The 115,343-nt window shown below is 43.3% G+C and carries 107 protein-coding genes, 1 pseudogene, 1 riboswitch and 3 other annotated features (1 of these 112 running past the window's edge); of the genes and pseudogenes, 84 read left to right on the top strand and 24 right to left on the bottom strand.

Features of this window, described 5'->3' with window-relative positions:
- Positions 1-53 precede the first annotated feature (53 nt).
- A complete protein-coding gene (locus tag ACQKNS_RS11935) occupies positions 54-3,008 on the top strand; it encodes a DNA translocase FtsK (protein WP_427643108.1) in 2,955 nt (984 codons plus the stop codon).
- 285 nt (positions 3,009-3,293) lie between these two features.
- The gene (gene murC / locus ACQKNS_RS11940; RefSeq protein WP_098369927.1) at positions 3,294-4,598 is read left to right on the top strand and encodes a UDP-N-acetylmuramate--L-alanine ligase; all 1,305 of its coding nucleotides are present in this window, start codon (positions 3,294-3,296) and stop codon (positions 4,596-4,598) included.
- A 52-nt stretch (positions 4,599-4,650) separates the two neighbouring features.
- Here the strand turns inward: murC and ACQKNS_RS11945 are convergent, their stop codons facing one another.
- Positions 4,651-5,763 carry an aminopeptidase gene (locus tag ACQKNS_RS11945; RefSeq protein WP_427643110.1) on the bottom strand — a complete coding sequence of 371 codons (1,113 nt, stop codon included), beginning with the start codon at positions 5,761-5,763 and terminating at the stop codon, positions 4,651-4,653.
- A gap of 227 nt (positions 5,764-5,990) precedes the next feature.
- On the opposite strand from ACQKNS_RS11945, the gene ACQKNS_RS11950 reads away from it, so the two are divergent.
- The 5 genes from ACQKNS_RS11950 (at position 5,991) to ccpA (ending at position 10,553) form a co-directional block, all read left to right on the top strand.
- Positions 5,991-6,500 (top strand): DUF948 domain-containing protein, encoded by a 510-nt coding sequence (locus ACQKNS_RS11950; protein WP_076364648.1) that lies wholly within the window; start codon positions 5,991-5,993, stop codon positions 6,498-6,500.
- A gap of 48 nt (positions 6,501-6,548) precedes the next feature.
- Positions 6,549-7,121: a YtxH domain-containing protein gene (locus ACQKNS_RS11955; protein WP_427643112.1), complete on the top strand. Its 573-nt coding sequence runs from the start codon at positions 6,549-6,551 to the stop codon at positions 7,119-7,121.
- Positions 7,122-7,250: 129 nt separating this feature from the next.
- The gene (gene ytxJ, locus ACQKNS_RS11960) at positions 7,251-7,577 is read left to right on the top strand and encodes a bacillithiol system redox-active protein YtxJ (protein WP_427643113.1); all 327 of its coding nucleotides are present in this window, start codon (positions 7,251-7,253) and stop codon (positions 7,575-7,577) included.
- A 513-nt stretch (positions 7,578-8,090) separates the two neighbouring features.
- Entirely contained in the window at positions 8,091-9,167 is a 1,077-nt protein-coding gene (locus ACQKNS_RS11965; protein WP_076364654.1) for a bifunctional 3-deoxy-7-phosphoheptulonate synthase/chorismate mutase, read from the top strand.
- 381 nt (positions 9,168-9,548) lie between these two features.
- Positions 9,549-10,553: a catabolite control protein A gene (gene ccpA, locus ACQKNS_RS11970; RefSeq protein WP_076364657.1), complete on the top strand. Its 1,005-nt coding sequence runs from the start codon at positions 9,549-9,551 to the stop codon at positions 10,551-10,553.
- Between the two features lie 53 nt (positions 10,554-10,606).
- On the opposite strand, the gene ACQKNS_RS11975 is transcribed toward ccpA, so the two are convergent.
- The 3 genes from ACQKNS_RS11975 to ACQKNS_RS11985 are packed head-to-tail and all read right to left on the bottom strand — an operon-like array spanning position 10,607 to position 13,090.
- Positions 10,607-11,788, bottom strand: a complete 1,182-nt coding sequence (locus ACQKNS_RS11975) for an acetoin utilization protein AcuC (RefSeq protein ID WP_427643114.1) — start codon at positions 11,786-11,788, stop codon at positions 10,607-10,609.
- Positions 11,781-12,431 (bottom strand): acetoin utilization AcuB family protein, encoded by a 651-nt coding sequence (locus ACQKNS_RS11980; protein ID WP_427643116.1) that lies wholly within the window; start codon positions 12,429-12,431, stop codon positions 11,781-11,783. The genes ACQKNS_RS11975 and ACQKNS_RS11980 overlap by 8 nt, the downstream gene beginning before the upstream one ends.
- 26 nt (positions 12,432-12,457) lie before the next feature.
- Entirely contained in the window at positions 12,458-13,090 is a 633-nt protein-coding gene (locus tag ACQKNS_RS11985; RefSeq protein ID WP_427643118.1) for a GNAT family N-acetyltransferase, read from the bottom strand.
- Positions 13,091-13,425: 335 nt separating this feature from the next.
- Here ACQKNS_RS11985 and acsA point away from each other — a divergent pair, with 335 nt between their 5' ends.
- Positions 13,426-15,144 (top strand): acetate--CoA ligase, encoded by a 1,719-nt coding sequence (gene acsA / locus ACQKNS_RS11990; RefSeq protein WP_427643119.1) that lies wholly within the window; start codon positions 13,426-13,428, stop codon positions 15,142-15,144.
- Between the two features lie 130 nt (positions 15,145-15,274).
- Here the strand turns inward: acsA and ACQKNS_RS11995 are convergent, their stop codons facing one another.
- A complete protein-coding gene (locus tag ACQKNS_RS11995; RefSeq protein WP_427643121.1) occupies positions 15,275-18,292 on the bottom strand; it encodes a transglycosylase domain-containing protein in 3,018 nt (1,005 codons plus the stop codon).
- Between the two features lie 145 nt (positions 18,293-18,437).
- Positions 18,438-18,654, top strand: a binding site (T-box leader).
- Positions 18,655-18,720: 66 nt separating this feature from the next.
- On the opposite strand from ACQKNS_RS11995, the gene tyrS reads away from it, so the two are divergent.
- On the top strand, positions 18,721-19,977 hold the full coding sequence (tyrS, locus tag ACQKNS_RS12000; protein ID WP_427643123.1) for a tyrosine--tRNA ligase: 1,257 nt from the start codon (positions 18,721-18,723) through the stop codon (positions 19,975-19,977).
- Positions 19,978-20,072: 95 nt separating this feature from the next.
- Here tyrS and rpsD read toward each other — a convergent pair whose 3' ends face one another.
- The gene (gene rpsD / locus ACQKNS_RS12005; RefSeq protein ID WP_137018135.1) at positions 20,073-20,675 is read right to left on the bottom strand and encodes a 30S ribosomal protein S4; all 603 of its coding nucleotides are present in this window, start codon (positions 20,673-20,675) and stop codon (positions 20,073-20,075) included.
- A 481-nt stretch (positions 20,676-21,156) separates the two neighbouring features.
- Entirely contained in the window at positions 21,157-21,636 is a 480-nt protein-coding gene (locus ACQKNS_RS12010) for a GAF domain-containing protein (RefSeq protein WP_427643125.1), read from the bottom strand.
- A 154-nt stretch (positions 21,637-21,790) separates the two neighbouring features.
- Between ACQKNS_RS12010 and refZ the strand changes: the two genes are divergently transcribed.
- Complete coding sequence (refZ, locus tag ACQKNS_RS12015) at positions 21,791-22,447, top strand: forespore capture DNA-binding protein RefZ (RefSeq protein WP_427643127.1); 657 nt, start codon at positions 21,791-21,793, stop codon at positions 22,445-22,447.
- Between the two features lies 1 nt (position 22,448).
- On the opposite strand, the gene hisJ is transcribed toward refZ, so the two are convergent.
- Positions 22,449-23,252 carry a histidinol-phosphatase HisJ gene (gene hisJ / locus ACQKNS_RS12020; RefSeq protein WP_427643129.1) on the bottom strand — a complete coding sequence of 268 codons (804 nt, stop codon included), beginning with the start codon at positions 23,250-23,252 and terminating at the stop codon, positions 22,449-22,451.
- A gap of 168 nt (positions 23,253-23,420) precedes the next feature.
- Between hisJ and ezrA the strand changes: the two genes are divergently transcribed.
- The 7 genes from ezrA to rarD all read left to right on the top strand — a co-directional run bounded on the left by ezrA (position 23,421) and on the right by rarD (position 32,471).
- A complete protein-coding gene (gene ezrA / locus ACQKNS_RS12025; protein ID WP_427643131.1) occupies positions 23,421-25,115 on the top strand; it encodes a septation ring formation regulator EzrA in 1,695 nt (564 codons plus the stop codon).
- A gap of 230 nt (positions 25,116-25,345) precedes the next feature.
- Positions 25,346-26,494 carry a cysteine desulfurase family protein gene (locus tag ACQKNS_RS12030; RefSeq protein ID WP_427643133.1) on the top strand — a complete coding sequence of 383 codons (1,149 nt, stop codon included), beginning with the start codon at positions 25,346-25,348 and terminating at the stop codon, positions 26,492-26,494.
- Complete coding sequence (thiI, locus tag ACQKNS_RS12035; protein ID WP_427643134.1) at positions 26,491-27,702, top strand: tRNA uracil 4-sulfurtransferase ThiI; 1,212 nt, start codon at positions 26,491-26,493, stop codon at positions 27,700-27,702. Before ACQKNS_RS12030 ends, thiI begins: the two co-directional genes overlap by 4 nt.
- Positions 27,703-27,784: 82 nt before the next feature.
- Entirely contained in the window at positions 27,785-27,991 is a 207-nt protein-coding gene (locus tag ACQKNS_RS12040; protein ID WP_034309203.1) for an alpha/beta-type small acid-soluble spore protein, read from the top strand.
- 135 nt (positions 27,992-28,126) lie between these two features.
- A complete protein-coding gene (gene mbcS / locus ACQKNS_RS12045; RefSeq protein WP_427643136.1) occupies positions 28,127-29,710 on the top strand; it encodes an acyl-CoA synthetase MbcS in 1,584 nt (527 codons plus the stop codon).
- Between the two features lie 149 nt (positions 29,711-29,859).
- A complete protein-coding gene (locus ACQKNS_RS12050) occupies positions 29,860-31,461 on the top strand; it encodes an amidohydrolase (RefSeq protein WP_427643138.1) in 1,602 nt (533 codons plus the stop codon).
- Positions 31,462-31,541: 80 nt separating this feature from the next.
- Positions 31,542-32,471, top strand: coding sequence for an EamA family transporter RarD (gene rarD, locus ACQKNS_RS12055; RefSeq protein WP_427643139.1), 930 nt, complete (start codon positions 31,542-31,544; stop codon positions 32,469-32,471).
- A gap of 93 nt (positions 32,472-32,564) precedes the next feature.
- Here rarD and ACQKNS_RS12060 read toward each other — a convergent pair whose 3' ends face one another.
- Positions 32,565-33,392 carry a protein-glutamine gamma-glutamyltransferase gene (locus tag ACQKNS_RS12060; RefSeq protein WP_427643143.1) on the bottom strand — a complete coding sequence of 276 codons (828 nt, stop codon included), beginning with the start codon at positions 33,390-33,392 and terminating at the stop codon, positions 32,565-32,567.
- 301 nt (positions 33,393-33,693) lie between these two features.
- A riboswitch (TPP riboswitch) is annotated at positions 33,694-33,803 on the top strand.
- A gap of 134 nt (positions 33,804-33,937) precedes the next feature.
- On the opposite strand from ACQKNS_RS12060, the gene ACQKNS_RS12065 reads away from it, so the two are divergent.
- Genes ACQKNS_RS12065 through ACQKNS_RS12085 form a run of 5 tightly spaced genes read left to right on the top strand, consistent with a single transcriptional unit; the run spans position 33,938 to position 37,521 of the window.
- Positions 33,938-34,933, top strand: a complete 996-nt coding sequence (locus ACQKNS_RS12065; RefSeq protein ID WP_427643144.1) for an ABC transporter substrate-binding protein — start codon at positions 33,938-33,940, stop codon at positions 34,931-34,933.
- Positions 34,934-34,944: 11 nt separating this feature from the next.
- Positions 34,945-35,229, top strand: coding sequence for a thiamine-binding protein (locus tag ACQKNS_RS12070; RefSeq protein WP_034309193.1), 285 nt, complete (start codon positions 34,945-34,947; stop codon positions 35,227-35,229).
- Positions 35,226-36,008, top strand: coding sequence for an ABC transporter permease (locus ACQKNS_RS12075; RefSeq protein ID WP_427643146.1), 783 nt, complete (start codon positions 35,226-35,228; stop codon positions 36,006-36,008). Before ACQKNS_RS12070 ends, ACQKNS_RS12075 begins: the two co-directional genes overlap by 4 nt.
- Positions 35,992-36,735, top strand: coding sequence for an ABC transporter ATP-binding protein (locus ACQKNS_RS12080; RefSeq protein ID WP_427643148.1), 744 nt, complete (start codon positions 35,992-35,994; stop codon positions 36,733-36,735). Before ACQKNS_RS12075 ends, ACQKNS_RS12080 begins: the two co-directional genes overlap by 17 nt.
- A 15-nt stretch (positions 36,736-36,750) precedes the next feature.
- Positions 36,751-37,521 (top strand): TatD family hydrolase, encoded by a 771-nt coding sequence (locus ACQKNS_RS12085; RefSeq protein WP_427643150.1) that lies wholly within the window; start codon positions 36,751-36,753, stop codon positions 37,519-37,521.
- A gap of 35 nt (positions 37,522-37,556) precedes the next feature.
- Here the strand turns inward: ACQKNS_RS12085 and ACQKNS_RS12090 are convergent, their stop codons facing one another.
- On the bottom strand, positions 37,557-38,357 hold the full coding sequence (locus ACQKNS_RS12090; RefSeq protein WP_427643152.1) for an NAD kinase: 801 nt from the start codon (positions 38,355-38,357) through the stop codon (positions 37,557-37,559).
- Between the two features lie 144 nt (positions 38,358-38,501).
- Between ACQKNS_RS12090 and ACQKNS_RS12095 the strand changes: the two are divergent.
- The 6 genes and pseudogenes from ACQKNS_RS12095 to tpx all read left to right on the top strand — a co-directional run.
- Positions 38,502-38,813, top strand: a pseudogene (locus tag ACQKNS_RS12095) (4-hydroxythreonine-4-phosphate dehydrogenase PdxA); the annotation flags it as partial.
- A 167-nt stretch (positions 38,814-38,980) separates the two neighbouring features.
- Positions 38,981-39,982: a signal peptide peptidase SppA gene (gene sppA, locus ACQKNS_RS12100; protein ID WP_427643154.1), complete on the top strand. Its 1,002-nt coding sequence runs from the start codon at positions 38,981-38,983 to the stop codon at positions 39,980-39,982.
- Between the two features lie 12 nt (positions 39,983-39,994).
- On the top strand, positions 39,995-40,534 hold the full coding sequence (locus tag ACQKNS_RS12105; protein ID WP_427643156.1) for an RDD family protein: 540 nt from the start codon (positions 39,995-39,997) through the stop codon (positions 40,532-40,534).
- Positions 40,535-40,633: 99 nt separating this feature from the next.
- A complete protein-coding gene (locus tag ACQKNS_RS12110; protein WP_427643158.1) occupies positions 40,634-41,326 on the top strand; it encodes a DUF2953 domain-containing protein in 693 nt (230 codons plus the stop codon).
- Between the two features lie 15 nt (positions 41,327-41,341).
- Entirely contained in the window at positions 41,342-41,815 is a 474-nt protein-coding gene (ytfJ, locus tag ACQKNS_RS12115) for a GerW family sporulation protein (protein WP_427643160.1), read from the top strand.
- A 179-nt stretch (positions 41,816-41,994) separates the two neighbouring features.
- Positions 41,995-42,495: a thiol peroxidase gene (gene tpx / locus ACQKNS_RS12120; protein WP_034309176.1), complete on the top strand. Its 501-nt coding sequence runs from the start codon at positions 41,995-41,997 to the stop codon at positions 42,493-42,495.
- Between the two features lie 145 nt (positions 42,496-42,640).
- On the opposite strand, the gene ACQKNS_RS12125 is transcribed toward tpx, so the two are convergent.
- The gene (locus ACQKNS_RS12125) at positions 42,641-42,958 is read right to left on the bottom strand and encodes a hypothetical protein (protein WP_427643162.1); all 318 of its coding nucleotides are present in this window, start codon (positions 42,956-42,958) and stop codon (positions 42,641-42,643) included.
- A gap of 360 nt (positions 42,959-43,318) precedes the next feature.
- Here ACQKNS_RS12125 and ACQKNS_RS12130 point away from each other — a divergent pair, with 360 nt between their 5' ends.
- From ACQKNS_RS12130 to ACQKNS_RS12145, 4 genes are all read left to right on the top strand, one after another.
- Positions 43,319-44,305 (top strand): class I SAM-dependent methyltransferase, encoded by a 987-nt coding sequence (locus ACQKNS_RS12130; RefSeq protein WP_427643164.1) that lies wholly within the window; start codon positions 43,319-43,321, stop codon positions 44,303-44,305.
- A 175-nt stretch (positions 44,306-44,480) separates the two neighbouring features.
- Entirely contained in the window at positions 44,481-45,686 is a 1,206-nt protein-coding gene (locus tag ACQKNS_RS12135) for an acetate kinase (RefSeq protein ID WP_427643166.1), read from the top strand.
- A 207-nt stretch (positions 45,687-45,893) separates the two neighbouring features.
- On the top strand, positions 45,894-46,736 hold the full coding sequence (locus tag ACQKNS_RS12140) for an EcsC family protein (RefSeq protein ID WP_427643168.1): 843 nt from the start codon (positions 45,894-45,896) through the stop codon (positions 46,734-46,736).
- Positions 46,733-47,245, top strand: coding sequence for a MogA/MoaB family molybdenum cofactor biosynthesis protein (locus ACQKNS_RS12145; protein WP_427643170.1), 513 nt, complete (start codon positions 46,733-46,735; stop codon positions 47,243-47,245). Before ACQKNS_RS12140 ends, ACQKNS_RS12145 begins: the two co-directional genes overlap by 4 nt.
- 59 nt (positions 47,246-47,304) lie before the next feature.
- Here ACQKNS_RS12145 and ACQKNS_RS12150 read toward each other — a convergent pair whose 3' ends face one another.
- Complete coding sequence (locus ACQKNS_RS12150) at positions 47,305-47,619, bottom strand: hypothetical protein (protein WP_076364723.1); 315 nt, start codon at positions 47,617-47,619, stop codon at positions 47,305-47,307.
- A 213-nt stretch (positions 47,620-47,832) separates the two neighbouring features.
- Between ACQKNS_RS12150 and ACQKNS_RS12155 the strand changes: the two genes are divergently transcribed.
- Together ACQKNS_RS12155 and argH are read left to right on the top strand one after the other, a co-directional pair.
- Positions 47,833-49,038 carry an argininosuccinate synthase gene (locus tag ACQKNS_RS12155; protein WP_427643172.1) on the top strand — a complete coding sequence of 402 codons (1,206 nt, stop codon included), beginning with the start codon at positions 47,833-47,835 and terminating at the stop codon, positions 49,036-49,038.
- On the top strand, positions 49,035-50,414 hold the full coding sequence (gene argH / locus ACQKNS_RS12160) for an argininosuccinate lyase (RefSeq protein WP_427643174.1): 1,380 nt from the start codon (positions 49,035-49,037) through the stop codon (positions 50,412-50,414). The genes ACQKNS_RS12155 and argH overlap by 4 nt, the downstream gene beginning before the upstream one ends.
- Positions 50,415-50,471: 57 nt before the next feature.
- Here the strand turns inward: argH and ACQKNS_RS12165 are convergent, their stop codons facing one another.
- The gene (locus tag ACQKNS_RS12165) at positions 50,472-50,906 is read right to left on the bottom strand and encodes a universal stress protein (protein WP_427644192.1); all 435 of its coding nucleotides are present in this window, start codon (positions 50,904-50,906) and stop codon (positions 50,472-50,474) included.
- Between the two features lie 442 nt (positions 50,907-51,348).
- Positions 51,349-52,446, bottom strand: a complete 1,098-nt coding sequence (locus tag ACQKNS_RS12170) for a M24 family metallopeptidase (RefSeq protein ID WP_427643176.1) — start codon at positions 52,444-52,446, stop codon at positions 51,349-51,351.
- Positions 52,447-52,564: 118 nt separating this feature from the next.
- Here ACQKNS_RS12170 and ACQKNS_RS12175 point away from each other — a divergent pair, with 118 nt between their 5' ends.
- The 3 genes from ACQKNS_RS12175 (at position 52,565) to ACQKNS_RS12185 (ending at position 55,059) form a co-directional block, all read left to right on the top strand.
- On the top strand, positions 52,565-53,245 hold the full coding sequence (locus ACQKNS_RS12175) for a metal-dependent hydrolase (RefSeq protein WP_427643178.1): 681 nt from the start codon (positions 52,565-52,567) through the stop codon (positions 53,243-53,245).
- Positions 53,246-53,443: 198 nt separating this feature from the next.
- Positions 53,444-53,668: a hypothetical protein gene (locus ACQKNS_RS12180; RefSeq protein WP_427643180.1), complete on the top strand. Its 225-nt coding sequence runs from the start codon at positions 53,444-53,446 to the stop codon at positions 53,666-53,668.
- Positions 53,669-53,739: 71 nt separating this feature from the next.
- On the top strand, positions 53,740-55,059 hold the full coding sequence (locus ACQKNS_RS12185; RefSeq protein WP_427643182.1) for a DRTGG domain-containing protein: 1,320 nt from the start codon (positions 53,740-53,742) through the stop codon (positions 55,057-55,059).
- Positions 55,060-55,086: 27 nt separating this feature from the next.
- Here ACQKNS_RS12185 and ACQKNS_RS12190 read toward each other — a convergent pair whose 3' ends face one another.
- The gene (locus ACQKNS_RS12190) at positions 55,087-55,389 is read right to left on the bottom strand and encodes a YtpI family protein (RefSeq protein ID WP_427643184.1); all 303 of its coding nucleotides are present in this window, start codon (positions 55,387-55,389) and stop codon (positions 55,087-55,089) included.
- Between the two features lie 167 nt (positions 55,390-55,556).
- On the opposite strand from ACQKNS_RS12190, the gene ACQKNS_RS12195 reads away from it, so the two are divergent.
- Positions 55,557-56,495: a DHH family phosphoesterase gene (locus ACQKNS_RS12195; RefSeq protein WP_427643186.1), complete on the top strand. Its 939-nt coding sequence runs from the start codon at positions 55,557-55,559 to the stop codon at positions 56,493-56,495.
- A 55-nt stretch (positions 56,496-56,550) separates the two neighbouring features.
- Here ACQKNS_RS12195 and ytrI read toward each other — a convergent pair whose 3' ends face one another.
- Both ytrI and ACQKNS_RS12205 read right to left on the bottom strand, forming a co-directional pair.
- Positions 56,551-57,054 (bottom strand): sporulation membrane protein YtrI, encoded by a 504-nt coding sequence (gene ytrI, locus ACQKNS_RS12200; RefSeq protein ID WP_427643188.1) that lies wholly within the window; start codon positions 57,052-57,054, stop codon positions 56,551-56,553.
- Positions 57,051-57,386 carry a YtrH family sporulation protein gene (locus ACQKNS_RS12205; protein WP_076364742.1) on the bottom strand — a complete coding sequence of 112 codons (336 nt, stop codon included), beginning with the start codon at positions 57,384-57,386 and terminating at the stop codon, positions 57,051-57,053. Before ACQKNS_RS12205 ends, ytrI begins: the two co-directional genes overlap by 4 nt.
- Before the next feature lie 182 nt (positions 57,387-57,568).
- On the opposite strand from ACQKNS_RS12205, the gene dnaE reads away from it, so the two are divergent.
- From dnaE to aceA, 10 genes are all read left to right on the top strand, one after another.
- Entirely contained in the window at positions 57,569-60,928 is a 3,360-nt protein-coding gene (gene dnaE / locus ACQKNS_RS12210; RefSeq protein WP_427643190.1) for a DNA polymerase III subunit alpha, read from the top strand.
- 123 nt (positions 60,929-61,051) lie between these two features.
- Positions 61,052-62,293: an NAD(P)-dependent malic enzyme gene (locus ACQKNS_RS12215; protein ID WP_427643192.1), complete on the top strand. Its 1,242-nt coding sequence runs from the start codon at positions 61,052-61,054 to the stop codon at positions 62,291-62,293.
- A gap of 5 nt (positions 62,294-62,298) precedes the next feature.
- Positions 62,299-62,928 carry a FadR/GntR family transcriptional regulator gene (locus ACQKNS_RS12220; protein ID WP_427643194.1) on the top strand — a complete coding sequence of 210 codons (630 nt, stop codon included), beginning with the start codon at positions 62,299-62,301 and terminating at the stop codon, positions 62,926-62,928.
- Between the two features lie 90 nt (positions 62,929-63,018).
- Positions 63,019-63,882: an acetyl-CoA carboxylase, carboxyltransferase subunit beta gene (gene accD, locus ACQKNS_RS12225; RefSeq protein WP_427643196.1), complete on the top strand. Its 864-nt coding sequence runs from the start codon at positions 63,019-63,021 to the stop codon at positions 63,880-63,882.
- Positions 63,879-64,877: an acetyl-CoA carboxylase carboxyl transferase subunit alpha gene (gene accA, locus ACQKNS_RS12230; RefSeq protein ID WP_098369978.1), complete on the top strand. Its 999-nt coding sequence runs from the start codon at positions 63,879-63,881 to the stop codon at positions 64,875-64,877. The genes accD and accA overlap by 4 nt, the downstream gene beginning before the upstream one ends.
- Before the next feature lie 278 nt (positions 64,878-65,155).
- Positions 65,156-66,115 (top strand): 6-phosphofructokinase, encoded by a 960-nt coding sequence (gene pfkA, locus ACQKNS_RS12235; RefSeq protein ID WP_427643198.1) that lies wholly within the window; start codon positions 65,156-65,158, stop codon positions 66,113-66,115.
- Between the two features lie 103 nt (positions 66,116-66,218).
- Positions 66,219-67,979 (top strand): pyruvate kinase, encoded by a 1,761-nt coding sequence (gene pyk, locus ACQKNS_RS12240; RefSeq protein WP_427643200.1) that lies wholly within the window; start codon positions 66,219-66,221, stop codon positions 67,977-67,979.
- A gap of 81 nt (positions 67,980-68,060) precedes the next feature.
- A complete protein-coding gene (locus ACQKNS_RS12245) occupies positions 68,061-68,453 on the top strand; it encodes an FxsA family protein (RefSeq protein ID WP_427643202.1) in 393 nt (130 codons plus the stop codon).
- A gap of 344 nt (positions 68,454-68,797) precedes the next feature.
- Entirely contained in the window at positions 68,798-70,390 is a 1,593-nt protein-coding gene (gene aceB / locus ACQKNS_RS12250) for a malate synthase A (protein WP_427643203.1), read from the top strand.
- 41 nt (positions 70,391-70,431) lie between these two features.
- Positions 70,432-71,724 carry an isocitrate lyase gene (gene aceA, locus ACQKNS_RS12255; RefSeq protein WP_427644194.1) on the top strand — a complete coding sequence of 431 codons (1,293 nt, stop codon included), beginning with the start codon at positions 70,432-70,434 and terminating at the stop codon, positions 71,722-71,724.
- Positions 71,725-71,805: 81 nt separating this feature from the next.
- Here the strand turns inward: aceA and ytvI are convergent, their stop codons facing one another.
- Positions 71,806-72,930, bottom strand: a complete 1,125-nt coding sequence (ytvI, locus tag ACQKNS_RS12260; protein WP_427643205.1) for a sporulation integral membrane protein YtvI — start codon at positions 72,928-72,930, stop codon at positions 71,806-71,808.
- Between the two features lie 193 nt (positions 72,931-73,123).
- On the opposite strand from ytvI, the gene ACQKNS_RS12265 reads away from it, so the two are divergent.
- The 26 genes from ACQKNS_RS12265 to ACQKNS_RS12390 all read left to right on the top strand — a co-directional run bounded on the left by ACQKNS_RS12265 (position 73,124) and on the right by ACQKNS_RS12390 (position 99,259).
- Positions 73,124-73,585: a DUF441 domain-containing protein gene (locus ACQKNS_RS12265; RefSeq protein WP_387705198.1), complete on the top strand. Its 462-nt coding sequence runs from the start codon at positions 73,124-73,126 to the stop codon at positions 73,583-73,585.
- A 538-nt stretch (positions 73,586-74,123) separates the two neighbouring features.
- On the top strand, positions 74,124-75,239 hold the full coding sequence (gene citZ / locus ACQKNS_RS12270) for a citrate synthase (RefSeq protein WP_076364762.1): 1,116 nt from the start codon (positions 74,124-74,126) through the stop codon (positions 75,237-75,239).
- A gap of 96 nt (positions 75,240-75,335) precedes the next feature.
- Entirely contained in the window at positions 75,336-76,652 is a 1,317-nt protein-coding gene (icd, locus tag ACQKNS_RS12275) for an NADP-dependent isocitrate dehydrogenase (protein WP_427643207.1), read from the top strand.
- A gap of 122 nt (positions 76,653-76,774) precedes the next feature.
- Positions 76,775-77,710, top strand: a complete 936-nt coding sequence (gene mdh / locus ACQKNS_RS12280) for a malate dehydrogenase (protein ID WP_427643209.1) — start codon at positions 76,775-76,777, stop codon at positions 77,708-77,710.
- Positions 77,711-77,949: 239 nt separating this feature from the next.
- Complete coding sequence (locus tag ACQKNS_RS12285) at positions 77,950-78,669, top strand: response regulator transcription factor (RefSeq protein ID WP_427643211.1); 720 nt, start codon at positions 77,950-77,952, stop codon at positions 78,667-78,669.
- Entirely contained in the window at positions 78,666-80,444 is a 1,779-nt protein-coding gene (gene pnpS, locus ACQKNS_RS12290) for a two-component system histidine kinase PnpS (RefSeq protein ID WP_427643213.1), read from the top strand. Before ACQKNS_RS12285 ends, pnpS begins: the two co-directional genes overlap by 4 nt.
- Positions 80,445-80,696: 252 nt before the next feature.
- Positions 80,697-81,731, top strand: coding sequence for an FtsH protease activity modulator HflK (hflK, locus tag ACQKNS_RS12295; protein WP_427644196.1), 1,035 nt, complete (start codon positions 80,697-80,699; stop codon positions 81,729-81,731).
- On the top strand, positions 81,728-82,660 hold the full coding sequence (hflC, locus tag ACQKNS_RS12300) for a protease modulator HflC (RefSeq protein ID WP_427643215.1): 933 nt from the start codon (positions 81,728-81,730) through the stop codon (positions 82,658-82,660). The genes hflK and hflC overlap by 4 nt, the downstream gene beginning before the upstream one ends.
- Before the next feature lie 127 nt (positions 82,661-82,787).
- Positions 82,788-85,412: a DNA polymerase I gene (polA, locus tag ACQKNS_RS12305; RefSeq protein ID WP_427643217.1), complete on the top strand. Its 2,625-nt coding sequence runs from the start codon at positions 82,788-82,790 to the stop codon at positions 85,410-85,412.
- Positions 85,413-85,432: 20 nt separating this feature from the next.
- Entirely contained in the window at positions 85,433-86,263 is an 831-nt protein-coding gene (gene mutM, locus ACQKNS_RS12310; RefSeq protein ID WP_427643219.1) for a DNA-formamidopyrimidine glycosylase, read from the top strand.
- A 79-nt stretch (positions 86,264-86,342) separates the two neighbouring features.
- Positions 86,343-86,975: a sporulation membrane protein YtaF gene (gene ytaF, locus ACQKNS_RS12315; protein ID WP_427643221.1), complete on the top strand. Its 633-nt coding sequence runs from the start codon at positions 86,343-86,345 to the stop codon at positions 86,973-86,975.
- A gap of 23 nt (positions 86,976-86,998) precedes the next feature.
- Positions 86,999-87,598, top strand: coding sequence for a dephospho-CoA kinase (gene coaE, locus ACQKNS_RS12320; RefSeq protein WP_427643223.1), 600 nt, complete (start codon positions 86,999-87,001; stop codon positions 87,596-87,598).
- 159 nt (positions 87,599-87,757) lie between these two features.
- Complete coding sequence (locus ACQKNS_RS12325) at positions 87,758-88,795, top strand: glyceraldehyde-3-phosphate dehydrogenase (RefSeq protein ID WP_427643225.1); 1,038 nt, start codon at positions 87,758-87,760, stop codon at positions 88,793-88,795.
- A 359-nt stretch (positions 88,796-89,154) separates the two neighbouring features.
- Positions 89,155-89,535 carry an adenosylmethionine decarboxylase gene (speD, locus tag ACQKNS_RS12330; RefSeq protein WP_053348147.1) on the top strand — a complete coding sequence of 127 codons (381 nt, stop codon included), beginning with the start codon at positions 89,155-89,157 and terminating at the stop codon, positions 89,533-89,535.
- Between the two features lie 271 nt (positions 89,536-89,806).
- Positions 89,807-90,268, top strand: a complete 462-nt coding sequence (gene nrdR / locus ACQKNS_RS12335; RefSeq protein WP_427643227.1) for a transcriptional regulator NrdR — start codon at positions 89,807-89,809, stop codon at positions 90,266-90,268.
- Positions 90,269-90,332: 64 nt separating this feature from the next.
- The gene (locus ACQKNS_RS12340; RefSeq protein ID WP_427643229.1) at positions 90,333-91,745 is read left to right on the top strand and encodes a replication initiation and membrane attachment family protein; all 1,413 of its coding nucleotides are present in this window, start codon (positions 90,333-90,335) and stop codon (positions 91,743-91,745) included.
- A complete protein-coding gene (gene dnaI / locus ACQKNS_RS12345; protein WP_427643231.1) occupies positions 91,732-92,670 on the top strand; it encodes a primosomal protein DnaI in 939 nt (312 codons plus the stop codon). Before ACQKNS_RS12340 ends, dnaI begins: the two co-directional genes overlap by 14 nt.
- A 120-nt stretch (positions 92,671-92,790) precedes the next feature.
- Positions 92,791-93,651 carry a sporulation protein YtxC gene (gene ytxC, locus ACQKNS_RS12350; protein ID WP_427643233.1) on the top strand — a complete coding sequence of 287 codons (861 nt, stop codon included), beginning with the start codon at positions 92,791-92,793 and terminating at the stop codon, positions 93,649-93,651.
- A gap of 387 nt (positions 93,652-94,038) precedes the next feature.
- Positions 94,039-95,970 (top strand): threonine--tRNA ligase, encoded by a 1,932-nt coding sequence (gene thrS, locus ACQKNS_RS12355; protein ID WP_427643235.1) that lies wholly within the window; start codon positions 94,039-94,041, stop codon positions 95,968-95,970.
- A 105-nt stretch (positions 95,971-96,075) separates the two neighbouring features.
- Positions 96,076-96,246, top strand: coding sequence for a hypothetical protein (locus ACQKNS_RS12360; RefSeq protein WP_427643237.1), 171 nt, complete (start codon positions 96,076-96,078; stop codon positions 96,244-96,246).
- Positions 96,247-96,299: 53 nt separating this feature from the next.
- Positions 96,300-96,794, top strand: a complete 495-nt coding sequence (locus ACQKNS_RS12365) for an N-acetyltransferase family protein (protein WP_427643239.1) — start codon at positions 96,300-96,302, stop codon at positions 96,792-96,794.
- 125 nt (positions 96,795-96,919) lie between these two features.
- Positions 96,920-97,056, top strand: a sequence feature (ribosomal protein L20 leader region).
- Positions 97,057-97,154: 98 nt separating this feature from the next.
- Positions 97,155-97,655 carry a translation initiation factor IF-3 gene (infC, locus tag ACQKNS_RS12370; protein ID WP_034309072.1) on the top strand — a complete coding sequence of 167 codons (501 nt, stop codon included), beginning with the start codon at positions 97,155-97,157 and terminating at the stop codon, positions 97,653-97,655.
- Between the two features lie 34 nt (positions 97,656-97,689).
- Positions 97,690-97,890: a 50S ribosomal protein L35 gene (gene rpmI, locus ACQKNS_RS12375; RefSeq protein ID WP_034309070.1), complete on the top strand. Its 201-nt coding sequence runs from the start codon at positions 97,690-97,692 to the stop codon at positions 97,888-97,890.
- Between the two features lie 35 nt (positions 97,891-97,925).
- A complete protein-coding gene (rplT, locus tag ACQKNS_RS12380) occupies positions 97,926-98,285 on the top strand; it encodes a 50S ribosomal protein L20 (protein WP_034309067.1) in 360 nt (119 codons plus the stop codon).
- Between the two features lie 68 nt (positions 98,286-98,353).
- Positions 98,354-98,629 carry a DUF1294 domain-containing protein gene (locus tag ACQKNS_RS12385; RefSeq protein WP_427643241.1) on the top strand — a complete coding sequence of 92 codons (276 nt, stop codon included), beginning with the start codon at positions 98,354-98,356 and terminating at the stop codon, positions 98,627-98,629.
- Positions 98,630-98,689: 60 nt separating this feature from the next.
- Positions 98,690-99,259, top strand: a complete 570-nt coding sequence (locus ACQKNS_RS12390; RefSeq protein ID WP_427643243.1) for a TVP38/TMEM64 family protein — start codon at positions 98,690-98,692, stop codon at positions 99,257-99,259.
- A gap of 53 nt (positions 99,260-99,312) precedes the next feature.
- Here the strand turns inward: ACQKNS_RS12390 and ACQKNS_RS12395 are convergent, their stop codons facing one another.
- Positions 99,313-99,693 carry a sigma-w pathway protein ysdB gene (locus ACQKNS_RS12395; RefSeq protein ID WP_427643245.1) on the bottom strand — a complete coding sequence of 127 codons (381 nt, stop codon included), beginning with the start codon at positions 99,691-99,693 and terminating at the stop codon, positions 99,313-99,315.
- A gap of 109 nt (positions 99,694-99,802) precedes the next feature.
- Between ACQKNS_RS12395 and ACQKNS_RS12400 the strand changes: the two genes are divergently transcribed.
- Both ACQKNS_RS12400 and ACQKNS_RS12405 read left to right on the top strand, forming a co-directional pair.
- Positions 99,803-100,291 (top strand): dUTP diphosphatase, encoded by a 489-nt coding sequence (locus tag ACQKNS_RS12400; protein ID WP_427643247.1) that lies wholly within the window; start codon positions 99,803-99,805, stop codon positions 100,289-100,291.
- A 71-nt stretch (positions 100,292-100,362) separates the two neighbouring features.
- Positions 100,363-101,448 carry a M42 family metallopeptidase gene (locus ACQKNS_RS12405; protein ID WP_427643249.1) on the top strand — a complete coding sequence of 362 codons (1,086 nt, stop codon included), beginning with the start codon at positions 100,363-100,365 and terminating at the stop codon, positions 101,446-101,448.
- A 60-nt stretch (positions 101,449-101,508) separates the two neighbouring features.
- Here ACQKNS_RS12405 and ACQKNS_RS12410 read toward each other — a convergent pair whose 3' ends face one another.
- From ACQKNS_RS12410 to ACQKNS_RS12425, 4 genes are all read right to left on the bottom strand, one after another.
- A complete protein-coding gene (locus ACQKNS_RS12410; RefSeq protein ID WP_427644198.1) occupies positions 101,509-102,213 on the bottom strand; it encodes a LutC/YkgG family protein in 705 nt (234 codons plus the stop codon).
- Positions 102,207-103,637 carry a LutB/LldF family L-lactate oxidation iron-sulfur protein gene (locus ACQKNS_RS12415; RefSeq protein WP_098370007.1) on the bottom strand — a complete coding sequence of 477 codons (1,431 nt, stop codon included), beginning with the start codon at positions 103,635-103,637 and terminating at the stop codon, positions 102,207-102,209. Before ACQKNS_RS12415 ends, ACQKNS_RS12410 begins: the two co-directional genes overlap by 7 nt.
- A 25-nt stretch (positions 103,638-103,662) precedes the next feature.
- Complete coding sequence (locus ACQKNS_RS12420) at positions 103,663-104,379, bottom strand: (Fe-S)-binding protein (protein WP_427643251.1); 717 nt, start codon at positions 104,377-104,379, stop codon at positions 103,663-103,665.
- A gap of 180 nt (positions 104,380-104,559) precedes the next feature.
- Positions 104,560-105,291, bottom strand: a complete 732-nt coding sequence (locus ACQKNS_RS12425) for a FadR/GntR family transcriptional regulator (protein WP_427643253.1) — start codon at positions 105,289-105,291, stop codon at positions 104,560-104,562.
- 254 nt (positions 105,292-105,545) lie between these two features.
- Here ACQKNS_RS12425 and ACQKNS_RS12430 point away from each other — a divergent pair, with 254 nt between their 5' ends.
- From ACQKNS_RS12430 to ACQKNS_RS12460, 7 genes are all read left to right on the top strand, one after another.
- Positions 105,546-107,234, top strand: a complete 1,689-nt coding sequence (locus ACQKNS_RS12430) for an L-lactate permease (protein ID WP_427643255.1) — start codon at positions 105,546-105,548, stop codon at positions 107,232-107,234.
- Between the two features lie 73 nt (positions 107,235-107,307).
- On the top strand, positions 107,308-108,420 hold the full coding sequence (locus ACQKNS_RS12435) for a PucR family transcriptional regulator (protein WP_427643257.1): 1,113 nt from the start codon (positions 107,308-107,310) through the stop codon (positions 108,418-108,420).
- 118 nt (positions 108,421-108,538) lie between these two features.
- A complete protein-coding gene (gene glcD / locus ACQKNS_RS12440; RefSeq protein WP_427643259.1) occupies positions 108,539-109,951 on the top strand; it encodes a glycolate oxidase subunit GlcD in 1,413 nt (470 codons plus the stop codon).
- Positions 109,948-111,273, top strand: a complete 1,326-nt coding sequence (locus tag ACQKNS_RS12445; protein WP_427643261.1) for a (Fe-S)-binding protein — start codon at positions 109,948-109,950, stop codon at positions 111,271-111,273. The genes glcD and ACQKNS_RS12445 overlap by 4 nt, the downstream gene beginning before the upstream one ends.
- Before the next feature lie 232 nt (positions 111,274-111,505).
- Entirely contained in the window at positions 111,506-112,435 is a 930-nt protein-coding gene (locus ACQKNS_RS12450; protein WP_427643262.1) for a YsnF/AvaK domain-containing protein, read from the top strand.
- 174 nt (positions 112,436-112,609) lie between these two features.
- Complete coding sequence (locus ACQKNS_RS12455) at positions 112,610-113,407, top strand: general stress protein (RefSeq protein WP_427643264.1); 798 nt, start codon at positions 112,610-112,612, stop codon at positions 113,405-113,407.
- A gap of 384 nt (positions 113,408-113,791) precedes the next feature.
- Entirely contained in the window at positions 113,792-114,175 is a 384-nt protein-coding gene (locus ACQKNS_RS12460; RefSeq protein ID WP_427643265.1) for a general stress protein, read from the top strand.
- A gap of 16 nt (positions 114,176-114,191) precedes the next feature.
- Here ACQKNS_RS12460 and sspI read toward each other — a convergent pair whose 3' ends face one another.
- A complete protein-coding gene (sspI, locus tag ACQKNS_RS12465) occupies positions 114,192-114,401 on the bottom strand; it encodes a small acid-soluble spore protein SspI (RefSeq protein WP_057911488.1) in 210 nt (69 codons plus the stop codon).
- A gap of 122 nt (positions 114,402-114,523) precedes the next feature.
- Here sspI and ACQKNS_RS12470 point away from each other — a divergent pair, with 122 nt between their 5' ends.
- On the top strand, positions 114,524-115,282 hold the full coding sequence (locus ACQKNS_RS12470) for a TrmH family RNA methyltransferase (protein WP_427643267.1): 759 nt from the start codon (positions 114,524-114,526) through the stop codon (positions 115,280-115,282).
- Between the two features lie 44 nt (positions 115,283-115,326).
- Positions 115,327-115,343, top strand: a binding site (T-box leader) (it continues 225 nt past the right edge of the window).

Consider the following 115,343-nt stretch of genomic DNA (forward strand, 5'->3'; position numbering starts at 1 on the left):
AAATAACTGGTAGAATTAGTTACATAACTACAGATGTAGAAAGAGTGATAGTTTTGAAATGGCTAAATAAGATGAAAAAATGGTTCCAAGCAGAGGAAATTATTGAAATCGAAGAAATTATAATAGATGAACCGCTTGATGAAGAGACATTAAGGAATATGGATTTTTCGAAGCTTTCGAAATCAAAGAAAGAAGAAATAAAGGTTTACAATCAAAAAGTGGAAAAAATGTCCCAGACGCCAGACCCGGATACGAAAATCCTGTTTCAATATCCAAAAGGACAGTTCAAGTTTCCGCTCATTCCAGATCGGGAGCAGAATAAAAGAAAGCCTAGGGAAAGAAACAGGGAAGACAATGAACCCAAACAGGGGAAGAATGTGGCCAAAGAAACATCGAGAAGGCCTGTAAGGGATACTGAACCAAAACGGAGAAGCTTTGACCGGGAGGAAACTTCAAAAATAGTCCCGTCAAATACTCCATTCCGCCCAACGGAAATCCCTTCACCCATTTATGGGTTCCGCCGTCCGGGAAAAAAAATAGTCCCTTCTGAAGAAATTGTCGAATATGAATTAGAAAGTAAAAATACTCCATTCCGCCCAACGGAAACCCCTTCACCCATTTATGGGTTCCGTCGTCCGGAAAAAAATATAGTCCCTTCTGAAGAAATTGTCGAGTATGAATTAGAAAGCAAGATGCCCATCTATAAAAAAGAAGGACCAGATATCGAGATTCCGGTATCGGCCCCTGAAATCTCAAAAAAAGTGTCACATGAGGAAATGACGATAGAACCATCCGTTCTTATACCGGAACAAGCGGAAGAAAAAAGGGAAGAATCGGAAATACCCGCTTTCTTTCGCAGGAATTCCATTGAATCACTGCCAGAAGAAGCGGTAAGCGAGCCGGATATTAAGCCTGTGGCGGAAAAAGAGGACATTGAACAGGACCAGGTCGATTTTGGACGCGAAGTCGCTGTATCCATCATGGAACAGGCGGACTACACACCGCCTGAAGCTATATCGGTTCCTGAGGAGGTTGCTGAACGATCGAATCAACCATCCGTTAGTCAAGGGACACTGCCTGAAGGTGATCCATCTGAGGAAATACCTGAAGTGCAGCCTAAACGTCCGAAAAAACATATCCCATTTAATGTGATGATGCTTAAGCAAGATCGGGAAAAAAACGTCTTCATGAATAAAATGATGCCGGAAAAAAAAAGCCTTAATTCGGAAAGGGCAGTAGTTTCCCCTGATAGGCGACCAATGAATGTTACTGCTGAACCGGAGGCAGGACAAGCGAAACCATCCGCCGTTCCTGAACGGAAACAGGAGGAGGGCAGTGTCGTGCCGAAAGAGGGGACTCCGGTCATTACACCAACCTTTTTTGACACGAAGGCTGGTTCGGAAACCGCCGCCGTGTCTGAAAATACAGTTGAATCCAATATTGGGTCCAGCCCGTTCATTAAGCCGCTCATGGAACAGGAATCCCCCATCTCCGGAAATGGGTATCAAGAAGCAGTTCATACAGAGGAGGCAGCAGAAAGCGGCCAGGGCGATACCCCGGCAGTTTTTGGCTCCGTCGAAGCGGAGGATAATCCATATTATGTGTTTCCGAATATCGAATTGCTGACACCTCCGACTTATGCCGTGCATGACGATGAGTGGCTCGAGGAACAGACTTTATTACTTGATGAGACATTGAAAAATTTCAATGTCCGTGCCAAGGTCGTCAATGTCACGCAAGGACCGGCAGTAACCCGTTTCGAGGTGCATCCGGAGCCGGGAGTGAAGGTGAATAAAGTGACGAATCTGATGGATGACATCAAATTAAGCCTTGCCGCTCAGGATATGCGGATGGAAGCGCCCATTCCGGGTAAACATACAATTGGCATCGAGATTCCGAACAGGAAAAGCAAACCGGTATTTTTGCGTGAGGTTTTGGAAAGTACTGAGTTTCAAGAGCATGAATCACCGCTTGCTGTCGCTTTAGGACTTGATATATCCGGTCAGCCGATCATCACGGATTTGAGAAAGATGCCGCATGGATTGATAGCCGGGCAAACGGGATCTGGGAAAAGTGTCTGCATCAACACGATGCTGGTCAGCTTGCTGTATAAAGCGACGCCGCAGGAGCTGAAACTGCTGTTGATCGATCCGAAAATGGTCGAGCTCGCCCCATATAACCGGATCCCGCATTTGGTCAGTCCGGTCATAACCGATGTAAAAGCCGCTACGGCTGCGTTGAAATGGGCTGTAGAGGAGATGGAGCGGCGTTATGAATTGTTTGTACATGCCGGTGTGCGTGATATCACCCGCTTTAATGAGCAAGCGGAAAAAGCCGGTCAATATTCAAGCAAGCTGCCTTATATCCTGGTGATCATCGATGAGCTTGCTGATCTGATGATGATGTCCCCGGCTGATGTAGAGGAAGCGATTTGCCGGATTGCGCAAAAGGCCCGTGCCTGCGGCATCCATTTGATTGTAGCCACTCAAAGGCCATCAGTCGATGTCATAACTGGATTGATCAAGGCAAATATCCCGACAAGGATCGCTTTTTCGGTTTCTTCCCAGGTCGACTCCCGTACAATCATCGATAGCGGCGGTGCAGAAAAATTATTGGGAAGAGGAGATATGTTATTCGCTGAAAACGGCTCGTCGAAAACGGTGCGCCTGCAAGGGACTTTCGTGAGTGATGAAGAAATCGATCAAGTCGTCAACCATGTTAAACTGGAGCAGCAGCCGAAATACCTGTTTGAACAGGAAGACTTGCTGAACAGGGCCGAGGTCACGGAAGAAGCGGATGAACTGTTTTTCGAGGCCTGTGAATTTGTCGTGAGCCAACAGGCTGCCTCTGCATCGAGTGTCCAAAGGCGCTTCCGTGTCGGGTATAACCGTGCAGCGCGTCTAATAGAAATGATGGAGCAAAGGGGAGTCGTTTCCGAATCCAGGGGCTCAAAGCCCAGGGATGTATTGATTACGGAAGATGAACTGGAATTTTTACATGATAATTAAGAGAACGTAATAAAAGGAAATTGAATATAATGTGAAAGGGTGAAAACCCTTTTTTATCACCTTAATTAAGGGAAAAACCAATGATTTGATAAATTGGCATCTGCCTGACATGGATGAATGAATAAAAAAGTGATATAATAGTTTTTTGTTGATGAATGATTGAAAATAAGGGCTTGAAAAACCTATTAAGAAATTGCGTTACTAACAAGTCTCGTAATGGAAAAACAAATAAAAGATGACGTCATATACTGTCATACAGGTAGACGATTGGTGGAGGTTCGCTTTATGACTGCTTACCATTTTGTGGGAATTAAAGGGTCGGGTATGAGTGCTCTTGCACAAATACTGCATGATATGAATATTGAAGTGCAGGGTTCCGATTACGAAAAAGAATTTTTTACACAATTGGCATTAGAAAAAGCCGGGATTAAAATCCTTCCTTTCAACGAGGAAAATATTCAACCTGGAATGACCATCATTGCAGGAAATGCGTTTCCGGATAGTCATCCGGAAATCGTGAAGGCAAAAGAACTTGATTTGCCGATTATCCGTTATCACCGCTTCCTAGGTGATTTCATGAAAAACTTCATCAGCGTGGCCGTAACGGGAGCGCATGGTAAAACATCGACGACCGGCTTGCTTGCCCATGTAATGGGGGGCGCTAAACCGACATCCTTCTTGATTGGGGATGGAACGGGTAAAGGAATCGTGAATTCTGATTACTTCGTATTCGAAGCATGTGAATATCGCCGTCATTTCCTTTCCTATTATCCGGATTATGCAATCATGACGAATATCGATTTTGATCATCCTGATTATTACGCCAATGTCGAAGACGTGTTCGAGGCTTTCCAAACGATGGCCCTTCAAGTCAACAAAGGCATCATTGCGTGCGGGGATGATGAGCATTTACCACATATTCAGGCGAAAGTACCGGTTATTTTTTACGGATTTGCAGAAGGAAATGATTTTCAAGCGAAAAATGTTTCCGTCACTCCGGATGGCACGACTTTTGATGTGCATGTAAGGAACAATTACTATGATACATTCACTATTCCTACTTTTGGAAAGCATAATGTGTTGAATGCACTTGGTGTCATTGCACTTTGTAAATATGAAAACTTGGATACGGAAGCTGTGAAAGCCCAATTGCGGACTTTTGGCGGAGTTAAACGCCGGTTCTCCGAAAAGGAAATCGGAAGTCAGATCATCATTGATGATTATGCACACCATCCGACCGAGATCTCTGCGACTGTTGACTCGGCGCGTCAGAAATATCCAGAGCGTGAAGTTGTTGCGGTATTCCAGCCACATACTTTCTCTAGAACGCAGGCATTCCTGGATGAATTCGCCGACAGCTTGAATTTGGCCGACAAAGTATACTTATGTGAAATTTTTGGATCTGCTCGTGAACATCAAGGAAAGTTATCGATTGAAGACCTTCAAGATAAGATTCCCGGTGCCGAGCTGATTACGGAGAACACAACATCAATATTGCAGCACCATGAAAACAGCGTCGTGTTATTCATGGGTGCAGGGGACATTCAAAAGTTCCAGGCAGCCTATGAGCATTCACTTCAGGTAAAATAAAAAAACGACCATCCGTTAGTAGCGGATCGGTCGTTTTTTTATGGTTTTTATGTTATTTTAAATTTTCTGGATTTAAATTTTCCAGTTCCGGTAAAACGAAGCGTCCGTCCTTACGTATCAAGACGTCATCAAAATGGATTTCCCCGCCGCCATATTCAGGCCGCTGGATATTGACCAGGTCCCAGTGAATGTCAGAATGGTTTCCGTTAAAGGCATCATCATAGCATTGTCCGGGAGTGAAGTGAAAACTTCCATCAATTTTTTCATCAAAGAGGATATCTTGCATCGGGTGTAGAATATAAGGATTTACACCAATTGCAAATTCACCGACATATCGTGCGCCTTCATCAGTATCAAAAATTTTGTTGATGCGTTCCGTATCATTCGCAACCGCTTCAACGATTTTTCCATCCTTGAATGTCAACTTCACGTTTTCAAAAGTAAAACCCTGATAAGGTGACGGAGTATTATACGAAATCACTCCATTGATGGAATCTTTAACAGGAGCCGTATATACTTCACCGTCAGGAATGTTCAGCTCACCCGCACATTTGATGGCCTTAATGTCTTTGATGGAGAAGGTGAGGTCCGTGCCGGGCCCGGTTAAGCGGACCTTATCCGTTTTATCCATCAATTCAACAAGATTGTCCATGGCTGCGCTCATTTTGCCATAGTCGAGGTTGCAGACTTCGAAATAAAAGTCTTCGAATGCTTCTGTGCTCATCTTGGCTAATTGGGCCATTGAATTTGTCGGGTAGCGAAGTACGACCCATTTTGTTTTTGGCACGCGGATATTTCTATGTACTTTACCGACTGTCTGTCCATGAATCGCCATCTTCTCTGAAGGGACATCGGATTGTTCATTGATATTATCCCCGGCACGAAGCCCGATATAAGCATCCATCTGTTTCATCACGTTTGCTTCAAACTCACCCATCAACTTGTACTGTTCTTCTTTGGCACCCATCAGCAAGGCCCGATCCACTTGGTGATCCTTTAAAAGGACGAATGGGTAACCACCTGCTTCATAGGCTTCATTCACAAGTGCGTTAACAAGTTCACGCTGCAATCCGAAGTTTTCGATCAAGATTCTTTCACCTTTTTGAAGCTTCACGGAATAATTGATTAAGTTTTTGGCCAATGTACCAATTCTGGGATCTTTCATAAAAATACCTCCATTGATTAAATTCGACTTATCATTTCTATCATACCCGATTTCCTGGCATAAGTGTCACCCATGAATTTCACGGAGGAACTGGATGCAGACAACAATATTTCCAGTTTAGGGTTTGATAGGGTATATTGAAAAAATAAATACGTTTATAATAATAGGGAAGGGGTAATTAATATCTAACAGCTATTAAATAAGTCGATTTTTTCGGAGGTGTTCCAATGGAGATTATTTTGTACGTAAGTGCTGCTGTTGCAGCGATAGCTTTTTTGGTACTTGTTATTTTCCTAACAAAGGTACTGACATCACTTCAAACTACCCTGGACAGTGTGGCCCGGACGCTGACAGGACTAGAGAGCCAAATGCAGGGCATAACGCTCGAAACTACTCAGTTATTACATAAAACGAATACGTTGGCTGAAGATTTGCAGCAAAAGTCGGAAAACCTGAACACGGTGGTCGATGCCGTGAAGGATGTAGGCACATCCATTTCTAGCTTTAATTCTTCCATCCAAAAGGTTTCCCATAAAGTGCAGGCTGAGATTGATAATAATCAAGAACGAATCTCACAAATTGTACAATGGAGCAATGTAGCCATGGAGATCAGGGACAAGTGGAAGGCCAGAAGCAAACAGGCTGCCCCGACCCCGACTGAAAGGGCGGAGTTAGAAAGGGAAGCCCTTGAAACAGATAACCTGCCTAAAAAAAGGTTTTTACGCTCTAGATCTTAAAATCTAGTTAAATAAAAAATGAACTGAAAATTGAAAGGGGAATGTATTATGACTCAAAAAGAATTTCCGACAAAGGATTATCAGAAATCATATGAGGACGAACGCGACTCGATCAATTCTAAGGACTTTATGATTGGCGCCTTGATCGGCGGCATGATCGGAGCGGCCACAGCTTTGTTCATGGCCCCGAAAACAGGCAAGGAATTAAGGAATGACTTCAATGAACAAGCTAGAAACATTTCAGAGAAAACAGAAAGATTAAGACAAACGGCGATGGAAAAAGGGACAGTGCTTGCTGATACTGCAAAAGAAAAAACAAGCTCCGTCACGGAAATCGTTTCCAATAAATCTTCAAATATCGTAAATAAAGTGAAAAGCCTAAAAGCGGGAAAAGAAAACGGGGATGCGGCTGATGATACGACGAATTCCAGTAATAAGGATATAGATGTAACCGGAACTTCCGATGCTCCTATCGTATCCGTCGAAACGAACTTCGCTAACGGAAATGACTCGGAAAAAAATCCTGCAGATCCTACAAGCGGAAACAAGAATGCTGCTAAATTAAAACTTGATGAAGCAAAAAAGGCATTTGATGAAACAGAGAATAAACTATTGAAATAAACTCCTTGAATTCCTTTAATGGGGATGAAGGGGCATAAAGGGACGAAGAATAAGGCGGTGAAGTGCTTCAATGGCTTCATCGCCTTTTTGATGGTAAAATTTATATGGACAAGGAAAGGAGACTGCTTTATGGTCATGAACAAAATCGAAACAGAAGAACAATTCAATGAGCTTTTAAAAGAGGATACATTCCTGCTTTTCAAGCATAGTGTAACATGCCCGGTCAGTGCTGAAGCATTTGACCAATATGAGAGGTACGTCTTGGAGAACGAACAACTTAAAACGGCCTATTTAGCCGTTCAGGAAGCTCGTCCACTATCTAATTATGTGGCAGAAACATTTGATGTCAAACATCAGTCACCCCAGGCCATCCTTTTTAAAAGTGGAAAACCTGCCTGGAATGAATCTCATTGGCGGATTACATATGATTCATTGAGCAAGGCCATTACTGAATGAATGAATGAATGAATGAATGAATGAAGGCCGGATCCCTTTAGTAAGGGGTCCGGCCTTTTATTATTCCATTTGGTGGCCATGGGAATTTTAAACGGTCTCCAGGGGAAACCTTTACTTTAAAGGTCCTTCCTGTTCAAGAGGCGACGATTTGATCATGGTCCCAATGTTCTTTGAGATAAAATATCGATTAAATGATAGCTTTCTTGTTCCGTTTCCAATATAATTCCTACAACGGATTGTTCCAATATTCAGTCTAAATCGTTTTTCCTGCATGTGTAACACCTGAATTTATGCATTCATAACTTTAATGCTTAAAAGCGTTTAATTATTAAAGAAAAATATAGTGACATTTATGGGCACTTCATTTATAATTGATTTAATCATACATGAAATATTCTAAATTTTTCATTGATAATACAATCGGGGTGGATGTTCGAGAATCAAGATGTGATTTTTTTAGTTTGAGTCCGCTGAACCGATTTCTATTTTAAAAAACGAAGGGATGGATATGTAATGAGCAACAAAGAGCTTGATGGACTTCGTAATCAACTGGATGATGTGAACCTTCAGTTATTACATCTTATTAATCAACGTGCTGAACTTGTACAGGAAATTGGTCGCGTTAAAGAAAAACAAGGTGTAAACCGTTACGATCCGGTCCGTGAAAGAACAATGCTGGATCTTATCGAAGCCAATAATCAGGGACCGCTTGATCTTGGTTCGATTAAACATATTTTCAAGGAAATCTTTAAATTGGGCTTGGAGCTGCAAAAAGATGATCAGAAGAAAACGCTTCTTGTATCAAGAAAACAAAAGGCTGAAGACACGATCATCGACATTAAAGGTGAATTGGTGGGTAACGGAATCCCTAGCTTCGTTTTCGGACCATGTGCCGTTGAATCTTATGAACAAACAGCTGCGGTAGCGGAAGTCATTAAAGCTAAAGGGCTGAAATTGATGCGCGGCGGTGCATTCAAGCCACGTACATCTCCATATGACTTCCAAGGGCTTGGTTTGGAAGGTTTACAAATACTTAAACGTGTTGCGGATGAATACGGCTTGGCTGTCATCAGTGAAATCGTCAGTGCCAATGATATTGAAGCGGCGATCGATCATATCGATGTCATCCAAATCGGTGCGCGCAACATGCAAAACTTCGACTTGCTAAAAGCTGCAGGTGCTGTGAATAAACCAGTTCTATTAAAACGTGGACTGGCTGCAACGATTGAAGAGTTCATTCATGCGGCGGAATACATCATGTCTCAGGGCAATGGCAACATCATCCTTTGTGAACGCGGTATCCGTACTTATGAAAAAGCAACAAGGAATACACTTGATATCTCTGCTGTACCGATTTTAAAACAAGAAACCCATTTACCGGTCTTGGTTGATGTGACGCATTCAACTGGACGTCGCGATCTCCTGCTTCCTACGGCTAAAGCGGCTCTTGCAATCGGTGCTGACGGTGTCATGGCTGAAGTGCATCCAGATCCTTCCGTTGCTTTATCGGATTCTGCACAGCAAATGGACTTCAAACAATTTGATGAATTCTATGATGAAATTAAACGTTTGAACTGGGTAACTGTATAAGCCAAGAAAGTCTCAAAATGATCTACTTACGGCCCTTACCAACTTGGCAAGGGCTTTTTTTAATGGTAAAATACTAGTTTTTGCAGAAAAAGCTTCGAAATAAGCACTATTGGATTGCAGGAAAGATTCTACTATCGTATGATAAATAACAAGAATGAGAACTGTTCGGAAGATTGAGTCATACATAAAGTGATATCTATGTGAATTTTATACTTGAATAGGGTATTGAATATTTGACTGAGAAGAGAGTAGGACTGCATTTTTGATAGGCAGATCGTTCCTAGAATAATCTTCCTTATAGAGAAATACGCATAAAAGATTTTTTTCCGAAATAATTCGGGTCTTTTATGGGGAAAATGAAAGAAATGGAGGAATGGATGAATGAATAATATAACCATTTATGATGTGGCGCGTGAGGCGAATGTTTCCATGGCCACCGTTTCCCGCGTAGTTAACGGGAATCCAAATGTAAAGCCTGCAACAAGGAAGAAAGTTTCCGATGTGATTGAGAAGTTAGGGTACCGTCCCAATGCAGTGGCAAGGGGGCTTGCCTCAAAGAAAACGACTACAGTCGGGGTCATCATCCCGGATATCTCGAGCATCTTTTTTGCAGAATTGGCACGGGGCATAGAAGATATAGCCACAATGTATAAATACAATATCATTCTAAGCAGTTCTGATGAGAATATAGATAAGGAATTCCATTTACTGAATACGATGCTCGGAAAACAAGTCGATGGTATCGTGTTCATGGGCGGCAACATCTCTGATGAGCATGTCAAGGAGTTTAAGAATTCACCGGTTCCAATCGTCCTGGCAGGTTCGGTGGATGAAAGCGGACAGGTTCCATCGGTTAATATTGATTATGAGGCAGCGGCATTCGACGCAGTGACATTCTTTGCTGAAAAAGGCCACAAGCATATCGCTTTTGTTAGCGGAAACCCTTCCGCGCTGATTAATGAAATGAAATTGACTGGTTATAAACGGGGATTGAAAGAAGCTGGTCTTTCATTTGATGAAAGGTATATTGTTGAAGGTGATTATACATATGATTCAGGAATTGAATCTTTTGAAAAGTACCTGGAAGTGGAAGACAGACCGACGGCATTCATCGCCGGTGCTGATGAAATGGCTCTTGGAATTGTCCATGCCGCACAGGACAAAGGATATAATGTACCGGAAGACTTTGAAGTGATCAGTTTCGATAACACGAGATTGACATTGATGGTGCGGCCGCAAATCACGACGATCGTCCAACCTTTATATGACATTGGTGCGGTTGCAATGAGGCTTCTTACAAAGTTGATGAATAAAGAACAAGTGGAGGAAGGTCTTGAAAAAGTGATCCTGCCGCATCGGATTGAAAACCGTCAATCAACGAAATAAACTTGTTTGGAGAGTGTCCCGGAGGGCACTCTCTTTTTGTTTCCATCTTTTGGTTATCTTAGTTCATTGCTTTTCGACGTTTGCTTGGAAGACCTGATGGGATATAGGACCTTTTCAAGAGTCAGGGCATTCTTCTCGGTAATTTCAGGCTTCCTCGGAATGGGTTCGTATATATCCTCCATGTCATCCCATTCATCCGGCAGGGTGACTGGGGACTCAGGCTGCCAGCAATCGAGCCATTCCCTTGATAGGGGACCAGATATATCATTGTTCGTCATTTCAAGCCAGATCCTCGCCCAAGCCCTCGGGACGACGCGCCATATATCATATCCGCCGCCGCCTACTGCAATCCACCGTCCTTCGCAAAATTTATGGGCCATTTCGTGGGCCAACTTCGGTATTTCCCTATATATCTTCATGGTGGCTGATAAATGCGTGAGCGGATCGTAATAATGGGAATCTGCCCCGTTTTGCGTCAATATGACATCCGGTTTGAAGAATTCAATGACCTCCTTAAAGGAAGCCCTATAGCATTCGAGCCAGGATTCATCTTCAGTGAACGCATCGACCGGGATGTTGAATGAATACCCGTAGCCTTTTCCCTGGCCCCGCTCGTTAATAGTGCCGGTGCCGGGAAATAAGTAGCGCCCCGTTTCATGAATGGATAGGGTGCATACATCGGGATCATCATAAAATGACCATTGGACCCCGTCACCATGATGTGCATCTGTATCGACATACAAGACACGTGCCCCATATTTCTTTTGCAGGTATTTAATCGCGACCGAACTATCATTATAAATGCAAAAGCCCGAGGCTTTCCCGCGGAAACCGTGATGCAGACCCCCGCCAAGATTAAGAGCGTGCAGGGACCGGCCGGTCATGACGGCATCGACAGCCGTCAAGGTACCGCCTACAAGCATGGCGCTCGCTTCGTGCATCTTGGGGAAGATAGGGGTATCCTCTGTTCCCAGCCCATAATTTACTGCCTTTTCAGGGGGGAGCTTTCCCTGGCCTGCCAATTTGACAGCGTTTACATAATGGTGATCATGGATCAGTTCCAATTCTTCATCGGTAGCCATTCTGGGCTTGATGATTTGATCATCATTGATGGCATGGTGTTTTTTTAATAAATCCAGCGTGAGTTTAAGCCGTTTTTGATTGAATGGATGTTCATCGTTGAATTTGTAGGTAAGGAGTTCATCCGAATAGACGAAAAGGGACGTATCATTCATGTGAAATCCCCGGTAGACTAGGCCATAAAACGGTATAGCCTTCTTTCTTCAAATCCTCCACCACCATAAATGGATTCATCGTCTGTACACGAATTACAAGAATTTTATAATCGGTTCCATTTTTTTCAGGATAAACAAGGGTGCTCAGGATATTCGAATTGCGCCTTTTGAAAATATGGGCAATGTCGTGAAGGGAACCTGCCTTATCCGGGATCCTGATTTCGATTTGGGAACCGGGCTGATTGACTCCAGTCAACTCAACGTATGAATGGAGTAAATCGGAACCGGTTATGATGCCCACTAACTTCCTTCCCTTTACGATTGGAAGGCAGCTGATATTGTTATCACAAAAGACAGCCCCGATTTCTTCCACGAAATCAAGTGGGTGCCCCGTGATTATTTCCGTTTTCATGATGCTTGATAATGGTTTTTGTAAATCATTTTTGTATTCTGCGGTACGGAATATAGAAGGGGCAGCATCCCGAATATCACGGTCGCTGACTAATCCCACAAGTTGGTGGCTTTCATCGACAATGGGGATATGGCGAATTCGCTTCTCCTTGATGATCATGACAGCGCTATGGATTGTATCCGTTGGAGTGAGGGTGATAATATCCTCATTCATTATTGTTTCTACAATCATTTTCCTTCCTCCTCTTACTCGCCTCGTTAATACATAAACCGATTCATAAAACGCAATTGGTCGAACTTCTGGATGGATTCCGGCGGGACCCTTTTGCCAATGCGGGCCATCAGGCAGTTGGCCGGATGGGAACTGATTTCAGGATCATCTGTAGCAAAGTAGACCAAGCCGCCCGCACTCATCATTTTTTCCATGATCTTGCGATAATCCCAAATATTCAGACCTGTCCCTTTCAAATCCCAATGCCAATAGTATTCAGTGGTGATGATGATGAAGTCCTCAACCGAATCGTCTTCCATGGAAAGCCGGATCAGGTTCTTCCCCACGGAGGCACCCCGGTATTTAGGGATGACCTCGATTGCACCAAGCTCAATCAGGTCTTCCATCTTAATTTCGGACCAGCGCTCCAAGGGATCGGGATATAAGTAAGTTACATAACCCACGATCGTTTCATTTTCACGGGCGATAAAGATCCTGCCCTCAGGCAAGTCTGCAATCTCTATTAACGCTTTATGCTGCAAAGCAGGCGGCCGAAAGGCGACCAAGTCATCGTGAAACTCATAAGCGGACATTTTTTCGCCGTTCAACGGACCTTCAAGGATCAGCGTCCCGCTTAATGTCTGCAGTTCCTTAGTATAAAAGGTCTTACTATATTCCATTCTTTCACCACCCTTGTTATATAGTAATCTTATACTCTCGCGATCCGGAGCATTGTATATAAAAACGGACCGAATGGAAAGCTTAAATAAATTATACATAAAAACAAGTGGCATAATTGAGAAAGTTCACCACTTATATGAATCTTTTGTTACAGTGGGTCTTCTTTCCCGGCGATCAACATGAATCGACCTAACTATAACATACTTGTAATTTTCCAAATTCATCAAGCTGGAGTTTCCCTAATATGGAAATGTGTAATATTTTAAAAATTGAGAAAATTGTCTTCTTATACTATAATGAAAATATAGAGCCGAATGAAGGGGGAGTTTGTCGTATGAATGTGAAAGCGTTGCCAGTAGTGGAAGGTAATTTTAATTTAAAGAATTATGATGAAAAATACAAGAAGTTTGACTGGTCTGAGACGGAAAAGGAATTCTCCTGGTCTGAAACCGGTAAAGTGAATCTTGCATATGAAGCCATTGACCGCCATGTCGAAACATACAAAAAGAATAAAGTAGCCCTTTATTACAAAGACGATCAAAGAAATGAAAAGTATACATTCAAGGAAATGAAGGATTATACGAATCAAGCGGCCAATGTGTTCAAGAACATTGCCAATGTGGAAAAAGGCGATCGTGTTTTTATCTTCATGCCTCGCTCCCCGGAGCTTTATTTTGCATTATTGGGTGCGATTAAAACGGGGGCGGTCGTAGGGCCGTTGTTCGAAGCCTTCATGGAAGGCGCAATAAGGGATCGTCTAGAAGATAGTGAGGCAAGTGTGATTGTGACGACACCTGAACTTTTGCCGCGCGTCCCAGTGGATGAACTGCCCCATTTAAAGCATATTTTCTTGGTGGGGGAAAATATAAAAGAAGAAGGAAAGTACCATCACTTCAATAAAAAATTAAAAGAAGCCGACAAAAATTTCGAAATTGAATGGGTGGATCGGAATGACGGCCTGATTCTTCACTATACCTCCGGTTCCACGGGCAAACCGAAAGGAGTGCTCCACGTTCATAATGCGATGATCCAGCATTATCAAACGGCAAGATGGGTCCTTGATTTGCAGGATGAGGACGTGTATTGGTGCACAGCGGACCCTGGATGGGTGACAGGGACGTCTTACGGCATCTTTGGACCTTGGCTGACAGGGACCTCGAATGTCATTGTAGGCGGGCGGTTCAAGCCTGAATCCTGGTACAAGACCTTGGAAGATTTTGGTGTCACGGTATGGTATAGTGCCCCGACGGCCTTCAGGATGCTGATGGGCGCAGGTGACGAAATCGTTAAGCGGTTCGATTTAAGCGCTCTCCGCCATATTTTAAGTGTCGGTGAACCGTTGAACCCGGAAGTGGTGCGCTGGGGAATGAAGGTATTCGATCACCGTATCCATGATACATGGTGGATGACGGAGACAGGTGCTCAGGTCATCTGCAATTATCCTTGCCTGGAAATCAAACCGGGTTCGATGGGTAAACCGATTCCTGGTGTGAAGGCGGCGATAGTGGATGATCAAGGCAACGAGCTTCCGCCGCATAGGATGGGGAACCTTGCCATCAAGAAAGGCTGGCCTTCGATGATGAAGACCGTCTGGAAGAATGAAGCGAAATATGAATCTTACTTCATGCCAGGTGATTGGTATGTGTCCGGGGATTCCGCCTATATGGATGAGGATGGTTATTTCTGGTTCCAAGGCCGCGTTGATGATGTCATCATGACGGCAGGGGAGAGAGTCGGACCTTTCGAAGTGGAAAGCAAGTTGGTCGAGCATCCAGCCGTAGCTGAAGCGGGGGTCATCGGTAAACCGGATCCGGTTCGGGGGGAAATTATCAAAGCGTTTATCGCCCTTCGTGACGGATATGATGCAAACGATGTGTTGATTGAGGAAATTCGTACATTTGTAAAGCATGGTCTAGCAGCACATGCGGCTCCTCGTGAAATTGAATTCAGGGATAAACTCCCTAAAACAAGAAGCGGTAAAATCATGCGCCGTGTCCTGAAAGCTTGGGAACTTGATTTGCCAACTGGTGACTTATCATCGATGGAGGATTGAGAAACTGAGTCATGCTGAATATTGAAAGGAAAAAGGCATCCATAGTCACTTTCATGGATGCCTTTTTGAAGATGATAAGGAAACAGGCTGTCGGGCGAACCCGACAGCCTGTTTTAGTTCAAGAAGAGTGTCATTCTTCTACTACTTCAGCTTTATCCGTGTCTTGCTCTTTATCATTGACTGTGTCTTGCTCTTTGTCGGTCTCTTGATTTTCTTGATCAGTATTTTCTTTGTTTTGTTCTGTGTCTTGGGCTGGCTCTTTATCTTTATCCGTTTCTTTTTCTGGTTCTTTTTCTTTATCTTTATCTGAACCGTTCTCTTCTTTTGAGGCTGGCTTTTTATCTTCGTTCGCTGCTTTATCTTTTCCGCGATCTTTTTTATTTTTGGCGGAATCTTCTTTTGAACCTGTCTTTTTAGCGCCGCTTTCAACACGTTGAGATGGGGCTGATTCTTTACCGACTATGTCTACGGCCGTTACGTAATAGGAACCGCCTGAGCCGACTTTGTAAACAAGACTCCCGCCAGCATTGATGCTCGCCACTTTTTTGCCGTCCTTATAGACGCGATAACCGACGACATCTCCTTCATGATGCAGGCCCCATGTAATCTTACCGTTACTGATCGTTATGGATAGGGGATCTGGTGCTTTGCCATTATCATTCAATTTCGCTTTCGCCCCGACGACATTTCCTGATTTTTCGCCTCCAGGAATCACGGATCCCGGGTCATCCACATATTTCAGTCCGATATCTGCAAAGGAATCGGGATTCAGCATGAACCCTCCGCTTGTGAATTCGCCAGGCGTTTGCGGAAGGGCTGCGTAGCGTTTGCTGCCGACTGATACATATTGTCCGTCTATGAAACTATCATCCGCCCTGGATGGAGCATATTTGGCGATGAATAAATCTGATTTTACAAGACCTGCCTTTTGGCATGCACTTGATGGCAGCAGTCCTGAAACGCCACAGAAGGAACGGTTGACAATTCCGCCCGGCATTTCAAATCGCTTATCGGGGTCGATGAGTTTAGGATCGACTTTGTATGCGGCATTGATCAGATCTGCCCAATAATACATATTCCGCTTATTATATTCCAGACCATTGTAGGTCCCTTGCAAGGATTTCGGTGTGTCATATCCGAGCCATGTACCGAATGATACATTTGGATTGGTTGCGACGAACCAAGCGTCCCAATAGTTTTGGGAAGTTCCGGTCTTACCTGCCCAATCACTTGAGAAAGCGAGTCGGTTCCTGACCGAAGCTGCCGTACCGCTGTTTACGACATCACGCATCATATCGAGCGTCAAGTAAGCGGCTTGCGGAGAAAATACTTCCACTGGCTTCGCTTTATGTTCATAGATGACCTTGCCATCTTTCGATACGATTTTATCGATCATATAAGCATCGACGAACTCCCCCGAATTGGCAAATGTGCCAAATGCATTGACGTTCTCTTCAACGGTTACACCTTTTGACATGGCACCCAGTGACATGGATGGATTAGAGTAATCTTCCTTCGTCACTGTTGTGAAGCCCATTTTTTCCAAATAAGAAGCTGGACCTTGGTTGATTATTTTCATGTAAAAGAGTGCTGCAGGGATATTATAGGAATTCTTCAATGCCTCACGGGCTGTCGTTACCCCTGTGTAGCTTCCGCCGCCATAGTTTCCTGGGCGCCACATGGATCCTGCCGGAATGGAAATGGGTACGTTGGCCGATACGCTTCCAGGAGAAACTTTTCCTAACTCGATCCCTGGGCCATATACGAGCAGCGGCTTCATCGTTGATCCGTTTGATCGAAGTGATGCGGTTGCATGATTCGTCTGTTCCCGCTTGAAATCACGGCCACCTACGAAACTGATGATTTTTCCTGTTTTATTTTCGATTAGAATGGCCCCGGCTTCAACGGGCTCACTCACCGTTTTCATTTCTTTCGTATCAGGATCGACGACTTGTGCCGTTTTATCGTATCCGTAATTCGGATAGTTTTTCGTTACTTCCTGCATCTTGTCATAAATCTTTTTATCAATTGTCGTATAGATCTGATAGCCGTTTTGACGCAGCTTACGATCGGCAAGTGCTAGATATTGATCTTTTAAATCATCATTCTTTAAATCTTTCTCTTCATATCCATCTTCTTTTGCAAGACTGACAGATAGGATTTCGATGGAGCGTTTTTCGATTTCATAGGTGAGCCATGGATATTTCTCGGATGGCATCTCCGTTTTGCCGATAAAGTCTTTCGTTATGTCGTATGCGACTGCTTTATCATATTCTTCCTTTGTTATGTATCCGTTACTGAACATCCGCTTTAAAACGGTTTTCATCCGGTTGATTCCGGGCTCTTGATTTTCTTTCAGTTTTCCTTTCTGGGTATATGGTGTATATCCGAAAGGGCTTTGCGGCAATCCAGCGATAAAGGCTGATTGGGGCAGTGTGAGATCTTTGGCTTCCACGCCAAAAATACCTTCAGCAGCGGACTCGACACCAGCGATGTTACGGCCTGAAGAGTTTCGTCCCAAAGTGGAGACGTTTAAGTAGGTTTCCAAAATCTCTTCTTTTTCAAAGAACTTTTCGACCCGGAGCGCAAGAAGGATTTCTTTTGCTTTCCGTTCAAACGATACCTCGTTGGTCAGGACCTGGTTTTTAATGAGCTGCTGTGTTAATGTACTTCCTCCCGATTGGACGGTTGCATTCGAAAATTCCTGGTAAATGGCACGCAGGATGGCTTTCGGGACAACCCCGTCATGCTCATAAAAATACTCATCTTCTGTAGCGATGACTGCATTCTTAAGATGCTCGGAAACTTTATCGATGGACACTTCTTCACGCTCAAGGTCACTCTTAAGCTTGCCCAAGTATACTTCATCTGCAAAGTATACTTCAGAGGTCTCTTCATAATTGTAAATGTCTTTTTTCAAATCTTCTTTTGAGCGAACTGGCTCATCATTGACGAGGGCAGCGAAATAGCCGGCTCCGACGCCGCCGGCGAATGAGAATCCTAGGATCCCGACAATAATGAGGATCAGCGTTAAATTCCAAATGACTTGGTATGTAACCCGCGCGTTCTTTTGTGTTTTTTCATTTTGGAAAAAACGGGTCATCTGCTTCCAGACTGTTTGGAATCTATCTTTTTGATTATTATTCATCGTATCATACCCCCTGAAATCACATATATTATAGCATATAACAGGTAGGGGAAAGGGATCTTTCTTATTTTTCTATAATCTGTAAGGGTATGTTGACAAGGATTCTTATGTATGATAAAAGTTTATTAACACAAAAAATGATTAAATGATCGCGATGATAGGACCCAGTAGTCAGACCATCCCTGTTTCAGAGAGCCGGTGGTTAGTGGAAATCGGTACAAATGGTATGATGAATTACTTCCTGGAGCATTTGCTGTGAAATGATTAGTAGCAGGAAACGGCTGACGACCGTTATTCGTCTTGAGCGGAGGGCATATTATGTCCTCAAGTTGGGTGGTACCGCGAATTCATTCGTCCCTTCATATTTATGAAGGGGCGTTTTTGTGTGCTTTTTGCGGGTTTTTTCTAAGATGGAGGAGGAATATTTAATGGAATTGCTTAAAGACCTCGAGTGGAGAGGGATTATTTATCAACAAACGGATGAAGAAGGTTTTAAGGACCTTTTAGAAAAAGAAAAAATTTCTTTATACTGTGGTGTCGATCCAACTGCGGATAGTATGCACATCGGACATCTATTGCCATTCTTGACATTGCGCCGTTTCCAGCAGCACGGTCATCGTCCGCTTGTACTAGTAGGCGGTGCGACTGGACTCATCGGTGATCCAAGCGGTAAAAAAGAAGAACGCCAGCTTCAAACATTGGAAAAAGTCCTTTATAATGCAGACTGCATAAAAGGGCAGCTATCCCACATCTTTGAATTCGAAGGTGAAAATGGTGCGGTCATGGTCAATAACTATGACTGGATTGGTAAAATCGATATGGTTACATTCTTGCGTGATTACGGGAAATACATCGGCATTAACTACATGCTGGCAAAAGATACGGTTGCTTCCCGCTTGGATACGGGAATTTCCTTTACTGAATTTGCGTACACGATCTTACAAGGAATTGATTTCGGTCATTTATACAGCAATTACGACTGTAAATTGCAAATTGGCGGCAGTGATCAATGGGGCAACATTACGACTGGTCTTGAAATGATCAGGAAATCCAATGATGAGAATGCAAAAGCCTTCGGTATGACAATTCCGCTCGTAACGAAAGCGGATGGGACGAAATTCGGTAAAACGGAAGGCGGAGCGATTTGGCTTGACCCGGAAAAGACGACTCCGTATGAATTTTACCAATTCTGGATCAATACAGCGGATGCCGATGTTGTGAAATACCTGAAATTCTTCACATTCCTATCTCGTGAGGCGATTGAAGAGTTAGAGCAATCCGTACAGTCCGAACCGCATTTGCGTAAAGCGCAAAAAGCTTTAGGGGAAGAAATGACCCGTTTGATTCATGGTCAGGAAGCTCTTGACCAAGCAATCAAAATCTCTGCCGCCCTATTCAGCGGCGAAGTGAAGAATTTAAGTGCAGCGGAAATCAAATTAGGCTTTAAAGATGTCCCTAGCTTCGAACGTGAAAGCAAAGAAGATATCGGTTTGGTCGATTTAATCGTGGAAGCGAAAATTTCGCCATCAAAGCGTCAGGCCCGTGAAGATATTCAGAATGGGGCGATCTCCATAAATGGGGAGAAAGTGACTGATCTGCAATATGTAGTGACGGAAGCTTCCAAGATTGAAGGGGAGTTCATCCTCGTTCGTCGCGGCAAGAAGAAATACACATTAGTTAAATGATTGTTGAAAGCCCGGCTGAATCCCAGCCGGGTTTTGTCATGCTGGGTGTTTATATGCAAAAAAAACCCCATCCATGGATGGGGTTTTTGAAGTTATTAACGAGAGTAGAACTCAACGATAAGAGCTTCGTTAATTTCAGCAGGTAATTCAGAACGTTCTGGTAAACGAGTGAAAGTACCTTCTAATTTCTCAGCATCGAAAGTAAGGAAATCAGGAACGAAGTTAGTTGCTTCTACTGATTCTTTGATGATTGAGAAGTTGCGTGATTTTTCACGAACTGCGATTGTTTGTCCAAGAGACACTTTGTAAGATGGAATGTCTACGCGGCTTCCGTCTACAGTGATGTGACCGTGGTTAACAAGTTGACGTGCTTGACGACGTGTACGAGCTAAACCAAGACGGTAAACAAGGTTGTCAAGACGTGATTCAAGAAGAATCATGAAGTTTTCACCATGAACACCTTTAAGTTTGCCAGCACGGTCGAACATTGTACGGAATTGACGTTCAGTGATTCCATACATGTGACGAAGTTTTTGTTTCTCTTGCAGTTGCATTCCGTATTCAGAAATTTTTCTGCGTTGGTTAGGACCATGTTGTCCTGGAGCATAAGGGCGTTTTTCTAATTCTTTACCAGTACCTGTTAGGGAAATTCCTAAACGACGGGATAGTTTCCAGCTTGGGCCAGTATAACGAGCCATAGGATGACTCCTCCTTTAAATGTTTTTATTTTGGTAAAATAAAAACCGTGTGAATGTACGATCATGACCATTTTGTTTTCATGTACCTTCGCCCTAGCAGCAGAGAGTTACGAGATACACCTCTGTATTGAGGAACAAAATGAGAACATAAAGGCTGTCACATAGGCTGCAATATTTTACACAAAGAGTATTGTATAATATTCTGCTCAATGAGTCAAGGACAGTTGTTATTAATTAAGGAATGGATAAAGAGAATCACAGCAAGTAATAACGATATATTAATAAAATGCAATTTCATAGAGAGGTTTTAGCGTTGGGAGGTAATGAATCCAAAAATTATGGATGGTTTGAGATGTTTCTTGGGTGCCTATGCTATCGTGGAGATTTTATATTGCGAAGAATTCAGGAAGGACCCTGAACATGTACAAATGGTCCTGTAATGGAAAAGGGAGCAGGCAAGGTTTGCCGCTCCCCTTTTACTTTATAGATGATTGGAAAGGATTTCAGCGAACTTCTCCAGTCCTTGCTGATCCATTTCGTCAAAACGGTCCGTTATCGGGCTGTCGATATCAAGGACACCGAGCAATTTGCCATCCTTCATGAGCGGTATGACAATTTCAGATCTTGATGCCGCATCGCAGGCGATATGTCCAGGGAATTGGTGGACATCCTCTACGCGCAGCGTTTTTTCAGTTGCCGCTGAAGTCCCGCATACGCCCTTTCCCATTGGAATGCGGACACAGGCTGGAAGACCTTGAAAGGGTCCTAGAATTAATTGGCCCTCTTCATATATATAAAAGCCTACCCAGTTAATCTCATCGAGAAACAGATTAAGTAAAGCTGCCGCATTGCTTAAATTGGCTATCCGGTTCGTTTCATCTTCGATTAAGGCAAGTAGTTGTTTTTGGACCAGGTCATAGTTTTCTTCTTTTTTTCCTTGATACATTTCGACATTAAACAAAAGCGTTCACCTGTCTTCCGCATATTTTTACAGCACTATCTAATCATGATGCTTTATTGTTGGGAAATTGTCGAGAACTTACTAAAGGATTCAGGCTCTTCCGTGAAGAAGTAGTCCACAAGACTTGTCTCAAAGAAAGCGAGGGATTGCCTGAATGAATCGCCAGACGCCAACGAAACAAGCCATTGTGGAAGCTGCATTGCATTTATTTCATTTAAAAGGCTATCATGCTACATCCATACGGGATATTGCGAATAAAGCGAGAGTGAACGCTGCAAACATTGCCTACTATTTCAAGAATAAACAGGGGTTGCTGGAATTCTGTTTCATATCCTATTTAGAAGAGTATATCCTGGTCCTTGAGAAGAACATGACATTGCTCGAACTTAAAGGCCCGCAGCATTGCTTGATGAATCTTGTTAAGGATATCCTCGCTTTCCAGAGGGAAAACTTCCTTGCTGCAAGGTTCATATATGGGGAATCTTCACTGGATTCCAATCTAAACCGCGAAATTCATTCGACTTATTTTACTAAGGAAAAATCTTATTTTCAATATATTTTGGAACAAGGAATCAAGAGCAGGAGTTTCCAGCAAGTCTCCGTTCCGATGTATATGCTGCAGTTGAAGGGATTATTGACGGCCCCTGTCCTGCATACCCATTATGCGATGGATGTGCTTCATGTCTTCCCGCAGGAAGCCTATTACACGAATATTTATGCCAATGAAGTCGGACGTTTTCTGCAAGATACCCTTTTCATTGCCGAAGACTTACAGCCACTGTTAGCCGGCCGGCCTGAAGTGTATACATGAGTTATCCTTTATAACCTGCAATCAGTGCGTGATGGCCCTGACCCAAATCTTTAGCCTGATGGGCATCGGAACCGTAAATAAGCGGAATGCCGAGATCCAGAGCACGTTTTGCAAATCGTTCAGGAGGATACGGTTCACCGCATAGCGGCTTTACAAGCCCGGCCCCATTATAATCTAGTTCATACTTTTGATCCTTGATCATGTCGAGAACCTTGTAAACCCGCTCGTCAAAACTTGATGCCGGCGGATATCGATGCTGGAATTTATGGACAAGCGTAATGTGCCCGATCCGTTTTGGTTTATATATGCCTAAATCAGCTTCTATTGATTTTTCCAGTGTATCGTAATATTTGGCATAAACGGAATCCACCGAACCTAGTTCATTGGCAATCTCACCAAACCCATTTTCGCTGAAATCGATGCAATGCCAACTGTTTTGATGCTTGATGAAGTGGACGGAAAGAATACTATCATCAAGGAATTCCCCGATTTCGTCGAGGAATGCTTTTGTCTCATTTTCATACCCCTCTATAAAGTCAACCTCGAGGCCTGTTTTGATCAGGATTTTGTCTTTATAGCGTTCTTTCAGTACGCGGAGCTCTTGAAAGTAATCCAGGAGCAGGGCAGCGTCCATGCCGCTGTCTTTTTCAGGCGTAGGATCTTGAAAATTTCGTGGCAACGGAGCATGTTCCGTAAATGTGATTTCCTTTAATCCTAGCTCGATTCCCCGCGTAATATATTCATCGAATTTATCCGTAGAGCCGTGAGGGCAAAACGGAGTGTGCACATGACCGTCAGCTTTCATGGTTCTTCCCTCCCAAAAAACAGGTATTTGTAGCAATTTTCTACAAAAAAATCATTTTTCTCGTCAAAAATTATTGCTAACATGGTATCATAAAAGCATTAAATTTAACATTTTTAAAATTGATATATAAACGAGCAAGACTGTAAGGACTAGAACAGGGGGCTTACCATGGATTACATAATAGGGGTAATTGTATTAATTTTGATTTTCATCATTTGGGGTTATTTTTTCAAAAAGAGATATTTTAAAGAAATCGATCGATTGGAATCCTGGAAAATAAGCATCATGCACCGCCCCGTGCTGGAAGAGCTTTCTAAAGTCAAACAATTGAACATGACAGGTGAAACAGAGGAAATGTTCGAAAACTGGCGCATTGAATGGGACGCCATCATTACGGATCATATGCCGGAAGTCGAAGAGCTTTTATTCGATGCCGAGGAATTCGTCGATAGATACCGTTTCAGCCGATCAAAAGAGGTACAGCGCAAAATTACAGTCAAGCTGAATGAAATCGAGGAAATGATCAAAAAGATCTTATACGAACTGAATGAACTCGTAGGCAGTGAGGAAAAGAATCGATTGGAAATTGAGGATATCAAAGAATCCTACCGTCAATTGAAGAAATCCCTGCTTGCGCACAGGCATAATTATGGGAAAGCGGCTGATAAGCTGGAAAATTCCTTGGATGAAGTATTGCAAATCCTCCAGAAGTATGAAGAAGAGACCGTGAACGGCAATTATTTGAATGCGAGGGAGCTTGTTCTATCCATTAAGGAAAAATTGGCGGTTCTGTCCGTTAAAATGGAAATGCTCCCAAAGTTATTGGTGGATAGCCAATCAGAGCTGCATTCCCAGCTTCAGGAATTGAAGGATGGTTATGAGGAGATGTCAGGACAAGGGTATCTGTTGAGCCATATCCAATTCGAGCAGGAAGTAACACGGCTTGAGGAAGAACTGGAACTATATAAAACACAATTGGACAATGCCGAAACGGAAGCAGTGGAAAAAGGCATTAAAGAAATGCGTGAAAGCATTGAGGTGCTTTATGACCTTTTGGAAAAAGAAGTACTTTCAAAACAGTATGTCTTGAAAAATGATGAAGTTCTCAGAAAAACGTTAAGTGACCTCGAATATGAAAACGATAAACTTAAAGTTGAAACCATACATGTTCAACACACGTATCATCTGACGGAAAATGAGCTTGATGCACAACGGAAAATGGAAAAGCAGATTGCCCAGATTTCGAAACGCCATCAATTGCTCGTCTTGAAAATGGAGGATAATGTGATGGCAAGCTCCCTTATCAGCGAAGAGATGAAGGGGCTGGCTGAACAGTTGAAGGAATTACAGGAACATCAGAAAGACTTTACCGTTAAATTACAGGCTTTACGAAAAGATGAAATGGATGCCAGGGATGCATTGGCCGAATTGAAACGCAAAATGGTCGATACTGGACGTTTAATTGCAAAAAGCAATATTCCAGGTCTTCCTGAAGAGTATAAAGTGGTGCTTCAGGACGCCAAAGAAAGCATGGACGACGTTCAGGGGAAACTCGAAGAAAAGCCGCTTGACATGGCCGCTGTTTATATTTATTTGGAAAAGGCGGTTCAACAGGTGGATAGGGTCCACGAAAAAGCAAAAGAATTGATCGAACATATGTATTTGGCCGAAAAGGTGATCCAATTCGGAAATCGCTATCGCAGCAGTCACGATATGGTTGCCGAGAGCCTTAGGGATGCCGAGGACAAATTCCGAAGCTATGAATACCAAGCCGCATTGGAAACGGCAGCCACGGCCATCGAAAAGGTCGACCCAGGCAGTTTACGAAAAATCGGGGCGAACATAGAAGAAGTCCTTTCCTAAAAAACCCGCCATGGCGGGTTTTTTCTTTTACCGGGCCCTGAAATAGACTGGCGGAAGTTAAGCCATTCTGCTGGACTAAAAAGAAAGCAGGTCTCCTATCATTCAGGGGACCAGTGTTTTACATTCTCTTTCAAATTCAATTATGTTAATATTAGAAGTTGCAACAGCAACATTAAACGTATATTCAGTAGAGTGACCATCATAGATACAAAAACATGGAAGGTGAACCCATGATTTATTTTGATAATAGTGCAACAACAAAACCATATCCCGAAGTGATCGAATCATTCATGAAGGTTACTTCGGACTATTTCGGGAACCCCTCTTCGCTTCATGGACTTGGGGTGCAATCCGAAAAACTGCTTTCCGCTGCAAGAAAGCAGATCGCTGATTTACTAAAGGTGAAGAGTTCGGAAATATATTTCACTTCCGGGGGGACGGAAGGAAATAATCTTGCCATCAAAGGGGCCGCCCGTTCTCAGGGGAATCGCGGCAAACACATAATCACGACAGCGATTGAACATCCTTCTGTAGAGGATGCATGCCAATCATTGACGAAAATGGGCTATGAGATCACATATCTTCGCGTTAACGAATTTGGGCAAATGGATGTAACGGATCTTAAGGAAGCATTGAGAGAAGATACCATTTTGGTTTCCGTCATGCATGTTAATAATGAAGTTGGCTCGATTCAGCCGATTGCTGAAATTGGCGAATTGCTTAATCAATACCCAAACGTGCTCTTTCATGTTGATCATGTACAGGGAACAGGCAAGGTTTCGTTATCATTGCGCGAAGCCAATGTGGATTTATGTACAATTTCCGGCCACAAGGTTCACGGCTTGAAAGGGACAGGCATCCTTTATGTCCGTGAAGGCGTTCGGGTCGATCCGCTTTTCCATGGTGGCAACCAAGAAACGAAAATCAGGAGCGGCACCGAGAATGTTGCGGGAATCGTGGCGCTATCGAAGGCTTTGCGTATTAGTATGAACAATCAATTGCTGTATCATGATAAGCTGCAGCAAATCAAAACATATTTATATAAAGGCTTGAAGGAAATGGAAGGGGTGCTGGTTAACAGTCCTGAAGAGGGTGCACCCCATATTTTGAATTTTTCCGTTCCGGGGATTAAATCCGAGGTCTTGCTGCATGCACTTGAATCGGAGGGAATATATGTTTCGACGACCAGTGCCTGTTCTTCGAAAAAAAGGACGGTAAGCAAAACGGTGGATGCGATGTTCCATAATTCAGCACGTTCCGAAAGCGTCATCCGGATCAGTACTACCTATGGAAATGAAATGGGAGAAGCAAAGCAAGTTCTGGCGGCGATACAGAAAATAGTCGCTAATTTAGAAAAAATAATGAGGGTTGCAAAATGAAATTTGATCATATAATTATCCGTTATGGAGAAATCTCCACAAAAAAAAGAAACCGTAAAGGCTTTGTAGACAAAATGAAAGCACATATCCGCTGGAGTTTAAAAGATATAGAAGGCGTAGTGCTTACAGCGAATCGGGAGCGGATGTACGTTCTCCTGAACGGTGCGGACCATAAACCAGTCATTGACAGGTTGAAAGGCATTTTTGGAATTCAGTCATTAAGCCCCGCAATAAAAATAGAGCGTGATTTGGAAGTGATGAAAACGGCAGCATTGTATTATCTTCATCATACTCTTGAAGAGGTGAACACGTTCAAAATCACGACAAAACGCGCGGATAAGGATTTTCCATATAATACCGATGAAATTAACAGGGCAATCGGCGGGCATCTACTGCGAAATACAGAAGATTTAAAAGTGGATGTAAAGAACCCTGATTTGAACCTGCTGGTGGAAGTGAGACGCGAAGCCGTATATTTGACAGGGGAAATCATCCAGGGGGCAGGCGGTCTTCCATTCGGTTCAAGCGGGAAGGCGATGCTGATGCTTTCAGGCGGGATTGATAGCCCTGTTGCGGGATTCCTTTCGATGAAACGGGGATTGGACGTGGAAGCGATCCATTTTTACAGCCCGCCGTTCACAAGCGAACGTTCACGTCAAAAGGTCATTGATTTGGCAGGCAAGCTTGCAGAAATAAATGGAAGCATGAAAGTGCATATCGTGCCATTTACGGAAATCCAATTATTGATTCAAAAACAAATTCCGGAAAACTACTCAATGACTACAACCCGGCGTTTAATGATGCGGGTCGCCGATCGAATCCGTGAAAAGGAAGAAGCCATGGCACTGATTACAGGTGAAAGCCTTGGGCAGGTTGCGAGCCAGACGATGAGCAGCATGTTTGCCATCAATGAGGTGACGAATACACCGATCCTGCGTCCGCTGATTACCATGGATAAGACAGAAATCATCAAAATTGCAAGAGAGCTTGATACTTTTGAAATATCCAATTTGCCGTACGAGGATTGCTGTACGGTCTTCACGCCTGCAAGCCCAAAAACGAAACCGAAACGTGAGAAAGTCAATTACTATGAAAGCTTCGTGGACTTTGAATCCTTGATTGAAAAAGCGGTCTCTGATACAGAAATATTAACGGTTAAACCCGGTCAGACTTTCGACACGGAAGAAGCAATGGAAGACTTATTTTAATATCCTGTAATTACCAATAAAATTATGCGAATGAAGCCATGTGTTTTAACACACTCTATAATCACAAGGAGGTGAAAAACACATGGCAAACAACAACAGCTCAAACGAATTATTGGTACCTGGAGTGGAACAAGCTCTACAACAAATGAAATATGAAATCGCTACAGAATTCGGCGTACAACTTGGTGCCGACACAACATCTCGCGCTAACGGTTCAGTTGGTGGAGAAATCACAAAACGCCTTGTTCAAATGGCTGAACAACAATTAGGCGGAGGATTCAACAGATAATTTAATAAATATGGCTACAGAGAGCGGGTTCTCATACCCGCTCTCTTTATTTATTTGTAAAAATAAATAGAAATATTAGAGAAGTATCTTGTATAATGAGTAGGTACTAAGAGTTCATAATTGGAGGGGAAGAATATGAAGCGTGAAGACTTATTGGCTCCGGAACATTACAACTTAGTGAGTGAAATGGAACGTTTTGCAAAAGATCCAGAAAAAGTTGCCGTACTCTGGGAGAACGAAACCGGGGATAAAAAACAACTTACATATGAAAATTTATTAAAAAGTGCAAATAAAATCGGAAATGCCTTCAAGAAAAAAGGACTGGGTAAAGGTGATACCGTCCTTATCATAATCCCTCGTTTGGTGGAAGCTTATCAAGTGTATTTAGCCGCATTGAAAATGGGCATGATTGTCATACCTTGTTCCGAAATGCTTCGTGCGAAGGACTTGCAGTATCGAGTCAACCATGGTGATGTCAAAGGAATCATCAGTTATCATGAATATACTCATGAATTGAATGAAATTGAAGGGGCGGAAAGCCTCCTGAAATTTTCAATCGGAAAACGAATCGAAAATTGGCTGGATTTGAATGAGCTTGCCGATGAGGAATCAGATCAACTGCCTATGGCCGACACGAAGAGTGAAGATATGGCGTTCTTATCGTATACTTCCGGAACGACAGGAAATCCAAAAGGGGTCGTCCATACACATGGATGGGCTTATGCCCATTTGAAAACGTCTGCAGCAAACTGGCTTGGCATAAGCGAAACGGATGTGGTCTGGGCAACTGCAGGCCCAGGTTGGCAAAAGTGGATCTGGAGTCCTTTCCTGGCGGTTCTGGGAACGGGAGCGGCCGGTCTTGCCTATCATGGGAAGTTCGAGGCGAAAAAATATCTTCAGCTGCTTCAGGATTACAAAGTGAATGCATTATGCTGCACACCGACCGAGTACCGATTGATGGCAAAGGCGGATAACCTTGATGACTATGATTTATCCCATCTTCATAGTGCTGTATCAGCGGGAGAGCCTTTAAATCAAAAAGTGTTCGAGGTCTTTAAAAACCATTTCCATATTGAAGTGCGTGATGGATATGGGCAGACCGAAAATACCCTGTTGGTAGGCGTAACGAAAGGCATGGAAATCAAATTGGGCTCCATGGGCAAACCGACTCCGGGCAACCATGTGGAAATCATTGATGATTCAGGTAAACCTTGTTCTCCGGGGGTGGTGGGAGATATAGCCGTACATGTAGAAACGCCTGCTCTCTTTAAAGAATATTTTAAAGATCCCGAGCGGACATCGCAGCAGTTCCGCGGGGACTATTATATCACCGGCGACCAAGCGAAAAAGGATGAGGATGGTTATTTCTGGTTTGAGGGCCGTTCTGATGATATCATCATCAGCTCGGGATATACGATTGGACCGTTTGAAGTGGAAGATGCACTCGTTAAGCATCCATTTGTTAAAGAGTGTGCCGTCATAGCAAGCCCTGATGAAATAAGGGGAAATGTGGTCAAGGCATATGTAGTCTTGATGGAGGATATCGATCCGAACAGCCAAGGCTTGATCCAGACGCTCCAATCGCATGTGAAGGAATTGACTGCCCCATATAAATATCCAAGGAAAATCGAATTTTTAGAAGAGCTGCCCAAAACGACATCAGGTAAAATCAAACGGGTGGATTTACGTAAAAGGGAAGAAGCATTCCTTAACAATTGATTGAAAGCATCACCGTCAGCCCCCAAGGCTGGCGTTTTTTTTACATTTGCTTTGATAAAAGCATAAATATGGGAAATCATGATATGAGATGGTACACTTACTGCATATCTGCACAGTAACAATCATTTAATAAGGAGTGTAAAGCCGGAATGGGAACGTTATGGTTCAATGGGTCGATTTATACGATGATTAAAGAAAACGATCAAGTGGAGGCAGTTTTCACTGAAAAGGGGGTAATTGTTGATACCGGCAGCCTGGACTATTTGAAAAATGAATATGCCGGCGATATTTCCAGGGAAATCGACTTAAATGGACAAACGATGCTGCCGGGGTTAGTGGATAGTCACCTGCATTTGGTCGGGCATGGTGAAAGGCTGCTTCGTTTAGACCTCTCTTTGATGGATAGCAGGGAGTCCATCTTGAAGTCCTTGAAGGAAAAGTGCTCAAAAACCCCGGCTGGAAAGTGGATTGTTGCCGAAGGGTGGAATGAAAATGAATGGCCGAGTCCTGAATTGATAGTACGGGATGATCTTGACGCGATATCGACAGAACATCCCATCGTCTTGAAAAGGATCTGCCGTCATGCCTTGGTGGTCAATTCCCGCGCACTTTTGGAAGCGGATATTAAAGAAGATATAAAAGAACCTTCAGGCGGGGTGATCTGCCGTTATCCCGATGGGCGTTTAAATGGTTTATTTAAAGAAAGTCAGGCGCAGAACCTTATTTTAGACAGCCTTCCCGGCATTGATCAAGAGTATATCGAAAACGCGCTCACAGAGGCCATAGAAGATGCATACAAGCTAGGTTTGACTGGCGGGCATACTGAGGACCTCCATTATTACAATGGCTTCATGCCGACATATCAGGCGTTTAAATCGGTAATCGAGGACCGGGAAATGGCCTTTCGCGCCAATTTGCTCGTCCATCACGAAGCGTTTGATGAAATGCTGGCAGCGGGCGGCGGCTATCAGAAAGGTACGCGATATATCAAATTCGACAGCATGAAGATATTTACCGACGGGTCCTTGGGCGGACGCACTGCCCTGTTGAGCGAGCCTTATGTAGATCAAAAGGATACGAATGGAGTCGCGATATTCACTGAAAACGAGCTTCAGGAATGGGTGAAAAAAGCAAGGGATGCCGGAATGCCGATTGCTGTTCATGCGATTGGCGATCTCGCTTTTGAATACGTCTTGAATGCAATAGAAACCCTTCCCCCGAAAAAGGGGCAGAGGGACCGGCTCATCCATGCGCAGATTGTCCGGCCGGAGCTGTTGGAGCGGGCGGCAAAGCTGCCGGTAATCTTTGATATCCAACCGGGCTTCGTCCCGTCCGATTTTCCGTGGGTGGAGGAAAAGGTTCCAGCTGATCTATTGGAATTCTCCTATGCCTGGAAAACCTATTTGAAGTTGGGCATCATTTGTGCGGGAGGGTCGGATGCGCCCATTGAACCATTAAATCCTATTTTGGGCATTCATGCAGCTGTCACAAGGATGAAAATCAACAGTGAGGACCGGACCGTATATGGTTTGGGTGAAAGGCTTTCCGTATACGAGGCTTTCTCACTGTATACAAAAGGGAGTGCTGCAGCAATCGGCCAGGAAAAACGTCGCGGTGCGATCATGGAAGGGTACGATGCAGATTTTACCGTGTTTAATCTGGATGTCTTTGATGTTGAGCCGGATGATCTCCTAAAAGCTGAGGCGGTCATGACGGTCATTGATGACAAAATCATGTATGATAAAAAATAACAGTTGCAAAAAAAGAAATGGGAATACAAAATTGTTAGATGGATTTAGATAAAGGAATGTAAATGGAAAGAAGGCTTGTTATGAAAGTGGATGAACAAAAAGAAGGGGCGATCTATGCAGCCCTTTCTTACATGATGTGGGGAATCGTGCCGGTTTACTGGAAGTTCCTTCAGGGAGTCGGTGCAACAGAAATTTTAGCTCAGAGGGTATTATGGTCTTTCGTGTTCATGCTGGTGTTATTGATGTTCATGAAAAAGTGGCAAGCGTTTCTTGTTTATGTCAAAAACATAATGGGAAATCCCAAACTCTTTACGGCATTACTTACGGCGTCACTGCTTGTTACAGCTAATTGGGGAGTGTTCATCTGGGCCGTTAATTCAGGCCGGATCCTCGACACGAGCCTTGGATATTATATCAATCCGTTAGTCAGTGTACTATTGGGAGTGATAGTCTTAAAAGAAAAATTGAGCCGGGCCCAAATCATTTCATTCCTGCTTGCAGGAATCGGCGTCTTGATCCTTGGCATTCATTTCGGCACGATTCCGTGGATCTCTCTTGTTTTGGCCATGACCTTCGGATTATACGGTCTGGCAAAAAAAATGATCAAGGCCGAATCGGCGATCGGGCTGACGCTCGAAACGATGATGGTAACCCCTCTTGCCCTTGGTTACCTGATATACTTGATGAACCAATCAGAAATGCAATTCTTTACAGAGGGAAGCACAAGCCTGCTATTGGTGGGAGGCGGGATTGTAACGGCATTGCCTCTTTTATATTTTGCGAAAGGGGCGGAGAAGATCCCGTTATCGATGCTTGGCATTTTTCAGTATATCGCTCCGACCTTATCTTTATTGATCGGTGTATTCGTCTATCATGAAAGTTTTACGAAAGCACATCTTTTAGCCTTTTTGTTCATATGGTCAGCCTTGGCTGTTTATACAGTATCCATAACGAAGTGGGGTCAGGCAAGTGCCCGCAGGTTCAAAGGCAAAGGGAATATTGGTGCTTGAATAACAAAAAATGCTTGGGAGATTTCTCTCCAAGCATTTTTTTTATGGCGGTATTTAATGAAACGGTTTTACGGCATAGGAGAAATGCCAGGGTCATGAAAGGTAAATATTCGAACCTATTTCAGTTACAATACAATTGGAAAGGCTGGAAGGACTTTGATTTGGCTTTGCACGGGGGATGTTTTGTCGGAATTGGCTATAGAAGGAACTATCCAGGAAAATGATATGAGTTGTCAGGTATGCCGATATGGTGGCGAATGGCTTTCTATTGCTATTTAATTCCGTGATGATTCCCTGTGCACTGGTAATGCCGATTCCGTGACCATAATAGAGGTTGTTTCCTAATAATATGGCATTTTCACCTTGCCATTCAGGAGTTGACTCGTCGTGCTCAGGGTTTTTGAAATAAACGCAATCTCCCGGTAAATAATCCCTTCCTTGATGAATATCGAGAGCCATATTTTGTGGAGGGTGCCAGTCATATAAAACTAGGTTTGAAAAAAGGTGGTCGAAATTCCTGGGGCCGATTAAATCCAATATGGCCTTTAGAAAAGTGACGACTATCGCTGTCCCGCATTCGAAAGCATAAAGCCTTCCATTTATGAAAATGTCAAGGAGTGCAGCATGAGGGAGAACCCCTGGCTGAAGGGTAAAGGTGCCATCCTTTGAAAGGCGCCAATATTGTTTATTGGATTCCGATTCCTCAAGTGTGGAAAATTCTGCATCACTTTTATCCAACGCAATGGCTGCCGCAATGACTCGGTTTCGCAGTTGTATCTCGAAATTAAACTCTCCAAAGTTCCGGTATTCAAAAACGTTCGAATCCTCCGCCAGCGATTGAACAATTTCAAGCGATTTAGCAGGTGCTATTCCTGGTTGGATTTGACTGACATCTAACCATTTGTGATTAATCTTTATCATGATCATATCCACCTTTTGCTTATTTAAATGAACGGTTAATAAAACGGGTAAACAAAAATGTCTACATAATGCTCATTATATGAATGCCAGCAAGGAAGTGACTATTTGGAACGTTTCAGCGCCTTTGCAGCCGAGAATGATTGGAATGAAAAGTGGGCAGAAGTTTTTTGCTTTCATCGCAAAAGATGTTTTGCTGGATATCCTAGATGACTGGAATACCTTTCCAATTAGCGAGAAGAAGCAAATTAGTATTCCTTTTTCCCCATGAATTGATATAATGGGAGAGAAAAGTTCATATGTGCGAGAAATGTAGGGGGGCCGGTACTGCTGGCTGAGATTGCATCCTTTAGATGCTGACTCTTTGAACCTGATCTGGATGATGCCAGCGGAGGGAACATATTATGACTGACTTTCTGTTTTATATGTTAACGTCCGAATTCACCTTCGGGCGTTTTTTGCTTATTTATCCAGTATTTGAATGAACCCTGGAGCCCCGATATGGTTCCGGCATATGGATCTTATATGATGTGTAGGAGGATAATGACTTGAATAAATTCTTGCCACTGTTAACTTCGTTGTTCCTTTTGGCTGGATGCGGTGCAGGCGGAACGAATGAAAAAGAAGAAGCATCTAAAAATGAAGAATTAAAAAAAGTATCGGTCGTGCTCGATTGGACACCGAATACAAACCATACAGGATTGTATGTAGCCAAGGAAAAAGGTTATTTTAAAGAACAAGGTCTTGATGTGGAAATTATCATGCCAGGTGAAGCAGGAGCTGATAAGCTTGTCGCTTCAGGAAAATCTGAATTTGGCGTCAGTTACCAGGAGGGCATAACGCAGGCCCGTGTGCAGGGTGTGCCAATTGTTTCGGTAGCTGCCGTCATCCAGCATAATACCTCGGGATTCGCTTCCCCTGAAGCAAAGAACATTAAAACTCCCAAGGATTTTGAAGGGAAAACGTATGGTGGCTGGGGATCTCCGGTTGAAAAGGCCATCATGGATTCACTCATGAAAAAAGAAAATGCGGATGTAAATAAAGTGGATATAGTCAATACAGGAGACACGGATTTTTTCACTTCGGTTAAAAGGGATATAGATTTTGCCTGGATTTATTATGGATGGACAGGCATTGAGGCTGAATTGCGAAATGAGAAGCTTAATATGGTTTACTTAACCGAATACTCTGATAAACTTGATTACTATACGCCTGTATTGACTACGAATGAAAAGATGATAAAAGAAGATCCCGAGACTGTTAAAGCATTCGTTCATGCAGCATCGAAAGGGTACCAGTTTGCGATCAAGAATCCTGCTGATGCAGCAGACATGTTAACAAAGGCTGCACCGGATCTTGATGCAAAACTGGTGAAGAAAAGCCAGGAGTGGCTTGCAGACAAGTATCAGGATGATGCTCCGCGATGGGGTGAACAAAAGCTTGAAATTTGGAAGAATTACAGTGATTGGATGATTGAAAATAAGCTTCTTGAAGGTGATTTCGATCCTGAAAAGGCATTTACCAATGAATTTTTACCAAAATAGGAGGAAATGCAATGGCCAACTCATTAATTAGTATACAGATTATCCCTAAAGGGGAAAATGTCATCCCAATGGTCGATGAAGCAATCAAGATCATTGAAGAATCAGGTGTCAAGTATGAGGTTCACCCGCTTGAAACGACAATGGAGGGTGAGCTTTCCGAACTTTTTGCCGTGATAGAAAAAATGAATGTAAGAATGATTGAAATAGGATCGCCGAATGTCATTTCCCAAGTGAAAATATTATATCAGCCAAGCGGGATTACGATGGATACGTTAACGGAGAAATATCGGGCATGATCGGAAGGGGAATTTGGAAGAAGGGGGCTCCCTTCTTTCTTTTATTATTGTTGCTGATAGTATGGGAGTCAGTGACAGTCTTATTGAAAGTCGAAGAATGGCTGCTTCCCGCTCCATCTGCCATTTTCATTGAAGGAATTGAGTCGTCCGGCAATCTTTTCGGACACCTTATATCCACAACCGAGCTTGCGTTGTCGGGTTTTTTTATTGGAAGCTGCATCGGCTTATTGATAGCGGCAATCTTACACCTATTTCCAGGTGTGAAGGACGCTGTTTATCCACTGCTCATACTATCACAAAATATACCGATCATTGTTTTGGCGCCGCTCTTGGTGATCTGGTTTGGCTTTGGCATGCTGCCTAAGTTAATAGTGATTTCGCTTGTATGTTTTTTTCCGGTTGCGGTTGCATCATTGGACGGTTTTCGCCAGACACCCTACGAACTTAAGCATTATTTCAAGATGATGGGAGCGGGAAAAAACCAGCTATTTTGGAAGCTGGAACTCCCTCACTCGGTCCCGTTCATTTTCTCCGGCCTGAAAATTTCGGCCACCTATAGTGTAATGGGTGCGGTTATTTCGGAATGGCTTGGGGCAAAATCGGGGATTGGTGTTTATATGACCCTCGCTTCCTCTGCGTTCAGGACAGATCGGGTGTTTGTTGCCATTTTCATCATCATGGGAATGAGCCTGATCTTTTTTGGAATCATCACCTTCCTGGAGAAATACTTAATTTCTTGGAAGAGAAAGGAGGGCGAAAAGGATGAAGCTGGAAATTAAAGACGTCTCCTATTCTTTCGATGGTAAACAGAATATATTGGATAATATGAATTTCCATGTGGATGATGGGGAATTTGTCACGATCCTTGGGCCATCGGGGAGCGGTAAAAGTACATTGTTCCATTTGATCGGCGGCATTCTGAAGCCAGATCAGGGCATCATTTCACTGGATGGTAAAAAGATTAATGGCTTAAAGGGCCATATCAGCTATATGCCTCAGCAGCCTTCGCTTCTACCTTGGAGGACGGTATTGGAAAATGTTTTGCTTGGAAGTGAACTTGCTGGAATCAGAGATAAAGAAAAGGCAAAAGCCCTTTTGATGAAAGCTGGATTAGAAGAGTACGAGAAAGCATATCCGCATGAATTATCAGGAGGCATGAAGCAAAGGGCCGCATTCATCCGGAGTATCTTAAGTCAACAGGACTTGATGTGCCTGGACGAACCCTTTTCTGCCTTGGATGAACTGACAAGATTGCAAATGCAAAAATGGCTGTTATCGGTTTGGGAAGAAAATCGGAGGTCGGTGCTATTTGTTACGCATAGCATAGATGAAGCGGTTTTCCTTTCAGATAGAATTTATGTGTTATCAGCAAAACCGGCTGCTGTCATCAAAGAAGTGAAAATTCCATTTCCAAGGCCAAGAAGTGAAGAACAGCTTCTTAGTGATGAATTTTTTCATTTGAAGAGAGATTTATATGCAGCACTGAAGCCAACTATTTCTACTTAAAGGAGGCGATTGAACTTGAGGATCATCGACAGTCATATCCATTTGGACCGGTATGATGTTGTTAAGCGGCAGCAGATTCTGACTGACATGGAAAAGGTCCATATGGAATCCTTGCTGTCTGTTTCCATGAATTTGGCTTCTTCGATTAACAATTATCAGCTCTCACTCAAGGATTCACGAATAAAGCCTGCCTTTGGTTTTCATCCAGAGCAGCCCCTCCCAAGCGATGAAGAAGTGAACGAACTTTTGAACTGGATGCGGGAACATCGTCAAGATATGGTTGCCATAGGCGAGGTTGGGCTGCCCTATTACTTAAGGCAGGAAAATCCCGATATGGATAACTCAGCGTATATAGTGATACTGGAAAGGTTCCTGACCTTGGCTAAAGAGGTTGAAAAGCCGGTTATCCTTCATGCCGTCCATGACGATGCACCCATCGTTTGCGACCTTTTGGATAAGCATCAAATCACAAAGGCACACTTTCATTGGTTTAAAGGCGATATCCGGACAGTCGAAAGAATGGCAGAAAAGGGCTTCCGCATTTCGATTACACCTGATGTTTGTTATGAGAGGGAAATACAGGAATTGGTTTCGGCTTACCCACTTAAGCTGATGATGATTGAAACGGATGGACCATGGCCGTTTGAAGGGGTTTTCAAAGGGAAATGGACCCATCCTGGCATGATGCATGAAAGTGTGCGTCAGATTGCTTCGATAAAAGGATTGCCGATTGAGGATGTCTATGAAATCCTTTATCAAAATACGAAAGATTTTTATCATATATAAAGGTACCGGTTACCATACCCGGTACCTTTTTTAGTTCAAAGAAACGTCCTTTTAACCTTTTCCCAAAAGGAATTATCTTTTAGCTTAACGGTCTTGATGACTTTACCGCTTAACAGGACCTTTACCTTTTCGACATGATTGATGCTTAGTGCTTCATTGTCCATTCCGATGATCGGATAGCTTGGTCCGTTTTCTTCAAGGTGGACGGTCAACGTCTTATTACCGCTTAAAATAAATGAGGAACCTAGGGTCCGATAGCTATTATTATTGATGGAAGCAAGCTCGCTCACTTGAAAGCAAGGGAGGAGGGGATCGACAACGGCCCCATTGACCGATTTATTATAGGCGGTGCTTCCAGTCGGAGTCGCGATGATGATTCCGTCACCGCGAAAAGTTTCAAAATGGAGTTGATCAATGAAAATATCCATGATGAACGTTTTGGTGATGGAAGACCGGATACTGAGTTCATTAAGGGCATAAAAGGAGGGCTGATCGTCCAATTGGATAGCGATGGTTGGATATTTTCGCACCTCGATTTGCTCTTTTGTCATGGCATCGATCATTTTATCACTGTCTTCCAAGTGAAAATCGCAATACATATTCAAGTTACCTGTGGTGGAAATGCCCGCATATAAACAGTCATCCCTGAATCCGGTTTTACGGACTGCCTGCAGGAATGTACCGTCATCACCGATGCTTACGATGATATTTGCTTTTGTGAAATCCTGGATGACATCATACGAATGTTGCTTCGCCAAGTCTGACAAGTATTCTACCTTGCTAATCATCTCTGCATTCGGAGCATGGAAAAAATAAATATTCCTTCGAGTGTTCATCCTGTTCCCCCCTAGTATGTATGGTGATGAAAGGGCTTTCTTTTTCTTCGAGAAGGGAAAGCCGCCCGTACAAAATGCAGCTGCACATTTCATATACTTTTATATGACATAGTTTACCATGGAATGAAGCACTTTTGTTATTCGTTTGGGGAAGCGGTAGGGAAGAATGAAAAGCGAATTCTCAACAAGGGCTCTAACAATCCCTGCCATGCAAAGGGAATAAGGCCGCTTCCTGCAGATACATTATTCTTCAGGGCTGGCCGTGAAGACTTTGTTAGTGTCATTGCCTGTTATCATGATCAGGGACATGCCCCAATCAAGGGCATGGGAATGGAGGCTGGAGTCAATATTACCGCAGGACTCAAGGGCGGCATTGTCCGAACTACCGTGAATCATGGGACAGTACTTGATATTGCCAGGATGAATCCCGGCAGCTTTTTATTTGCATGTACATGACCCCTATGGCGAAGAAAGATATAGGCAGAATGTGAAAATTCACCAATCCATTTCCAATTAGAGGATTATTTGCTACAATTTTAATGTCTTAGTTTATCATGGAATGAAACATTTTCGTCATTAGTTCGTATGGTAAGAAGGATACATATATTTAAGGGGGAAAACAGATGAATGGAAAGCGTTGGGCGGCACTTGGAATCGCAGCCGTTTTATTTTTTGTCTCTATCGCTGTTGGGGCGGCTACGACCCTATTTACAGCGGATACGGAAAATATCATCGATGAATTATTTGCTTCCGAAAGTGCATTTTACGAGGAAGTGATAGAAGGCGATGATTTCACTAATGTTATTGCCGTATTTGATGTAGAGGGCACGATTCAAGATACAGGGGAAGCCTCATTACTTAGTTCGGCAACATATAATCACCGTGCCTTCATGGATAAGCTGAAGATGGCAGAGGAAAATGATGATATCAAAGGAATCATCCTTCGGGTCAATTCTCCAGGCGGCGGTGTCGTCGAAAGTGCAGAGATTTATGACAAGATCCTAGATATCAAGAAAGTGAAAAAACCTGTTTATGTTTCAATGGGGTCAATGGCGGCTTCCGGCGGATATTATATTTCTGCACCAGCCGATAAGATTTATGCAAGCCCGGAAACGATGACGGGTTCACTTGGAGTCATCATGCAGGGTTATAATTACGAGAAATTGGCCAAGAAGTATGGTGTTGAGTTCGAAACCATCAAAAGCGGACCACACAAAGATATTATGAGCCCGACCCGGGAAATGACTGGGGAAGAGCGTGAAATACTCCAAGACATGATCGATAATTCATATGATCAATTTGTAAAAATCATTGCTGACGGACGCGGTATGACAGAGAAGGAAGTAAGGGAAATTGCCGATGGACGCATTTATGACGGACGCCAGGCTAAAGAAAACCATCTTATCGATGATTTCGGCCATTTGGATGATGTAATCGCCGCAATGAAAACGGATATCGGTAAAAAGGATGCTCAAGTTATCCGTTATACAGATGAGGCAGGTTTCGGTTCATTATTCAGTATGGGTGCGCAAAAAATGTTGGGAAATGATGTGGAAACGGCAGTCTTGACAAAAATCCTTTCCTCTTCAAATTCTCCACGCTTAATGTATTTGTATGCGGAATAGGGGGGCTGAAGGATGACGGAACGAAATGAAAACAATGAACAAATCGCTTCATCCAATCAAATGGCAGATCAAGAGGTTCCCGTTCAGCAGGAATTTACACAAGTCAGTAAGAACGTGGATGGTGAAGTAGTCAAGAAAGTGCATTTTGCTGGTTTTTGGATGAGGTTTTGGGCCTATTTAGCCGATCTATTGGTTATCGGGAGTTTGAACCGGATTTTGATTCATCCGATCTTCAAGTTTTATGAGGGAACCGATGATCTCTGGTTTTCCGCAGAGGGCTTCTTGACGGGGGTCGTATTCTTCTTATATTTTGTTTTAATGACCAAATTCTTGAACCAAACCCTTGGCAAGATGATTTTTGGACTGAAAGTCGTTGCATTGAAGGAAGAGAAAAAAACCATTTCATGGGGGACGATATTGTTCAGGGAGCTGATTGGCCGCTATATTTCAAAAGTCACTTGGATTGGCTATCTCCTGGCAGGCCTTTTACCGAAGAAACAGGCCCTGCATGATGTCTTTGCAGACACGGGCGTTGTGTTGATCAGAAGGTGATTTCTTCCATTCATAAATCTGCAAGAGCGGGATTTTCGCTTTTGCAGGTTTATTTTTTTTGCATATGCCGATAATGATAGGCTGAAGGGGTGTGGGTGCATGAAGTGGCTATTGTTGATTATAGGTATCCTCATTTTGGTGCTGCTGATTGTTGTTTTCACTAAAGTAAGAGTATACATCGACTACAAACGTATCCAAACGAATGACCGAATACATATTAAATTATCAGCTTGGTATGGGCTTTTTCACTATACATTCAAGGTTCCGGTCATCAAAATGGATGATGACTCTGCAGCTATAGTAGTAAAGCAAGAGCAAGAAATGAACGGAAAAACCGAAAAGGAAGAAAAGAAAAAAATCTCGGCCGAAGATTTGCGTGACGGATTCGCAGACAGTCTGAAGATGCTTCACCATATAATCGGATTTCATGGGATCGTCCGTCAATTCACAGGGAAAGTCCAAGTCAAAAAATTCACCTGGCATAGTATGGTCGGTACTAAAAACGCGGCACACACAGGTGTTTTAACTGGAGCATGCTGGGCCCTTAAAGGTTCAATCATCGGGCTGCTGACAACCTATTTCAACTTCCGGATCATGCCCTCCTATTCCATTACACCCGACTTTCAGAGGTGGCAGGCAAATACGTCGATTTCCTGCATATTACAATTTAGAATCGGGCAGGCTATGGTGACTGGAATAAAACTGCTTCGTTTTAGGAAAGGCGGAAAGCCGCATTTCAAGTCGAGGAAATTAGCGAAGCTATCAGGTGATTCCAATAAACAATCGTTATAGAGTGGAGGAATTTAAATGTCAGATCATCCGATCCAAGGGTTAATGAAAGAAGCTATGGAAAATCTGAAAGAAATGGTTGATGTGAACACGATCATCGGGGATCCGGTGGAGACTCCGGATGGAAGTGTCATTTTAACCGTATCCAAAGTGGGATTTGGTTTCGCAGCCGGTGGCAGCGAATTTATGATGGATGGGAACCATCAAGGACAGCAAGGCGGTTCCAAGCAGCCTTTTGGCGGCGGTAGCGGCGGTGGGGTTTCCATAACACCAATTGCCTTTTTGATTGTCGGTTCCCATGGGGTGAAAATGATTCATCTGGATGAAGGGACGCATCTTCTCGAAAAAATGATGGATTTAGCTCCTCAAGTCGTCGATAAAATTCAGTCCATGCTATCCAAGAAGGACAGTCAAAAGCAAGGCAATAATCAAGGCGGCAGTCAATCAGCTGTAAAGAGGTACCAAGAACCTAAACAGGATTTAGATTTCTAACTGTGACTCGGCATCTGCCGAGTTTTCTTTTTGCTGCAGTCTGCCAATACACCATAAAAGGCATGGATGTCGGAAATGTGCAAGCACCATTCACATTTCCCAATTCAATTTATTGCAAAATTCCGGTAAAACAAATATGATTATGCTTGTACATATAGCAGAAAAGGGAGGAATTATTAATGGCTTCAGTTACATTTAAAAACAACCCGATCACTTTAGTGGGACAAGAACTAAAAGTTGGGGACAAAGCACCTGATTTTACAGTATTGGCTAATGACTTATCACCGGTTACATTAAGCGACTCCAAAGGTTCTGTCCGCATTATCAGCGTGGTTCCATCCGTGGATACGGGTGTTTGTGATGCACAGACACGTAAATTCAATGAAGAAGCGGCAAAGTTGGATAATGTGAAAGTGCTGACGATCAGTAACGATCTTCCTTTCGCGCAAAAACGCTGGTGTGCGGCAAGCGGCTTGGACAATGTTCAAGTTCTTTCCGATCACCGTGACCTTTCATTCGGTGAAGCATATGGTGTCGTCATGCAGGAACTTCGTCTATTGGCACGCTCTGTATTCGTAGTGAACAGCTCTGATGAAATCACATATGTAGAATATGTGAGTGAAGGTACTAACCATCCAAATTACGAAGGTGCAATCGAAGCGGCTAAAGCGGCAAAATAAGAAGCAATCCTAAGAAACCGGGCGCTATGTGCCCGGTTTTTTGTTTTAGCTTTATTTAACGGATGTTATTCTTGCCTGATTTTCAATGGAGGTGTGTAAAATACGTTTTTAATACACTGTTTTATCATTAATATGCTTGAAATGGTTATGGCTCCAAACCCGGACCATTCAGTGGTAAAACAATTTTGCCAGACCATTCTTGACCATTGGGTGTCCCAACTTTTATGTCAATTTCATTAGGCCACGAAGGCAATTGCCTTTGATGAGGTCCTGGAAAAAACCCCGCTTGTTGCCCTGCTCGATATCCATCCCGATACCCTTGTCGATACCCTTGTCGATATCCTTGTCTAAAACCTTGTTGAAACCCTTGTTGTTGCCTGTTAAATTCATCTGCTGACTGTGTATCATGTTGCTGATTTATTGGATTAACCTGCCCATGATAGTATTGATATTGATTATCCATAATCATCACCACCTCATGTATGGTATTCTGTTTGGGCATACATTGTGCCTTTCCAAAATAAAAAATACAGGGCATCAACCCTGTATACCAGTTTATAGACAAAAGCGCTTCCGTAAAACGTACCTTTTTAAATGATGTTCCAGCACTAACTGATCCGAAGCACTATTTTCAATTAATTTACCTTTTAATCACTCGTGGTTGAAATTTTAAAAAGGAGTGGCGCGAGATTCCATATATGTAACTTTCAAATCGGAAAACAGCATGTTGGATAAACGAAGAATGATAAGCAGGACGTACGGCTTGTATCTCTTTGTTCTTACCTTTAAAATAGGGACAGAAGCAAACAGGAGGAATTTATAAGTGAAGTCTACCCCAGTTGAACAATTATTTTATGAATTTGATGAAACAGCCCAAATATTGCAAAGTGAACTATCATGTACGTATCTGGATGCCCTGGGTGAAACGGGCGAGAATTTCTTCCAAGGGAAAGTCCTGCAAGAGGAAATCGGTGAAGTATCGAAGAAAAGGTTAGTGAAGCATTATGCAGATTTTTCACCGGAGAAATATGAGAAGGAAGCAATCCGTAAAGCGTATCAGCTTGCTATTTTAAAAGGCATGCAGCAGAGCGTTCAGCCGAATCATCATATGACCCCTGACGCAGTCGGCATGTTCGTAAGCTATTTAGTCGGTAAATTCACCAAGGATCAAAAAGAGATAGTCATGCTCGATCCAGCCATTGGAACGGGGAATTTATTATTTGCGATCTTGAATCAACTTACTGATAAAAACATCGCTTCATATGGTGTCGAGATTGATGAAACCTTGATCAGGCTTGCATATGCAGGTGCCAATCTGCAAGAACACCCGCTGGAATTTTTCAACCAGGACAGCTTGGAGCCGCTTTTCATCGATCCTTCAGATGTTGTGGTCAGTGATTTGCCGATAGGTTATTACCCGAATGATGTGCGTGCAGCTGAGTATGAATTGAAGGCCGATAAGGGACATTCGTATGCACACCATTTGTTTATTGAACAAGGAGTTAAGCACGCGAAGGATGGCGGACACCTATTCTTCATTGTCCCGAATAACCTGTTCGTCTCGGAGGAAGCTCCGAAACTCAATGATTTCCTGAAGAAGCATACACATATCCAAGGAATGGTGCAATTGCCGCTTTCCATGTTTAAGAGTGAAGCAGCTGCGAAAAGCATCTTGATCCTCCAAAAGAAAAAAGAGGGTATCGAAGCACCGAAGAAGGCATTGCTCGTACAACTTCCTAAGTTGTCGGATTTCGAAGCGACCAAGTCTGTCATGCAACAGATGGATGATTGGTTTAAAGAGGAAAAATAATCAATGAAAGCTGATGCCGCAGGCATTGGCTTTCTTTTTTTTGAAAGAGTGATTATTTGTAATTTTCCATTATTATTTGGTTGAATAAGCTTGCCATGATAAGATTGTACAATACATCGCACGTTTTGTTGGGAGAACATTGGAGGAACTAGCTTAGAGTAAAGGAGCAGGATGGATGCTAAAAATCATGGCTATTAATGCGGGCAGCTCTTCATTGAAGTTTCAGCTTTTTGAGATGCCTTGTGAAAAAGTAATTACAAAAGGTCTTGTAGAAAGAATCGGCTTGAAAGATTCCGCATTTACCTTAAGCATCGAAGGCGAAAAGGTTTCTGAAACGATGGATATACCCAATCATGAAATAGCTGTAGGGCTTTTATTGAAAAGGCTGATTGACCATCGCATCATTGATTCCTTTGAAGAGATAGATGGCGTAGGGCATCGGGTGGTGCATGGCGGCGAGATATTCACGGACTCGGTCTTGATTACGGAGGACGTAATAGAGCAAATCGAAAAGCTTTCCGAGTTGGCACCCCTTCATAATCCCGCCAATATCACCGGTATCAAAGCCTTCAGGCGGATACTGGATGATGTGCCAGCGGTTGCGGTATTCGACACGGCCTTCCATCAAACGATGGCGGCAGGTTCCTATTTGTACAGCTTACCTCTTGAATATTATGAAAATTACGGAATAAGGAAGTATGGGTTTCATGGCACTTCACATAAATATGTATCGCAGCGGGCTGCCGAAATGATTGGACGCCCAATTGAACAGCTTCGGTTGATATCGTGCCATTTAGGGAATGGTGCAAGCATTACGGCCATAAAGGGCGGCAAATCAATTGATACATCAATGGGATTCACACCATTGGCCGGTGTTACCATGGGAACTCGTTCAGGGAACATCGACCCTGCACTGATTCCTTATATCATGGAGAAGACGGGAAAAACAGCAGATGAAGTGCTGGATGTCCTGAATAAGAAAAGCGGCATTCTGGCCCTTTCCGGATTTTCCAGCGACCTCCGCGATATTCAAATTGAAGCGGACAAAGGCAATGAGCGGGCTGAACTCGCACTTAAAGTGTTCGCAGACCGGATTCACAAGTACATAGGCTCCTATTCAGCTAAAATGGGAGGTGTGGACGGCATCATTTTTACAGCGGGCATCGGTGAAAACAGTCAAACCATCAGGGGCCGGATCTTGGAGGGGCTTGAATTCATGGGGGTATATTGGGACAAGGATCTCAATCGCACCTCGGGTAAGGAAGCGTTCATTAATGCACCCTATTCCCCTGTGAAAGTCATGGTCATCCCCACTAACGAAGAAATCATGATTGTCAGGGATACCATGAAAATAGCTTTGAGCGAAACTTGGAAAATATGACATCCTGTTGTATAATGAGCCCCTTATCACCCCGGTAAGGGGCCTTTCCCATGAAATTTCACCCTCAAAATCCGCCTTCCCATGGATCATCTCCATGCAATGCAAACCCTTGAACACTGGAAACCCATCTTCTATTCTTTGAAAACCTTTTCTCTATGTTATACTTAAGGGAGAATCCACCAATTCTGTACATAGGAGGCCCGATGCATGGAATTCACGAACCGGGAAATGAAAGTTTGGAATGAAATTAGTGAATGGCAGGAAAAACTCTATCAATATGAGCCAACGGATCTGGCTGCACTGTATGATAAATGGTTGGAGCAGGGGTTTGCCCTGCTTCCGGAGAACGTCCAACAACAGTTTTTTGACAAGCTTGATACTTGGCTTTTTCATTTGCATGCCATGGTTCAGAGCTCACAAGTTCAAATAGATGCAAGAGAGCGCATTTTAGCATCTGCGCGCGTGTTTAATGAAGAAATCGAAACGTTGAGTGATTTGAAAAACTTATCGATCGATCAGTTGAATTACATAGCCAATCAGCATATCGCTAAGCATCGCTTATATTCATTTGCACAGGGCGGGATGAGCGGATCAGGAGGCCTGCTTCTGCTAGGGAGCGATATACCAGCCATGACGGTCATCAATGTCAGGATCGTACAGCTGATTGCGATGTCTTATGGTGTTGAGGTGAATACACCGTTTGAAATGATGCTGGCCCTTAAGGTATTCAATGCAGGAGCGATGCCAAAGAGGCTCCAAGGAATAGCTTGGGAAGAATTGATCCGCGAGGTCCATACCGCAGAAGATGATTATTTTTATTTAGGAATCGAAGAACTGACAAACCCCACCTGGATGGAACAGCCGCTGAAGCAGCTGTTGAAGGCATTATCCATTACGGTTTTTCGAAAAAAACTGGTTCGGGGCATACCGTTCATCAGCATGGCCATAGGGGCTGGATCCAATTATCAAATGACCCGGGGTGTCAGTGAATTTGCACAGAAGTTCTATCAATACCGTTATTTACTGGAGAAGAAGGCTGATGAGGAATGAGTGTCAAGGATCATAAAAAAGCCATCACGGAGGCAGTTCGCTGCATGGTGATAACCGTCAGCGATACGCGAAATGAAGAAACGGATAAAAGCGGAGCACTGATGATGGAATTGCTGGAGTCGAAAGGGCATGAAGTGATGGATTACGTAATCGTTAAAGATGAGCGGAAAGCGATTCAGGATGCAATCACTTCCGGATGCCAAAGCAGTACGGTCGATGTCATATTAACTAATGGAGGCACTGGCATCGCCAATAGGGATGTGACGATCGAGGCGGTCAAAGAGTTGATGACCAAGGAAATTCCCGGTTTTGGCGAGATTTTTCGGATGCTCAGCTATCAAGAGGATATCGGTTCTGCCGCCATTTTATCCAGGGCGGTTGCCGGAGTCGTGAACAACAAAGCGGTTTTTTCCACCCCGGGCTCTTCAGGGGCGGTTAGGCTTGCGATGAATAAATTGATTCTCCCGGAATTGGGACATGTCGTTGGTGAACTCCGCAAGGATATATAAGAGGGATGCAAAAAAAAGCCACAGTTTTAAACTGTGGCTTTTTTTGCATGGAATAGGCCTTAATTATGCATCTTTTCCGTCACGCCTTGATTGGCACGATACCATAGCCATAAATCATTGATGATGGAAGCAAGTTCGGCAATTTCGGAATTGAGCTGGCATGATTTGGCGAAATTACTCTCATCCGAGAGCCGAAACTGCTTTCGGTTAATGGTGGATTCCAGTTCCTTGATGCGATCCGGGATGCTTCCCCTGATATTCTCCCAATGTACGAGTATTTGCTGTTGCTCGCCTTTTGTATATTCATCCCACTCCAGATTCAAATCGGGAATGGAGATGCCAAGCCGTTCATCATAGATAAATAGTTCTTTCATATGCCCTCCGCTTTTCGATTTATCATACTCCTAGTTTACTATATTCTCGCGGAAGCATCCAATGTGTAAATTCCTTGAAAATATTAGCGGATTATTTAGCAAAATCTTTAAAATACCTCTTGTATTCCTTTAATAAAGATGATAAAGTACTAATCATAGATTGAATAAAAATAACAAACGATGAATTTTTATTCACACGAAAGGACGATGGAAATGAAAAATCAAAAAGTTGTTTTAGCATATTCCGGAGGTTTGGATACTTCCGTTGCAATTAAATGGTTACAAGATCAAGGGTACGAAGTTGTGGCATGCTGCTTGGATGTCGGTGAAGGGAAAGATTTGGACTTCATTAAAGAAAAAGCGATCACTGTCGGTGCGGTAAGCTCCTATGTCATTGATGCGAAGGACGAATTCGCTGACGATTTCGCATTGACGGCTCTTCAGGCACATACTTTGTATGAAGGGAAATATCCATTGGTATCAGCTTTATCACGTCCGCTGATCGCGAAGAAATTAGTGGAAGTGGCTGAAGCGGAAAACGCGGTAGCCGTTGCGCACGGTTGCACGGGAAAAGGAAATGACCAAGTGCGTTTCGAAGTATCCATCTCCGCCTTGAACCCTAATTTGCAAGTTCTTGCACCAGTTCGTGACTGGAAATGGTCTCGTGAAGAGGAGATTGAATATGCAGCGAAAAATGGCATTCCCGTTCCGATTGGCATGGCGAGTCCATTCTCGATCGACCAAAACCTTTGGGGAAGAAGTAACGAATGCGGAATCCTGGAAGATCCGTGGGCAGCTCCGCCGGAAGAGGCATATGATTTGACTGCAAGCCTTGAATGTACACCAGATACTGCCGATATCATTGAAATTGGTTTTGAACAAGGTGTACCGGTTACATTGAATGATAAAAACTATAAATTAGCTGACCTGATCGTTGAGTTGAATCAAATTGCCGGCAAGCACGGAGTTGGACGTATCGATCACGTAGAAAATAGATTAGTAGGAATCAAATCGCGTGAAGTCTATGAAGCTCCTGGTGCGATGACATTGATAGCTGCACACAAAGAACTTGAAGATATCACGCTTGTAAAAGAATTGGCTCACTTCAAACCGGTGATCGAGAAGAAAATGACTGAATTGATTTATGAAGGACTTTGGTTCTCTCCGCTTCAAAAAGCTTTGGCTGCATTCCTGAAAGAAACACAAGTGAATGTAACCGGTACGGTCCGTGTGAAATTGTTCAAAGGTCATGCGATTGTTGAAGGAAGAAAATCCGAGTACTCCCTATATGACGAAAAATTGGCTACTTATACAAAAGCGGACGAATTCGATCATGATGCAGCAGTTGGATTCATTAAATTATGGGGACTTCCAACGAAAGTGAACAGCATGGTCAATAACAAGAAGGTGACAGTGTGAGCAGCAAGCTTTGGGGAGGAAGATTCACGAAATCTGCCGAAGAATGGGTAGATGAGTTTGGAGCTTCCATTTCCTTTGACCAGGAACTTGTCCTTGAAGATATTCAAGGAAGTTTAGCTCATGTAACCATGTTAAAGAAATGCAGCATTTTACCTGAAGAAGATGCGGATCAGATCATTGCGGGTCTGAAAAGTTTACAGGATAAAGCTGAGAAGGGTGAATTGACTTTTAAGGTTGAGATGGAAGATATCCATCTTAACCTGGAAAGTATGCTAATAAGCGAAATCGGTCCAGTTGGCGGAAAGCTTCATACAGGAAGAAGCCGTAATGACCAAGTTGCAACAGACCTTCATCTGTATATGCGGAACCAAACGAAAGTGATTCTGGAACTCATCAATGATTTGCAAATGGCGATTTTGGGACAATCTAAGCAAAATGTGGAAACACTAATTCCAGGTTATACACATTTGCAGCGTGCACAGCCCATTTCATTTGCCCACCACTTAATGGCTTATTTTTGGATGCTTGAGCGTGATAAGCAGCGCTTCACAGAGAGTCTCAAAAGGATCAATATTTCTCCATTGGGTGCCGGCGCATTAGCTGGGACGACTTTCCCGATTGACCGTGCCCTCAGTGCGGAGCTATTGGGGTTTGAGGGAATTTACGAAAACAGCCTTGATGCGGTGAGTGATCGTGATTTTGCCATTGAATTCATGAGCAACAGTGCGACAATGATGATGCATTTATCCCGTTTCAGCGAAGAAATCATTCTCTGGTCAAGCCAGGAATTCCAATTCATTGAATTGGATGATGCGTTTTCCACGGGAAGCAGCATCATGCCGCAAAAGAAAAACCCTGATATGGCGGAATTGATCCGTGGTAAAACAGGACGGGTTTATGGGAACCTAACGGGGTTATTGACGGTTTTGAAAGGACTGCCGCTTGCTTATAACAAAGATATGCAAGAAGATAAAGAGGGCGTCTTTGATACGGTTAAGACCATTGTTGGTTCACTTAAAATATTTGCCGGCATGATTTCAACGATGAAAGTGAAAACGGACGTCATGGAAAAAGCAACAAAAAATGACTTCTCGAATGCGACGGAATTAGCTGATTACCTAGCTTCAAAAGGTATGCCTTTCCGTGAGGCGCACGAAGTGGTCGGGAAGCTTGTATTGTTCTGTGTCCAGAATGGCTGCTATTTAGTGGACCTAAGCATGGAACAATTCCAGGAAGCTTCCGAGCTGTTTGAACAGGATATTTATGATGCATTAAATCCTTATGAAGCAGTTAAACGCCGTAACAGTGCGGGCGGTACAGGGTTTGCCCAAGTCTTGCTGGCGATTGAAAAAGCGGAAAAATTGGTAAGTGAATAACAGGAAAAAGCTCGTTCACCAAATTGGGGAACGAGCTTTTTCTATCATTTTCTTTTATCAATGCGTACGCACGACCATTACATCACAGTTGGAATGGCGAACGATGCCTTCCGACACGCTGCCGATAAGGAATCGTTCGACTGCGTTAAGACCCGTTGCACCGCATACAATTAAATCGATTGAATGCTTTTTCGCTAAATCCCTTGGAATTTGAACTTTTGGAGAACCATATGCAACTTCTGTTTGGACCTTTGCAATCCCGGATGCCATGGCTTCCGTTTTATACTTGTCCAATAGCTCGTTGGCAAAGGTTTCAGAGTGATCACGGATAGTCATATCATAAGCTTCGACAGTGGGGAAATTCCTTGTATCCACGATATGTGTGAGCACAAGGGTAGCGTCACTGAGTTTTGCTAAATAGATTGCCTTTTTTAGGGCCCACTCTGCTTCTTCCGAACCGTCCACTGCTACAAGAATATTTTTATAATCTATACTATTCAAGTGAATCTCCTCCTTCTATTATATTCCTATTATACTATGGTTTACCTAATGGAACGGATTTCAATTGTAACAAATTAGCGAATGTTTTAGCTAATATCTGGAAATCGCAAAAGAAAAAATGATTCTAGCCTTATTAAGAAAATTATAAATGTATCGATCAAAGCATGCAAAAGCACATTTAAATATCATCCATCGTTTAATATTCTGGAGATCGGCATAATGAAAGGAAATTCAAAATTAGACTTATGATCATTCAGGCCTTGGCTTTTCCCTTCTATATATATTGTCGTTATGTCAGGGGTAAATGATGAGGAGGGAAGAGTATATCTGGTCCGGATCGATTAGTTGAAGTGAATGTTGAATAATGGATACCCCCGTCTTAAATGAAGGCGGGGGTATCCGGGTCTCGTTATATTAAATGGTTAACATAACATCACTTTATGATTTGCAGGCTCTTTGGGAATTTGGTCAAAACTTCACAGCCGGTATCGGTGATCAGCAGATCATCTTCAATCCTGACGCCGGCAACATTTGGAACATATATGCCAGGTTCGATGGTATAAACCATTCCGGATTGAAGTTCGAGTGAATTCGTTTCGGTCAAGGATGGATACTCATGGACGCTGATTCCAAGTCCGTGGCCGAGCCTGTGCGGGAAGAATTCACCGTATCCTTTATTCCTGATGATGTTTCTGGCAGTCAAGTCTATCTCCGAACAGGATACACCAGGTTTACTGGCTGCAACAGCAGCTTCTTGTGCTCTTAGTACAGTTTCATAGATTTCTGCCTGTTTATCATTGATATCTCCGTAAGCAACCGTTCTGGTGATGTCAGAGCAGTACCCTTCATGAACGACGCCCAGGTCAAATAGGACAAGGTCGCCGCGCTGAACCTTCGTATTCCCGGGTGTGCCATGTGGGGAAGCGCCATTTTTACCAGTCAGGACCATGGTGGAAAAGGACATTTGGCTGACGCCGGCCTTTTTCAATTCGTATTCTATCGCTGCAAGGATTTCCATTTCCGTTTTACCCTCATGGATTTCGCTGACACCCACTTCGATCGCAAAGTCGGCAAGTCGGCATGCTTCACGGATTTTGACCATTTCATCTTCCGATTTGATCATGCGCATCCTTTGAAGTTTTTCTTCTGCGGAAACGAGCTTTGGTGCTCCTAAGTATTGTTGGACCTTTTCATAACGTTCTACATTCATATGCTCTTTTTCAATGGCCATTGTATGAATGGTTAACCCGAGATTCTTCACTGCTTGCTTAACTTTTTCCCAAGGATTTTCAATGTCGGTGTAACCGATGATATCTCCAGCCCATCCAGCCTGTTTAGCATCCGGGACTTCCATCTGCGGGCAGACAAGGAAAGGGTCGGCATTTGCAAAAATGGCAAGTGCTAGCAGCCTTTCATGAGGATCACTATAAAAACCGCTCAAATAGAAGATGCTCTCTGTAGATGTAAGTAAAGCGGCTTCAGCCTCATTGGCCTGTAGCCAATTTTGTAGTTCTGTCAAACGTTCATTCATGACGATACCTCCATTAATAAGATATAATTACCTTAGCAATATTTAAAAGTATAGTAAATGGGAAAGGCCTAAGAAAGCTACTAAAAAAATTAGTGGGTATGGGAAGGGAGCATCAATAATGAAAGTATCTTTTCATGGACATGCACTTGTAAAAGTCGAAACGAATGGTAAAACGATTTTAATCGATCCATTCATTACTGGAAACGAATTGACCGATTTGAAGGTAGAAGATGTGAAACCGGATGTGATCATCTTAACACATGGCCATAATGACCACGTCGGTGATACGGTTGAATTGGCCAAAAGGCATGATGCACTTGTCATCGGCATTGCAGAGATTGCCGACTACCTGGGTGCTCAAGGGGTAAGAACCCATGGGATGAGCATCGGCGGAGCTTTCGAGTTCGATTTTGGTAAAGTGAAACTGACGCCAGCTTTCCATGGAACGGGATTCAATAACGGAGATGGGCAAATCATTTATTTAGGAATGCCTGCTGGCGTATTGCTTATGATAGAAGGGAAAACGATTTACCATGCAGGGGATACAGCGGTATTTTCCGATATGAAACTGATCGGGGAGCGACATCCGATTGACTTGGCATTCTTGCCAATCGGCGACAATTACACCATGGGCCCTGAAGATGCGGCACTTGCCGCGAAATTCCTTCAAGCCAAACAAGTCGTGCCGATTCATTACAATACTTTCCCTGTCATCAAACAGGATCCTGACAAATTCATCGACTTGCTTGAAGAGGGAAATGGATTGATCATGGAAGCCGGGGATGAAATAGATTTTTAATAGGAGCGGGAGCCTCAGGGGCTCCCGTTTTCTTTGTATAACCTGTGGGCTTAGCCGACAGAATGGATTGACCTCCGTGCAGCATTGCTTATTACGCAGATGATTCCGGCAATGGAAAGTAAAATCTCGTTCTGCAGCCAAGTCTTTTTTCCTTTCAGAGGCATAAAATGAATAGATGAAAAAAAAGGGGGGGATTGGATGAAACAGAGATTATTGCTGTGTTTGCTTTTATGCGGTGTGATGCTGTATTATGCCGTGCCGCGTTTGTCGTTGGAAAGTGGCGGTCTGGAGAGTCTGTTTGCTGGATCCTGGCTGTTGTTTGCATTGTTGGCGGTAGCTGGAAACTTGACGGGCATACTATATTCTCCTAAGAAACAAAAGGCAAAACGCAAGCTGGAATACAAAAGGTTGCGCCAATACTAGTAGTTGTTTGATAAACTAGGCTCTTTGACCTTATAATGGAGAATAGGAATACCGTGAAAAGGGTGAAGCGCTTGGCTACAAAGCATGAACAAATATTAAAACATATCGATGGGCTCCCTGTTGGCGAAAAGATTTCCGTCCGTCAAATTGCGAAAGCATTGAATGTTAGTGAAGGTACGGCATACCGGGCAATTAAAGAGGCGGAAAACCAGGGCTACGTGAGCTCGATTGAACGGGTAGGCACGATCCGTATTGAGAAAAAGAAAAAAGAGAATATTGAAAAGCTCACTTTCGCAGAAGTAGTCAATATTGTTGACGGACAAGTTCTTGGTGGGAAAACGGGACTTCATAAGACATTAAATAAATTCGTCATCGGGGCGATGAAGCTGGATGCCATGATGAGATATACAGGGGCAGGAAACCTGCTGATCGTCGGGAACCGTACACAGGCCCACGAGCACGCGTTAAAAGCGGGTGCAGCGGTGCTGATCACAGGGGGATTCGATACGGAAGAGCCCGTTAAAAGGTTAGCCGATGAATTGGAGATGCCAGTCATCTCAACGAGTTACGATACGTTTACCGTCGCAACGATGATCAATCGGGCGATCTATGACCAATTGATCAAAAAGGAAATCTTGCTTGTGGAGGATATTTTGACTCCCGTACAGGAAACGACCTTTTTGACTGTGGGTGACAGGGTTCAGACTTGGCATGAACTGAATCAGGAATCCGGGCATAGCCGTTTCCCTGTTGTCGATGACAATATGAAGGTTCAAGGAATGGTCACTTCAAAAGATATCATCGGACAGGAAGAGCTGACGCTCATCGAAAAGGTGATGACGAAAAACCCGATGACCGTAGGCGATAAAATGAGTGTGGCATCTTCTGCACATATGATGGTTTGGGAAGGGATTGAGTTAATCCCGGTCGTGAATGACAGCCATATCCTAAAGGGAATCGTGAGCAGGCAGGATGTGCTGAAGGCACTGCAAATGAGTCAAAGGCAGCCACAGGTCGGCGAAACGATCGACGATACGATCACAAGCCAGCTTGTGATGACTTCCAATCGTGGCAAGGGCGAGGAAGTGTATAACTATGGCGTCACTCCGCAGATGACCAATTACCTTGGGACCATTTCAAGCGGCGTGTTCACGACATTGGTCACCGACTCGGCAAACCGTGCACTTCGAAGCTATAAGCGCGGTGACTTGGTCGTGGAAAACATGACGATCTACTTCATCAAGCCAGTCCAGATCGACAGTACGCTTGAAATCCACCCGCGTGTCCTTGATGTAGGACGTAAATTCGGAAAAGTGGATGTCGAGGTGTTTAACCAAGGCAAACTTGTCGGCAAGGCGATGTTGACTTGCCAATTGCTGGACCGATCATGAAAAATAAAAAGGATAATCGAAATTCGATTATCCTTTTTGATTTGCAGCTTCTTCGATTGCGTGCGGCAAATAAAATTTATACATTTTATAGCCGCCCCAGACACTGAAAAGGCCAACGAAGATGAAAACGGCAGCAATGATATAAGTGATGGTCGTGTGGAACAGAAAAAGCTGATTGATTCCGAATAGTGCGACAAACGCACCAAGGGCGATGGAAGATTTCCCTGAAATCCACTTTTTCTCCATCGGCATCCTGGTTCTGACCGATTTGATTTTATAAAACAGATAGAGCCCTAGCGAAAGAACGATCAAGGTGACAAGAATAGGCATCGTTTGCAATTCCCCCAATTTAACATATGTACCTTTTTATTGTAGCGGGAAATGAAAGAGAATGCCACAGTAAACAAGATGAGTCTTCCTATTTCCCCAATTTTTTGATTAAATGAAATATATCATCTTTTAAGGCTCGATAATACATATGTTAAGGGGAGATCTATATGAAAGCTGAAATATTAGCAGATATAAAGCGTTATGATACTATCATTCTCCATCGTCATGTCCGTCCAGATCCGGACGCTTATGGTTCACAGGGGGGATTGGCGGAAATCCTGAAAGCATCTTTCCCCAAAAAACGAATTTTTACGGTCGGGAAAGAAGAACCGTCATTGAATTACTTAAGAAGGCTCGATGTTATTTCGGATGAAACATATCAAGGTGCCCTGGTCATCGTTTGTGATACCGCAAATACGGACCGGATTTGTGATGCAAGGTACACGACGGGTGATAAACTGATTAAGATCGATCATCATCCTAATGAAGATCCATATGGGGATATGCGTTGGGTCGATACATCGGCAAGTTCGACAAGTGAAATGATTTATGAGTTTTACCAGTTCGGTAAAGAACAGGGCTTGAAGATGAGTGATGAAGCGGCACGCCTTCTATATGCAGGCATTGTTGGCGATACAGGGCGTTTCCTATTCCAGAATACGACTGAAAAGACATTTGCCCATGCCAGTGAATTGATTAACTATTCGTTCTCCCGCCCGCAATTATATCAGGAGATGTATGATGTCGAGGAGAGCATAGTCCGGTTGAATGGCTATGTACTGCAGCATTTCGAAATCCTTCCATATGGCACAGGGAAAATGATCATCACAAAAGATATACTTGAACAATTCCACGCTTCTACATCTGAGGCATCTCAGCTCGTTTCCTCGCTCGGTTCGATTAAAAATGTTAAGTCATGGGTCTTTTTCATTGAAGAGGAAAAAGAAATCAGAGTCCGTTTCCGTTCCAAAGGACCGATCATCAATACGATTGCCCGTAAATATAACGGAGGGGGCCACCCGCTTGCAGCAGGGGCTTCGATCCATTCTTGGGATGAAGTGGATAATATCCTTGCCGACATGGAAGAATTGAATAAAGCGGAATGAAAAAATATAAAGACCAAATCGCATTCGATTTGGTCTTTATATTTAGTGGATATTATTAAGAAGTAGTCCTTTTTAGTTTGATTTCAATATTCATTTTCGTATAAAACATGATCTCGACGACTTCAAGTCGATAGCGCTTTTTATTGATGGTCATGATCTTATTTTCGATGGATTTTTTCAAAAGCACCTTTCCGTCATAGACACTGGCGACATCTTTGGCGAGAAGAGAGGAAAGGTCGTCCTCAATCACATCCTCGGCTTCTGCAATACTCAGCCGATCGAGACTGTATATTTCATTCGTAATGGTTACTTCCACTTCCTGAATAGTCAATATCTCCTCGTTTTTCTGGTTCAATTTTTTATAATCCTGCTCCCAAATTGCGATTTTCCCGTTTAAATCCTTGATCACTTCACTTTGTTCCTGAAGGGTCCGGATCTGCTTCTCCTGCTGAACACCATGCATATAAAAGAAAATCACCCAACTGATCAATCCGCCAAGTGCGGCTCCGGCAAAGAAGCGCTGCCAGGTGGGAGACCGGTGATAGGGGGGGATCCTCATGATGAAATATGCTCCTGCGTGAACCAGTTTATGATCAGTGCCCCTGTCTGTGCCCCGCCAAGTGCAGATAGAATCAATAGGACCTGCTTGACTATATCCTTCGTTTCCCCGTGGAAAATGCCGCGTTCGAAATTATAGACCATATCGAAAGTACCTCCTATCGCAGCGACGATCGCCCAAATGCGAAGGCTGTCCGACAGCCGGAATACAGTCGTCATCGGGGCCTGTCCAGTAAAAAAAGCGGCGAGGCCCCCGATTATCGAGCCGCCAAGCAATACGCCAAGTGATATGAAAAAGCTGTTGAGAAAGGCTGGAACAAAGGCTTCATTCATATATCATCATCCTTTTTTTCTTGATATTTCTTCTCTTCCATTTATATGGGAAGTTCAAAGGTAATATGATAGTCGCCGGAAATCAGGTGTTAAATTGCATTGGCAATGAGAACATATTTTCTTTTTTTGAAATAAACACTATAATGAAAAGAAACATGCCTTACAAAGGTGGGAGAAAAAACGTGTATACTCATCTCCATATTCAGAGCGGATACAGCCTGCTGACAAGCACGGTGAAGATCACTGAACTTGTGGCCAAAGCGAAAGCGGATGGCTGTACAAGTCTTGCCTTGACCGATCGAAATGTTATGTACGGTTCGGTCTATTTTTATAAAGAATGCAAGAGACAGGGGATAAAGCCGATCATCGGCATACTTGCCGATGTCCTTGATGAACGGGAATCGCCGCATGGACTTCTCTTATTGGCAAAAAGTCTACAAGGATATCAAAATCTGCTTAAAATAAGCAGTGCCATAAAAACGAAATCCCCGTCAGGCATTCCGATGAATTGGCTCAAAGCCTATTCCCGGGGCTTGATAGCCATCACACCCGGTGCGGAGGGGCAAATAGAAACGCTATTGAGAGAAGGAAACCCTGAGGAGGCCAAACAGGCAGCGGGGCGATTTCTGCAAATTTTTGGTCATGATAACTTTTATGTATCCATACAGAGGCTTTCGATCGCGAATGAGGAAAAAGGCAATGAAGCCATAAGTCAGTTGGCGAGAGATTTAGAGATAAAGATTGTCGCGACGAATCCAGTCTATTATTTGAACGAAAGCGATGCACTCGCTCAAGAAGTCCTATTGGCAATTGGAAATGGCGACAAGCTGGCGGATGAGACGCATACGGTTCTTGAATCCAATCAATTTTATTTAAAAAGCCGGGCCCAGATGGCAGAACTATTCCATGACAGACCGGATGCACTCGAAAACACACTGCATATTGCCGCGCAATGCAATCTGGAAATTCCATTTCACCGTTCACTGCTTCCTAAGTACCCTGCCGAAGATGGCGCCACAGCCGAGGAAATGCTCGAATCCATCTGTTTCCAAGGGCTGAAGAAACGAGTGCCGGAGCACTCCGTTCAATATGAAGAGCGCCTGCGATATGAATTGGATATCATCACGAAGATGAAATTCAGCGATTACTTTTTGATCGTTTGGGATTTCATGAAATTTGCTAAGGACCATCAAATCCTGACTGGTCCTGGAAGGGGGTCTGCCGCCGGATCGATGGTGGCTTATGTGCTGTCGATAACGGATGTCGATCCAATCGAACATTCCTTGCTTTTCGAGCGTTTCCTGAATCCGGAACGTGTCTCGATGCCGGATATCGACATCGACTTTCCGGATAACCGCCGTGAAGAAGTGATTGCCTATGTCGCGAAGAAGTACGGGGAACTTCATGTAGCACAAATCATTACATTCGGAACACTGGCCGCCAAAGCTGCGTTAAGGGACACTGGCCGTGTTTTCGGATTGAATTCAAAGGAACAGGAAGCGGTATCGAAAATGATTCCAGGCCGACTGGGCATCACGCTTCCCGAGGCTTTTAAGGAATCGAAAAGACTCAGGGAATTCGTTAATGAGAGTGACCTGAATCAAAAACTTTTTCAAACCGCTTTATTGCTTGAAGGGCTGCCTCGCCATGCTTCGACACATGCCGCCGGCATCGTCATCAGCGATCAGGCACTGACCGAGCATATTCCGATTCAAGGGGGGCATGAAGGCATCCATCTGACTCAATATCCAATGGACCTTCTCGAAGAACTGGGCCTTCTTAAAATGGATTTTCTTGGACTCCGCAATTTAACGCTCATCGATAATATTTTAAATAACATCAAAAAGGGAACTGGGAAAAGGCTAGACTTGTCACATATCCCAATGGATGACCCCGAGACGCTAGCCCTTTTAGGGAGAGGCGAAACAACCGGAGTGTTTCAATTTGAATCGGATGGCATCCGTAAGGTTTTGATCAAGCTGAAACCGAACCGATTCGAGGATATCGTCGCGGTCAATGCCCTATATCGTCCAGGTCCGATGGAAAATATACCGCTGTTCATCGAGCGGAAGCATGGGCTTGCTCCGATTGATTACCTGCACGAGGATTTGAAGGATATCCTCGAGCCTACATACGGGGTCATCGTTTATCAAGAACAAATCATGCAAATCGCCTCCCGCTTAGCAGGGTTTTCATTAGGGGAGGCTGACCTGCTCCGTCGTGCCGTTTCGAAGAAGAAGAAGGATGTTCTGGATCAAGAGCGGCAGCATTTCGTGAACGGCTCATTGAAACAAGGATACTCTGAAAAAACGGCAGATGAGATTTATTCCTTGATTGTCCGTTTCGCTAACTATGGATTCAACCGAAGTCATGCTGTGGCGTACAGTTTCATCGCTTATCAGCTGGGTTACTTAAAAACCCACCATCCGGACTATTTCATGGCAGCACTCCTGACATCGGTCGTCGGGAATGATGAAAAGATTTCGCAATATATCCGGGAAGCCAAAAAGAAAGGGATTATGGTACTGCCTCCCTCGATTAACCGGAGCGGTTACCCGTTTTTACCGGAAAAGGACGGGATCCGTTATAGCCTTGGTGCCATAAAAGGGATAGGCGGTACGGTCCTAAAAGAAATCTTTGCTGCAAGGAGGCAGAAGAAGTTCGCAGATTTATTCGATTTCTGTTTGCGCGTTTCGGGAAAAATCGTGAATAGAAAAGTGCTGGAGGCGCTCGTGCATTCAGGTGCACTCGATGAATTCGGTGAAGACCGGGCAACTTTGTTGGCGAGCTTGGACGTAGCGATCGATCATACGGAATTGGTTAATCCAGACGATGACCTATTCGATATGTTTTCCGATGGCGAGTTTTCACTCAAACCGAAATACAACCGGGTCGAGCCTATCCCTATCGAGCACAAACTCTCATTGGAAAAAAGCGCCTTGGGCCTTTATCTATCGAATCATCCGGTGACAAGCTACAGAGAACTTTTTCAGCACTTCGGCTGTTTGACCATAGATGAAGCCACCAATAAAAAGGAATCGAAAGTCTTGCTAGGCGCATACATTACGTCGGTTAAAACCATAAGGACAAAAAAAGGCGATGTGATGGCTTTCTTGAGCGTTAGTGATGAAGAGGGGGATATTGAAGCGGTCGTTTTTCCAAATGTTTATAAAAATCACTCTGCCGACTTGAATCACGGACAACTCGTCATGCTGCAAGGAACATTGGAAGAGCGGGATGGAAAAACACAACTCCTGATCAGGAACGTATACCCGCTTGAAAAAGTGAAGCAGATGAAAGAGAAAAAAGAAGGAACGGTATTCCTGAAAATCGAGGCTGGCAAGCAAACGAAGGATACATTGCAAAAAATAAAAAAAATTTTAATGCAGCATAGCGGTGAAACGAAGGTCATGCTTTTTTACGAGAGGGAAAACCGCTATGTACAGCTATCTTATTGGGATTGGGTCAATCCTACAGAAAGACTGATGCAGGCATTATTTGACTTGGTCGGAAAAGAGAATGTGGTTTACAAGAAAGATTAACTGTTTTACAACTTTAATAGTTATGTTATATTGAAAACAGGCCGCTGTGGTCTGACCACTAGATTTCAGCATAATTTCAGCATATAAGATATGGGTTACCCAATTTGGTTTAGGAGTGAAAACATGACATTAAGAGAAGAAGCATTACATATGCACCGCTTGAATCAAGGAAAATTAGAAACAGTTTCGAAAGTACCGGTAAGGAACGCAGTAGATTTAAGCCTGGCTTATTCTCCTGGTGTCGCAGAACCGTGTAAAGATATTTACGATAAGCCGGATACCGTTTATGACTATACAATGAAGGGGAATACTGTTGCTGTTATTTCCGATGGAACGGCTGTATTGGGACTTGGAAACATCGGTCCGGAAGCTGCCATGCCGGTTATGGAAGGTAAAGCCGTTCTATTTAAAAGTTTCGCTGGAGTGGACGCTTTCCCAATCTGTTTAAAAACTACGGATGTGGACAAAATTGTAGAGACCGTTAAATTACTCGAACCGACTTTCGGTGGAGTGAACTTAGAGGACATAGCCGCACCAAACTGTTTTGAAATTGAAGAAAGACTCAAGAAAGAAATGAATATTCCTGTTTTTCATGATGATCAGCACGGTACAGCCATTGTTACTGTTGCCGGTCTTGTGAACGCGTTACGACTAGTGAATAAATCAATGTCAGAAATTAAAGTGGTAGCGAATGGAGCAGGCGCTGCGGGCATTGCCATCATTAAATTGCTTTATAGCTATGGAGTTCGTGACATCATCATGTGTGATACGAAAGGTGCCATTTATGAGGGCCGTTCGACAGGCATGAATGATACAAAAGAACAAGTGGCGAAAGTGACCAATCGAAATAGGGTTTCAGGACCTTTGGAAACGGTCATTGAAAACGCTGATGTATTTATAGGCGTCTCTGCTGCAGGTGCATTGACAAAAGAAATGGTTTCTTCGATGAACCGGGATGCGATCATTTTCGCGATGGCTAATCCAGATCCGGAAATCATGCCGGAAGATGCAAAAGCGGCAGGTGCCAAAGTTGTTGGAACAGGCCGTTCGGATTTCCCGAATCAGGTCAATAACGTCCTTGCTTTCCCTGGGATTTTCCGTGGTGCCCTAGATGTACGTGCGACTCATATCAATGAAAAAATGAAGGTTGCTGCAGTTCAAGCCATTGCCGGTTTAATACAGGAACATGAGTTAAACGAAGACTACGTCATCCCTGCTCCATTTGATGAAAGGGTAGCACCTGCCGTTGCGGCTGCTGTAGCCAAGGCAGCGATGGAAACGGGAGTTGCCAGAATTACTGTCGATCCAGAGGAAATTAAAGAAAAAACAAGGAAATTAGCGATCATTGGAAAAAGTGAGGAATAATTAATTTGGCAGGCCGTACTTCTTCATCCAAAATTTATCTCGATGTCGTTGAGAGCTTACGTACCATGATTGAAGCGGACAGCCTCCTGCCGGGAGATAAAATCCCATCAGAACGGGAATTATCGGATCGTTTTAATGTTGGCCGTTCCTCTGTCCGTGAAGCATTGCGTGCCTTAGAACTATTAGGGTTAATAGAAACAAGGCGTGGTGAAGGGACGTTTATCAGGGATTTCCAGGAGCATAAGCTAGTCGAGCTTCTGGGAACCTTTTTTTTGCAAGATAAAAAAGTACAAGAAGATTTGTCAGAGACGAAAAGGCTGATTGAAATTGACTGTTTGCGCATCGTCGCCTTTTTCGCTACGGCCGAGGATATCAAAAGATTAATGGCCTGGGTCAAAGCGGATGAGTTTCATGATGATGATTTCTTCTTAAGGATTGCCATTTTGAATCGCAATCGATTGCTGGAAAGAATTTGGCGCATTGTCAACAGCTATGCCAGAACATCAGAGATGGTACAGGGTAATGTGAAAAAAGAAGATTATCTGGCACTTCTTACATATTTGCTCGAACGTGATGAAGAAAAAGCCATCGAAACTTATCTTATTAGAATTAGAAATATGTCGAAGGACGAGTGACACCTTTTTACACGATACTAATTTTATTTCTGATATAGTTTGTACCAAGTATCATAAAATAGATAATTGGTGGTAAAGGGAGGATTAAGCTTGCTTAAAGAGCTATTTGCGAAATCTAAGAAGAAATATGCAACGGTTCCTTTAGATCGGGAGAAACAAGACGTACCGGAAGGAATCATGACAAAGTGCACCGGCTGTAAAAAAATCATGTATACAAAAGAATTGGTGAAAAACAAGAAAGTCTGTCTGCATTGCGGGTACCATCATCCGATGTCTTCCCATGAGCGCATCGAATTTTTATTCGACGAAGGCACTTTCAATGAATTTGATAAAGAAATGATATCGGTTAACCCGCTTGAATTTCCGGATTACTTAGATAAATTGGAAAAAGATAGAAAGAAAGCGAAGATTAATGAGGCGGTTGTCACAGGAGTGGGTAGCATTAATGGGTACCAAGTTTCAACGGCCATCATGGATTCGAATTTCCGGATGGGAAGCATGGGATCCGTTGTTGGGGAAAAAATTACCCGTGCCATTGAACGTGCTGGTGAATTGAAGATTCCGTTCATCATATTTACGGCATCAGGCGGCGCTCGGATGCAGGAGGGTGTTTTAAGCTTGATGCAGATGGCGAAGACGAGTGCGGCACTCAAGATATTCAGCAATGAAGGCGGACTGATCATATCAATGATGACCCATCCTACCACAGGCGGGGTTTCGGCAAGTTTCGCGTCACTTGGAGATATTAATCTAGCCGAGCCTGGAGCCCTTATTGGTTTTGCAGGACGAAGAATCATTGAACAGACGATCCATGAAGAGCTTCCTGAAGATTTCCAAACGGCTGAATTCTTGATGAAGCACGGCCAATTGGATGCGGTCGTCAAACGAACGGAAATGAAGGAAACCTTGACGACGATCCTTAAAATCCATGCCCCGGGCGGTGAATGGTTATGATTTACGAATTAGAGTTTGAACGTCCCATTACGGACCTTAGAAATAAAATTAAAGAGCTAAAGGCCATTTCGAAAGACGCTGATGTAGACCTAACAGCTGAAATCGAAACATTGGAAAAGCGTCTAGAGAAGCTGGAAGTGGATATCTATAACCACCTTAAACCGTGGGATCGTGTCCAGATTGCCAGGCATCCAGCCCGTCCGACGACGCTTGATTACATTCCCCTATTATTCAATGACTTCATCGAGTTTCATGGAGATCGTTATTATGGGGATGATGAAGCGATTGTTGCTGGAATCGCAGAATTTGATGGACTAGCCGTGACTGTCATCGGTCATCAGCGAGGTAAGGATACGAAGGAAAACATCCGTCGTAACTTTGGCATGCCACATCCTGAAGGCTATCGAAAAGCTTTGCGTCTGATGAAACAGGCGGAGAAATTCAACCGTCCGATTATTTGTTTCATTGATACGAAGGGAGCTTTCCCTGGTAAAGCTGCTGAAGAGCGCGGGCAAAGTGAAGCCATTGCGAAAAACCTTTTCGAAATGGCGGGGCTGAAAGTGCCGGTCATCAGTATTGTCATCGGTGAAGGAGGAAGCGGAGGTGCATTGGCACTTGGCGTCGGAGACCGAATTTTCATGCTTGAGAACTCAACATATTCGGTAATCTCCCCTGAAGGGGCTGCAGCGTTGCTGTGGAAGGATGCCTCCCAGGCTAAGAGGGCTGCGGAATCGATGAAAATCACGGCCCCGGATTTAAACCGCTTAGGAGTCATCGATGAGATCATTCCTGAAGTGAGGGGCGGCGCCCATCGGGATTCAAATTTACAGGCGGAAGCCATCAAGGATATCCTGAAACGTTCATTCAATGAACTTCTGCCATTGAATAGTGATGATCTCATCAACCAGCGTTATATGAAATTCAAGAAAATTGGTGAGTATGAATTTGCAAAACAACCTGAGGGCGAACCTAAGGAAGTTGAACAGCATTCATAAACACATTTACAAAAGGGAAAACGTGCTGCCTGGGGCAACACGTTTTTTCATCCTTTCATGGGCATATATGCATTCATTACAGAAACGTGTAAAGAATATGGTTTGTGTGTAGAATGTAAACTTTTGCGCCATTTTACTTCAATTTCTGATTAGAATCGGTTAGGCTTATAACATCAAGTGAGCATAAGTGAAACAGTTACTGCTTATTGAAGCTTGAAAAAGGGTACAATGATATAACGAGGCTAAAAATTGATTAGTGCTGTAGAGAGGTGACATTTATGAAAAGAATAGGTGTATTGACAAGCGGAGGAGATTCTCCAGGCATGAATGCGGCAGTCCGAGCGGTTGTCCGGAAAGCAATTTTTCATGAAATTGAGGTCTTCGGAATTTATCATGGTTATCAGGGATTGATAAATGGAACTATAAAGAAGCTTGAACTTGGGTCGGTCGGGGATATCATTCATCGAGGCGGCACGATGTTACATACGGCTCGCTGTCCGGAATTTAAGACGGAGGAAGGCCAGCTGAAAGCAATTGAACAATTGAATAAACTTGGTATCGAGGGCATTGTCATCATTGGTGGCGATGGTTCATACCGCGGTGCGAAAGCTTTAACGGAAAGGGGCTTCCCGTGTATCGGTGTTCCTGGAACGATTGATAATGATATACCGGGTACGGACTTCACGATTGGTTTCGATACGGCCCTTAATACGGTAATCGATGCTATCGATAAAATTCGGGATACGGCCACTTCTCATGAAAGGACTTATGTGGTTGAAGTGATGGGAAGAGATGCCGGCGATATTGCGCTTTGGGCTGGATTGGCTGGCGGAGCTGAAACGATTCTTTGTCCTGAATATGAATATGATATAGAAGAACTGATTGGGAAGCTGAACCGCGGACATGACCGTGGAAAAAAGCACAGTATCATCATCGTAGCTGAAGGTGTTGGAAGTGCCGTTGATATCTCCAGGAAAATTGAGGAAAAAGCAGGATTTGAAACCCGTGTAACGGTTCTGGGCCATGTTCAGCGCGGGGGATCTCCTTCTGCAAATGACCGTGTATTGGCAAGCCGGCTTGGAGCAAAAGCAGTTGAATTGCTTCTTGAAGGAAAAGGAGGCAGGGCTGTAGGGATAGAACAAAATCAACTCGTTGATTATGATATCATCGAAGCTCTTGCTAAACCGCATACAATTGATAAGAAAATGTATGAATTATCTTCTGAGCTATCCATTTAATATAATTGATCGATAGGAATGTTTGTTTAAAGAGACATAAAACACTGCGCCCCTTTCTTCAAAAGATGGACAGGCGGCAGTTTTCCTTAAAGGAGGATGACATATGCGTAAAACCAAGATTGTTTGTACGATTGGCCCCGCAAGTGAAAGTATAGAAAAGCTGGTTCAATTAATAGAGGCGGGGATGAATGTAGCACGGCTAAACTTTTCTCATGGAAATCATGAAGAACATGCCGCTAGAATAAGCAATATCAGAGAAGCGAGCGAAAAAGCGGGTAAACAGGTTGCCATCCTGTTGGATACAAAAGGACCTGAAATACGGACAAATAATATGGAGAATGATTCCATAGAGCTTTTAGCCGGCAATGAAATCATTATTGCCATGAATGAAGTCCTGGGAACGCCCGAAAAATTCTCGATTACCTATGAAGGGCTTTTGAATGATGTCCATCCGGGTTCTAAAATCCTTTTGGATGATGGATTGATTGGGCTTGAAGTGTTGAAAATAGATAAGGTAAGAAAAGAAATCCATACCAAGATCTTGAATAGTGGCACACTTAAGAACAAAAAAGGCGTGAATGTTCCTGGAGTTTCAGTTAACTTGCCTGGCATAACGGAGAAAGATGAACAGGATATCCTTTTTGGAATCGAACAGGGTATCGACTTCATTGCTGCCTCATTTGTACGCAGGGCTTCCGATGTGCTTGAAGTAAGTGAATTATTGCAGCAAAATGGAGCGGAACATATTCAAATCATCCCTAAAATCGAAAATCAAGAGGGCGTGGACCGTCTTGATGAAATCTTGGAAGTTTCAGATGGCTTGATGGTAGCGCGTGGAGACTTGGGAGTGGAAATTCCCGCAGAAGAAGTGCCGTTAGTACAAAAACAAATGATCAAAAAATGCAATAATGCTGGGAAACCAGTCATAACAGCTACACAAATGCTCGATTCGATGCAGCGTAATCCAAGGCCGACCCGTGCCGAAGCAAGTGACGTGGCCAATGCCATATTTGATGGAACGGATGCCATCATGCTTTCTGGCGAAACAGCTGCTGGGGCCTATCCTGTCGAAGCGGTGCAAACGATGCATAATATTGCTTCACGAGCTGAAACAGCCCTTGATTATCGGGATATATTATCAGTCAGAAGCAAAGTGAACCGCCATAATGTCACGGATGCTATTGGTCAATCCGTTGCCCACACAGCGCTTAATCTTAATGCCGGGGCTATCATCACCCCTACAGAAAGCGGTCATACGGCACGGATGATTTCCAAATACCGCCCTAAAGCACCAATCATTGCTGTTACATCCAATGATCATGTTTCAAGGCGGCTTGCATTGGCTTGGGGAGTATATCCTCAGATTGGTCCAAAAGCGACGACAACAGATGAAATGCTTCAAACCGCAATAGATGAAAGCTTGCATTCCGGCTTGGTTTCCCATGGGGATTTAGTCGTCATTACAGCCGGTGTGCCTGTAGGTGAAACAGGTACGACTAACTTGATGAAAATTCATGTGTTAGGAGAGGTTCTTTTGAAGGCTCAAGGAATCGGCAGGAAATCAGCGAAAGGTGAAGTGGTTATAGCTAAGAATGCCAAGGAAGCTTTGGAAAAAGTGACGGAAGGCTCTGTATTGGTTACGATCGGTTCGGACCGTGAAATGATGCCGGCGATTGAAAAATGTGCGGCATTGATTACGGAAGAAGGCGGTTTGACAAGCCATGCAGCAGTTGTAGGGGTTACATTGGGCATACCGGTCATCGTTGGGGCGGAGGACGCAACCAAGGTTTTCAAGGATGGTCAAAGAATAACGGTCGATGCAGGTCGCGGAGTCATTTACGATGGACATGCCAACGTTTTGTAAAACGAAATTTTGGCTGATTCCGTGCCGATGAGGTAAGATGAATGTACCGCACCAGAAATGGGCTGTGCAGGAGGAATGTAGATGAAATATTTTTTAATGTTTATCATTGCGATGCCGGTCGTTGAAATTATTGTCCTATTGCTGTCAGGCAACCTGATTGGTTTTTGGCCAACGGTGTTCTTGATTGTAGCCACTGGCTTGATTGGAGCCTATTTGGCTAAACGGCAAGGGATGGAAACGTGGAAAAAAGCACAGGAACAGATTCGTTACGGAATGATGCCAGGAAATGAAATCATTGATGGAATCTGTATCTTTCTCGGAGCTGCACTGTTGCTGTCCCCTGGACTCATCTCGGACATCATGGGATTGATCCTTGTGTTTCCGCCAACCCGGAATCTCCTCAAACCGATTGTTATCCGGTTTATCATGAACAGGATGAATAAAGGAAAAGTTACCATCATTCAGCATAAATAACATAAGGCTGTCTAAAGGCTCTGGCTTTTAGGCAGCTTTTTTTTGTCTGGAAAAAGGTCAACAAAAGCAACCCAGCTTGTTATTTCGATGTTCATCAAATTTTGCCTGTTTCACTATTAAATGATGAATTTCATGGGAATGAAAAAGTGTATCATAACAGGATTTTTAAAGAATAACCCTTTGGAAACATTGGTAAATCAGGCTTTTTCATGCTGAAAAATCTTTTTTTAGATTTTTTTGAAAAAACTGGTGACAAATTTATACAACGTGTTATATAATACAATCAAGAAATAAAACAACTGTATTATAACATAGAAGAGTTGGAAAGGAAGTGGAGAGGCAACATGATTACGGAAGCAAAAGGCTTACAAATTAAAGGCAACATTAAGCCAGGATATGAACAAATACTTACAACGGAAGCTCTTCAATTCATCGAAAGAATTGAACGGCATTTCAGTGGAAGAAGGGCAGAACTTCTTGAACGGCGGAAAAGCGTACAGGAAGAACTGAATCAAGGCAAGCTCCCTGATTTCCTTGAAGAAACGAAGCATATTCGCGAAAGTGATTGGACGATTGCGCCCCTCCCGAATGATTTGCAGGACCGCAGGGTTGAAATCACTGGACCTGTTGATCGCAAAATGATCATTAATGCCATGAACTCAGGTGCCAATGTTTTCATGGCGGACTTTGAAGATGCCAATTCACCCACTTGGGAGAATTGCATTGATGGCCAATTGAATCTTCGGGATGCAATCCGCGGAACCATTTCATTTAAAAATCCAAATGGCAAAGTGTATGAATTAAACGAAAGAACAGCTGTCCTGAAGGTAAGGCCGCGCGGCTGGCATTTGGAGGAAAAACATGTCCTTTTGGATGGACAGCCTATATCAGCCAGCATTTTTGATTTTGGACTGTACTTTTACCACAACGCAAAAGCATTGGTCGAAAAACAAAGCGGGCCATACTTTTACTTACCAAAAATGGAAAGCCATCTCGAAGCAAGATTATGGAATGACATATTCGTATATGCACAGAACGATTTGAGAATTTCGCAAGGAACCATCAAGGCAACGGTCTTGATAGAAACGATTCTTGCTGCATTCGAAATGGACGAAATTCTGTACGAGCTGAAAGAACATTCGGCAGGCCTGAACTGTGGCCGCTGGGATTATATCTTTAGTTTCCTGAAGAAATTCCGTCACTCGGATGATGTCATCTTCCCAGACCGGCAGCAGGTCACGATGACCGTCCCGAACATGAGGGCGTATTCCTTACTGGCAATCAAAACATGTCATACTCGTAATGCTCCTGCAATCGGCGGGATGGCGGCGCAGATTCCAGTTAAAAATGACCCGGTCAAGAACGATGAGGCTTTTGCGAAAGTAAAGGCAGATAAAGAACGCGAAGCAAGAGACGGTCATGATGGAACATGGGTTGCCCATCCAGGTATGGTAAGCACGGCAAAAGAGGTTTTTGACCTGCTCGTCCCAAAACCGAATCAAATTTTCCGAAAACGTGAAGATGTCCATGTAACAGCCCAAGAGTTGCTCGCTGTACCGGAGGGGACGATCACAGAGGCAGGATTAAGGACGAATATTAACGTAGGCATCCAATATATCGCATCCTGGTTAAGCGGCAGAGGTGCGGCACCCATCAATAACTTAATGGAAGATGCTGCAACCGCTGAGATTTCAAGGGCTCAAGTCTGGCAATGGATCCGTCATCCAAAAGGAATTCTCGAAGATGGCAGGAAAGTAACCGAGGCGTTATTCCATCAAATCAAAGAAGAAGAATTGGCGGTCATTAAATCGGAAGTAGGGGAAGAAACTTTCAAATCAGGAATGTTTGAAGAATCTACTAAACTATTTGAACAATTGATTGAAGCGGATGACTTTGCAGATTTCTTAACGAATGCAGCATACGATAAATTATCTTAATATTCAAAATATAAATGATGAATTAGGAGGAAATAATAATGATGATGAATGAGAGAGCGCAAAAATTACAACAAAGCTGGGAAAATGACACACGGTGGACTGGTATTAAACGTCCTTATACAGCCGAAGAAGTTATTAAACTAAGAGGTTCCATCGATATCGAACAAACATTGGCACGCCGTGGTTCTGAAAAACTATGGAATCTATTGAATACAGAGGATTTCATCAATGCATTAGGAGCATTGACCGGTAACCAAGCCATGCAGCAGGTGAAAGCTGGGTTAAAAGCAATCTACTTAAGTGGCTGGCAAGTGGCGGCAGATGCTAACATCGCAGGGCAAATGTACCCCGATCAAAGTTTATATCCAGCCAACTCCGTGCCGCAAGTAGTTAAACGCATTAATCAGACACTGCAGCGTGCAGACCAAATCAGCTTTGCTGAAGGAAAAGATGATATCGATTGGTTCGCTCCAATCGTGGCGGATGCTGAAGCAGGCTTTGGCGGTTCCCTTAACGTCTTCGAATTAATGAAAGGCATGATCGAAGCTGGAGCGGCAGGCGTTCATTTTGAAGACCAGCTTTCTTCCGAGAAAAAATGTGGTCACCTTGGCGGTAAAGTCCTTCTTCCAACCCAAACGGCAGTACGTAATTTAGTTTCCGCCCGATTGGCAGCCGACGTAATGGGGACACCGACTATCTTGATTGCCCGTACGGATGCTGATGCTGCAGATTTGATCACGGATGATATCGATCCGGTCGATGCACCATTCATCACTGGTGAAAGGACTCCAGAAGGATTCTACCGCACGAATGCAGGTCTTGACCAAGCAATTGCAAGAGGTCTTGCTTATGCGCCGTATGCCGACCTTATCTGGTGTGAGACTTCTGAACCTAATCTAGCCGATGCTCGCCGCTTTGCCGAAGCGATCCATGCAGAGTTCCCGGGCAAACTGCTTGCTTACAATTGTTCCCCATCATTTAACTGGAAAGCGAAATTAAGTGATGAAGAGATTGCAAATTATCAGGTGGAATTGGGTAAATTGGGTTATAAATTCCAATTCGTGACGCTTGCAGGCTTCCACTCATTGAATCATAGCATGTTCAACCTTGCTCTTGGTTATAAAGACCGCGGCATGGCTGCATACTCAGAACTTCAACAAGCGGAGTTCGCTAGTGAGCCGGACGGCTATACAGCAACACGTCATCAGCGTGAAGTGGGAACCGGTTACTTCGATGAAGTGGCACAAGTCGTTTCTGGTGGAACATCATCCACAACAGCGCTTGCAGGTTCTACTGAAACAGAACAATTTGAAACGTCAAAAATAATTTTTTAGCTTAAAACAAAAGATCCGCCTTTTACCCGAGGCGGATTTTTAAATGGAATTAGGTGAATGCTAATGGATGTCTGGAATATCTTAAGTCGTTTTCTTCGTATCCCCGATGATGAAAGTCCATATGGCCTTGAAGACATGGGCACGTTGAAGTGTATTGAATATGACAAGTACGACAGGTCCAGCAATCAGACCTAGGAAACCGATCAATTTGAAGCCGATGAACAAGGCGATGAGAGTGGCAAGCGGATCCAGGCCAATACTGGAAGAAAGTACTTTTGGCTCTATTAACTGACGCTGGACAACGACAATTATGTAAAGGACGGACAAACCGATTGCAAGACTCGTATTCCCGGCGATGAATTCAAAGATGATCCAAGGTATGAAAATCGTACCTGTCCCTAAATAGGGGATGATATCGACCAGTCCGCATATAAGGGCAATGGTAATTGAATAATTCACCCCCAAAATGAGTAACCCGATTAAAATCGTGACAGTCGTCAATGAAACAAGTGTGAATTGAGCACGGATAAATCCGAACAAAGCCCGTTTTAAGTCCCTGAATAAACGCTTGGCACCCGCAAAAATCTTATCAGGCAACACTTTTCCGGTCATGCGGCTAAAGGTATCCCAATCTTTGCTGATGAAAAAAGTGCCCAGCAGGGTAAAAAGGAGTGCTGTTGCTGTAGTTGGAAACCATCCGATGATTGTGGGGATGTTCTTCAAGAAGGCTTGAATGAAGCCGCTTACTCCGGTAGTGATGGATTCACCGATATTTTGGATATTCTTGAGGACTGTGTCCTGCTGTTCGGTATCCAAATTATTGAACATGGCAGCTATTTGGTTATATAAAGGGATGACGGTGGTCGCGATGTATGTTTCTATATAATCCACGATGGTTTCAATATGTTTCGGGATGACTCCGGCAAGGTAATTGGTCCCTGAAATGATCTCGGTGACCAGTAATGTGATAAGACCCGCAAATAAAAGGAAAATCAGTAAAAGGGAAACGAATACAGCCAGCCCCCGCGGCAGCCTTCCTTTCTTTTCGAAAAAAGTGACAAGGGGATTCATCAAGAAAGCGATTATCATGGCAATGATGAATGGATATGTATATTTAGATAAATAAAATAAGGCAATTCCGCCTAAAATTATCCCTCCGATGACCAGTAAAGAGCGAATGAAACGATATAGATAGACCGGATTCAAATCATATCCTCCTTCAATCATAAAGTTTGTATTATAATTGTAACGATGATGGAAAAGAAAGGAAAGATTCTTTCATCCTTCGGCTTAACTTTTTTTCGCCGATGCATCGTTCCATAAATCAATTTTCTCCCAAGAAACATGGGAGTTTGTTATGTTAAAATAACAAAAACAGAAGGAAGAAGGTGAAGGGAGAATGATTAACGGTCCTGTCGTATTTTTAATTCTGCTTGCTGCAATCGGTTGGTTTGGGAAAAACACCTCACTGATCATGGCTGCGGGTTTTCTTTTAAGCATGAAACTGATTGGTCTTGACGCGAAAGTGTTTCCATACCTGGAAGCGAAAGGGATCAACCTCGGCGTTACGATCATCACGATTTCAGTACTCATACCGATAGCAAACGGGGCGATAGGTTTCAAGGAACTCGGAGAAGCAATTAAATCTCCTTATGCCTGGATTGCGCTTGCATCTGGAATAGCGGTCGCGCTCATAGCGAAAAATGGGATTACGCTCCTATCACATGATCCGCACATTACCACGGCTCTTGTTTTTGGGACGATTCTTGCAGTCGCATTATTCAAAGGTGTGGCTGTCGGTCCGTTAATCGGGGCGGGAATTGCTTATTTATGCATGCAGATCTTTAATTTTTTTAAATGAAGCGAGGGACAAAAGGTTGAAAAGCCCGTCAGAACAGGGGAGATAAATTTTCTATTTTATGTTTCGTTTATTCTGCTTGGAGACAAATTTTCAAAAAAAACGTTTTGGGTCGCATAAAAAAAGCAAGAGAATATGTAGCTAATTTTTCTAATAAAATAATAATTTTTTCACATTTTAAGGTCTTTTCATTCCCAAAAAAGTGTTTATTGTTTATAATAATGTTGTAACTGCTCTGATTTATTAAAATTGGGATTCAGAATATCATTGATATTTTTGAGGAATCTTAAAAAAAAGATGTAGTTATTGAGCAAGCGCTCACTAGGAATAGCTACAAGCATTATTTTTAGAATTCGTTTAAAAGATTATCGTACATTTTACTATTGTTGGGGTCATATTCTGTGAACGCTTCCAATACAAGATGTATGTCTTCTGCTAAAAAATAGATGGTTGTTTACAATAGCTAATTTCTTGGAAGCGCTATATTTATACGCTAATAGCAAGGGCATAGGGGAATATTTAGGAAAAGGAGAGATTTAGTATGACAGCAACAAAAGGTCTTGAAGGTGTGGTAGCAACAACTTCATCAGTAAGCTCCATTATCGATGACACATTAACGTATGTAGGTTATGACATCGATGATTTAGCTTCTAACGCAACATTCGAGGAAGTAATCTATCTTTTATGGCACGGAGCTCTTCCGAACAAAAGCCAATTAGAAGAATTAACTAAACAGCTTGCTGAAAATGCTGAAATTCCAGCTGAAGTGGTTAATCACTTCAAAACATACCCAATCGATAAAGTACATCCAATGGGAGCTCTTCGCACTGCAGTATCTCTTCTGGGTCTTTATGATGAAGAAGCAGATGTAATGAGTGAAGATGCTAACTATCGTAAAGCAATCCGCATCCAAGCAAAAATCCCTACATTGGTAACAACTTTCGCTCGCATCCGTCAAGGGAAAGAAGCTGTTGCTCCGCGTACAGATTTAAGCTTTGCTGCTAACTTCTTATATATGTTAAGCGGTAACGAACCAACGGCAATCGAAGAAGAAGCATTCAACAAAGCATTGGTTCTTCATGCTGACCATGAATTAAACGCTTCTACATTCACTGCACGCGTTTGTGTGGCTACATTATCTGATATCTATTCTGGCGTAACTTCTGCCATCGGCGCTTTGAAAGGCCCTCTTCACGGCGGAGCTAACGAACAAGTCATGAAAATGCTTACAGATATTGGTTCAGTTGAAAACGTTGAGCCATATATCAATGAAAAATTAGCCAATAAAGAAAAAATCATGGGCTTTGGCCACCGTGTATACCGTAAAGGTGATCCTCGTGCTAAACACCTTAAAGAAATGTCACAAAAACTGACTGAACTTACTGGACAACCTCAATATTATGATATGTCCATCAAAATTCATGAAATCGTAACCGGTCAAAAAAATCTTCCGCCGAACGTGGATTTCTATTCTGCTTCCGTATACCACAGTTTAGGTATCGAGCATGACCTATTTACACCAATCTTTGCTGTAAGCCGTGCTTCAGGCTGGATCGCTCATATCCTTGAGCAATATTCAAACAACCGCCTTATCCGTCCGCGTGCAGAGTATGTTGGACCAGGTATGCAAAAATACGTACCGATTGAAAAACGCTAATTAAAAGTTTTTTCGAAAAATCATTTTTTATTTCATCGAATTTGTAGTAAATTAATAGATGTGAGTAAAAAAGGTTAGTGGTTCTGCTTCATTAAAATGGCAGGCCATCTAACCTTTGAATTTGAATCGGAGGTAAGAGACATGACACAAAGCCAAAAAATCACAGTTACTAACGGTGCTCTTAACGTACCAAACAATCCAATCGTTCCTTATATTGAGGGAGACGGAATCGGTCCTGATATCTGGGCTGCAGCATCCCGCGTTTTAGACGCAGCAGTTGAAAAAGCTTACAATGGCGAAAAGAAAATCGAATGGAAAGAAGTTTTAGCTGGACAAAAAGCATTTGACCAAACGGGCGAATGGCTTCCACAAGAAACTCTTGATGTCATTAACGAATATCTAATCGCTATTAAAGGACCTCTTACAACTCCAATCGGTGGCGGTATCCGCTCATTGAACGTTGCATTGCGCCAAGTATTGGACTTATTCGTATGTCTTCGCCCAGTACGTTACTTTGAAGGTGTACCTTCACCGGTTAAACGTCCAGAAGACACTGACATGGTCATCTTCCGTGAAAACACTGAAGACATCTATGCTGGTATCGAATATGCAAAAGGTTCTGACGAAGCTAAAAAATTAATCGAATTCCTTCAAAATGAATTCGGTGTTCAAAAAATTCGTTTCCCTGAAACTTCAGGTATCGGAATTAAACCGATTTCCGAAGAAGGAACGAAACGTCTTGTTCGCTCTGCGCTTAACTATGCGATCAAAGAAGGCCGTAAATCATTAACGCTTGTTCATAAAGGTAACATCATGAAATTCACTGAAGGTGCATTCAAAACTTGGGGTTATGAAGTTGCAGAACAAGAATTCGCCGATAAAGTGTTCACTTGGAACCAATATGACAAAATCAAAGAAGCTGAAGGCACTGAAGCTGCTAACAAAGCACAATCTGCTGCTGAAGCTGAAGGCAAAATCATCGTTAAGGATTCCATTGCTGATATCTTCTTACAACAAATCCTGACTCGTCCTAAAGAGTTTGATGTTGTTGCAACAATGAACTTGAATGGAGATTACATTTCTGATGCATTAGCTGCACAAGTTGGCGGAATCGGTATCGCTCCAGGAGCAAACATCAACTACGAAACTGGACATGCCATCTTCGAAGCAACTCACGGAACGGCTCCTAAATATGCTGGTCAAGATAAAGTTAACCCATCTTCAGTTCTTCTTTCAGGCGTTCTATTACTTGAGCACCTTGGCTGGAACGAAGCTGCAGACAGCATCACTAAATCAGTTGAAAAAACAATCGCTTCTAAAGTTGTTACATACGACTTTGCCCGCCTAATGGAAGGTGCAACGGAAGTTAAATGTTCTGAGTTCGCAGACGAGCTTATCAAAAACCTTAAATAATTCATTATTTGCTTTCTGGAAAAGTGCCTGAACGGGCTGCTTTTCCAGGAAGCTTATCTATATTTTCATGAGGATGTTAAAAGTATTCCAAAAGTATTGATATATTTGAAGGAGGAAATAACATGTCTAAACGTAAAAAAATCACAGTTGTAGGTGCTGGATTCACTGGTGCTACAGCAGCATTCCTAGCCGCTCAAAAAGAACTTGGCGATATCGTTTTAGTTGATATCCCGCAAGCTGAAAACCCTACAAAAGGTAAAGCCCTTGATATGGCGGAAGCAGGACCTGTCCTAGGTTTCGATGCTAACATCATCGGTACATCCGACTATTCAGAAACAGCTGATTCCGACGTGGTGATCATCACTGCAGGAATTGCCCGTAAACCCGGCATGAGCCGTGACGACTTAGTTCAAACTAACCAGAAGGTTATGAAATCAGTTACTAAGGAAGTCGTAAAATATTCCCCTAACACAACCATCATCGTTTTGACTAACCCAGTAGATGCAATGACTTACACTGTTTATAAAGAATCAGGTTTCCCTAAAGAACGCGTTATCGGACAATCAGGTGTCCTTGATACAGCCCGTTTCCGCACTTTCGTAGCTCAAGAATTAAACTTATCGGTTAAAGATGTAACTGGTTTCGTACTTGGCGGACACGGAGATGATATGGTTCCTCTGGTACGTTACTCTTATGCTGGCGGAATTCCTTTGGAAACATTGATTCCTCAAGATCGTTTGGAAGCAATCGTGGCTCGTACCCGCACTGGCGGGGGAGAAATCGTCAACCTTCTTGGAAACGGAAGCGCTTATTATGCACCAGCTGCATCACTAGTGGAAATGGCTGAAGCGATCCTTAAAGACCAACGTCGCGTTCTTCCGTCCATCGCTTATCTTGAAGGTGAATACGGATTTGAAGGTATCTACCTTGGAGTGCCGACTGTACTTGGTGCAAACGGTATCGAACAAATCATCGAACTTGAATTGACCGAAGACGAAAAAGCGGCACTTTCAAAATCAGTCGATTCAGTTAAAGCAGTCATGCAAGTCCTTCAATAAGTTATGATCAGACTGTTCGGATATGGGAAGAAAAGGCCATGGTCTTTTTCCGATTCCGGGCAGTTTTTTTTATCTGATTCAAAGGTCCTGGAACTTATATTCTCCCTGCTGAAGATAAGGAATAACTTTCTTTCCGTTTTTTTTATGTGTAAATTTCATATAATATTCTTTATAATGGAATTGGATGAGTAGACTAAAGAAATTGGTCTTTTGGGTAATACATAATTCAGGAGGATCTAATGTCAAAGAAAATTCTCGTAGTGGATGATGAACAATCAATAGTTACCTTACTTCAGTACAATTTAGAACAAGCAGGGTATTCGGTGATCACAGCTTTGGATGGAGAACAAGGGCTGGAGGCTGCCGTGGATATACGCCCCGATTTAGTGGTATTGGATTTGATGCTGCCTAAGATGGACGGGCTTGAAGTATGTAAGCAGCTTCGCCAGCAAAAAATCAATATACCGATTTTGATGCTGACAGCTAAGGACGATGAATTTGACAAAGTGCTGGGACTTGAACTAGGGGCGGATGATTACTTGACAAAGCCATTCAGTCCTAGGGAGGTAGTGGCCCGGATTAAAGCCATTTTAAGAAGATCCCAGTTACAAGCGAACGGCAGTGAATCAAGTCAGGATCAGGAAGATGGCCTCCTGAAACTAGGGGAATTGAAAGTGTTCCCGGAACGATACGAAGCATTCTTTGATGAACAGCAATTAGAGTTGACTCCAAAGGAATTTGAATTACTTTTATACTTGGCAAAGAATAAAGGAAGAGTGCTGACCAGGGATCAACTGCTCAGTGCGGTATGGAATTATGATTTCGCGGGAGACTCGCGAATCGTCGATGTCCATATTAGCCATCTTCGTGAAAAAATAGAAAAAGATACAAAGAAACCTCTATATATTAAAACGATAAGGGGCTTGGGGTATAAGCTTGAGGAGCCTAAAAAAGAATGACGACCTATCGTAAAAAGCTCTTATATACCCTCATCACATTGGTGATGGTCGTCCTGATGGCCGTGGGCTTTTTATTAGGGCACTTGTTCAAAAGTTATTATATTAAAACGTTCAATGACCGTATACAGAACGAAACATTTTTCATTTCTACATATATTCAGGAGCATGGCGGGATCGAGTCCTTTTTGGAAAAAGGGAAGACGGCAAAATTGACACCCCTTTTAGATTCGAATTTAACCATTCTCTCCACGGATGGGGAAATATTATACGATTCGACATCATCCAATGAAATATTTAAAGGCCATGCCAATGTCCTTCGTAAAATAACTTTGGAAAAAGGGCTTAAGCAAGGGGAAGGCTTTGAAGTGGTCGAAGGCGAATCGGACCTCCATTATTATTGGAAGACGGTTGAAAAGGATGGAGAGATTGAAGGCTTTGTCGTCCATAGCAATGAAATAGAGGCCATCCATCAAGTGAATAAACAAATGTGGCAAATATTGATCATTTGTTTAGGGGTTGCCTTGATCATCATTCTCATGCTTGCGAGCAAAATCACTTCCTATTATACGCGTCCGATCGAGGAGGCGACGATGGCGGCCATTGAACTGGCAAAAGGGAATTATGGAACCCGGACATTCGGGCGGCATTCCGATGAAACGGGAATGCTGACAACTTCCTTGAACATATTGGCGAGGAATCTTCAGGAAACAGAGATAGCGAGGGAAATGAATCAGGATCGTTTGGAGACGCTTGTTGAAAACATCGGCAGTGGTGTCTTGCTGATAGACAGTAAAGGATATACCACATTAATCAACCGTGAATTCAAGAAAAGCTTCCGTGTGAACGCTGCTACGTTTTTGTTTCAGGAGTATTATTCGGTCATTAAAGATCAGGAAGTCATAGCCATCATCGAAGAAATCTTTCGAACGGAAAAAACGATTAAACGACAGGTGAAGATACCGCTTGCCATTGAACGTAAACATTTTGAGATTTACGGGGCTCCCATTATCGGGAATCATGATGAATGGAAGGGGATCCTCCTCATTTTCCATGATATCACCGAATTGAAAAGGCTCGAGCAGATGCGGAAGGATTTCGTGGCTAATGTGTCCCATGAGTTGAGAACACCGATCACTTCTATTAAAGGCTTTTCTGAAACATTGTTGGATGGCGCCTTAAAAGACGAAAAGACCTTAAAGCACTTTTTATCGATTATCCTGAAAGAAAGCGATCGGCTGCAAGAACTCATTCAGGAGCTTCTGAATTTATCCAAAATGGAGCAACAGGAATTCGTTTTAAAAGCAGGGGTCGTGGATATTACGAAAGTGCTTGGCGAAATACAAGAGATGCTAATAGGCAAGCTGAAAGAAAAAGAAGTATCCCTTGAAATTAAAACATCACCGGAACCAATATTCATTGAAGGGGAATCTGACAGGATCAAACAGGTTTTCATCAATTTGATTACGAACGCATTGACCTATACACCCAATGGCGGCAGGGTCACCGTTGATATCATTGAAAATGAACAGACGGTCGATATTGCAGTTCAAGACAACGGGATCGGCATCGAAGAAAAAGAACTGCCGAGGATCTTTGAACGGTTTTACCGGATCGATAAGGCGAGGAGCCGCGATTCAGGAGGAACGGGCATTGGGCTGGCAATCGTCAAGCATATAATAGAAGTCCATAAAGGTAAAATCAATGTGGAAAGCACACCTGGAACCGGGACGACTTTCACAGTCACGTTAAATAAAAGCTTAAAAGGAAAAATGTAGGGGGTTTCTTATTTACATGCTCTTTACAATTCCTTAAAACGGACTTCATAATGCAGGGGTACAATGGTTGTACAACCCCTCATCCAAGGAGTTAAACATTGACAGAGACATAGTCTCTGTCTTTTAATTTTGGCTATATTTCCCGGGAACGATTCCTCTATCCTATTTTTCTGGGAAAATATTTGATTTTTGTGAAACTTTAGGCCCTTCCTTGCGTAAATAAGATATAACTGCAAAGAAGGGGTGATACATATCGTTAGCTTAAAAAGGATATATACGATCACAGGACTTGTCTTTCTTATTTTCATTTTAGGTGTAGTAGCGATATCGACCTGGTACACGGTTGATGAATCCGATCAAGCTGTCATAATGACGTTTGGTAAAGTGGAGCAGACGATAACGGAACCGGGACTTCACTTTAAACTGCCTTGGCCCGTTCAATCGATCGAGAAATTATCCAAAGAAACATTCAGTCTTAAATTTGGATATAAGGAAGAGGATGGAGAGGTGACGGATTACCCGAGTGAGACCAAAATGATTACGGGTGATGAAAACATTGTGCTGGCAGATTTAGTGGTCCAGTGGAAAATCACTGATCCTCCAAAATATTTATACAATGCGGATGATCCAGAAAAAATATTATACGATACGACTTCAGCTGCATTACGGAGCATTATCGGCAGCACGAAAATCGATGATGCCCTTACATCCGGTAAAGCGCAAATCGAAGCGGATGTACGTGATTTATTATCACAGCTAATGGAGAAATATGATGTCGGGATTTCCATATCTGCTGTTAAACTTCAGGACGTGGAGTTACCGAATGAAGAAGTGCGTAAAGCATTTACCAATGTAACGGATGCCCGGGAAACGGCAAATACGAAAATCAACGAAGCTGATAAATATGAAAATAAGCGTATGAATGAGGCGGAAGGGGAAAAAGATGCCCTCATTTCACAGGCTAATGGGGATAAAGCTGCCCGTACGGAAGCTGCCCGCGGTGATGTAGCGGTTTTTGAAAAATTACTCAGTGAGTATAAGGGCAATAAGGGGATTACGAAGGACCGCCTTATCATTGAAACCCTTGAGGAAGTAATGCCGAATGCAGAGATTTATATTATGAATGATGATGGAAACACAATGAAGTACTTGCCGCTTCGCTCGCTTGAAAAGGAGGAAACGAAAAAAACTCCTGCCCCTGATGAAGCCGCAATACCTGAAGAAGAAACGAATAAAGGGAATGCACCTGAAGAAAAAGCGTCAGGGGAAGGGGGCACTAAACAATGAGCGGAAAAATAATAGATTTCTCTGAATTGAAAAAAGGGGATTTTCATTGGCGGGGCTATGTGAGAATCGGCATTTTCCTGATTATTTTCATCGCGTTGCTGCTAATCATCCTCACCAATGTCTATATCGTCAAAGAGGGCGAATACAAAGTCGTCCGCCAATTCGGTGAGGTGGTAAGGATCGATAAGACCCCTGGATTGAAGGCGAAGGTGCCATTCATACAGAGTATCATGACCTTGCCGAAGTATCAGATGACTTCCGATGTTTCCGAGGCGGAAATCAATACGAAAGATAAAAAGCGGATGCTGATCGATAACTATGCAGTTTGGAGAATAGAAGATCCGAAGAAATTGATTACAAATGCAAGGACACTTGAGAATGCCGAAACGAAAATGGAAGAGTTCATCTATTCGGCAGTTCGTTCAGAGCTTGGTCAGCTGAATTATGATGAGATCATCAATGATGAGAAGTCATCCAGGGGAAGTTTAAACGACCGCATAACCGATAAAGTCAATGATCTGCTGCAAAAGGATAGTTATGGAATCAGCTTGACGGATGTCCGGATAAAGCGGACTGACTTGCCCTCCGAAAACGAAGCATCCGTCTTCAAGAGGATGATTTCCGAGCGGGAATCGAAAGCGCAAGAATACCTATCCAAAGGGGATGCGAAGAAAAACCGTATCATTGCGGATACTGATCGGAAAGTGAAAGAATTGCTCTCTACTGCGGAGGCTGATGCGGAAGTGATCAGGGCTGAAGGAGAAGGGGAAGCAGCGAAAATCTATAATAAGTCGTTTTCCAAAGATCCCGAATTCTATAAACTATACCGGACTCTTGAATCCTACAAAAAAACGATAGGTGATCAAACGGTCATCGTTCTGCCTTCGGATTCGCCTTATGCCAGCTTGTTAATGGGAAATACTAAATAGCATAGATGCCGTCATTTTTCTTTCCGCTTCTACTCATGGTAGAATAGAGAAAGAAAATGAACGGCTTTTTGCGTTTTTATATAGAAGCTATAACTACATAAACCTGTATGACTGGAGGAAGACGGATTTGGATAAAAAGTTAGTACTCATAGATGGAAACAGCATTGCATACCGTGCGTTTTTTGCGCTTCCGCTCTTGAATAATGATAAGGGGGTCCATACGAATTCCGTGTACGGATTCACCATGATGCTCAACCGCATTCTTGAAGAAGAAAAGCCAACGCACATACTTGTGGCTTTCGATGCTGGTAAAACGACATTCAGACATGCATCATTTAAAGAATATAAGGGTGGGCGCCAAAAGACGCCGCCAGAATTATCGGAGCAATTCCCTTTCATTCGCGAGCTGCTTGATTGTTTTCAAATAAAAAGGTATGAACTGGAGAACTACGAAGCCGATGATATTATCGGTACGCTTTCTTTACAAGCGGAAAAAGATGGTTTTGAAGTGAAGGTCATTTCCGGTGATAAGGATTTAACACAATTATCTTCCCCTAGCACGACGGTTTCAATCACGAAAAAGGGGATTACGGAAATTGAGGAATACACTCCAAAGCATATACATGAAAAATACGGTCTATCCCCTTTGCAGATCATTGATTTAAAAGGGTTGATGGGAGATGCTTCCGACAATATTCCCGGTATTCCGGGTGTTGGTGAAAAGACTGCCCTTAAATTATTGCATCAATTCGAAACGGTTGAAAACCTTCTGCAGTCTATAGATGAGGTAAGCGGACAAAAATTGAAAGAGAAAATAGAAGAACATAGGGACCTTGCCCTATTGAGCAAAGAGCTGGCGACGATAACGAGGGAAGCGCCGCTTGAAGTATCCGTAAACGAGACCGAGTACACTGGCATGGATCAGGATCGAGTCATCTCATTCTATAAGGAGCTTGGCTTTTCGACTTTGCTCGATAAATTGGATGTAACGGAAAGTGCACCGCTTGAACAGGAGAAGATAGAGGTGCACACGGCCGAAATGACAGAAGCGATGTTTGCGGATGAAAGTGCCTTATATGTTGAGATTTTAGAAGATAATTATCATCGTGCCGATATATTGGGAATCTCCATCAGTAATGAACAAGGTAATTTTTACTTCAATGGGGATGATGCTCTGAGTTCCGGGGCATTTAAATCCTGGGCAGAGGATGAAACAAAAAAGAAGACGGTTTTCGATGCGAAGCGTACGGTTGTGGCACTGCGTCATCGGGGAGTCGAAATAAAAGGCATCGATTTTGATGTATTTTTGGCATCCTATATCCTGAATCCCGCAGAGTCAGTGGACGAAGTGGCAGAAATCACGAAAACTCAAGGTACGATCCGTCTTGAAACAGATGATGTTTTTTATGGGAAAGGTGCAAAACGCAAAATACCTGAGGAAGCGGAATTGAGGGAGCATATTGCAAGAAAATCGAAGGCGATCCTTTCTCTGAAAGAACCGATGATTGATAAGCTGCAAGAGTTCGAGCAATTTCACCTATTTACGGAACTGGAGCTGCCACTGTCGATCATCCTGGCCAATATGGAATGGCAGGGAATCAAGGTGGATATAGGCCGATTGAAAAACATGGGACAGGAATTAGCCATTCGCTTAAGAAACATCGAAGGCCGGATTTTCGATTTGGCTGGAGAGGCGTTCAATATCAATTCACCTAAACAGCTCGGGGCCATCCTGTTTGAGAAGTTGGAGCTTCCAGTCATGAAGAAAACCAAAACAGGTTATTCGACTTCAGCGGATGTGCTGGAAAAACTGGAGAGCAAGCATGATATCGTTAAGGAGATATTGCTGTATCGCCAGCTTGGTAAGTTGCAATCCACTTATATTGAAGGGTTGCTTAAAGTGGTCAATGGCAAAACGGATAAGGTGCACACCCGATTCAACCAAGCATTGACCCAGACCGGCCGGTTAAGTTCCACAGATCCCAATCTGCAGAATATCCCGATCAGGCTGGAAGAAGGCAGGAAAATCAGGCAGGCCTTCATTCCTTCCGAAAAGGATTGGATCATTTTTGCTGCCGACTACTCCCAGATCGAGTTACGCGTCCTGGCGCATATCGCCAATGACAGCGGATTGGTGGAAGCATTCCGGGCCGGTATGGACATCCATACAAGGACAGCCATGGATGTATTCCACGTACCGGCAGAGCAAGTCACTGCGAACATGAGGCGCCATGCCAAAGCGGTAAACTTCGGGATCGTTTATGGGATAAGTGATTATGGGCTATCGCAAAGTCTTGGCATCACGAGAAAAGAAGCCGGAGAGTTCATCGAGAAGTATTTAAGAAGCTTTCCTGGTGTTCAGGAATATATGGAAGAAAGCATACATGAGGCCCGCCAAAAAGGATATAGCACGACTCTGATGCAAAGAAGGCGCTATATACCTGAGATGACAAGCAGGAATTTCAACATCAGGAGCTTTGCCGAACGGACAGCGATGAACACGCCGATCCAAGGCAGTGCCGCCGATATCATCAAACTAGCCATGATAAACATGAATAAGCGCCTGAAACGGGAAGGGCTTAAAACGAGAATGCTTCTTCAGGTGCATGATGAATTGATTTTTGAAACGCCTCCCGAGGAACTTGAAATCCTTAAAGTGATCGTTCCGGAGGAAATGGAAAATGCCATTGAATTGAACGTGCCCCTTAAAGTGGATTATGCTTTCGGGCCAACATGGTTCGATGCCAAATAATAAAAGATAGGTGATTTGCAATGCCAGAACTCCCAGAAGTGGAAACAGTCAGAAGAACGTTAGAGCAGCTCGTGCTCGGAAAAGAGATCAAGGAAGTGTCAGTCTTCTGGCCAAAGATCATAAAAGCGCCTGAACCTGTCGAACAGTTTCAGGATGCATTAAGGGGACAGACGATTTCCGGAATAGGCCGCCGGGGCAAGTTCCTCATATTCACATTGGATGATTATTCGTTGGTTTCGCATTTAAGAATGGAGGGGAAATACGGCGTGCATCCAAAAGAGGAGCCGTATGATAAGCATACCCATGTGATCTTCACTTTCACGGATGGCAGTGAACTTAGATACAGGGATGTCCGGAAGTTCGGAACGATGCATCTATTTGCCAAAGGGGAAGAACTTGAGAGGCTGCCACTATTGCATTTAGGGCCTGAACCGTTGTCTGAAGATTTTACGGTCGAGGGGCTGAGTAGGAAGTTGGCAAGAACCAACAGGAAAATCAAGCCCGTTCTCCTTGATCAAACGGTTGTCGTCGGGATCGGGAATATATATGTAGACGAGTCATTATTCCGTTCCGGTATCCATCCGGAGAGAATCGCTTCTTCACTCTCGCTGCAGGAAATCAAAACGTTGCATGCAGAAATCATTGCGACATTAGGTGAAGCTGTGGAGAAAGGCGGGAGTACGATTCGTTCATACATTAACTCCCAAGGGCAAATCGGCATGTTTCAGTTGGAACTTAATGTTTATGGACGAAAAGGAGAGAATTGCAAAACATGCGGCACGCCACTTGAAAAACTGGTTGTTGCAGGACGCGGTACACATATTTGCCCGTCATGCCAGCCGCTGAAATAGGTAATGTTTTTTCAAACACATCGGATGGGCTCCATCCATATACTAGGGTAGCAACGTGTAGGGAAGGAGCATTATTCCGATGTGGCTACAAATTATTTTTCTTGCTTTTGCAGTTAGTATTGACGGATTTGGCGTAGGTTTGACATTCGGTATGCGGAAGATGAAAATCCCCTTAAGGTCAATTGTGGTCATCTCATTTTGTTCTGCATTGAGTTTAGGTATTGCGATGGTCATCGGACAATTCATCAGTCAGCTCATATCGATCGGGGCTGCTGAAAAAACGGGTGGCATCATCCTCATTTTCCTTGGTGCCTGGATGGTATACCAGTATTTTAAGCCGGAAAAAGATTTGAAAGATGATAGATACCATGAAAAGATCATCTTTAATTTTGAAATTAAATCACTTGGGGTAGTCATTAATATTTTACAAAAACCATTGAATGCCGATTTTGATAAATCAGGTACGATTACGGGTATCGAAGCGCTTGTTCTGGGTTTTGCACTTTCGCTGGATGCGTTCGGGGCCGGAGTTGGCGCGGCTATGATCGGCATTTCACCGATTATCCTCGCAGGGTGCATCGCTGTTATGAGTTCAATTTTCATTTGGAGCGGACTTCAAAGCGGGAAATTGCTTTCAAATAATAAAATTGTCCAGCATTTGACCTTTCTTCCAGGTGTACTATTGATCATCATCGGTATATTCAAGTTATGAAACATGGTTAAAAGGGGGAGCTTATGGGACAAATCATTGGAATCACCGGAGGCATCGCCAGTGGGAAAAGCACTGTCAGCCTTTATTTAAAGGAACTCGGATTCACGATTGTCGATGCAGATTTGGCTTCCCGTGCTGTCGTTGAGCCGGGTGAAGAGGCCTATCATCAAGTTGTGAAGGCATTTGGTGAAGATATCTTATTGCCGGATGGGAATATAGATCGCGTCAAGCTCGGGTCGATCATATTTAATGATCAGGAAAAGAGATTGCTATTGAATGGCATCGTGCATCCTGCCGTCAGGAATTGGATGCGCCTCAAAACGGAAGAGGCACTATCATCAGGGGAAGAAACGGTGTTCATGGATATACCGCTCCTATTCGAAAGTAAGTTGACATTCATGGTGGAAAAGACACTTTTGATCTATGTAGATGAGCAAGTTCAATTGCAGCGATTAATGAACAGGAATGGTCTTTCGGAGACGGAGGCACTTGCCAGGATCAATTCGCAAATGCCCTTGGCCGATAAAAAGGCCTTAGCGGATGCCGTAATCGACAATAATGGGGACATTAATGAAATGAAGAGGCAAGTGAAGTCCATACTTAGCGAATGGCATGTCATATAAACATGATAAAAAGAGGAAACCGTCCGGTTTCTTCTTTTTGTGTTGAAAAAATAAGTACAATCCGCATTTTTATTAGCACAATTCCTTCGAATTATGTTATACTAATTACATGTGAAAGGTAATAAGTATAACACTAATATTTTCTGGAGGGTCCGAACAATGAATTCAAGAATAGCGATTAACGGGTTTGGGAGAATTGGAAGAATGGTTTTCCGAAAGGCCATATTAGATGAGAGTTTGGACATTGTTGCCATTAATGCAAGCTATCCAGCCGAAACTTTAGCACACTTACTAAAATATGATACGATACATGGTAAATTCGACGGTATCATTATAGCGGAAGATGATTCACTAGTAGTGAATGGCCGCCGAGTAAAACTAATAAATAACCGTGATCCAAAGCTATTGCCTTGGAAAGAGTTGAACATAGATATTGTAATTGAAGCTACAGGTAAATTCAATGATCGTTCCAAAGCGGCTCTTCATTTAGATGCTGGAGCAAAAAGAGTCATTTTATCAGCGCCGGGTAAAAATGAAGACGTTACCATTGTAATGGGTGTAAATGAGGAAGTGCTGGAAATCGACAAGCATTTCGTCATATCCAATGCATCTTGTACAACCAACTGTCTTGGACCGGTTGCAAAAGTGCTTGATGAAAAATTCGGCATAAACAACGGTTTAATGACAACGATTCATTCTTATACAAATGATCAAAATAATATCGATAACCCGCACAAAGACTTAAGACGTGCCCGTGCCGCTGCGGAAAGCATGATTCCTACGACTACAGGAGCTGCAAAAGCCATCTCGCTAGTGTTGCCTCAATTAAAAGGCAAGCTTCATGGAATGGCGATCCGCGTACCGACACCTAACGTATCTCTAGTCGATCTTGTTGTGGATTTAAACTGTGATGTCACGATTGATGAAGTGAACCAAGCCTTCATCGATGCTTCGGAAAATGAACTCAAAGGAATTATGGAATTCACGATGGAACCTTTAGTTTCCAGTGATTTCAAAACGAATCCTCACTCTGCAATCATCGATGGTTTGACGACGATGATGATTGGGGACAGGAAAGTGAAAGTCCTTGCATGGTATGATAATGAGTGGGGTTACTCCAACCGGGTAGTGGATCTTGTGAAATTGGTGGGATCCGAGTTGAAAAAAACTTCCGAAGTCGAACTATCAGTAAAATAATGAAAAAAAATCGGGCCTGCTAAAATTTTTTTAGCGGGCTATTTTTAATGCAGTGTCCCATCGATTCCTGGCTGCTTTAAGGTGCTGAATAAACGCGGATTACAGAATTTCCCCCACATTGGAACCTTCGCTATATCCCTATTACATATAAAGTTTATCTTTCTAAATTTTCAATTTGGAGTTGCAAAAAAAATTCAAACCATATATACTATGAATCGTGAACTTCTTCAAAAGCGGTTTGCATGATGGCTACTTAAAGGGTTAGGACCTCTTTGGACTAACTTTCCCCCGTGGTAGTTATCAGAACTTATTTTTAAATCATGGTAAGGGGGAAGCTTAATATGGAAACAGCTTACACTATGGAAACAATGGGTAGACATGTCATTTCTGAACTTTGGGGTTGTGACTTTGAAAAACTGAACAATATCGATTTAATTGAAAAGATCTTTGTCGATGCTGCTTTGAAATCAGGTGCAGAGGTACGAGAAGTTGCCTTTCACAAATTTGCTCCACAAGGGGTAAGCGGGGTTGTCATCATTTCTGAATCACACTTAACGATTCACAGTTTTCCAGAACACGGCTATGCGAGCATCGATGTCTATACATGCGGTAACTTGGATCCGAATATTGCGGCAAATTATATTGCAGAAGCTTTGAATGCGCAAACACGTGAAAACATAGAATTACCACGTGGATTAGGTCCTGTACAAATGAAAAAAGCCAATATAAGTGCCCTATAAAAAACACGTATACACAGAGATGCCATGGGTGCATCTCTTTTTTAATGCAATGAACCGGCAGCCTGCTTCACTTAAAGCAAAGGATTGCCTTGTTGTGGCACAAAGACATTGACAACGGTGCTCCAAGGGCAGAACAAAAGTGCCTGCTGCTGGAAGTTACACTTTTTACTTGTACTGGCCGTTCCTTTTAATATAAGATTAAGATAGAGAAGTAAATCCTTGGGGAACATTTAGATAGGGGAGTCCTACATAAAATACGGAGCTGATAATGATGAAATGCCCATCATGTCAATATAACGGAACAAGAGTGCTCGATTCCAGGCCAGTCGATGAAAGTAAATCGATTCGACGACGCCGTGAATGTGAGGCATGTGGTTTTCGATTCACGACATTTGAAAAGGTGGAGGAAACACCGCTTATTGTAGTGAAAAAGGGCGGGACACGGGAAGAGTTCAGTCGTGATAAAATCCTGCGTGGCTTAATCAGGGCTTGCGAAAAACGCCCGGTTCCCTTGAAGGAACTAGAGCAAATTACCAGCTATGTAGAAAAAGAACTGCGCAACCAGGGCATATCGGAAGTGAAAAGCGACAATGTCGGCGAAATGGTAATGGACAAGCTGGCGGAAGTCGATGAGGTTGCCTATGTAAGGTTCGCATCCGTCTATCGACAATTTAAAGATATCAATGTCTTTATCGATGAATTGAAAGATTTATTAAATAAAGAAAGAAAGTAGAGCTGAAGATTCACTTTGGCTCTTTTTTCACTACATCTTTTGAAAGGTTTGAATGGAGATGTCAATGCATTGGCAAGAATTGCTCCCAGCGGATTCATATTTGGTCTCATCTGCGGGGCTGCTTCATGATTATGATCGGAAAATACTTACCCGACTATACCAACCTCTTATTGGACCTATCTGCATTAGCCTATATATGACGTTATGGAGTGAGCTGGAGGAAAACAGGCTATGGTCGGAAACCTCCTCACATTATCAATTAATGAATACCATCGGCCTTAAATTAGGTGATATTTACGAAGCACGCCTTTTACTTGAAGGAATTGGCCTGTTGAATGTATATAAGAAATCGAAAAATGAAACGAAGGAATTCATCTATGAGTTAAACCCGCCGCTTTCCCCCCAACAGTTTTTCACGGATGGCATGCTGAATATTTACTTATACAAAAAAATCGGCAAAGCGCAATTCAACCGGTTAAAGAGATTCTTTTGTGACGATCATATCTCACCGGATCAATATGAAGCCGTGACTAAATCTTTTGCGGAAGTATTCTCATCAGATCATTTGGACTCTTTATATGTAACGGATGAAGCGAAAAACGAATGGAAACCGATTCCTGAACAGCAATTCATCGATCGGAAGGAAGGCGTCGAGCCATCGGGGTTTGACGATTTATTTGATTTTGACCTTTTGTTTGCCGGGATGAAATCCTCGATCGTACCGAAAAAGGCTTTTACTCCGAAAATAAAAAGCACGATTGCCAAACTTGCTTTTTTATATGGCATTGATCCGCTGGAAATGCAAAAACTAGTAATGGATGCCATTTCAATGGATGATGAGATTGATGAGGAAGTGCTCAGGAAGGCGGCAAGGGACTGGTATCAGATCGAACGGCAGGCTGATATGCCTTCCCTCGTCAATCGGGTGCAGCCGATTCGTGAACGTACACAAAAAGAAGAACCTAAAACACAGGAACAAGAGTTAATCCGTCATTTGGAGACGATTTCCCCAAGGGAGCGGCTTATGCAATTGTCTGGCGGTGCAGAGCCATCAAGCGGTGATTTGAAAGTGGTTGAGGGCGTGATGATCAATCAAAAGCTGAATCCGGGTGTCGTCAATGTCTTGATTGAATACGTCATGCTCAAAACCGATATGAAGTTCACGAAGGGCTATGTGGAAAAGCTGGCAGGCCATTGGGCACGGCTGAAAGTCTCTACGGTCGTCGAGGCGATGGAACTAGCTAAAAATGAACATAGGAAATATCAGGACTGGGCTCAAGGAAGCAGGAATGCTGCGAAGGGCAGCCGGAAAAAGGCGATCCGGGAAGAAGTGGTTCCGGAGTGGCTAGAGAAAAAAGAAGAAGCACAGCAGGAGCAGAATGCCGATCAGCCTGAATTGGATGCCCAGAAACGCGAGCTTCTGGAGAAATGGAAGCAGTGGAAAGCTGGAGGTGAAATGAACGATGGAAAAGATTAATAGTTCCCTTAATAAATTGGCCAATACAAACCAATTTCAACAGCGGTTTGAAAAGATGAAACAGGAGATTTTTGAAGACGAACAAGTGCGGTTATTTTTGAATGCCAACAGTTCGACGGTCACGAAGGACATGATCGATAAAAATTTGGGTAAGCTTTATGAGTTCACTTCACAAAGCAATAAGTGTGATAAATGTCCGAGCTTGGATGGCTGCATCAATATGATGCAAGGGTATTATCCCAAATTGGTCGTTCAAGGGAAAGCCTTGAACCTGCATTATGAAATCTGCCCGCGGAAATTGGCAGAGGATGAAAAGCGGAAACGGGAAAAATTGATCCGCAGCCTATATGTACCGAAGGATATTTTAAAGGCGACCATTGAGGACTTCACCCAAACGGATAATGGAAACAAACGCTTGGATGTTTTTAGTAAAGCGATGTCGTTCATCATGGAATATGAGCCAGGTAAAAAGCAAAAAGGCTTATATATATATGGGAAATTCGGTGTTGGGAAAACGTACTTATTAGGTGCGATTGCCAATGAACTTGCGGAAAGGCAAATTTCCTCCCTTATTGTCTACGTCCCTGACTACTTGCGGGAACTTAAGGGGTCGATAGGTGATAATACGGTCAATGAAAAAATTGAGATGGTGAAAACGGCACCTGTCCTCATGCTGGATGATATTGGAGCGGAGTCCATGACGAGCTGGGGACGCGATGAGGTTTTTGGTCCGATTTTGCAATTTAGGATGCTGGAAAACCTGCCGACGTTTTTCACTTCGAATTTTGACCTGAATGGCTTGGAGAACCACCTAACCTTTTCACAGCGTGGCGAGAAGGAAGAAGTGAAGGCGGCCAGGGTAATGGAAAGAATTCAATATTTAGCGGAACCGGTCAAGCTGGATGGCGTGAATCGGAGAAGATGAAGGAAAGTGGTCTCTTAATGGAGGTCACTTTTTTCTTTTACAAGGCCCATCCTACTTCTAAACACGTCCCCATCCCCATATACATGAACAAACAGACAAGGGGGAAGGGGGGATGTCGTAGTGCAGATTTCGTTTCAAAACGATTCAGAGGCATTGAAATTACTGAATTTCGTTTCTGTCCATCCACTGGGGGCAGAATTTCAAGCATACATTCGATTTCTTCCGCAACAAGGCATGCATGTGGATATGACGAAGTCTTCTGGTGATAAATGGCTAATTCTGCTTCGTGATGCATTTCATTCTTTTTTATTGGAAGAAAAGACGCTTCCTGTTCTGGAGCAAATAATAGTCGGTAAATTTTTTTATAGGGAACGGGAAGAAATCGAAGCCATCATGGAAATTGCATCTTCGATCATAGAGGTGGAAAGAGCCAGGAATCAAGATGGAGCATTCAGTACGGAGAAACGATTGATTGAGGAAGGACTTCAAAGCATCTTGGCCGGAAAGGTATCTTTTTCATTCGATTCTTTTACGACCTTCCGTTTAAAATCATTTCAGCACACTTTGGAAAAGTATGTCGTTAAGGCGATTGATGAATACAAGCTGGAGCAGGACTATCAAAATTTCATTGCCACTCTCCGCGACTGCCTTCATGGGCAGGAGTCGAAATTAAGAAAGCTTCACCTGGTCAACCGGGATGGTTTTCATTTCTATGATCAGAAATTCAGCAAACTCGACCGGCAAAAAATCAATAGTATGATCGACCGGAGGCTTCTTGCCAAAAGTTCACTTTTTCTCGATACAGTGATACTTGCCCCGCTTTTATCGATTGCTCCCGAAAACTTGTGCATCTATACCGATGACAAGGAAGAAGGGCTGATCCAGACCATTTCAAAGATTTTCGAAGAACGGGCGACCATTTTGCCACTTTCGTCATTTTCAATGCATTTGAATGATCTTTCGTGGAAAAAAGAAAATTAACCTTGATTTTCACCGTATAACAAATTATAATTTCCTACATACTATTAAAAAACTAAAAGTTATGATGAGGACAAGGGTATTCTAGTCGCCGATTATCAGAGAGGGAAGCCAACAGGCTGTAAGCTTCCTATTCGCATGGAACACTTACCACCTTTAAACTTCGGCTCGGAAAGCAGGCATTCTGCGAATATGAGCTGACGGGAAGCTGCCGTTACCAAGTTACAAGTGCCATTTTGCCGTGAAAAGCAAGCTGGAACGAGGGTGGAACCGCGGGTTATGATATTTATTACTAAGCTCGTCCCTGTTTTATACAGGGGCGGGCTTTTTTGTGTTGTAATGGAATCAAAACCCAAAATTTGTTCGAACAATAAGAAGGAGTGAAACTGAATGTCAGAATTACTGAAAATATCTTTTCCTGACGGAGCGGTTAAGGAGTTTGCCAAAGGCACAACAACTGAAGACATCGCTGCATCCATCAGTCCTGGTTTAAGGAAAAAATCCATTGCCGGAAAATTCAATGGTGAATTATATGATTTGAAACGTCCGATTGAACAAGATGGCACAATCGAAATCGTCACACAGGACGCGGCGGATGCTCTTGAAATATTGCGTCACAGTACAGCGCACTTGATGGCACAAGCGATCAAACGTTTGTACAAAAACGCTAAATTCGGCGTAGGTCCGGTCATCGAGGGCGGTTTTTACTATGATATGGATATGGAGGAATCATTGACTCCCGAAGACCTTCCATTGATTGAAAAAGAAATGAAGAAAATCGTCAACGAAAACTTGGCAATTTCCCGCATCGAAGTGAGTCGTGATGAAGCCATTTCCCGTTTTAAAGAAATCGGCGACGAGTATAAATTGGAGTTGATCGATGCGATTCCTGCCGATCAGCAGGTGACGCTTTATGAGCAAGGTGAATTCTTTGACCTTTGTCGAGGCATTCATGTTCCATCAACGGGGAAAATCAAGGAGTTCAAGCTATTGAGCATAGCTGGAGCATACTGGAGAGGCGATAGCAAAAACAAAATGCTTCAACGCATTTACGGTACGGCTTTCTATAAAAAAGAAGATTTAGCCGAACACCTGCGTTTCCTTGAAGAAGCCAAGGAACGTGACCATCGTAAAATCGGCAAAGAATTGAACTTGTTCATGAGCTCACAGAAAGTGGGGCAAGGGTTGCCGATGTGGTTGCCAAAAGGCGCGACCATCCGTCGGACAATCGAAAGATATATCGTGGACAAGGAAGAACGATTGGGATATGACCATGTCTACACACCTGTAATGGGAAGCGTGGACCTTTATAAAACATCTGGACACTGGGATCATTACCAGGACGGCATGTTCCCTGTCATGGAGATGGAAAACGAACAGCTTGTCCTGCGTCCGATGAACTGTCCGCATCACATGATGGTCTATAAAAACAGCATCCACAGCTATCGAGAACTGCCAATTCGGATTGCCGAGCTAGGATTGATGCACCGTTATGAAATGTCAGGTGCCCTTTCAGGCCTTCAGCGTGTACGTGGAATGACTTTGAATGATGCGCACATTTTCGTCCGTCCCGACCAAATCAAAGAAGAGTTCAAGCGTGTCGTGAACCTGGTTCTTGAAGTATATAAAGATTTCGATATCAAGGATTATTCATTCCGGCTGTCTTATCGCGATCCACAGGATACAGAAAAATACTTCGATGATGATGACATGTGGGAAAAAGCACAAAGTATGTTAAAAGGCGCCATGGACGAACTTGGCCTGGATTACTTTGAAGCGGAAGGTGAAGCGGCATTCTACGGTCCTAAGCTTGATGTTCAGGTGCGTACGGCCTTAGGGAAAGACGAAACGCTTTCCACTGTTCAGCTTGATTTCTTGCTTCCTGAACGTTTTGATCTTAATTACGTCGGTGAGGACGGCAAGCAGCACCGCCCGGTTGTTATCCACCGCGGCGTCGTTTCCACAATGGAGCGTTTTGTCGCGTACTTGATCGAAGAATACAAGGGGGCATTTCCGACTTGGCTTGCACCTATCCAAGCACAAGTGATCCCGGTCTCACCTGGAGTGCACTTGGATTATGCGAAAGAAGTGCAGGAAAAACTTAAAGCGCAAGGCATTCGTGTCGACCTGGATACACGTGACGAAAAAATCGGTTACAAAATCCGTGAAGCGCAAATGCAAAAAATCCCGTACATGCTCGTTGTTGGAGACAATGAAGTCAAAGAAGGCAGCGTGAATGTACGTAAATATGGTGAACAAAAATCCGAAACGATCGCTTTTGAAGATTTCGTTTCAGCGATTAAGGCGGAAGTAAGCCGTTAAAAGCAAAAAGGGGGGCACATATAGTTGTGTCCCTCTTTTAATTGATACATGATAAAATGGAACCATCATGTGAAAATATGTACAGCAATGAAAAGGAGGGTCAGCATGAAAAAGAAATTTACTTATCTATTCGGACCGACATTCCTTGTCATCATCATCTTATTGTTAATGGATGATTATCGGCAATATGCCATTGTCCCGGTCCTGCTTTTTTGGATAGTCCTATTTTCCTGGGACACCATTGACAAAAAGAAAAAGGCGAAAGAAAACTCATAGCATTTGATGGCTTCGATGAGCATGGAATGTAACCAAAGGGGGAGTGGGGATAAATGGAGATTAGAAAGGCTTCTAGGAAAGACGCTGATAACTTGGCTGCTCTGTTCAATCATGTTGAAGATTCCGGGTATATGCTGTTCAACCCTGGGGAAAGAAAAGCGACGGGGAAACAAATGGAAAAGCAAATGGAGCAAATCGAAAAAAATCCCCTTTCCGTTTTCCTCGTCGCTGCTAGCGGCCATGAGTTGAAAGGTTACCTAATCTTATTGGGCAATCAAATGGGCCGAACGAGGCATTCCGCCAAAATTGTCATCGGCATCAATGAACAGGACAGAGGAAAAGGCATCGGTACGAAGCTATTTCAGAAAATGGAGGAGCATGCACGGATAAAAGAAATACGGCGCCTGGAATTGTCCGTGATCGCAAACAACGCCCCTGCGCTTTCCTTATATCGAAAAATGGGTTTTGAAAAGGAAGGAATAAAGCGGGAATCACTGTTTTTTGATGGAAAGTATCATGATGAATATTTTTTGTCCAAATTACTTTAAAAAACGTATTGTCAAATAACTGAATGTCTGATAATATTAATTTTGTTGTGAAAAACGAATAAATTAGCATTTGACAAGTCATCAGTGTTTATGATATATTTCTAAAGTGAATTGAATACGTGTTTGAGGAAAAGAAGAAGCACCCGCTTCTCACCTGGTTGACGCAAACAATGCAGTTAACAGGTCATGATTTGATTATTTGGATCTTTCTGAATGAGTCTATCAGTGTGGGTGCAACATGCATCCACACTTTTTTATTATGATTATATCCTGTAAGCGAGTTGTGAGCGTGACCGAATTGATTCAAATATTCGTATTCGCCAATATCTTTGGAGGTGGCTAACTATTAGTAAAGACGCGATGGTAAACGAGGGCATCCGAGCCCGTGAAGTTCGTCTTATTGACCAAAACGGAGAACAACTTGGAATTAAAACGAAATTCGAAGCATTGGAAATTGCCGCTCGTGTAAATCTTGATCTAGTTTTAGTTGCTGCAAATGCAAAGCCTCCGGTAGCCCGGATCATGGACTACGGAAAACACCGCTTCGAGCAGCAAAAGAAAGACAAGGAAGCACGTAAAAATCAAAAAGTCATCAGTCTGAAAGAGGTTCGTTTGAGCCCGACGATTGAAGAACATGATTTCAATACGAAGCTTCGCAACGGTATTAAATTCCTTGAAAAAGGCGATAAAGTAAAAGCTTCTATCCGATTCAAAGGACGTGCCATTACGCATAAGGAAATTGGTCAACGTGTACTCGTTCGTTTTTCTGAAGCATGTAAAGAAGTGGCTACAATCGAGCAACACCCAAAAATGGACGGGCGCAGCATGTTCATTATCTTAGCACCGAAAAACGAAAAGTAATTGTAAAGTAATTTGTAATGAGGAGGAATACCTTATGCCTAAAATGAAAACTCACCGCGGATCTGCTAAACGTTTCAAAAAGACTGGATCCGGCAAACTTAAGCGTTCTAACGCTTACACAAGCCATTTATTTGCTAACAAATCTACTAAGCAAAAGCGTAAGCTTCGCAAAGCTAGCCTTGTAAGCAAAGGTGACTTCAAACGTATTCGTCATATGCTAGACAACATTAAATAAGTTCGATTTATCGAGTTAAATAGGAGGGAAATAACATGCCACGTGTAAAAGGCGGTACTGTTACTCGCAAACGTCGTAAAAAGGTAATAAAATTAGCTAAAGGTTACTATGGCGCGAAACATATTCTTTTCAAAGTAGCTAACCAACAAGTAATGAAGTCAGGAAACTATGCTTTCCGTGACCGTCGTCAAAAGAAACGTGATTTCCGCAAACTTTGGATCACTCGTATCAACGCTGCAGCACGTATCAACGGTCTTTCTTACAGCCGTTTAATGCATGGTCTAAAGCTTGCTGGTATCGAAGTGAACCGCAAAATGCTTGCTGATCTTGCTGTTGCTGACGAACAAGCTTTTGCTCAATTAGCAACTGCTGCTAAACAACAATTAGACAAATAAGTCTGACTGATACAGCCACTCTCTTTTCAAGAGGGTGGCTTTTTATATATTTAAAGGAGGGAATGAGAATGCAAGGAGTATGGTTGATTGCTGCTTATGTGATCATCACGAACATCATCGGATTTGCCTTAATGGGAATCGACAAGAGGAAAGCGCGTAATGGGGAGTACAGGATCAGCGAAAGGACACTTTGGTTTTGGGCGGTCATAGGCGGAGGGACTGGGGCCTTTTTGGGGATGAAGCAATTCCGCCATAAGACGAAGCATGCCGCTTTTAAGTGGGGCCTGCCCATATTGATGATTCTTCAGATAGCCTTATTGATCAAGATGTTCATTCAATTGTAATATGTAGCCCATATAATGTATATGCTTGTAGAAGCAGCAAAGAGTAGCTGGAGGGAGAGCATGAATGATAAACTGACACTTGTAATGAGCTACGTTCAATCTGGAAGCGTGTTTGCACCGTTGATTTTTATCACTTTTCATTTATTAAGGCAATTTCTATTCATTCCCGTCATTGTGGTTTGCATGTCTGGCGGAGTATTATTCGGGGCTGCTTTTGGAACCATCTATTCGGTAATCGGTTTGACGTTGTCCAGTATGGCCTTTTATTTCGTGATCGGCAAATTTCCGAAAACAAAGGATAGGCTGCTGCGGCTTAAGAATAAGCTGTTTGGAAATCGAAAGCTCAATAGCCGGCAAATTGCTGTACTGAGGCTGATCCCATTCATACACTTTTACTTACTTTCGCTTTGCTTATTGGAATCCAATAAAGGGCTGAAAAATTATTTTTATCTATCCTTCATGACCAATCTCCCTGTAGCATTCGTATACACGGTTTTTGGCCACTATATTGCAGATTTCAGTCCAACGCTGATCGTCATCATTTTATTATCCTTAACATTATTGATCTATATATTGAGGGAGAAGCAGACGGTCGTCCCTTGGAAGGAATTTTTTCGTTCAGATGATTAATATAGAGCCTTGAGTCCATTTTTCTCAAGGCTCTTCATTATGTTTGATCTTTTTCATTTTTGTAAAAACTCCTTAACCGGGCTCTTCCAATCAATAACGGCATCCGGATATTGTTTTTTAATGGCTGCCTCGATCTTCAAGAAATCATTTCGCTTCAAGCTTTTCAGGCCGTCCATTTTTTTAGGCCAAATGAAGATGGAGATGACCTCGAAGGAGCGTTCCGTCGTCCCTAAATACTTTTCCCCTTCAAACATCACCCCGTTGTACGTCAATAAAAAATTCTTTCGTATATTGGCTGTATCGTCGAGCAGAAAGAACTTTTTCTGTTCATGTGCCAGTTCTAATTTTCTTTTCGGATTAAATAGGTATTTGATGACTGTATATATTAAGAAAATGATGAGGGCCAAAAGAATGAACCGCATGATCAATACCATGGCGCTACCTCCTTAAACAGAGTGATTCCCTTCATTTACGTATGGGTTTTTAATAAGTTTCATTTATTTGATATAATTTAAGGGAAGACGATAGAAAGAAGTGATGAAAATGAACATAGGTAAATTAATGGAGATGCAGGCAGCCTTGGATGAGCATATACAATCAAAGCATGATTTGGGTGCTGAAGATTTAGTGGAACGAAAGATACTTGCTCTTTTGGTGGAGCTTGGTGAGCTTGCCAATGAAACTAGATGTTTTAAATTCTGGAGTCTAAAAGGCCCCTCTGATAAAGAAACGATTTTGGCTGAATACGTGGATGGCATTCATTTCATTTTGTCACTCGGGATCGAACGGGGATTTGTACCGGAAGTTCCATCCGCCCTCAAGATGGATCAGGAGGATTTGACGCTTCAATTTACTGCTATTTACGGCTGCATCAGCGAATTTCGCACACAGCTGACAGAGTCATCTTTCCAAAAGGTTTTTGCTGAGTATTTACATTTAGGGGAATTGCTTGGATTTTCAGCAGTGGATGTGGAAAAAGCATATGTAAGCAAAAATGAAGTGAATTACGAAAGGCAAAAGCAAGGTTACTGATTGCTGATTGTTAATGCAAACGATTTTCTGTATAATTATTCTTGTAATGTAAGTTATAGGGAGGTATAGGGATGGCTAAATTGGATGAAACATTAAGGATGCTTGCTGACTTGACGGATGCTAAAGGCATCGCAGGAAATGAAAGTGAAGTAAGAAAAGTGATGACTGAATACATAACACCATTTGCAGATGAAATATCGACAGATGGCCTGGGAAGTTTGATTGCCAAGAAAACGGGTGATGAAAACGGACCGAAAATCATCGTTACCGGGCATATGGACGAGGTCGGTTTCATGATCACCCAAATTGATGATAAAGGATTTTTGCGTTTTCAGCCGGTAGGGGGCTGGTGGTCACAGGTAATGCTGGCACAGCGCGTGACGATCGTTACAAGTAAAGGTGATATAACTGGCATTATCGGTTCCAAGCCGCCGCACATCCTGTCAGCGGAGGCGCGGAAGAAGCCGATTGATATTAAGGATATGTTTATTGATATCGGTGCATCCAGCAAAGAAGAGGTTAAGGAATGGGGCGTCAAGCCAGGGGATATGGTTGTTCCATATTTTGAATTCACGGTCATGAATAATGAAAAGATGCTGCTTGCCAAAGCCTGGGACAATCGAATTGGCTGTGCAATCGCCATAGATGTGCTTAAACAGCTGAAAGACAGCGACCATCCTAATGTAGTTTATGGAATTGGCGCTGTGCAGGAAGAGGTCGGCCTGCGTGGCTCCAAAACCTCCACATTCAAAATTCAGCCGGATATCGGTTTTGCCGTCGATGTTGGCATTGCTGGTGATACACCGGGGGTTTCCGAAAAAGAAGCGATGAGTAAGATGGGGGAAGGCCCGCAAATCGTCATCTATGATTCATCGATGGTGGCACATAAGGGATTACGCGATTTCGTCACCGACACGGCTGATGAAATGAATATTCCTTATCAATATGAATCGATTCCGGGCGGCGGGACGGATGCAGGCTCCATCCATTTAACGGCAAATGGTGTTCCTGCACTGGCCATCACGATTGCCACACGCTACATTCATTCACATGCAGCAATGCTCCACCGGGATGATTATGAGAATGCAGTTAAGCTCATTGTCGAAGTGATCAAACGCCTCGATCGTGAAGCGGTTGATCGGATCATTTACGAGTAATATAGAAAAGTAAAAATGGAGAGGCCCAATCAGGTCCTCTCCATTTTCTTTTCCTTATTTTCACTTATCTTCGACGATTATATAGACCGCTTTGACGGGACCATGGACGCCGACGACAAGGTCCATTTCGATATCAGCCGAATTGCTCGGCCCTGTTATGAAGTTGATGCAGGAAGGAACGACATCGCCCCGGGCAACTTTAGAACGGATGGCCGCTGCAGCCTGAGTCATTCGCGGGACGATGGTGCTTTTTGGAATGATGGAAACATGGCAGGAAGAAAGGAAGCTGATGGAACGGCCATGGTCCTTGTCGCTGAACAAGACGACGGTCGCTGATTCTGCCAGTGTCATCTCACTGAATGTGATTCCGATGTTAGCACTTTCTGCTTTTTCGATATTTACTTTCCCGGCTTGGTGATCCCATATATGGACATCTTTGTCCTTAAAGATGCCCTCCAACCCATAGTCGGAAAACCGATCGTCCTTGGGGATGATCAAGGGTCCGTTTCCAAGCTCTTCGATCACCTGATTCAAACAATGCATCACTTGCTTGGAGTCGGTAACGTGAAACTGAGTATGCACCCGTTTACATTGCTCCTGCAACTCCGCGACAAGGTCATTTGGTGTCGCATGTTTCAAAACTTCTTTTTGGGGGGCGTGCTTCCATTCCGGAACGGAGATGCCTTCCGTAATAGGAGCCCTTCCCAGGTTTTTGGCTATATTGTTTAAAAATGAACCTTCATTATGGATGGTTCCATTCATGATGGTTTCCCTCCTTTTTCCCGATTTTTAAACCAGTCCCGAAAGCTCTCTTTCCCTGGAGCAGGGAACTCGCGGCTTTCTGTCCAAGTTTTGAGTGGTCCCGGTCCTTTCGAGATGATATCACCCGTTTTAAAAGGAGACATCGCGGATGGGGCCATTTTGGAGCCGAACTTATAAAGCATAGGCGATGCCGCACCGATTCCGAAGGCTTTCATGGCCATCTTTTCTGAAAATGGCGCCATTTTTTCCTTTTCAACGATGACCTCGCGATGCTTCCTCAGTAAGTCATGGAGAGGGATCTTAACCGGACAGGCATCCGTACAGGCTGCACAAAGAGTGGAGGCATATGGCAGCTCCTTGAAATCATCATACCCCCCGAGTAAGGGTGAAAGCACAGCGCCGATTGGTCCTGGATATATGGAACCGTATGAATGACCGCCAACCTGACGATAAACCGGGCAGACATTTATACAGGCAGCACATCGAATGCATTGAAGAACGGATTGGAACTCAGTTCCTAAAATGGAGGAGCGTCCATTATCTACGATCACAAGGTGAAATTCCTCGGGTCCGTCTACATCGCCTTCATCACGCGGCCCGGTAAGTGCGGTGATGTAACTGGTCAACCTTTGGCCTACAGCGCTTCTTGTCAATAAGCTGACAAGGACTTCGAATTCATCGAATGTAGGCACAAGCCGTTCCATTCCCATCACGGTGATTTGCGTTTTTGGTAGGGCAGTGACCAAATCGGCATTTCCTTCATTCGTCACCAAACCGATCGAGCCCGTTTCCGCAATAGCAAAATTACAGCCGGTGATGCCCACATCGGCGCTTAAGAAATCTTTCCGCAGAATGCCCCGCACATGGGCGGTAAGCTCTTCCGGTTTTTCGGTTTGCGTATATGCAAGCTTTTCTTTAAAAACATCCCTAATCTGCTCCTTATTTTTATGGAGAGCTGGTGCGACGATATGGGAAGGGGGATCATGATCATCCACTTGTAAAATGTATTCACCCAGGTCCGTTTCAACGACATCAAGGCCAACGGCTTCAAGAGTTGCATTCAAATTGATTTCTTCCGTGACCATCGATTTGGATTTCACGACCTTTTTGGCGTTCTTTTTAACAATGACATCCTTGATGTAGCCGCTTGCTTCTTCAGCGGTTTCAGCAAAGAAGACATGACCGCCCCTTTTCGAAACATTTTCTGCAAGCTGGTGCAAATAGAAATCAAGGTTACTGAGCACATGCTGCCGGATTTCCTCCCCAAGGGAACGCCAATCCTCCCAGCTTCCCAATTCATCAACGGCAGTCAGTCGCCGTCCGTGTAATCGTTCTTGGGCACTCGATACGGCTAATCGCATAAAATCATTATGTATTCCTTCATCCACGCGGTCTTTAAACTTGGCAGAGCTGGTTTTCATAGCCATTAGTTATTTCCCTCCTCGGCTTTCTCTAGATACTATTCAGGACTTCCGCAATATGAAGCACTTTCACCGGTTGCCCCTTCCTTTGGATCCGTCCGCCAATATTCATCAAACATCCGGCATCCCCGCCAATTAAGAAATCGGCCCCGGTAGCTTCAATATTACAGACTTTCTCCTCGACCATTTGCCCGGAAATGTCACCCATCTTAACCGAAAAGGTCCCCCCGAACCCGCAGCAGTTTTGGGCATCCGGAAGTGGTGTCATTTCCAGCCCCCTGACATGGCTTAACAAAATGGCAGGTGCTTCCTTCACCTTGAGCAGCCGTGTCATATGGCATGAAGTATGATAAGTGGCCTTTCCCTTAAGGGTCGCCCCGACATCGGTCACTTTTAAGACATCCACGATGAATTGGGTCAATTCATATGTTTTAGCCGCTAATGATTCGGCCCTCTTTTCCCATTCGGCATCTCCTTTGAAAAGAACCGGATATTCTTTGAACATCGCTGCGCAGGAACCGGAAGGTGTGACGATATATTCAGCATCCGCGAACGTTTTAATCATCTTTTTCATAGCTTCCTTCGATTCCTTCGTATACCCGCTATTATATGCGGGCTGTCCGCAGCATATCTGGGACACGGGGAAATCGATCTCACAGCCTAATCGCTCGAGCAGCTCCACTGTCGCTTTGCCGACGTTGGATTGAAACAAATCCACTAAACATGTTGCAAAGAGAGTAACTTTCAATTTGAACTCCTCCTTTTTCAAATAGGTTAACAGGTCATCTGATGACTAGAAAATGGAAAAAGGAAATGGTTAAGAGAATAGACCAATTTCCAAGATTTTTTAATTGAAGTAATCGTTTTCAAAATAATATATCAATTTAATCCTATTTTGTATAGGGGATTTTTGAAATTTAAAGGAAGGTCAACTGTGATTTTGCTGATTTTTTTGGATGACCCGATCCAGTGCCTCCTCAACGCTTTGAAGGTGAAACAGCATGGCACTGCGGGCTCCGTCTTCATCCTGTGCCACGATTGCATCATGAATCCTGACATGCTGCTGGTGAAGTTTCTTAAGTGACATTTCTTCGGAATAAAGCGCAATCCGGCGGATATCCCGCATCTTTTCCGTCATTAATTCCGAGACGTGGTTCATCAATGTGATCAGCAGCTCATTTTGTGATGCGTTTGCCACTGCAACATGGAAGGCGATATCCGCTTTATCACTTAGTTTTTCATCATCTGATACCTTTTCCATATCAAAAAGCCTTTCCTTGAGTTCGATAAGGTTTTCTTCCGTTCTCTTCTTCGCTGCCACTTCTGCCGTACCGGACTCAAGTATTTTCCGGACTTCCAGTAAATGCTTGATATTGTCCTGATCCATCAAAAGGGCGGCAGACAAGGGATGGTTCATGATGGTGGGATCGAAGGTTTTGACGAATGTTCCTTCACCTTGTTTTATTTCAATAAGACCCATTGAACTCAATGCACTTAATGCTTCGCGGATGGCCGGACGCCCGACTTGGAAATTTTCCGCAAGCTGCTGAATGGAATCCAATTGTTCACCTGGTTTCAGGCTGCCTGACCGAATCATTTCATAAAGTTCATCGCTGACTTCTTCATAAATTTTTTTCGGTTTGATTTTTTTATATACCAAGTAGTAGCACCTCTATTTTCTATGAGTTTCTCTGGTTAATATTATATAACACAAATGATCTTTCACACTTCCCGAAGGTTAAAAAAACAATAAAAAATAAAAAAATTCTTGATTTTATATTTTTAATCATTTAATTTTAATGAGTACTCATCAAGTCATCTGATGACTTGGAATTTTCGGATATGTAAGGGGTTTCATTTAGCGGTTGATTTCTGAATTTTTTAAAAAATTTATAGAAAATGGAGTCGAAATGAATGACATGGACACAAAACTTTACGCCGATCACCGATAATTTAGCTTTATCATCTCTTGCCGCACTCATTCCTATTCTTTACTTTTTCTGGGCACTTACCATCAAACGCATGAAAGGTTACATTGCTGGTATAACCACGTTGCTTGTAGCTCTTGCAGTGGCTGTATTGATATATGGAATGCCTGCAGGAAAAGCAGTGATGTCTGCTTCACAAGGAGCCGTATATGGGCTGCTCCCAATCGGATGGATCATCATCACTTCCGTATTTTTGTACAAAATGACTGTGAAAAGCGGACAATTCAATATCATTCGTTCTTCGGTGCTTTCGCTTACGGAAGACCGCCGCCTCCAGGCATTATTGGTGGCATTTTCTTTCGGGGCCTTCTTAGAAGGTGCAGCGGGATTTGGGGCACCGGTTGCCATTTCAGCCGCGCTTTTGGTCGGTCTTGGATTTAACCCGCTATATGCAGCAGGGATTTGTTTGATCGCAAATACCGCTCCCGTTGCATTCGGGGCGGTTGGAATACCGATCATCGCCATGGAAGGCCCAACTGGCATAGCCGCCATGGAAATTTCAAAAATGGTCGGCCGCCAATTGCCATTCCTTTCGGCTTTCATTCCGCTATATCTCATTTTAATAATGACTGGTTGGAAAAGGTCGCTTGAAGTCTTGCCGGCAATATTGGTTTCGGGATTTTCCTTTGCCATCACGCAGTACTTAAGTTCAAATTTTCTTGGGCCCGAATTACCGGACATCCTTTCCGCGTTAGTGTCACTATTTGCATTGGCGATTTTCCTTAAATTCTGGAAACCTAAAACGATCTTCCGCTTTGCATCCGAGGAAACGGCAGCAGCTGCCGAACCTATATATGCTGCAGAAGCGGAAACAAAATACACGAAAACGCAAATATTCCATGCTTGGTCACCATTCCTTCTGTTAACGCTTTTCATAACAATATGGGGGATGAACCCAATAAAGCCGGCACTCTCCGGACATTATGAAGGCAACAATGCATTGCTTGGCGGAATCAATGAAATCGGGAAACTATTAACCTTCCAAATCGAAGTCCCAGGTCTGCATAATGCGATAATCGGAAGCGATGGATTGCCGATTGCGGCTTTCTATAAAATAGAACTGCTCGGAGCGGCAGGGACTGCGATTTTACTGGCTGCCATCGTAACGAAATTCATCGCACACATGTCGGCAAAAGACGTTTATAGCACCTTTGTTGAAGCGATGAAAGAGCTGGCAAAACCAATCTTGATGATTTCTGCCGTGGTGGCTTTTGCCTATGTAACGAATGCTTCAGGCATGTCGACAACATTAGGGATGACCCTTGCAAAATCGGGTGATTTATTTCCGTTCTTCGCACCGGTTCTCGGCTGGCTGGGAGTGTTCATTACCGGATCGGATACATCAGCCAACCTCTTATTTGGCAGTCTCCAAAAAGTGACCGCCCTTAAAGTGGGGATGGAGCCGGTCTTGGCACTTGGGGCGAACTCTTCCGGAGGGGTCACGGGAAAGATGATTTCCCCCCAATCGATAGCGATTGCCTGTGCTGCCGTTGGATTGGCGGGCAGGGAATCGGAATTATTGAGATTCACGCTCAAACATAGTTTGTTTTTATTGCTGCTTGTTTGTGTGATTACCTTCTTGCAAAATGGCGTCCTTTCCTGGATGATTCCATAAGTAGAATGAGGCTCCCTTTGCATAGGGGAGCCTCGAAATATTTTCAAGCCCATTCAAAAAAGGAGGACCTATCATGCAATTGTCAGCTGTGGCAGGAAAATTGGTTCATGAGGTTCGAAAACTGATCGATGAGGAAATCATCATTATTGACCATGCTGGCACGATTATCGCCAGCACCGATAACAGCCGTATTGGAGCTTATCATGAAGGAGCCATCCACGCTTTCAACAATCGTGAGAAATTGATCATCAATAAACAGGATGAACGAAGTTGGAAAGGAGTGAAGGCAGGTATAAATCTACCTATTTTCTTTAACCAGGAAGCAGTTTGTGTCATTGGAATTACGGGCGACCCGAAACATGTTTCCCCCTATGGGGAACTTTTAAAAAAGATGACGGAGATGTTCATTCAGGAAAGCTATCATATCGAACAAGCAGAATCCCAATCACGTCTGATGGAATTCTTTGTATTTGAATGGCATCAGCTTCAGACGTTCAATGAGCTTTTCCTTCAGAAGGCCAAATTACTTGGGGTCGATGTTCATGCAGACCGGATCATCACCCTTGGTGAATTTAAGACTGAGGAAATCATTGAACCTCATGTGTGGAGAACGCTTCAGATATACGTAAGACAGCAGCATCCCAATGACATCGCGGTCCGTTGGGGGAGGAACCAATTCGTGATTCTTTCTATAGCCGATTTCATCGGTTCAAAAATCCAGCAATTAAAGAAAATAAGTACACTGCAAAAAAAGCTGGAAGAGAGTTCGGGTTATAAAGTGTGTGCTGGAGTTAGTTCGCGAGCATCGGGATCCGCTTTCAGGTCAGCGTTTTTTAAAGCGGAACGTTCTTTGAAAATCGCGTTTCCTTCTTCGGGGATCATATTTGACGAGGACTTGAAGATTGAGGTCCTGCTTGATGAAGTTACTGCTGAAACACGGCATGAATATTTATCACGGACGATTCATGAGTTGCTTCCTAATGAGGAGCTCCTTAAAACCCTTTCCATGTATTTTGCATGCGATCTATCTCTTAAGGAGACCGCTAGAGCCCTGCATATCCATATCAATACCCTCCATTACAGGCTCAAGCGCATAGAAGATTTGACCTGTCTGAATCCTAGGAAGCTGGCCGATTTAGTCACTATGTATCTAGCATTAAGTATGTTGGATAATCATACAAATTAATTCTTTGAAAAGCTCTAAATTCTATATGTTCATACATAGATGATGGAGTGTTTTCTTTCTTATACTTACATCATATGAAAAATCATGAATTTCCTATGTTTATAAGAGGAGGATGTACATGTTAACAAAGCAGGTCAAGCAGCTACTTCTTACCATCGTCGGTCAGGAGAATTTCGATGACTCGAAAGTGGAATGTCTAGTCTATTCATATGATGCAACGCCAGGGTTTCAAGCGATGCCGGATGCTGTCATTAAACCGGGCAGCACAGCTGAAGTAGCAGCCATCGTCAAAGTTTGCAACGAATACAATGTTCCGATCGTCCCACGCGGATCTGGGACGAATTTAAGCGGAGGCACTTGCCCGACAGAGGGGGGGCTTGTCCTTTTATTCAATCGAATGAATTCATTACTTGAAATAGATGAGGAGAACTTAACGGCGACCGTACAGCCTGGACTTATCACATTGGACTTGATTTCAGCAGTTGAAGAAAAGGGATTGTTTTATCCGCCGGATCCCAGTTCGATGAAAATTTCCACTATTGGCGGAAACATTAATGAGAACTCTGGTGGACTGCGGGGATTAAAGTATGGAGTCACCCGTGACTATGTCATCGGGCTTGAAGCGGTCCTTCCGAATGGGGATATCATTCGAACAGGGGGCAAGCTTGCCAAAGATGTAGCCGGGTATGATTTAACAAAACTTTTTGTCGGCTCAGAAGGGACCTTGGGCATCGTTACGGAAGCGATCTTGAAGCTGATCCCCATGCCGGAAACGACAAAGACGATGCTTGCCTTATATCAAGATCTGGATGCTGCAGCCCAGTCAGTGACCAAGATCATTTCAAATAAAATCATTCCAGTTACATTGGAATTTCTTGATCGGCCGACATTGATCGTGGTTGAGGACTTTGCGAAAATCGGCTTGCCCACCAATGTGGAAGCCGTCCTGTTGATTGAACAGGATGGTCCGCCTGAAGTGGTGGAACGTGATATGAAAAGGATGGCCGATATCTGTCTTGAGGAAAAGGCGGTATCCGTGGAAATTGCCGAAACGGAATCTGATGCTGTCGCCTTGAAAACCGCAAGGCGAACAGCCCTCTCTGCACTGGCACGCCTCAAGCCTACGACCATTTTGGAAGATGCCACCGTTCCGCGGTCGGAAATTGCCAAAATGGTTAAAGCGATCAATGAGATCGCAGTCAAGCATAACGTGAACATTTGCACGTTCGGCCATGCTGGGGATGGGAACCTGCATCCAACATGCATTACCGATGCTCGTGATCATGAGGAAATGGAGAGAGTGGAGCTCGCTTTTGCCGACATTTTTGCCGTGGCTATCGACCTTGGCGGAACGATAACAGGTGAACATGGTGTAGGGGCGATGAAGGCACCTTATCTTGAATGGAAGCTGAAGAAAGAAGGGATCGATGCCATGAGAGCGATTAAACAAGCTTTCGATCCCAATAACATCATGAATCCCGGCAAAGTATTTGCCAAAGAAACCAGGAAAAGGGTGGTGGTTTCTTCATGACGACAGTACAGGAAAGGGAAACCATTGCCAAGCAATTCGCCGAAAAAATGAATGAGGATGAATTGTTGAATTGTATGCGCTGCGGTTTTTGCTTGCCCCACTGCCCGACATACTTGGAATCGGGACTCAAGGAATCCCATTCACCAAGGGGCCGGATTGCCCTAATGAAAGCTGTTGCGGATGGTGTGATTGAGCCAGATGAGGATGTAGAACGTTCATTGAGTCTTTGCCTCGGCTGCAGGGCCTGTGAACCTGTGTGTCCTTCAGGTGTGAAATATGGACATCTTCTTGAAGAAGCAAGAGATATCATTCATCAGAATAAAAAGCACAGTTACCCTGTAAAAACGATTCGCAAGGCCGTTTTTAGTGGATTATTCCCGCATCAGGAGCGAATGCAGGCCATGACGAGTTTGCTGGGCTTCTATCAGAGATCAGGTCTGCAATACATGGCCCGAAAAACGGGAATCCTCAACATGCTTCCGAATAATTTGGCAACCATGGAAAAGGTGCTGCCAAAAGTCCCGAAAAAATCAGAAATGAAAAATAGGCCAACCGGGCTGCCTGCAATCGGAACGCCGCTCAAAAAGGTGGCCTTCTTTTCCGGCTGCTTGATGGATACGATGTTTTTGGAAACGAACAAGGCCACACTAAAGCTTCTTCAGCTGGCAGGTTGTGAAATCGTGATTCCGAAATCCCAGGCTTGTTGCGGGGCGCTGCATGGGCATAGTGGTGAAAAAGCAGGTGCAAAGCAACTGGCCAAGCGTAATATAGAAGCTTTTGAAGCGGAGGAAGTTGATTATATCATTACGAATGCCGGAGGGTGTGGAGCTTTTCTCATAGATTATGACCATTTGCTCCAAGGCGAGCCTGAATGGCATGACCGTGCAATCGCATTTAAAAATAAGTTGAAAGATATCAGCGAAATCCTGGTTGATTTGAATTTTCAGGAAAAAGTTCGCTTGAAATTGCCGGCACAATCGGTAACCTTTCAGGATTCCTGTCACTTACGGAATGTGATGAACACCTCGTTGGCTCCGCGAATTCTTCTTCAATCGATAGAAGGAATCGACTTCAGGGAAATGAAAGATGCCGATCGATGCTGCGGCTCAGCTGGGATTTATAATATTGTTGAATCAGAGATGTCCATGAATATTCTCGACTCCAAAATGGAGCACACGAAATCGACACAGGCCGACATTGTTGTCACGGCAAACCCTGGCTGTCTATTGCAAATGCAATTGGGGATCGAGAGGGAAAACTTGGGGGAATGTACAAAAGCGGTGCATATAGCGGACCTGCTATTGCTGGCTGTGGCATTATAATAGAAGAAAAAAAATGAAATGGCATTATTTGGTTAAACATTACATTTTTAAAAATGGGGAAACCCTTGAAAAGTCTGGATTTCAATTGAAAAGGCGTTCTGTGCTGAGAACAATTTGTAAATGATATAACAAAAATGAAATATGGATTCCTCGTTTACTTAGGTTCATAGCGGGTAGAGTTTATACATAGCATCCACTAAACAAAACAACAAAACCTAAGGAGGAATGTAAAATGAATAAAACAGTATATGGAGTATATGACTCAAATGCAGAAGTGATCCAAGCAATCCATGCACTTAAGGCAAAGGGTTTTGAAGGGGACGATATTACGGTCGTCGCAGACAAGGAAGAAACATTGGATTTCACGAACACTCAACGCGAAACGGATGTTCATACAATGACGAATGTTCCTAATGACGAATCATTTATGGACAAAGTGGCACGTTTCTTCATGCCGGATGATACGGCAGACCTTTCAACAAGATTGTCGAATGCAGGCCTTTCGAATAGTGAAGCGGCCGAACATGTCTTTGATGTAGAAAATGGAAAAGTCCTGGTTCTGGTAGAAGAAGGTGTAGGCCATCTTGGAACGGCAAGAGATAAATTCACGACAGGGAATATGGATACTGCCGCTACACGGCTTGATACAAATTCCACCAACCAACTATATAATGGAACCGAGAAAACCGATGCATTAAATAAAGAAGATGTTTATGGAGTCAACGGACAAGGCCGTGAATTGCCAGAGGATGAAAGGACGCTTAAACTTCGGGAAGAACAGCTGAACATTGATAAGGAAAGAGTACAGACAGGGGAAGTTGTCATTAACAAAGAAGTCAATGAACAACATAAAACAATTAATGTCCCTGTTGAACACGAAGAAGTGACAGTCGAGCATAGATCTGTTTCAGGCCGTGAATCGGATCTGGAAACTGGAAACATTGAAGATGGGGAAACATTACGGATCCCTGTTGTTGAAGAAAAGTTGGAGGTTTCGAAAAAACCGGTCGTCACAGATGAAATTGTCATCAAGAAACATGCTGTACAAGAAACGGAACAAGTTCAGGATACTCTTAAAAAGGAAGATATCCACCTTGATAGTACAGATGAATCGATCGTAAATGAGAAAAAGGCAACTGAACGTAGAACCGACCGCTTCTAAGAGTGAAGGAAATGGCCTGCAGTTTTAAAACTGCAGGCTTTTTTTGGGGTTTTAAAGACTGATAATAGGTACGAGCCTAGCCTAGTGAAGGCAAACCTTTTTGTTTATTTGGCACCCATCAGGGTATAAATACAAATAAGAAGAAATTTCGGAATAATAGGAGGAGGAAGATGCATGGGAAAAACATTATATGGTGTTTTTAATACGGAAAGAGAAATAATCCAGGCTATTCAATCCCTCAAGGAAAAGGGGGTCCATGAAGGAGAAATAACGGTAATGGCTGATAAGAAAGAAGATTTGGATTTCGTCAATCAAAAGCGAGATCCGGATGTCGACGTCGTTACTAACTCTAACGAGGATTCCTTCATTGATAAGATGAAACACTTTTTCCTGAATGAGGGTTCTGAAGATATACGGAACCAACTAGGTGAGTTAGGGCTTTCCGATAGTAAAGCCACTGCTTATATAAATGAAGTGGAGGCTGGAAAATTCCTGATTCTTTTAGATGAATCGGAAAACGGATCAGCACGGGGGAGCATAACGTCCAATCGCATGGAGGATACGGACGTACCTTTAGTGAATCCGCTTAAAACAGGGGTGGTGAATAATCCAGATCCGAATCTTTTTCCTGAAACAACAGCGAATGCCTATCAAACAGGGGAAGTGGAAGCACAGCCAGGAAGAAGCGAAGAACTTCATGGGAATTCTGCGAACATCTTTGAAAATGAAGAGCTGAATACAAATCGAGCTCAACAAAGGGAAATCTGGGGGAACTCCACAGAAAAATTCAAGAGGAAAAAACCAGGGGATCATGAAGGAACACTGGCAAGCGACCCTCATGCAGACCCGTTTTCTGCCGATACTGATAAATCACTGGATCGGAACAAGGTGAGCCCGAATGCCAACGGGCAGCAAGAGGAAGGCTTGCAGGATGAATACATCAAAAATCGAATCAATACCGACAATCTTTAATTCGTAAAATAACTGCCGGCATAAGGCTGTTCAGACTGTAGACAAACTAGATGAAAATCGAGTTTGTCTGCAGTTTCTTTATGGCTTGTGAAGTTTGGACGTTGCTTTGCAGGAATGCGTTTTCCGCCTGCGGGGTTTCCCTAGGATAGTAATCATGCAGATGGGTTGAAGATATTGCTTTGGTTCAGTTGGTTCGTTTGTTCCCAACCCTTTTATCTGCAAGCTGAAACAGGCTGATATTTTTTTGGAAAACCTTTAGGCAAAGGGTTCTTTTGTTCATTGGTAAGGGATTCTCAATGGACTATTTGCTTGTTTATTGTTAAAGCTGCAAGGTATAATGACTTGGTATTTATTTTAAGTAGAGTAACAAGGAGAGGGAGAAACATGGAAAAAAACGTATATGGTGTTTTTGACTCTAATCCGGAGCTACTTGCTGCAATTCAAGACTTAAAAGCTAAAGGCGTATCTGGCACCCAAATGACAGTGGCAGCTGATATAAAAAATCATGTGCAGCTTGGAAATGAACATACGGATATCCTGATCATCGCCAATCAGGATAAGGAGGACACTCTTTTTTTTAGAATCTTCCACTACTTCACAGATGAAGGATCTGGAGATTTACGCAGCTTTTTCACGAAATACGGCTACTCTTATGATGAGACAAAAGCGATGCTTGAAGAAGTGAGAGCAAAAAAATTCATCTTGCTGCTCGAAGAAGAAGTCTCCATCGAAGAACTGAAGGCATTCGAAGCGAAATCAAAAAAATAACAGCCTCTGAAGGCTGTTATTTTTTTAATCCTGCTTCTAGGGCAGTGATCATTTCCTGTTTTTCCTGCTCAGATGAATTTTGCCAGATGACCTCGAATAATACTCCCAATCCAGGAAGCATTTTTTCCTCGCCATTTTGTATGGCGTCGACAATCGTGTCTTCCAGCTGCTCTTGCGAATTTCCAGATACATTTTGGATGATCGCATTACGTAAGTTCAAATTCATAATTATTCCTCCTCTAACACATAATGACTGACGTTAATAGCATTTCACAAACTCGCATGCAATATGTATGTGAATTGCGTTATAATAGGAAAATCAGTGTAAAGTTAAAGGAGCGTTTACCCTTGAAATATATCGAATCCGTAAAAAACCCGCAAGTTAAGCAATGGAAAAAACTTTTGACGAAAAAAGAACGAGATAAAACAGGTAAATATCTAGTCGAGGGTTTTCACTTAGTTGAAGAAGCATTAAAAGAAGAAATCGTCCTGGAAGTGATCATCAATGAAGAAACTGAAATGCCTGCCCATTTTAAGGTGGAAGGCACAGAACTCATTTATGTGAAAAATGATATCATGAAGGCGATTTGTGATACCGAAGCCCCGCAGGGAATTGCTGCGGTTTGTGAACAGAAATCAACGAGCATGGCGTCCATCAATCCGGATAAACTATTGTTGATCGATGCCGTCCAAGATCCCGGGAATATCGGAACGATGATCAGGACAGCGGATGCAGCTGGAATCGATGCGGTCATACTTGGCGAAGGTTGTGCTGACTTGTATAATCCCAAAGTGGTCCGTTCGACACAAGGGAGCCTCTTTCATATGCCTGTCATTAAAGGGAACCTTTGCGAAATCATCGATGAGCTGAAGGAAAGCGGCATACCGGTATATGGCACGGCATTAGAAGGCGCATCGCCATTTGAAGAAGTGGAAAGGTCTTCCCGATTTGCCCTGCTGGTCGGTAATGAAGGCCAAGGAGTATCGAAGGAATTATTGGAGAAAACGACTAAAAACCTTTATATTCCCATCTACGGAAAAAGCGAATCATTGAATGTGGGTATCGCTGCCGGGATTTTAATGTACTATTTACGAAAATCGATTTGAAACGGCCGAAGAATTATAATATAATAAAACAGAATTTTATAATGAAAACAACGATGACAAA

Origin of the sequence: Peribacillus sp. NPDC094092 (genome assembly GCF_050279365.1) — a bacterium.
Classification (GTDB): Bacteria; Bacillota; Bacilli; order Bacillales; family DSM-1321; genus Peribacillus.

What these genes read in the sequence shown, in the direction of transcription:
- sppA (WP_427643154.1), top strand. Translation starts at nt 38,981, where the DNA reads ATGAATGGAAAGCGTTGGGCGGCACTTGGAATCGCAGCCGTTTTATTT.
- ACQKNS_RS12390 (WP_427643243.1), top strand. Translation starts at nt 98,690, where the DNA reads ATGAATGATAAACTGACACTTGTAATGAGCTACGTTCAATCTGGAAGC.
- ACQKNS_RS12405 (WP_427643249.1), top strand. Translation starts at nt 100,363, where the DNA reads ATGGCTAAATTGGATGAAACATTAAGGATGCTTGCTGACTTGACGGAT.
- pyk (WP_427643200.1), top strand. Translation starts at nt 66,219, where the DNA reads ATGCGTAAAACCAAGATTGTTTGTACGATTGGCCCCGCAAGTGAAAGT.
- ACQKNS_RS12325 (WP_427643225.1), top strand. Translation starts at nt 87,758, where the DNA reads ATGAATTCAAGAATAGCGATTAACGGGTTTGGGAGAATTGGAAGAATG.
- ACQKNS_RS12105 (WP_427643156.1), top strand. Translation starts at nt 39,995, where the DNA reads ATGACGGAACGAAATGAAAACAATGAACAAATCGCTTCATCCAATCAA.
- ACQKNS_RS12170 (WP_427643176.1), bottom strand. Translation starts at nt 52,446, where the DNA reads ATGAATGAACGTTTGACAGAACTACAAAATTGGCTACAGGCCAATGAG.
- ACQKNS_RS11945 (WP_427643110.1), bottom strand. Translation starts at nt 5,763, where the DNA reads ATGAAAGATCCCAGAATTGGTACATTGGCCAAAAACTTAATCAATTAT.
- ACQKNS_RS12190 (WP_427643184.1), bottom strand. Translation starts at nt 55,389, where the DNA reads ATGCCTATTCTTGTCACCTTGATCGTTCTTTCGCTAGGGCTCTATCTG.
- ACQKNS_RS12265 (WP_387705198.1), top strand. Translation starts at nt 73,124, where the DNA reads ATGATTAACGGTCCTGTCGTATTTTTAATTCTGCTTGCTGCAATCGGT.
- ACQKNS_RS12285 (WP_427643211.1), top strand. Translation starts at nt 77,950, where the DNA reads ATGTCAAAGAAAATTCTCGTAGTGGATGATGAACAATCAATAGTTACC.
- ACQKNS_RS11985 (WP_427643118.1), bottom strand. Translation starts at nt 13,090, where the DNA reads ATGGAATATAGTAAGACCTTTTATACTAAGGAACTGCAGACATTAAGC.
- ACQKNS_RS12430 (WP_427643255.1), top strand. Translation starts at nt 105,546, where the DNA reads ATGACATGGACACAAAACTTTACGCCGATCACCGATAATTTAGCTTTA.
- ytaF (WP_427643221.1), top strand. Translation starts at nt 86,343, where the DNA reads ATGTGGCTACAAATTATTTTTCTTGCTTTTGCAGTTAGTATTGACGGA.
- ACQKNS_RS12360 (WP_427643237.1), top strand. Translation starts at nt 96,076, where the DNA reads ATGAAAAAGAAATTTACTTATCTATTCGGACCGACATTCCTTGTCATC.
- rpsD (WP_137018135.1), bottom strand. Translation starts at nt 20,675, where the DNA reads ATGGCTCGTTATACTGGCCCAAGCTGGAAACTATCCCGTCGTTTAGGA.
- ACQKNS_RS12135 (WP_427643166.1), top strand. Translation starts at nt 44,481, where the DNA reads ATGCTAAAAATCATGGCTATTAATGCGGGCAGCTCTTCATTGAAGTTT.
- ytxJ (WP_427643113.1), top strand. Translation starts at nt 7,251, where the DNA reads ATGGTCATGAACAAAATCGAAACAGAAGAACAATTCAATGAGCTTTTA.
- ACQKNS_RS12215 (WP_427643192.1), top strand. Translation starts at nt 61,052, where the DNA reads ATGACATTAAGAGAAGAAGCATTACATATGCACCGCTTGAATCAAGGA.
- ACQKNS_RS12435 (WP_427643257.1), top strand. Translation starts at nt 107,308, where the DNA reads ATGCAATTGTCAGCTGTGGCAGGAAAATTGGTTCATGAGGTTCGAAAA.
- ACQKNS_RS11995 (WP_427643121.1), bottom strand. Translation starts at nt 18,292, where the DNA reads ATGAATAATAATCAAAAAGATAGATTCCAAACAGTCTGGAAGCAGATG.
- rplT (WP_034309067.1), top strand. Translation starts at nt 97,926, where the DNA reads ATGCCACGTGTAAAAGGCGGTACTGTTACTCGCAAACGTCGTAAAAAG.
- ACQKNS_RS12080 (WP_427643148.1), top strand. Translation starts at nt 35,992, where the DNA reads ATGAAGCTGGAAATTAAAGACGTCTCCTATTCTTTCGATGGTAAACAG.
- mutM (WP_427643219.1), top strand. Translation starts at nt 85,433, where the DNA reads ATGCCAGAACTCCCAGAAGTGGAAACAGTCAGAAGAACGTTAGAGCAG.
- ytrI (WP_427643188.1), bottom strand. Translation starts at nt 57,054, where the DNA reads ATGAGGATCCCCCCCTATCACCGGTCTCCCACCTGGCAGCGCTTCTTT.
- acsA (WP_427643119.1), top strand. Translation starts at nt 13,426, where the DNA reads ATGAATGTGAAAGCGTTGCCAGTAGTGGAAGGTAATTTTAATTTAAAG.
- ACQKNS_RS12155 (WP_427643172.1), top strand. Translation starts at nt 47,833, where the DNA reads ATGAAAAATCAAAAAGTTGTTTTAGCATATTCCGGAGGTTTGGATACT.
- hisJ (WP_427643129.1), bottom strand. Translation starts at nt 23,252, where the DNA reads ATGAAAGCTGACGGTCATGTGCACACTCCGTTTTGCCCTCACGGCTCT.
- tyrS (WP_427643123.1), top strand. Translation starts at nt 18,721, where the DNA reads ATGGAATTGCTTAAAGACCTCGAGTGGAGAGGGATTATTTATCAACAA.
- ACQKNS_RS12070 (WP_034309193.1), top strand. Translation starts at nt 34,945, where the DNA reads ATGGCCAACTCATTAATTAGTATACAGATTATCCCTAAAGGGGAAAAT.
- ACQKNS_RS12175 (WP_427643178.1), top strand. Translation starts at nt 52,565, where the DNA reads ATGAAAGTATCTTTTCATGGACATGCACTTGTAAAAGTCGAAACGAAT.
- coaE (WP_427643223.1), top strand. Translation starts at nt 86,999, where the DNA reads ATGGGACAAATCATTGGAATCACCGGAGGCATCGCCAGTGGGAAAAGC.
- ACQKNS_RS12385 (WP_427643241.1), top strand. Translation starts at nt 98,354, where the DNA reads ATGCAAGGAGTATGGTTGATTGCTGCTTATGTGATCATCACGAACATC.
- ACQKNS_RS11950 (WP_076364648.1), top strand. Translation starts at nt 5,991, where the DNA reads ATGGAGATTATTTTGTACGTAAGTGCTGCTGTTGCAGCGATAGCTTTT.
- speD (WP_053348147.1), top strand. Translation starts at nt 89,155, where the DNA reads ATGGAAACAATGGGTAGACATGTCATTTCTGAACTTTGGGGTTGTGAC.
- dnaI (WP_427643231.1), top strand. Translation starts at nt 91,732, where the DNA reads ATGGAAAAGATTAATAGTTCCCTTAATAAATTGGCCAATACAAACCAA.
- ACQKNS_RS11955 (WP_427643112.1), top strand. Translation starts at nt 6,549, where the DNA reads ATGACTCAAAAAGAATTTCCGACAAAGGATTATCAGAAATCATATGAG.
- rpmI (WP_034309070.1), top strand. Translation starts at nt 97,690, where the DNA reads ATGCCTAAAATGAAAACTCACCGCGGATCTGCTAAACGTTTCAAAAAG.
- ACQKNS_RS12460 (WP_427643265.1), top strand. Translation starts at nt 113,792, where the DNA reads ATGGAAAAAAACGTATATGGTGTTTTTGACTCTAATCCGGAGCTACTT.
- thrS (WP_427643235.1), top strand. Translation starts at nt 94,039, where the DNA reads ATGTCAGAATTACTGAAAATATCTTTTCCTGACGGAGCGGTTAAGGAG.
- ACQKNS_RS12060 (WP_427643143.1), bottom strand. Translation starts at nt 33,392, where the DNA reads ATGATAAAGATTAATCACAAATGGTTAGATGTCAGTCAAATCCAACCA.
- ccpA (WP_076364657.1), top strand. Translation starts at nt 9,549, where the DNA reads ATGAATAATATAACCATTTATGATGTGGCGCGTGAGGCGAATGTTTCC.
- sspI (WP_057911488.1), bottom strand. Translation starts at nt 114,401, where the DNA reads ATGAATTTGAACTTACGTAATGCGATCATCCAAAATGTATCTGGAAAT.
- ACQKNS_RS12445 (WP_427643261.1), top strand. Translation starts at nt 109,948, where the DNA reads ATGACGACAGTACAGGAAAGGGAAACCATTGCCAAGCAATTCGCCGAA.
- ACQKNS_RS11975 (WP_427643114.1), bottom strand. Translation starts at nt 11,788, where the DNA reads ATGAATGATACGTCCCTTTTCGTCTATTCGGATGAACTCCTTACCTAC.
- mdh (WP_427643209.1), top strand. Translation starts at nt 76,775, where the DNA reads ATGTCTAAACGTAAAAAAATCACAGTTGTAGGTGCTGGATTCACTGGT.
- murC (WP_098369927.1), top strand. Translation starts at nt 3,294, where the DNA reads ATGACTGCTTACCATTTTGTGGGAATTAAAGGGTCGGGTATGAGTGCT.
- infC (WP_034309072.1), top strand. Translation starts at nt 97,155, where the DNA reads ATGGTAAACGAGGGCATCCGAGCCCGTGAAGTTCGTCTTATTGACCAA.
- ACQKNS_RS12075 (WP_427643146.1), top strand. Translation starts at nt 35,226, where the DNA reads ATGATCGGAAGGGGAATTTGGAAGAAGGGGGCTCCCTTCTTTCTTTTA.
- accA (WP_098369978.1), top strand. Translation starts at nt 63,879, where the DNA reads ATGATTTACGAATTAGAGTTTGAACGTCCCATTACGGACCTTAGAAAT.
- ACQKNS_RS12205 (WP_076364742.1), bottom strand. Translation starts at nt 57,386, where the DNA reads ATGAATGAAGCCTTTGTTCCAGCCTTTCTCAACAGCTTTTTCATATCA.
- ACQKNS_RS12365 (WP_427643239.1), top strand. Translation starts at nt 96,300, where the DNA reads ATGGAGATTAGAAAGGCTTCTAGGAAAGACGCTGATAACTTGGCTGCT.
- ACQKNS_RS12110 (WP_427643158.1), top strand. Translation starts at nt 40,634, where the DNA reads ATGAAGTGGCTATTGTTGATTATAGGTATCCTCATTTTGGTGCTGCTG.
- tpx (WP_034309176.1), top strand. Translation starts at nt 41,995, where the DNA reads ATGGCTTCAGTTACATTTAAAAACAACCCGATCACTTTAGTGGGACAA.
- ACQKNS_RS12040 (WP_034309203.1), top strand. Translation starts at nt 27,785, where the DNA reads ATGGCAAACAACAACAGCTCAAACGAATTATTGGTACCTGGAGTGGAA.
- ezrA (WP_427643131.1), top strand. Translation starts at nt 23,421, where the DNA reads ATGGATTACATAATAGGGGTAATTGTATTAATTTTGATTTTCATCATT.
- mbcS (WP_427643136.1), top strand. Translation starts at nt 28,127, where the DNA reads ATGAAGCGTGAAGACTTATTGGCTCCGGAACATTACAACTTAGTGAGT.
- pnpS (WP_427643213.1), top strand. Translation starts at nt 78,666, where the DNA reads ATGACGACCTATCGTAAAAAGCTCTTATATACCCTCATCACATTGGTG.
- aceA (WP_427644194.1), top strand. Translation starts at nt 70,432, where the DNA reads ATGATGAATGAGAGAGCGCAAAAATTACAACAAAGCTGGGAAAATGAC.
- ACQKNS_RS12050 (WP_427643138.1), top strand. Translation starts at nt 29,860, where the DNA reads ATGGGAACGTTATGGTTCAATGGGTCGATTTATACGATGATTAAAGAA.
- icd (WP_427643207.1), top strand. Translation starts at nt 75,336, where the DNA reads ATGGCAGGCCATCTAACCTTTGAATTTGAATCGGAGGTAAGAGACATG.
- ACQKNS_RS12455 (WP_427643264.1), top strand. Translation starts at nt 112,610, where the DNA reads ATGGGAAAAACATTATATGGTGTTTTTAATACGGAAAGAGAAATAATC.
- refZ (WP_427643127.1), top strand. Translation starts at nt 21,791, where the DNA reads ATGAATCGCCAGACGCCAACGAAACAAGCCATTGTGGAAGCTGCATTG.
- citZ (WP_076364762.1), top strand. Translation starts at nt 74,124, where the DNA reads ATGACAGCAACAAAAGGTCTTGAAGGTGTGGTAGCAACAACTTCATCA.
- ACQKNS_RS12340 (WP_427643229.1), top strand. Translation starts at nt 90,333, where the DNA reads ATGCATTGGCAAGAATTGCTCCCAGCGGATTCATATTTGGTCTCATCT.
- ACQKNS_RS11980 (WP_427643116.1), bottom strand. Translation starts at nt 12,431, where the DNA reads ATGATTGTAGAAACAATAATGAATGAGGATATTATCACCCTCACTCCA.
- ACQKNS_RS12150 (WP_076364723.1), bottom strand. Translation starts at nt 47,619, where the DNA reads ATGAAAGAACTATTTATCTATGATGAACGGCTTGGCATCTCCATTCCC.
- ACQKNS_RS11965 (WP_076364654.1), top strand. Translation starts at nt 8,091, where the DNA reads ATGAGCAACAAAGAGCTTGATGGACTTCGTAATCAACTGGATGATGTG.
- ACQKNS_RS12400 (WP_427643247.1), top strand. Translation starts at nt 99,803, where the DNA reads ATGAACATAGGTAAATTAATGGAGATGCAGGCAGCCTTGGATGAGCAT.
- ACQKNS_RS12195 (WP_427643186.1), top strand. Translation starts at nt 55,557, where the DNA reads ATGAAAGCTGAAATATTAGCAGATATAAAGCGTTATGATACTATCATT.
- ACQKNS_RS12450 (WP_427643262.1), top strand. Translation starts at nt 111,506, where the DNA reads ATGAATAAAACAGTATATGGAGTATATGACTCAAATGCAGAAGTGATC.
- nrdR (WP_427643227.1), top strand. Translation starts at nt 89,807, where the DNA reads ATGAAATGCCCATCATGTCAATATAACGGAACAAGAGTGCTCGATTCC.
- ACQKNS_RS12030 (WP_427643133.1), top strand. Translation starts at nt 25,346, where the DNA reads ATGATTTATTTTGATAATAGTGCAACAACAAAACCATATCCCGAAGTG.
- hflC (WP_427643215.1), top strand. Translation starts at nt 81,728, where the DNA reads ATGAGCGGAAAAATAATAGATTTCTCTGAATTGAAAAAAGGGGATTTT.
- glcD (WP_427643259.1), top strand. Translation starts at nt 108,539, where the DNA reads ATGTTAACAAAGCAGGTCAAGCAGCTACTTCTTACCATCGTCGGTCAG.
- ACQKNS_RS12395 (WP_427643245.1), bottom strand. Translation starts at nt 99,693, where the DNA reads ATGGTATTGATCATGCGGTTCATTCTTTTGGCCCTCATCATTTTCTTA.
- ACQKNS_RS12140 (WP_427643168.1), top strand. Translation starts at nt 45,894, where the DNA reads ATGGAATTCACGAACCGGGAAATGAAAGTTTGGAATGAAATTAGTGAA.
- ACQKNS_RS12415 (WP_098370007.1), bottom strand. Translation starts at nt 103,637, where the DNA reads ATGGCTATGAAAACCAGCTCTGCCAAGTTTAAAGACCGCGTGGATGAA.
- thiI (WP_427643134.1), top strand. Translation starts at nt 26,491, where the DNA reads ATGAAATTTGATCATATAATTATCCGTTATGGAGAAATCTCCACAAAA.
- ACQKNS_RS12180 (WP_427643180.1), top strand. Translation starts at nt 53,444, where the DNA reads ATGAAACAGAGATTATTGCTGTGTTTGCTTTTATGCGGTGTGATGCTG.
- ytfJ (WP_427643160.1), top strand. Translation starts at nt 41,342, where the DNA reads ATGTCAGATCATCCGATCCAAGGGTTAATGAAAGAAGCTATGGAAAAT.
- rarD (WP_427643139.1), top strand. Translation starts at nt 31,542, where the DNA reads ATGAAAGTGGATGAACAAAAAGAAGGGGCGATCTATGCAGCCCTTTCT.
- ACQKNS_RS12245 (WP_427643202.1), top strand. Translation starts at nt 68,061, where the DNA reads ATGAAATATTTTTTAATGTTTATCATTGCGATGCCGGTCGTTGAAATT.
- aceB (WP_427643203.1), top strand. Translation starts at nt 68,798, where the DNA reads ATGATTACGGAAGCAAAAGGCTTACAAATTAAAGGCAACATTAAGCCA.
- ACQKNS_RS12125 (WP_427643162.1), bottom strand. Translation starts at nt 42,958, where the DNA reads ATGGATAATCAATATCAATACTATCATGGGCAGGTTAATCCAATAAAT.
- pfkA (WP_427643198.1), top strand. Translation starts at nt 65,156, where the DNA reads ATGAAAAGAATAGGTGTATTGACAAGCGGAGGAGATTCTCCAGGCATG.
- ACQKNS_RS12090 (WP_427643152.1), bottom strand. Translation starts at nt 38,357, where the DNA reads ATGAACACTCGAAGGAATATTTATTTTTTCCATGCTCCGAATGCAGAG.
- ACQKNS_RS12145 (WP_427643170.1), top strand. Translation starts at nt 46,733, where the DNA reads ATGAGTGTCAAGGATCATAAAAAAGCCATCACGGAGGCAGTTCGCTGC.